We start from the raw sequence: 81,922 nt of genomic DNA on the forward strand, positions 1-81,922 counted from the left end.
TCCGCCGTCAGTCAGTGAAGATCGACTTCTTCTGGTTCTCGATGGACGAGGTGAGCCCGCCGATGTCCTTGGGGTTCTTGATGAACTGCTGGAGCGCCGGGATGATCACTGTCGAGGCGAAGTCCGGCCGGGTGTCCCGGTCGAGGAACTGGGCGATCTCGGTGGCCGACCCGACCAGTTCGGCTGCCTTCTTCTGCAGCGCGGTGTAGCCGCCGACGTCCGCGCCACTGTTGGCGACGAGGACGGCCGGGTCGTTCTTGAGGTTGATGTCCGCGGCGGCCTTGCCACCGAAGTACTCCAGCAGCTTCCGCGCGTTGTCCTCGTTCTTGGGCTTGCGGGCCATCATGTAGCCGTCGATCGGGGCGTCCAGTGCTTTCGCGCCGATGGCCGGGTCGATCTCGGGGAAGGTGAAGAAGTCGAGATCGTCCTGCTCGTCGTTGCTGAACTGCTGACCGACGAAGAGGCCGAGCAGGTACATGCCACTCTTCTTCTGCTGCAACGACTGCGCCGCCTCCTGCCAGGTGCGGCCGAGGCTGTCCGGCTGGTGCAGGGGGAGCAGGCCGGCCCAGGTGTCGAAGACCTTCTTGACCTTGTCGGAGGTCCAGGCCTCCTTGCCGGCCATCAGGTCGATGTGGAACTGGTAGCCGTTGATGCGCAGGTTGAGGATGTCGAAGGTGCCCATCGCCGGCCAGCCGTCCTTGTCCGCGAAGGCGATCGGGATGAGGCCGTCCCTCTTCATCTGCGCGCCGAGCGCGGTGAACTGGTCCAGGGTGGTGGGCACCTGGTAGCCGCGCTGCTGCCATACCGACTTGCGGTAGAAGAGCGCCCACGGGTAATACGTCCCCGGTACGAAGTACTGTTTGCCGTCGTCGCCGGTGGATGCCTTCTTGAAGGCGTCGGAGTAACCGGAGAGCTTGCTCCACACGTCGCTGATGTCGCTGGCCAGGCCCTTCTGCGCGAAGAAGCGCATCCGGTAGCCGGCGAACCAGGTGAACACGTCGTCCGGCTTGCCCTGTAGGTAATTGTTGATGTTCTCCTGGAACGTGTTGTGGTCGACCGTATTGACCGCGACCTGCACGCCGGACGAGGCCTTGAAGCCGTCGGTGACCTTGGCCAGGACGTCCTTCGGCTTCGGATCGGACTGGTTCGAGCCGAGCGAAACGTCAGTGCTGGACCCCCCGGAGCCGGAATCGTCGCCGCAGCCGGAGAGCAGGCCGGTGCCGAGCAGCGCGCCCGTGCCGGCCGCGCCGGCCAGCAACGATCGTCGGTTGATGCCGGCGACTGAGGGCGGTACGAGCCGAGCCAGGTACTCGGCTTGGGATTGGGGACGGGACATCTGTGCCTCCTGCGGATGAGAAGGAGCTACGCCCAAGGGCCTCAGGGTTGGTGAAGGCAGGTCCAGCGTCGTGATCACACATTGAGATCCACCGAGAATCCACATTGGCGAACACGATCGGCCATTGGGGCCTCAAGCTACCCTGCGGTCGGGCGCTGTCAAGAGGGCAGTTCATCTCTGATAACCCAGCCGTGACACGGCCGTTACCTGGTAAACGTTGGAAATAAGCTCAATGTTGGAACGTGTTGACTTCGGTGGTCCGACGGGTGCACCCTCAGCTGTCATGCGGCGATGGCAGGGTGACGGCATCTATTTCGGCGGCGACTACAACCCCGAGCAGTGGCCCGAGGAAACCTGGTCCGAGGACGTCGACCTGATGCGCCAGGCCGGGGTCAACCTGGTCTCCGTCGGCATCTTCTCCTGGGCGTTGCTGGAGCCCACCCCGGGGCGGTTCGAGTTCGGCTGGCTGGACCGGGTGCTGGATCTGCTGCACGACGGAGGCATCCAGGTCGACCTGGCCACCGCCACGGCCAGCCCACCGCCGTGGTTGGCCCGCGAGCACCCGGAGACGCTGCCCCGCCGGGCCGACGGCGCGATCCTCTGGCCCGGGGGACGACAGGCGTACTGCCCCAGCTCACCGGTGTTCCGCGAGCGGTCGCTGGAGCTGGTACGCGCTGTCGCCGGCCGGTACGCCGAGCATCCCGCAGTGGTCATGTGGCACGTCTCCAACGAGCTGGGCTGCCACAACGTGCACTGCTACTGCGACGTCAGCGCCGAGGCGTTCCGTGGCTGGCTGCGCGAGCGCTACGACGACCTGGACCGACTCAACGACGCCTGGGGCACCGCGTTCTGGAGTCAGCGCTACGGCGACTGGGCCGAGATCAACCCACCCCGCACGGTTACGGCCTTCGCCAACCCCACGCAGCAGCTCGACTTCCTGCGCTTCTCCTCCGACGAGCTGCGCGCCCAACTGCGCGCCGAACGCGAGGTGCTGAGAACACTCGTCCGGCAGCCGATCACCACCAACTTCATGATCGGCATGGGCGTCAAGCACATGGACTACCACTCCTGGGCCTCCGATGTGGACCTGGTGTCCAACGACCACTACCTGACCGCCGCCGACCCGCAGGCGCACCTCGGGCTGGCGCTCGCCGCCGACCACACCCGGGGCGTCGCCGGCGGCGACCCGTGGTTGCTGATGGAGCACTCCACCAGCGCTGTCAACTGGCAGCCGCGCAACGTGGCCAAGCTGCCGGGGCAGCTTCGCCGCAACAGCCTCGCGCACGTCGCCCGCGGCGCTGACGGGGTGCTCTTCTTCCAGTGGCGTGCCTCCCGGGCCGGCGCGGAGAAGTTCCACTCCGCGCTGGTGCCGCACGCCGGGCCGGACACCAAGGTGTTCCGCGAGGTCTGCCAGCTCGGCGCGGACCTCAAGGCGCTCGCCGAGGTACGCGGTAGTCGGGTGGACGCCGATGTGGCGATCCTGTTCGACTGGGAGGCGTGGTGGGGTGTCGAGTTGGACTCGCACCCCAGCGTCGACGTCACCTACACCGACCGGCTCAACGCCCTGTACGGCTCGCTCTGGCGGGCCGGCGTGACCGCCGACATCGTCCACCCGTCGACCGACCTCAGCGGCTACCGGCTGGTCCTGGTGCCGACCCTCTACCTGGTTCGGGACGCCGACGCCGCCGCGCTGCACCGCTACGTCGCGGCCGGTGGCACGGCGGCGGTCACCTACTTCAGCGGCATCGTCGACGCCAACGACCACATCCGGCTAGGCGGCTACCCGGGCGCGTTCCGGGAGTTGCTCGGCGTCCGGACCGAGGAGTTCTTCCCGCTGCGCGAGGGCGAGCGAGTTCACCTCGACGACGGCAGCACCGCCGACGTGTGGACCGAGTGGGTGCACCCCGACGGCTCCGAGGTGCTCGCCTCGTACACCGATGGGCCCCTGCCGGGCGTGCCGGCGCTGACCCGGCACCGGGTGGGCGACGGCGCCGCCTGGTATGTCGGGACCCGGTTGGACGAACCGGCCACCGATCGGCTGGTGGCCCGGCTGCTCGCCGAGGCCGGCGTTCGCCCGGCGGCGTCGGCGCCGTCCGGGGTGGAGGTGGTCCGCCGCCGCGACGGCGACCGGACCTGGCTGTTCGCGATCAACCACACCGACACCGAGGTACGCCTACCGGTGCACGGCGTTGAGCTGTTGACCGGAGGACACTGCGCCGGTGAGCTGGCACTGCCGGCCGGTGAGGTGGCGGTGGTCCGTGAGGACCGGACCTGATTCTGACGACAGTCACGGCGCGAAGGAGGTTCCCCACATGCTCGCCCAGCAGCGGCAGACCGCCATCCTCGATCTGATCCGCCAACGTGGCGGGGTGCGGGTGAGTCACCTGGTCAGTCGGTTCGGCGTGTCCGACATGACGATCCGGCGCGACCTGGAGGTGTTGGCCGAGCGCGGCCTGGTCGACAAGGTGCACGGCGGCGCGACCCTCGCCGGGCCCGGCTCGGCCGAGGAACCCGGCTTCGCCGCGAAGTCGATCCGCCAGCAGGTGGAGAAGCGGGCCATCGCCGAGCGGGCGGCGACGATGGTGGAGCCGGGGATGGCCATCGCGCTCTCCGCCGGCACCACCACCGCCGCGCTGGCCACGCTGCTCTCCGACGTACGCGGGCTGACCGTGGTGACCAACTCGATCCCGGTGGCCGACGCGCTCTACCAGAACCCGCGCGCCGACCAGACCGTCGTGTTGACAGGTGGCATCCGCACCCCGTCGGACGCGTTGACCGGGCCGGTGGCCGAGGCGGCGATCAGTGCGCTCAACGTCGACCTGCTCTTCCTCGGTGTGCACGGCCTCAGTCCACGGACCGGGTTTACCACACCCAACCTGCTGGAGGCCGGGGTCAACCGCTGCCTCATCGGCGCGGCCCGCCGGCTCGTGGTGCTCGCCGACCACACCAAGTGGGAGACGATCGGCATCGCCACCATCGCCCCGCTGGAGGCCGCCGACGTGCTGATCACCGACCGTGGGCTGCCGACAGAGGCCCGTACCACGATCGGCGAGCAGGTCGGCGAGCTCGTCATCGTCGAGCCTGACTGAGGCCGTTCCACGATCGATCTAGGGATCGTCGACGGAACAACAGGCATCGCCGTGGTCGGCCTTCCGCCTGCAGCGGCGGCGATCGGGCATGATCCGGTCGCAGAAAACCCAGTGTCGTACGTGCTGCGCGTCCTCGACCGAGACGGTGGTGCCTCCGACGTCGACCTGCGGCGTGGAGGCCAGCGACCGGGCGAGCGTCCGCGCCAGGTCCAATGCCCCGGCCAGGTCGGTGACCGCCACCGGCACATGGATCACATGTCGAGGCATCTCCGTGTACGCCTCGACGGCGAACCGCGGCAACGGCGTGAAAAGCCCGCTGTACTGGTGCTCCCATCCAGGGCTCACGACTGACGCCGCTCGGACCAGGCGCTCTGCCAGTCGCGCAGCGCGCGCTTGACCCGGGCGTTCTCCTCGGTGAGCCGAGCCACATCGTGGTGCAGCGTCGCCAGGTCGAGGGCGATGCGGTGCAGGAAACGTCGTACCTCAGTGGGGTCCAGGCCCCGTCGGCCGAAACCGACGACGGTGAACTGCCGGTCGCGGACCTGACTCGGGTGCAGCCGAGCCAGCCGAGCCCCGCCGTGGAACGTGCCGTCGTAAAGCGTCCCTCGGGTCATTCATCACCTCGCGCGTCGTCGACCGATGGGCGGGTCAGGGTCGCGAAGGCGCCCTTTGCCGTGGTAGGTATTCGTTCAAGTCGGTTCGGAGCCGGGATTCGCACATCCCGACGCTCCAGTTGAGACCCGACGAGAGCCGGTATGCGCCTGCCACTCGCGAGGCCGTCTCTCGTCACCTTCTCGGCTGTTGGCACAGCCGCGGTTGCCGTGTTTGCACCGGGCGTCCCCGGGGGCCGGCGATCACCTCACCCGAAGGCCACGTTTCCAGTCGCTCGGAACTGGAGCAATGGTTCCTACGCGGCCTCGCCAACGAATCGAGAGGTGGACCATGCCGCACAAGCCGTTCATCCGGACCCTCCGTGCGCAATGGCTGGGTCAGCAATTGCGGACCCTGCGGGAGGAGCGGGGGATGACGTTGAAGTTGGTCGCTGAGCATCTGCAACGCGACATGTCAGCGCTTGGTCGGTACGAACGCGCGGACTGGCCGATCCGCAAGGGTGACGTGATCGCGCTGTTGGATCTCTACGGATTTCACCACGCAGCCGAGCGGGCCCGTCTGCTGGCGCTTGCCGAGGAGGTTTGGCGCACCGACCGGTGGGACGAGGACTACGGCGACGTCGTGGACGCCTCCTTCATCGAATACCCCTGGCTGGAAGGTCGCGCGGAGCAGGTCTGCTGCTTCCATCTCACCCTGGTCCCCGGGCTGCTTCAGACCCGGGAGTACGCCGAGGCGGTGATTCGTAATGCGGCAGAACCGGGAGCTGCCGAGGCGACGATCAACCGCTGGGTCGACCTTCGAATGACCCGTCAAGAGGTTTTGAGGCGACGCCGACCACTGACGATTTCTACTGTGATAGACGAAGCTGTGCTGCGCCGGATGGTCGGCGGGCCGGAGGTGTTACGCCGACAACTGCACCACCTCACGCAGGCGCAGCGATTGGGCAACGTCGCAATCAGAGTGATGCCGTGCGGGGTAGCCCTGCACCAAGGGCTCGACGGTACGTTCTGGATATTCCGGCTGCCAGAGCCGTATCCTGCGGTTGCCTACGTCGAGTCTTTGGGAGGGCGGCTCTACCTGGAGTCGCCGAAGGCTGAGCGCTTCGTTCGCGCCTATGGGCGTCTGCTGGATTCTGCGCTCAGCGAGAGTGAGTCAACGAAGTTGATCACGAGCATCGCGGAGGAGTTGTCATGAGCGAGAGCGTGTCCGAGGTGGCTTGGCACATCAGCAGCAAGAGCGACAGCAACGGTGGTAGCTGTGTCGAGGCGGGGCCGGTCCTGGATGGTTCGCGTCGAGTGGCGGTGCGCGACAGCAAGGATCGCGCGGCGGCAACCCTCGTCTACCCCGCCGAAGGGTGGACCGCGTTCGTCCTCGGGATTAAGGACGGCGAGTTCGGCTAGGGCCGGAGAAGTGACTCGGTGGCCCGGTCGACCAGCCAGCGCTCGGCCTCGTCGTACGACCAGCCACCCTCGTCGACGAGCTGTGGCCAGGAGTGCAGCCCGAAGTAGAACCAGAGCACCTGGGTGGCCTGTTCGACGGTGAGGCCCGGACGTAGGGCGGACAGTTCGTCGAGGCGTACCGCGCCGACCCGTAGCGCCTGCCGGTATGCCGCCGCGCCGTCTCGCGCCGCGTTCGCCGCGCTCGCCGTCATGCCCGGCGCCGCCCTCATCAGTTGGATCGTGTGCGGGCGGCTCTGGTGGCCGTACCGTGTCCCGGCGCCGATCAGCCGCACGACCTCGCCGGGGTCGGCGGCGACCGCGATGGCCGCCACGTTCTGCGCGGTCTCCGGGTCGTTCACGCCCGCCTCGATGAGCGCCCGCAGCAGCGTCGGCTTGCCGCCGACGCTGGTGTAGACGGTCGCCACGGCAACCCGGGCGCGGGCGGCGATGTCGTTGACCGTCGTGGCGGCGTACCCCTGGGTGATGAACAGATCCTGCGCCGCATCCAAGATCAACTGCCGCGTTTGCTCGGCGCTCTCCTGGCGCCGACTGGCGCGGGTTCGAGCAGCCACCAGGGCACTCTACCGGCCCATCTCGTCAGAAGGGTATTCTGACGAGCATGCGAGTCCTCTTCTCGAACGTGCCATCTTTCGGGCACTTCCTCCCGCTTCTGCCCCTGATCCGCGCGTTCCGGCGTCAAGGCCACGACGTTGCCGTGGTGACCGCTGCGGGCATGACCCCGCTCCTCGCTCCCGAGGGCATCGAGCTGCTGCCGGCTGGCCCCATGCCGGATGTCCTCTTCGCCGAGGTGGGGCGAAAGCTGGGCATCAACCCCGCGACCGAGCCGATCCCGGAGGCGGTCGCCGAGTTCTTCGCCGGGGTCCGGGTCGACCTCACCGCCGACGAGGCGTTCGCGCAGGCGAAGAGCTGGCGGCCGGATCTGATCGTCAACGAGATGCTCGACTTCGTGGGGCCGCTGGTCGCCGCCGGTCTCGACGTACCGCTGGCCACCCTCGCCTTCGGGCCGGCGGTGCCGGCCGAGTTCACCGACCCGCTGATCGCGGTGGTCCGCTCCCGCTACGAGGAGCGCGGGTTGCCCGCGCCGCAGCGCGTCCAGGCCGGGCGGTGGCTGCTGGATACCTGCCCACCGGGGCTGCAGTTCGAGGGCTTCGCCGCACCGCAGGCGGTGGAGCGGATCGCGCTGCGCCCGGAACCGCACCAGGCCCCCGACGTTTCGACGGGCGGGCACACGCCGCCGGCCGGCGGGCGTCCCCGGGTGCTGGTCAGCTTCGGTACGGTCTTCGCCGACCCCGCCGTGGTCGGCCCGCTGCTGGGCGCCCTCACCGACGTCGACGTTGACGTGCTGGCCACGCTCGGCCTCGACGGCAAGCCGGAGGACTACCAGCTCGACTCGGAGCGGGTGGAGTTCAGCCCGTTCGTGCCGCTGGCCCAGTTGCTGGGGAACGTCAGCGCGGTCATCACCCACGGCGGCGCCGGCACCACCCTCGGCACGCTGGCCCGTGGCATCCCGATGGTGGTCGTACCCCAGGGCGCCGACCAGTTCATCCAGGCGGACCGGGTCGCCGCGTCCGGAGCGGGTCTTGCACTGATGCCCGGGCAGGCCGACCCGGCCGCCATCGCGGCGGCGCTGCGCCGGCTGCTCGACGAGCCGACGTTCACCGAGGCGGCTCGCCGGATCGGCGCCGAGGTCGCCACAATGCCGTCGCCCGACGAGATCGCCGAGCGGCTGCGCGCCGAGGTGATCGGCCAAGGCCAGGCTTGATCGACTCGGGTTCCCTGAAGTCGGGGTGTCCTGGTCGCCGGGACACCCCGACTTTCATGAACCGGAGTCGATCAACGGACGCCGGCCGTCCGGGCGCTTCACAGCCACCTCACAGGGGTGGTGGATAGGGTGCCGTCCGAGTCAACGTCCGACTCCAGCCTGGAGCGGACGGCGTCGCACAGGAGTTCCGATGGTCTTCAAGAAGATGTTGAGCGCGTTCGGTGTGGGCGGTCCCAGCGTGGACACCGTGCTGACCAACCCCAACACCCGGCCCGGCCTGACCCTCGACGGGCAGGTCAACCTCGTCGGTGGCGACGCTGAGGCAGCCATCGAGCAGGTGGTGATCGGCCTGGTCACGCGGGTCGAGGTCGAGGGGCACGACACCGAGTACGCGGGCACCATGGAGTTCCACCGCATGGCGGTCAGCGGGTCGCTCGTCCTCGCCCCGAAGCAGCAGCTCTCGATTCCGTTCCAGCTGCCGGTGCCCTGGGAGACCCCGATCACCGACGTGTACGGCCAGCGCCTGCACGGTATGACGATGGGTCTGCGCACCGAGTTGGCGATCGCCCGCGCGGTCGACAAGAGCGACCTGGACCAGGTGGCGGTGCACCCGCTGCCGGTGCACGAGCGGATCCTGGAGGCGTTCCAGCGGCTCGGCTTCCGGTTCAAGCACGCCGACCTGGAGCGTGGTCACATCCGGGGCGTGCAGCAGACGCTTCCGTTCTACCAGGAGATCGAGTTCTTCGCCTCCCCGCAGTACGCGAGCACCATCCGGGAGGTCGAGCTGACCTTCGTGACCAGCCAGCGTGGTGTGGAGGTCATCCTGGAGTGCGACAAGCGCGGCGGGTTCCTCAGCGCCGGGCACGACGCGTTCGGCCGCTACCAGGTGTCGCACACCGACGTTGACCGGGTGGACTGGGCGCAGGTCGTCGATGGTTGGCTGCGCGAGACCACGTCCCGCTACGGCAGCCTGCGCTCCCAGTACGGGCCGAGCCACGGCCACGGTCACAGCCGCGGGCACGGCATGGGCGGCATGGTGGCCGGCGCCGCGCTCGGCGTCGCCGGCGGCATGGTCGCCGGCGAGATGATCGAGGACGCGTTCGAGGGGGACTTCGGCGACTTCGGCGGCGACGAGTAGCGAGTCCACAAACGACGGCGGTGGCCTCCGGGAGATCCCGGAGGCCACCGTGCGCTGTGAACCGGTCAGTGCCGGGCCTTGCGCTCCTCGCTGCTGCGCCAGTTGCTGCCGGCCTTGGCGAGGCCACGGCTACCGAGGTAGCCAAGCGTCAGCAGGGTGATCAGGAACCAGGCGTTGTCGGCCCGGAAGATGTCCACCCCAGCGGAGTTCTGACCGACGACCTGCGACGCGCCCAGTACGGCGGCCACCGCGATCAGGTAGATCCAGAACTCGGTGGTCTTGAACGCCTGCTTGGTCTCCGTACCGGGTGCCTGCATGTCGTTGCGGCGCCCGTCATGCATCACCGGCATCTGCTGGGTCTGCATGTCCCGCATCTGAGCGGGATTCTGCGGGTCGTTCATGGGCCGGTTCGTCGGCCGGGTGGAAGCAGCCTGCGTGCTCATCTGGTCCTCCTCAGGATGCGATGAGTCGTACCTGCATTCCCTCGCCCCGCTACCGCGTTTCGGCCACGGCAGGGTTCGCTTTCGTGGCGGGGACAACCCCCGACTACCCGAGGCCCGGGAGCAGGTAACACCGATCGCCGGCCGGAAAAATCCGGGCCGGCGATCGGATGGTCGACGGGTCAGCGCAGGCCGTTGCGGATCGCCACGCGCACCAGAAGGCCCGGGTCGTCGGTGATGATGCCGTCGACGCCCAGGTCGATGACCCGCTGCATGACCCTCGCGTCATCCACGGTGTAGGGAATCACCTTCAGGTCGTACCGCGTCTGCAGGGTCCGAACGTCCGGTCCGTGGAAGTATGCCGGGTTCTCCCGCAGGTACCAGTCGGTCGAGGTGACGGTGCCCTGCTTCGGGTCGTGCACCTGCCAGTTGGCGGAGACCGTGCCGGCGCCCGCAGCCTGCGTCAGCTTGCCGAGGTCCTGGTACTTCCACCAGTCCAGTCCGCCCGTCCACGGGCTCTTCACCAACGGGTTGCCGTAGACCGCCTCGAGCGAGCACTCGTCGGCGAGGGTCGCGCACTCGGCCGGGCCGTACTGCCAGACCAGGCCGACCGTGCCGATCCGCCGGTCGAGCTGCCGGGCGTACGTGATGGTGCGCCAGTCGAACGACTGGATGGTGGCCCGGCTGGTGAAGCCGGCCCGCTGGATCGCGTCGACGAGTTTGCGGGTGAAGCTGCGGTACGGCTCGGTGTCGTTCACCACCGGACTGATCTTCGTTTCGATGTTCATTCCGATGTCGGTGCGGCCACTCGCCTTCACCAGGGCGAAGACCTCGTCCAGGGTCGGGATCCGGGCACCGGGCGCGGGCACCTGGGCGGGCAGCTCGGGCAGCGTCTTCGTGCCGCAGTCCACGGTCTTGAGCTGCGCCAGTGTCAACTCGTGCACCGGCTTGCCCACGTACGGGAACTTCCGGTCTCCCGGGCGCACCGGGGCGGTGTCGACGCAGTGCGACCCGTTGACGGTGCGATCGTGCAGCACCACGAGCTTGCCGTCGGCCGTCACGTTGGTGTCCAGCTCAAGGGTGGAGATGGCCCGGTTGGACAGCGCGTTCGCGAACGCCGGCAGGGTGTTCTCCGGCCGGGTGGCCCGACCGCCCCGGTGCGCCTGGATGTCGAACGGCGCGGCGTACGCCTTCGGCAGCCGGTAACCACGCTGCGCCAGCACACCGCGCAACCGGTCCGGGTAGTCGGTGATGAGGCCGTCAACCCCGTCGTCGATCAGTTTGGTCATGGTCGGCACGTCGTCGACCGTCCACGGGATCACCTTGATCCCGTAGCGGTGCGCCTGGGCGACCATCTCCTTCGTGACGTACGGCTTGTAGCCCGGGTCGGTGACCGTGCCGTTCTGCGGGGACCCGTGCACTGGGGAGAAGGCGCTGGCGCCGAAGCTGCGGATCGCCTTGATCGGGTCGCCGCCGAAGTCGTCGATGTCCAGCCCGCCCAGCCACGGTGACGCACCCGGCTGACCGGTCTGGAGGAAGTCGTAGTTGGTCAGGGCGACCAGCGGCAGCTTCGGTTCGACCTGACGCATGCGCATCAGCGCGCCCCAGTCGAAGCTCTGGATGGTGACCTGCTTGAGCAGCCCGGCGGCGCGGATCTCGGCCGCGGTGACCCGGACGAACTGCTCGCGGGGGGCGGTCTCGGTCGGCGCGCCAGCCTCGACCTTGGTCTCGACGTTGAGCTTCACGTCCTTCGCCCGGTAGCGGTTGACCAGCGCGAAGACCTCACGCAGCAGCGGCATCCGGGCACCCGGGACGGCGAGCTGGCCGGGCTTGTCCGACAGCGTCTTGGAACCGCAGTCGAGTGAGCGCACCTGGGCCAGGCTCAGCGTGTTGATGTACTTCCCGACGTACGGGAACTCCGGGTCGCCGGGCGTCACCGGGGTGGTGTCGACGCACTTGGTGCCGGTGACCTTGCGGTCGTGGGTGACGACGGCCTGACCGTCCTCGGTGATCTGCACGTCCAGTTCGAGGGTGCTCACCCCGAGCTGGAGGGCGTTGCCGAAGGAGGCGAGGGTGTTCTCCACCCGCAACCCGAGGCCACCTCGGTGGGCCTGCACGTCGAATGTCCGGTCCGGTCGTGGCTTCGCCTGGGCGGGCACCGCGAGCCCGGTCGTCACCGTCGCGGCCACCAGGGCCGCGACGGCGGTACGGCGTACTGTGCGCACGCTGTCATCCCCTCCTGCCGGCAGGCATCTCCCACCGGTCGCGGGACAGCATGGACATCTCGGGCTGCGGGCAGGCGGCCAGCGGGCGGCGTGACGGTGAACCGCCGTGGACGACCTCCCGGTCACGCCGGGTTTGGTCGGCCGGTGGCCGGGCACGCAGTCAGTTCCACAGCTTCTGCGAGGTGATGGACGTGCGTGAGGACGACATGCGGCAGGACGCCGCCCGCGAGGCCGAGGATCGGATCGCCGGTGGCGTGTACGGCAAGGGCGCCCTCGACGAGGTGACGGTGCCCCGCACCGATGTGGAGAGTCAGATCCAGCGCGATGACCCGTTGGATCCGGCGCACGAGCGGATCGACCCACAGGTGCTGCGGGACGGCGGCCCCGTCGGCGGGCAGGGCGCGGTGACCACCACCGGTGGCACCGCCGGGCCGGCGAGCGTACGCCGGGTGGCCCGACAGCCGGAGCGACACCCGGGCACTGTCGCGCCGACCACCACCGGTGATGCCACCACCGGCGGCCTGAACACCCCGATGGGCGGTGGCACCAGCGACCAGTCCACGTCGGCGACCGGCCCAGCGAAGTCCATCAGGGACAAATCCAACGACTAACCACCCAACCGCCCCCTTGGCGGCGTGATCATGAGGTTGACGTGGACTGTGATCTCCAACAGCCACGTCAACCTCATGATCGACTTAGCGGGTGGGTTAGCTTGCCGGCCTCAGGACGCCCAGGCGTTGGGTCGCGCGGGTCAGGGCTACGTACAGGTCGCTGCGCCCGCGGGGGGACTCGGCCACCATCCGGTCCGGGTCGACCACCAGCACCGAGTCGAACTCCAACCCCTTGGCCTGCGCGACGGTCAACACCACCACCCGGCTCTCCAGCTCCGGATGCTCGCCGACGGCGGCCTCCGGCAGGGCGGCGGTCACCGCCGCACCCAACTCGCCCACCCGGCTGGCGGGAACGAGCACCCCGAGCCGCCCCTCGGTCAGCCCAGCCGCCTCCCGGGTGGCCTCGGCGACCAACTCCGCCGCCAACCGACCGTCGGGCACCGTCCGGTCCCACGGCGGTACGCCGCTCTCCCGCACCGATCGCGGCGGCCGCAGTGCCGGGTCGATCTCGGCCAGTACGTCGGCGGCGACCGCCATGATCTCGGCGGGAGTGCGGTAGCTGACAGTCAGCTCGGTGAGCCGCCACCGCTGCTCGACGTACGGGGCGAGGGCGTCCGCCCAGGACGGCGTGCCGCTCAGGGCGCTGGTCTGCGCCACATCCCCGACGATCGTCATCGACCGGCTCGGGCAGCGACGCATCAGCAGTCGCCAGGCCATCGGCGAGAGTTCCTGCGCCTCGTCCACGATCACGTGGCCGAACGCCCAGGTGCGGTCGGCGGCGGCCCGCTGCGCGGTGGTCAGCCGGTCGGCCTCTTCCTGCCGCTCCAACAGCCGATCCGCGTCGATCAGGTCGGTCACGCCGAGGATCTCACCGCCCTCGGCCTCGTCCTCGACGTCGATCGAGCGGGAACCCCGGGCGATCTCCAGCACGCCCTCGGCGTACTCCCGTTCCATCATCCGGATGCGGTCCCGCCGGGCGGCGGCGGCGCGTTCGTCCTCACCGAGCAGTTCGGCGGCCTCGTCCAGCAGCGGGACGTCGGCCGGCGTCCAGCCACCGCTCTCGCGTCGCAGCAGCGCCCGCTCGTCCTCGCTGAGCATCGGCGCGGCGGCGGCGATCCGGTCCGGGTCGGCGTACAGGTCCGCGAGCAGCCGCTGTGGGGTGAGCACCGGCCACAGCCGGTCCAGGGCGGCCTGGATCTCCGTCTCCTCGCGCAGCTCGCGGCGGATCTCGGCCCGGTCCGCCTCGTCGAGGAGGTTGTCACCGCCGAGCGGGTCGGCGCCGATCCGCTCGGCCACCTGGTCCGCGAGCGCGTGCACGATCTCCACGTCGAACAGCGCGCGGGCCAGGTTGTGCGGTCGGTCGGCGCGGCGGACCCGGTCCCGGGCCGCGCGCACGATCTCCGGGTCGAGGGTCAGCGTCTCCCGCTCGACCTCGATCTCCAGCGGCTCGTCCGGCACCCACTGCCGGTCCCGCACGGCCAGCGCCAACACCTCGGCCAGCACCGCCCGGCCCTTGAGCGCCGCGGTCTCGGCCGGCTCGGTCCGTTGGGCGCTCACCCCGGGAAAGAGATCACCCTGGGTACGCAGCAGCACACCGGTCTCGGCCAGCGTCGGCAGCACCTGGGAGATGTAGCGCAGGAAGGTCGCGTTCGGGCCGACCAGCAGCACGCCACGGCTGGAGAGTTCGCGGCGGTGCGTGTAGAGCAGGTACGCCGCCCGGTGCAGCGCGACAGCGGTCTTGCCGGTGCCGGGGCCACCCTGGACCACCATCACGCCCGGGAGCTCCGCGCGGATGACCTCGTCCTGTTCGGCCTGGATGGTCTCGACGATGTCGCGCATCCGGCCGGTACGGCCCGCGTTGAGCGCGGCGAGCAGCGACGCCTCACCGGTCAGTTCCTCGTGGGCGCCGGGGGAGGCGGTGTCGATGTCGAGCACCTCGTCGTTGAGCCCGGTCACCTTGCGCTGCCGGGTGCGCAGGTGCCGGCGACGGCGCACGCCCTGCGGGTTCGCGGCGGTGGCGAGGTAGAACGGGCGGGCGGCAGGGGCCCGCCAGTCCATCAGCAGCGGGTCGTAGTCACCACTGGTGTCGAAGATGCCGATCCGGCCGATGTAGCGGCGGGAGTCGTCGTCGCCGTCGAGACGGCCGAAGCAGAGCCCGTTCTCCACGGCGGAGAACTGTTCGACCTGATCGGCGTACATCGCTACCGAGCTGTCGCGCTGCGAGCGGTCCTGGAGGGTGCCGCCGGTGTTGTGCAGCTCGGCGGTGAGCCGGTGGGCGGCCTGCTCACGCAGCTCGTCCAGCCGGTTGTAGAGCATCGAGACGTACTCCTGCTCGCGACCGATCTCGTCGTCGAGCGGCAATTCGCCGGAACCGCCGGAGTGCCTTGACAAGCCGTCTCCCTAAAGATTAGAATCCTTTGCAGGAACGGCTTTTAGCCGTTCTTTTTTGTGCCTTCGAACTGTTGAAGATAGCGCGTTCCGCCGGTTCTCACCAAGCCGGGCTGTCCGGCGCGCCGGTGATCGCGAGGTGGCGGCGGATGATCCTGCGGACCGGGCAACGGGTGGTCTTCATCGGGGACAGCATCACCGATTGTGGTCGACGCGACGTCGCCGCGCCCTATGGCAGCGGATATGTGAGTCTCGTGCGCGCCCTGGTCGACGCGCGGCACCCCGAGTTGGAGCTGGAGTGGATCAACCGGGGTGTGGGCGGCGACACGGTGCGGGACCTGGCCGCCCGCTGGGACGACGACGCCATCGCCGAGCGCCCCGACTGGCTCGCGGTGCTGATCGGCATCAACGACATCTGGCGGCACTACGGTGACCGGCCGGATGAGGCAGTCGGCATCGAGGAGTACGAGCGCACCCTGCGTGACCTGCTCCGTCGGGCGGTCGCCGCCACCGGCTGCCGACTGATCCTCGGTGACCCGTTCTTCATCGAAGCCGACCGGAGCGTCCCGCAACGCGCCGACACCGACCGGTACGCGGCGGTCGTGGCGGGGCTGGCCACCGAGTTCGACGCGGTGCACGTGCCCAACCAGGCGGCGTTCGACCGGGTGCTGGCGGTGAGTCCGGCGACGCGTTGGGCCGACGACCGGGTCCACCCGCACCTGCCCGGCCACGCGGTCCTCGCCGACGCGTACCTCACCGCCCTCGGCGTCTCCTGACCTCGGCCCGACCCACAGCGAAGCGCCGGGCCGACCGTGAGGTCGACCCGGCGCGAACACCGCGGAGATCAGCCGCGCGCGGCCTGGTAGAGCCGCTCCGGCGTCACCGCTCCGGCCAGCACCCGGCCGTCGTCGGTGAGCAGGACGCTGAACAGTTTGCTGGTGAGGAGCCGACCGCTGCCCCAGTCACCGCTGACCGCCGGCAGCCCGCCGAGCAGCTTCGACATGTCCAGGTCCGGCCCGGCGCCGGCCGGGGGAGCGGCCGGCTTCGCGGCGGGCTTCCGGCCGACATCGGCCCCGTCGAGGCGGCCAACCAGCACTGTCGTCCAGCCGTCGCCCACCGCGCGGACCTGCGGGTCACCCGTCGGCTTGACGTGACCGGGCTTGCCCGTCGGGCGCTCGGCCTTCTCCTCGTTGACCGTCACGCCGGGCGGCGGGTTGAAGCGGAACTGGTCAGCGTCGGGGCGGCGGTAGTCGACCTGCGTGAAGGCCACCTCGAACGCCGGCCGGTCGCTGCCCTTCGCGAGCACCTCGAAGCGCAGCGGCACGTGCTGCTTGGCGTCGATGGCGATCCGCAACTGGTGCACCAGGGAGTCCTGGTCGCGCGGCTGGAGCACCAACTCGTACGCGTCCCGGCCGGCGACGGTGGCCGACCGGCCCACGCTGACCTCGGTGCTCGGGTCGATCGCGTCCAACGCCAGGTCGGCGGCCTGCTGTGGGGTGGCCGGCAGGCTCGCCGCCGGCTCGGGGGCGGGTTTCCAGGCCCCGGCGTCGTCGCCCAGCGTGCGGTGGGTGGCGGTGTTGCTGCGGCTCTGCCACGTCCACAGGTCCCGGCCGTTGCGGATGATGTCCTGCTCGCCCAGGGTGTCCATCAGCGCGACCCGCTGCTTGTCCGGCCCGGAATACCAGACCCGCAGGGTGTGGGTGCCGGTCAGCAGGGTGGTCAGTTCGTTGCCGGGAACCAACCCGACGAGGGGCGGCAGGCCGAGGTCGGCGCGTTGCACGACGGTCCCGGACAACCCCTCCAGCCGGGATGTCTGCAGGTCGACCAGGAGCTGAGCGGCGGTTCGGGGCGGCAGGCTCGGCTCGGCCTCGGCGGCGAACGTGCCGATCGCCGCGCCTCCGCCGATGACGGCGACGGCCGCGGTGGCCGGGACCAGCCAACGAAGGACGGGACGGCTTCTCAGGACGGACATGGTGGCACCTCCTGCGGCCATCTTGCCCCCTCCGTGCTGTGAACGCGCTGAGGACAGCGAACCGCGCCGATTGACCCGGGTGGCACCCTTGAGCTGTGCGAGTGCTGGTGGTGGAGGACGAGGCCCGGTTGGCGGCTGCCCTGCAACGCGGTCTCCAGGCGGAGGGGTTCGCGGTGGACGTGGCGGCAACCGGCCCGGCGGGCCTGGACGCGGCCCGGCACGGCGGGTACGACGCCATGATCCTCGACGTGATGCTGCCCGGCCTCTCCGGGTACGAGTTGGTCCGGCGGCTGCGCGCGGAGCAGCACTGGTTGCCGGTGCTGATGCTCTCCGCCAAGGACGGCGAGTACGACCAGGCCGACGGCCTCGACTGCGGCGCCGACGACTACCTGACCAAGCCCTTCTCGTACGTGGTGCTGCTGGCCCGGCTGCGGGCCCTGCTGCGTCGGGGCGCGCCGGAGCGCCCGACCGTGCTGGCGGTTGGTGACCTGCGGCTGGACCCGGCCCGCCGGCGGGTGACCCGGGCGGACGCCGAGGTGGCGCTGACCGCGCGGGAGTTTGCGCTGCTGGACTACCTGATGCGCCGGCCAGGCCAGGTGATCTCCAAGGTCGAGTTGTTGGACCACGTCTGGGACGCCAGCCTGGAGACCGCGCCGAACGCCGTCGAGGTGTACGTCGGCTACCTGCGCCGCAAGCTGGGCCGGGACCGGCTGGAGACGGTCCGGGGCGCCGGCTACCGGCTCGCGACGTGACCGCCGACGGCCCGGCACCCATCCGTCGGGTCAGGCTCGGCTGGATGCCGGTCCTCGGGCTGCGTGGGCGCCTCATGGCGATCGGTGTGGTCGGCCTCACCATCGGGCTGGCCCTGGGCGGGGTGGTGTTGCTCGGCGCGCTCAGCTTCGTGCTCCAGCGCACGGTCGACACCGAGGCGTTCCGCACCGCCGACGCGGTCGCCCTGCTCGCCGCCGAGGACGCGCTGCCCGACCCGCTGCCGGTGGCCGGGGGGCAGGTTCGCGTGCAGGTCGTCGACGGGCAGGGACGGATCCGGGCGGCCTCGATCGACGCCGACCGTCTGGTGCCGATGGTCCGCCCGGAGCGACTGAACCGCGACGGCCGGCAGCGGCTGGAGGTGCCGGCCGAGCGGGTCGGGCTCGTCGGCCCGGTCCGGGTGGTCGCCGTACCCGCCGGCAGCGCGGCCGACCCGCTCACCGTGCTGGTCGCCCGCTCGATGGCCGACGTGCGGCACAGCACCCATGTGGTCCGGACCATCCTGCTGGTGGCGTTCCCACTGCTGGTGGCCGTGCTGGCCGGGGTGGCGTGGCGGGTGGTGGGGGCGACCCTGCGGCCGGTCGAGGCGTTACGTCGAGGTGCCGAGGAGATCACCGGGAGGGCCGGCGCCGGCCGGCTGCCGGTGCCGGCGTCGGCCGACGAGATCCACCGTCTGGCGGTCACCCTCAACGGCATGCTGGGCCGGCTGGAGTCCGCCCGTGTCCGGCAGCGGGCCTTCGTCTCCGACGCCGCCCACGAGCTGCGCAGCCCGTTGACCAACATCCGGACCGAACTGGAGGTGGCCCAGCGCCTCGCCGACCGGACGGACTGGACGGCGGTGACCGCCAACCTGCTCGCCGATACCGACCGGCTGAGCCGCCTGGTCGACGATCTCCTGCTGCTGGCCCGCCTGGACGAGACTCCGCCGGCCCGGGGGACCGGCCCGGTGGAGCTGGGCGCGTTGCTGACCGAGGTCGCCGCCCGCTATCCGTCACCGCCGGTGCGGGTGACGCCGCCGGCGGGCCCGCTCTGGACGATCGGCACCGTCGAGGAGTTGCGTCGCGTGCTGGCCAACCTGCTCGACAACGCGGTACGGCACACGCAGGGTGATGTCGTGCTCGCGGCCGAAGCGACGTCGACGACGACCGGGTCTGGCGTCGGGGCGTACCACCTGGTGACGGTGACCGACGACGGCCCGGGCGTCCCGGTGGCCGACCGGGAGCGGGTCTTCGACCGGTTCACCCGGCTGGATGACGGACGGGCCCGCGACGACGGGGGCGCCGGCCTGGGGCTGGCCATCGTCCGGGAGCTGGTCCGACGCGCGGGCGGCAGCATCACCCTGACCGACCCGCCGGAGCAGCGAGGACTACGGGTGTGCCTGTTCCTGCCAGCGTTGCCTGCCGAGGACGGCCAAAGGTAGACGGTCCGTGACGGCAACCTCCCCCCAACCAGCCACCGATGCCCCCTTTGCTCTGCACCCGCGGACGCGACAGCTACGTAACGTCATGCTCGCCGACGCGTTCTGTAGCGGCGGTCGAGACGTTTCAGCTGCTCATCCGAGGTGGCGCGCATAGGTAAGCAGAGCAAAGCCTGGGCCGCAGTGTGGGCGGGGGCGCCTGGTGTGACGGTGTGTCACGGCGGGTTCGTCGGTGGACGGCTTACGCTGAGTGAGGTCTGCCGAGCGTGGCGGGCGGGGCATAGCGGGCAGGGGCAGTGGCTGGCGGGTCAGCGGCGGCTGGTGCAGACCTGCTTGGAGCGGGCCACGGTGTCGGTGGACCAGGCGACGGCGACGGTGAAGCAGAAGTCGTTGGTGCGGTTGAGCGCGTAGATGACGAAGCTGGTGGTGCCGGCGGGCAGCGTCGCGAAGATGTTGTGGGTTTGGCCGGTGCGGCCGCCAGCGATGACCACCGGACCCTCGCCGCCGGCCGGATAGGTCCAGTTCAGCGCGATGCTGTCCCGGTTGTCGCGCAGGGTCACCGCGCTGGGTGGGGTGCCGGGTGGCGCTGCGGCGGCAGCCGACGTGGGTGCCGTGCCGCCCGGGACGGGCGCGGTGCTGGCCGGCGGGCCGGTGGTGGGGGAGGCGCTGGCCGGCGGCGGGTTCGGTTCGTCGTCGCCGTCGACCCGGGCCACTCCGGCGATCACCGCTGCCGCGCCGAGGAGCACCACGACCACGCCGGCCACCAGCACCGGTACCAACCGGTTGCGCTGCTCCGGCGGCGCGCGGTGCACGGGCACCGGCAGCAGCCGCGACGGCGTGTACGGCTCGACCTGCGCGTACGGATCGGGCTGCGCGTACGGATCGGCGGGTCGGTGCAGCCGGTACACCCCGGGCTGCTCCTCCGTGCCTCCGGCCAGCCCGACCACCGACGGGGGCACCGGAGGGTCGGTGGGGTGGGGCGACGGCTCGGCCGCCGCTTCGGTCGACCAGCTGCTGCCCGTCGACCCGACCGCCTCGTCGGAGGGCAGCCGGGGGTTCGGCACCGCCCCGGCGTGGTGGGTTGCGGCTGCCTGCGGGTGGTAGGCGGATTCGACCGGCCCGTCGCCGTGCGGTGGGACGCGGGCGGCCGGCACGACCGGCGTGTCCCGAGCCGTTGGCGGGTTGTCGGCGCAGGCGTGGTCGGGACTGGCCGCCGCCCGGGCCAGGGCCGCCACCTGGGTGGCCAGCGGGTCGTCGGCGGGCAGGTGCTGGCGGCACAGTTCGCGGGCGAGCGCCAGGTTGTCGTGTGCCTCGGCGAACTGCCCGCAGTCGCGCTGCATCGCCCCGAGCCGCGCCAGCATCTTGATGCCGCTGGGGTGCCCGTCGCCGTACACCTCGCGGTGCAGCTCCCAGGCGTCCTGGAGGCGGTCGCGGGCCACCGTGCACTGGCCGCGCGCGTATTCGACGGTGGCCAGGTCGGCGTGCGCGGCGAGCACCCGCAGCGACTCCGGGCCGTCCTGCGCGGTCAGCTCGATGATGACTTCCTGGTAGAGCCGTGCGGCCCGGGAGTGGCTGCCCACCCGGTGCAGCACCGCGGCCAGAGTCGCCGCCGCGGCCACCGTGCGGGGGTCGGCGCGGCCGTGCAGGCGGGTGGTGGCCGCGTACGCGAAGGCGGCCCATCCGCGGGCCGAGTGCGGCTCGCCGAGGGCGATCAGCACCCGCGCCTGGAGGCTGGCCGCCTCGGCCAGCTCGGGGGTGGCGTTGGCCGGGCGGGGGTCGGCGTCGGTGAGCGCGTCGGACAGCAGCTGCTGTGCGCCGGCCAGATCGCCGGAGGACACGAGGTGGTGCGCCTGATCAGTCAGTTCACCGAAGCCGGAAGACACGCCCCATCGTGCTCATCCGACGACGGTAAGTACAAGACCCGCGCCGGTGTCGATTGGTCAGGATCCGGTCAGGTGCTCGGCCAGGGTCTCGCTGATTCGGCGCAGCTGATCGACCTGGGCGGGGCTCAACGCGTCGAACAGGTGTCGGCGTACCCCCTCGACGTGGCCGGGCGCGGCGGCCGCGAGGGTGGCGAACCCCTCGTCGGTGAGGATCGCGATCTGTCCGCGTCGGTCGGTGGGGCAGTCCTCGCGGCGTACCCAGCCGGCGGCCTCCAGCCGGGCCACGGCGTGCGAGAGCCGGCTGCGGGACGACCCCGCCGCTTGGGCCAGCTGGCTCATGCGCAGTTGGCGATCGGGGGACTCGGAGAGTCGGACCAGGATCTCGTAGTACGCGTGGGGCATGCCCGCGTCGCGTTGCAGGTCGCGGTCGAGAGTGTCCATCAGCGCCCGGGAGGCGGTGAGGTACGCGCGCCACGTGCGCTGCTCGTCGGGGTCCAACCAGCGGGTCATGACCGCCATCATACTCCGATGGTTGAATGTTCAACTAAACCGGGATAGTCTCGGGTCATGGGTATCCACCGGCTCAACCACGCGGTCCTCTACGTCAGTGACCTCGCCCGCAGCGTCGCGTTCTACCGCGACGTGCTGGGCTTCCGCCCGGTGGCGATGACCCCGGACGGCTTCCGGGGCGCCACCTTCCTCCAGGCCCCCGACTCCACCAACGACCACGACCTCGGCCTCTTCGAGATCGGCGCGGGCGCCGGGCGGTCGACCGCCGGCCGGTCCACCGTCGGCCTCTACCACCTCGCCTGGGAGGTGGACACGCTCGACGAGCTGGCCGCCACCGCCGAGCGGCTCGCCGCGGCCGGCGCGCTGGCCGGCACCTCCGACCACGGCACGACCAAGAGCCTCTACGGCAAGGACCCGGACGGTCTGGAGTTCGAGGTGGTCTGGCTGATCCCGGCCGACCTGCTCGACGACACCGCGCTGGCCGCCCGCAAGCAGATCGGTCGGCTCGACCTGGACGCCGAGCGGCAGCGTTACGGCGGGCAGACCCGGGGCGGGGTGGGGATCTCCGTCCCGGCCTGACCGCCCGTACGGTAGAACGGACCGATGCCGACCGACCGGACCACTGATTTCCTCCGCGAGCTGCTGGTCCGCCAGTTGACGACCTGGCTGCCCGCTGCCCTGCACCGCTCCCGGCGGGCCACCATAGCCCTCGCGGGCGCCGACGCGGGCAGCGCGGAGGCCGCGCTACACCTGGTCGCCATGCATGGCGACCAGGTGCGCGGCCGGCAGGTGACCGTGCTGGTGCTGGCCGACGCCGCCGCCGACCTACCGGCCCGACTCGGCCCGATCGAGGCGGAACTGCCCGCCGAGGTCACAGTGCACCTGCTGTCCGGCGAGCCGTACCGGCTGCCGGTCGCGGTGAAGGCCGCTGGGGCGGCCGGCGCGCCGCTGTTCTCCTTCGTGGACCTGCCCGGCGCGGTGACGCCGAAGCTGCTCACCGCCGCGACCAACGGCCGGACCGGAGAGCTGTTGCTGCACACCGGCGACAGCGCCCGAGACGTGCTCGTCTCCGCCGGCTTCCCCCTGGTGGCCGAGGTGGCACCGGTGCTCTCCGGCGGCGAGGCTGCCGGGGTGGTCGCGTTCGGCAGCCGCTCCGACCGGAGTCTGGAGGCGGTCCGTGACGCGCTCTGGGCGATTGGCGCGGACCTCGGCGTGCGCTACCGCGACCCGCTCGACCCGACCGGCACGACGGTCGACGTGGTCGGCGATCCCGACCTGGAACCGCTGGCCCACGAGCTGCTGGCCGAGTTGCGGGCGGGCGGGCCGCGGCCGGTCACCGAGCTGCGCCGGCACACCCTCACCGCGACCGTCTATCGGGCCGCCGACGCCAATCAGGCGCTCGCTGAGCTTGTCGACGCCGGTGCTCTACGACGCGATCGCGAGTCCGGGCGGCTGGCCGGCGACGAGATCATCACCCTGGCGCGCTGATCGCCCCCCACCCCCACCCCCACCCCACGCGATCTTGCACTTTCTGCTCCGGCATAAGGGTTGTTCCACGCAAAACGGCGACAGAAACTGCAAGATCGCCGAGCCGAGCCGAGCCGAGCCGAGCCGAGCCGAGCCGAGCCGAGCCGAGGCGGGGTGGGGTGGGGTGGGGTGGGGTGGGCCAGGCTGGGGTGGGGTGGGGCTGGCTGGGCGCAGACGCCGAGCGGGGTGCCGGTGAATCACCGGCACCCCGCTCGACTCCCGGGAGGCTTACGACCGGGACTTGTCCTGCTTCCAGCTCAGCGGACCCGGCAGGTCGACCCGGTGCGCACGGGCCTTGGAGTTCCAGGACCAGCGACCGATCTTGATGCTCCACGAGGAGAAGCCGTTCTCGGTGAAGTTCAGGATGATCGGACCGTACTTCTTGCGCTTGCGAAACATGAGGCCCATCGGAGGTCTCCCCTCGTCACCGTTCCCTGCCGTGTCGAGATCGAACATGCCCGAACCGACAACTTTTGAAACCCTCTCGCTGTCCGACCTGGACGGTCGCCCACCGGGCACCCCAATCTCTATCCACCAGATAGGTGTTGCGGCACGGTAAACGCTGCTCGTGGCGCTTTCTAACATCGGCAGCGATAGAAGTCTCATCTTCTGGAAGGCCGTTGACCGCTCGTTCCGATCCCGGGCAGCATGGGGTCAGCGCGGCTCCCACGCGTCGGGCAGCGCGGTGAGCTTGCGGACGTGCGCGGGCAGTCGACCGCTGACGATCTCGGCAAGGCTCACCTCGTCGACGACCCGCCGCACGGCGGCGCGGACCGCCACCCACAGGCCGGGCAGGTTCTCCGCCGAGCCCTCGTACCGGGTCTCCTCGGGGCGCTGCCCGCGTACCCCGGCCAGCGGGCCCTCGACGGCGCGCAGCACCGCGCCGACGGTCACCTCGCGTGGTGGCCGGGCCAGCGTGTAGCCGCCCTCGGCGCCGCGCTGCGCACGGACGATGCCGGCCCGGCGCAGATCCGCCAGGACCGCCTCCAGGAACTTGCGGGGCATGTCCTGCTCCGCGGCGATGGCCTGGGTGGGCAGCAGCGAGGGGTACGCGGTGGCGAGGCTCAACGCCGCCCGTACCGCGTAGTCGCCGCGCGCGGAGATCTGCACTCTGCCATCATGCCCGCCCGGTGCCGCCCGGCCCTCCGGCGGGCGGCCCGGACCTCGTGGCGTGCCCGCCGTTGGCGGGTTCGCCCGGGGTGCCGGGGCGGAACCAGCCGCCGTTGACGCCTGTCGACTCGGCCGGCGGTCGAGGTCGGACCACCCGGCCGGCCACCGGTTGATCCCGGGCGGCCCGGAACACGCCGGGGCTGACCCCGACCTCGCGGGTGAAGAAGCGGCCGAAGTTGGTGGGTTCGGAGAAGCCGAGCCGCCGGCCGATCTGGGCGATCGGCTGGTCCGTCGCGGCCAGTAACCGGCTGGCCTGCAACGCGACCCGCTCGTCGATGACCTGTTTGGCGCTGCGACCGGTGACGGCCAGGCAGGCGCGGGTCAGGGTCCGCACCGAGCAGCCGAGCTCCGCCGCATAGTCCTCCACCCGCCGGGTGTGCGGGTAGCCGTGCTCCACCTCGCGGCGGAACCGGTGGAACGTCTCGTCCTCGGGTCGGGACGGCGACCGGTCGTCGTGGGCCACGGCCAGCCGCAGCAGCAGCACGGCCAGTTGGTGCCGGAGCAGCGCGCGGGCGGTGGGGCCGTCGGGGTGCCGTCGACAGTCCACCGCCAACTGGCTCACCTCGCTGATCACCGCGTCCTCGTCCTCACCGGCCAACTGCCGCCAGGTCGCGGTCGCGGTCAGGTCGACGTCGAAATCGCGCAGCGCCTCGGGATCCCAGGCGACCACTGTGGCGTCGAACTGGGGGCCGGCGCAGCGCAGCACCTGGCCGGGGCGGACCCGAAGCAGTGTGCCGGGCCGGCACGGCAGCAGATGAAAGTCGAGTTCCGCGTCACCGTGCCCGCGCGTGGTGAGAATCAACAGCTCCCGCTCGACGATCACCGGCCGACGCCAGCCCGGGGCGCCGGCAAGATCGGCCAGCGCGAACGTGGCTATCTCGTCGGTTACGGGAGACGCCGTTCCGATCGATGGCGCGGGGGAGGAATCGGTGGAGACCATCGCCTGCGACGGTAGCCCGAACCGCAGGTCACCGCATCCCGATCGACGTTCGTAGCGGAATCCGCGGCAAGCTGCGGGCTTGTCCCGCTCCCGGCGGCCGGGCTACGTTACCCGGCGGTAGCGCCGTCGGTCCGCGGTTCACCCGGCATCCGCCGGCCGCTCGACCGACCGACGGCCCCCGCCGACTCGCGATGGGATGGGCATGACGCAGCTGTTTTCGGTCGAAGGTAAGACGGTCCTGGTCACCGGCGGCTCGCGGGGGATCGGGCTGATGATCGCCCAGGGCTTCGTCCGAGCCGGCGCACACGTGATCATCTCGTCGCGCAAGGCGGACGTCTGCGAGGCGGTCGCCACCACCCTGTCCGCCGAGGGTCGCTGCGAGGCCATCCCCGCCGACCTCAGCGACGACGGCGGCGCCGAGACGCTTGCCGCCGCCGTGCGTGAGCGCTTCGGCCGCCTCGACGTGCTGGTCAACAACGCCGGCGCGACCTGGGGCGCACCGCTTCAGGACTATCCCGAGGCCGCGTTCGACAAGCTCTGGGCGGTCAACGTCAAGGCCGTCTTCCGGCTTACCACCGCGCTGTTGCCGGCGCTGCGCGCCGCCGCCAGCGCCGACGACCCGGCCCGCGTGATCAACATCGGGTCGATCGACGGCATCCGGGTGCCGATGATGGAGGTGTACGCGTACTCGGCCACCAAGGCGGCCGTGCACATGCTCACCCGCAGCCTCGCCCACCAACTCGCCGGTGAGCAGATCACCGTCAACGCGATCGCGCCTGGCCCGTTCGAAAGCAAGATGATGGCGTTCGCGCTCGACGACCCGGCGAGCCGGGCGGCCATCGAGCAGCAGGTGCCGCTGGGCCGCATCGGGCGCCCCGAGGACATGGCCGGCACGGCCATCTACCTCTCGTCGCGCGCCGGCGCGTACCTCACCGGGGCGGTCATTCCCGTCGACGGCGGCATCACCACGCACGGCTGAGCACCGGCCGACCCGGGGCGCACTGTCCGCGTACACCTCGGGTGTGTGCCGGGGCCGCGCGGACTCGGCAGATCCGCGCGGCCCCGGTGTGGCCGGTGTTGCCCGTTCGGGTGGTCAGCGACCGGCGAGCAGCCGGTTCACCGCTGTGTCGACGTCCAGGTGCTCGGCCTCACGACCGCGCGGGACGACGACGTAGGTCCGTCGAAGGAAACGCACCAGGACGCTGCGCGGCACCTCGAAGAGGGCGTTGCCGTCCGGTGACGAGAGGGCCAGCGCGACGAAGTCGCCGCGCGGTGTGGCCCAGGGCCAGACCCGCACATCCCCGATGCCGGCCGGCTCGTCCAGGCCGGTGACCAGAAGTTCGCGAGCGAACGACCAACTCACCGCCTCGCCCCCGGCCGATTCGGCATGGAACAGGACATGGACCGCATACGGGTCAGCAGGGTCGTAACGCAGACTGGCACGCACCGGCAAGGCGGTGGCGTCAGGTGCGACGAGCCTTAGCGACGTCTCGACCTCTACGGTCGTCGGTCGGATGACACTCATGGACGTTCTCCCCCCGGCACCGCTGCGGAACGCGCGTGTCCCGCTTTTCCCATACTCAGGTGCTACTCCTGGCTACGCTCCGCCATACGCTGACTTCACCCAGTGGTGGGAAGGGGGACGGAAAGCCCGCGTGAATGTGAGCATTCATGTAGGATTTCCGGTTCTGCCCAGTGCGTGATCCCGCCCGGTATCGGGTGGCTCAGTCGTCGACTTACTCCGGTAACGTCCAGTCGGCCGTTGCAGTGACGGGCCCGAGCGACACTGGGGGGTGAAATGGTGACGAAGCAATCCTCAGTGGATCCGGCGGCGGCGCCCGGCCCGCCGAAAGTCGCGGCCCGAGCAGCCGAAAAGCGGGGGTACGGAGTGCCGATGGAGCAGCCCGAACGGGCCGGTCGGCCGGCGTCCGACGCCGGTCGTCCAGGTGGTGATGGCGCCGGTCGTGGTGGCGACGCCGCCGTTGGTCGTGGCACCGGTGGCGGTGGCGGTGGCGACGCCGACGCTGGCCGTGGTGGCGGAATCGCCGTGCAGGAGCGGCCGCGCCGGCCCCGCTGGCGTGAGCGGATCTCGCTGACCCTCGACCTCATCCGCGCCAACCCCACCGGCCGGATCGCACTCAAGATCTTCATCGCGATCGCCGGGGCGCTGGTGGTGACCATCGGCATCGCCCTCATCCCTCTCCCCGGGCCGGGCTGGCTGCTGGTGATCGCCGGCCTGGGCATCTGGGCCGTCGAATACCACTGGGCGCGCCGGCTGCTCGGCTTCACCCGCCGCCACGTCCACGGATGGACACGCTGGGTAACCAAACAGTCGCTGTTGGTGCGAATCGTGCTCGGCTCCGTCGGCCTGGTCTTCGTGGGCACGGTGGTCTGGCTGTCCCTCAAGTACAGCCTCGGCATCGACGTGGTGGCCGAGGCGATGCACTACCTCGCGACCCACTGACCCCGGATTTCCGGTCCGGTTCCACGATCGGGTAGAGTCAGTGGCGCTGAGGGCGATTAGCTCAGTGGGAGAGCGCTTCGTTCACACCGAAGAGGTCGCTGGTTCGATACCAGCATCGCCCACTCTCAGTTTGTGCAGCTCAGAAGCCCGTTACCGGAGTCATCGGTAACGGGCTTTGCCGTATGTGCTGCTTACATTGGGAGCAGATTGGGAACAGCGCGGCCGGCTCTGGGTTCGGACCGCCATCAACCGACCGGCTGAGTGAGCTGATTGCGGTCCTGAGCGGGCCTGCTGGCTAGTTGAGTAGTTGGGCTGACCGCTGCCGGTGCCGCGTGGCGAGAGGGTGCCCTCGGGTTATGGCTCATGGGTTGACTGGCGGCCGTGGGCCCGATGGTTGGCCCACTCGCCGGTCCACACTGCGAGGTCTTGTACCCAGAGCTCGGTGCTCTGCCCGGACTTGGCCGCCCACTTCGTTGCGTTCCCTGACGCGAAGTGGTCCAGGACGTGATGGTCAGTCGCTGTCCATGCGGGAAGCTGCGCTAACCACTCTTCCGCCTGTTCGGCGCTGTGCCCGCTGCCGATCAGCCACTGGACGAGCAGCGCGAGTTCGACCCATGCGGCGGCTTTGGTTGCCCACGCCCAATCGACGATCCGTAGGCCGACCGGTGTCACGATCAGGCTCGCCGGATTGAGGTCCGAATGGATAAGTGTCTCGCCGTCCATCGCCGGCTGCGCGAACCCGAGCCGGGCTGCCGGGGCGAACCACGTCTCGCCGGGCGCCGACGTCTCCTGAAGTGCTGTCAGTGCGGCCAGGAGCAGATTGAGATCCGTGCTGCCAGGAGACAGGTCAGGGTGGGGATCGGCAAGATGCTCGGTCCCCACCACCCTCGATGTCCACCCGGCAGCCGGCCTCATGTCTCGACCGTGCGTCACGGGACGACTACGCCGTTGTGGCTCCGGCAACGGCGTTGCGCTGCTGGTTTGCTGCCAGCGGTTACTGGTCGTTGTAAGTCCAACTAGGCGGCGGCGAAGAGCATCCGTGCCAGGTGCCGGCTGCCGAGTCGTAGAAACAAGCCTGCCATTCGAGCAGGCTTCCGATGCCGTAGGCGTGCCGGGTGCCGTCCTCGTAGTAGTCCTTGTTGCATACACCCCAGTTGCCGGCGCCCAGCTTGTTCACGCAGGAACCTTCGCGGTAATCCACCGTGTACCAGCCGGGGTAGGTGTCCAGCCGGTTCGTCCACGACGCGGTCACCGATCGGCCATCAGAACTGTTGTCCAGCACCCACCACCGGTCGCCGGACCGCTCGAAACAGGCCTGGGCGCCGGGCGTCCACTCACAAATCGCTCCCGCCGGTGGCGCGCCTGAGGCGGTGGCGGTGTTCCACTCGTACGGGTTGATCGAGGTAACGGTCGAGTCGGCCGCCGAGAGTTGTGAGACGGGTGTTGCCGGGGCGGGAGCGGCAAGCACCGGTGCGGCCGACGTGATCGCCACGCCCGCCAGGAGGACCAGTCCCGCCAGAACCGCCGAGGCTCTCTGCTTGATGGAGACGTTCATTCCCTTTGCCTTCCTTGTTGAGCGGCCCGCAGGACGGAGATCGTCCTGCTCGACTGCATCGATCTGGCGGTAAGCCTGACCTGCGGTTGGCGAGGGGGAACAGGGTCTGAGCTGTGCGGAACAGTCCCGCTCACGCCGCCTCGGCGGCTGCCTGCGGGCGTCGGGTCGGGGTTCAATCGACCGCTGAGAAGTCCGGACTGGACGACCTAGATGCCATCGAGCAACACGACGCCGAGCTGCGGCGTGGCGGCTGTGTCGATCGTTTGGGCGAGGGCCGTCAGAGTGGGTCGAGGCGGCGCTTGAGCAGGCAGAACTCGTTGCCTTCCGGATCGGCGAGGACGTGCCAGGACGCATCCGCAGGCTGACCGATGTCGACGAGTTTGGCCCCGACGGCCAGGAGGCGCTCGAGCTCGGCGTCCTGATCGCGGTCGGTGGGATTGACGTCGATGTGCAGCCGAGCATGCCCGTTCTTCGGCTCGTCGTCGCGGATGAGAAAGATGGTCGGCTGCGGGCCGCCGAACCCTTCGCGGGGTCCTATCTCGATGTAGACACCCTCTTCGCGATCGAGCTCTATGAAGTCCAGGATCTCGCACCAGAACCGCGCCAGCACCTCGGGGTCGCGGCACTTGAGCACGAGCTCACCGATACGGCATGCCATTGACGAAACCTACTCTCAGCATGGGAACTGCCGGGGCGGCAGCACGCGGATCTCATGGGCTCCCTGCAGTGCGAACAAGCTCGCGATCGTACCGGGCGAGGCGAGCGGGGCCGGGCGAGGCTGCCCGTCGGGCTGAGCGCTGACGGGGCGCTCTGGGATGTTGTCGCCATCCCGACAACCTGCATCCGGGCTAAATCGAGCAGGCAGACCCTAACCACTCCACGCTGTGCGGGCGAAGGCCGCGGGATGGCGAGGCGACGGGCGGCCGACGGCCGGAGGGCGGAGCGTGGGTGACGTCCGATTGATTCGGCGGCGCTGGGCGAGGATGAGATCCGCCTCGGCGGCGTCGTCAAGTGCTGCGAGCAGGAGTGTGTTCGCGCCGAGCCGTCCGAGCCGGCGTCGAACGGCGATCGCCTGCCCGAGCGGTGCCGCGGTGAGTGGCCGACGCCCGGACTCCAGCGTCACCTGGGCCCACAAGGTGCGGCTTCGACTCCGCCGGGTGCTCCTTGTGGTTAGTGCAGCGGTGGAAGGCTATCCGGCCTGAGCGTGAACGATGCGGAGCACCTCGGTGACCAGTGGGCGCAGCTCCGGTGGGTTTTCGTCGGCGCGAAGGTTCAGCAGGGTGAGGATGCGGCGGCGGACTCTCGGGTTGTCGTTGGCCAGGAATATGTGCAGTCCGGTTTCTTGCAAGGCATGCCGCAGGTCGGTGCACCGATCGTCCTCGATGTCACTGCCCGCGACGCGCAGGTACGTGCAGTACCAGGCATCGGCCGCGCCGATGACCTCGTAGTCGGTCCCCGTTCGGAGGTGTTCGAGCAGCCTGGTCTGAACGCGTCGACGGCCGAAGGCGTTGAGTGCTGGTCTGATGTGCCGTTGAGTGTGACTTGGGTCAGGTTCGTAGACGGCCGCGAGCACCAGCGGTTCGAACACCTCCTCGGGCTGCGGCGGTAGCGCCGCCTGCATGATCAGCAGACTCACGCTGCATTGCCAGTGCCGCCGGGCCCGCGGGTCGTTGCGCGCGTCGCCGGAAGGTGCCGGCGGCGCCGGGAGGTTGAGAATACTGAGTACGTCAACAAGGGCTCGTTCGTAGCGGTCATAACGCTCGAAGCGGCCCTCGCTCACGGCTGAGACTCTACGTGGGCGCACTTGGCGACTACAGCCTTCGTGAGTGAGCAGCGGCGGGCGCCAGCCGCAGCCGCGCGACCGGGCGGTAGACATTTGTCGCCGCCGGGCCTGTTGGGCCGTGGTCGCGGTGCCGCGCATCGATGGGACTGTCAGAATGTGTCGATGCAGCCGGTGCGCGGACGCGGGGAGAAGTCATGAGCGACTGGAACGACAAGATCATCGCTGAATTTCGTGCCAACGGTGGGCAGGTCGGTGGTCAGTTCGCTGGCGCCCCGCTGCTGTTGTTGCACACGGTCGGTGCCAAGAGCGGCCAGCCCCGCGTGCACCCGATGATGTACCAGAAGGTGGACGGCGGCTATGCCGTGTTCGCCTCCAAGGGCGGTGCGCCCAGCAATCCTGACTGGTACTACAACCTGCTCGCTCACCCGAAGGTCCAAGCGGAGATCGGTACGGACAAGATCGAGTTGGTCGCGAGGGTCGCCGTCGGGGAGGAGCGGGAACGGATCTGGAGCCCGTTGAAGGCCGCGTATCCAGGCTTCGCCGACTACGAGCGGAAGACCACCCGCGAGATCCCAGTCGTCGTACTGGAACCCGCGCGGTAGGCACTTGACGTCACGTCGGTGCACCGGGCCGCGCTCGCCCGCATGGTGTAGTTGAAGAAGGGGACAAAGGCCCGAATTGTCGTCGGTGGTCAACCGTTTGCCAGCCATTCAAAGGTCGATAACGCGGAGTGAGGGCGAATGGATTCGCCCACCTCTAAAGCGAAGGTGGCCCGGTTACCGAAGCAACGTTTTATCAGCCCGCGAGACTGGCGGCGGCATGCCGCCGCCAGTCCATTGGCAACTCATTGAAAGGCGTTGACGTAGATCATCTTGCTGGCTAGGGTGAGCGCGCTGTGACGTTCTGAGGATACGGGGGCTGAAGTGTTCGTCGGATCAACGTTGGGTGCGCGCACCCGTCTCACTCGCCGCGGTGTTGCTGCGCTGGCCGCGTCGCTGACGCTGGCCGCCGGTTCGATGCTGGTGGCGCCGCCTGCATCGGCGGCCGTCGGAGGGGCGTCCGGATCGAAGGCGCCTCTTCAGCCGGCAATCAGCTTTCCGGGCGGGGACAGCGTCGCCGAAGGTGGCCAGATCGCCATCAGGTTCGACGCGAACGGCGACACCCGGGTGACCACGTTCCGGTACAGCGTCGGCGACACGAACCTGGGCAGCGAGGTCCACGCGGCTTCGGGCGGTACGGCCAGTGTGACGATCGATGTAGGCAGCCTGACGGGTGAGCGGCCCGTCTACGCGGTGGCGGTCGACCGCCGCGGCCGGCTGAGCCCCATGACGCAGGGAAGCTTCACGGTGTCCGCCAACTGGAGCCTCAAGGGCCAGGCGTTCGACACGACCACCTGGCTGCCGTTGGAGGGGGCGACAATTCGGCTGAAGCCGGCTGGGATCGAGGTCGTGACTGGCCCCGATGGCGCCTTCCAGTTCGCCGTCGATCCGGGCCTGTACAACCTCGTCGGCACCTACGCTGGCCCGCCCAGCCTCTACGGTAGCCAGCAGTTGGAGCTTGACAACCAGGGGTTGCAGTTCGATCTGTACCTGTTCCCGGACTCCGGGAGCTGATGACCAGCCTTCGCGACGATGGACTGGGACGGCCCTGGCGCTCAGCGCCAGGGCCGTCTTTCGCTGGGCGGAGGAGGGCGGCTGATCGGCCGACGAGGCGCGTCCGTCGGCGGGCGCGCCCCCGCCGACGGACGCGCCGGAAGACGGCGCCTACGGTTTGCGGGCGAGGAGCCCGACGAAGGTGTGATAGGTGTCGGTCTGCACCGCAGCCGGTGCGTCCGGCTCCGGACGCCACTCGGCCAGCGGTACCAACCCCGGCTCCAGCACCGTCAGCCCGTCGGCGAACGAGAGGATCTCCTCGTCGGTACGCCAACGGCCGGTGCCCAACGATTCGTTGAAGATCCGCTCGACCTCGCGGGCCTTGCGGGAGCCCTCGGGGTCTCGCTCGCCCGGGTCGCGGAAGTGCGAGATCGCCACGTAGCTGCCGGAGGGCAGTGCGTCAATCAACGCGGCGGCCACCGCTCGCGGGTCCTCGTCGTCGCCGAGGTGGTGCAGGATCGCGAAGAGCAGCAGACCGATCGGCCGGTCGAAGTCGAGGAACCGACGTACGTCCGGGTTGTTGAGGATTGCCTGTGGCTCCCGGATGTCCGCCTGGATCACCGTCGCGGTGCCCTCCGCGGCGAGCAGGGCCCGCCCGTGTGTCAGGACGATCGGGTCATTGTCCACATAGACCACCTGAGCCTTCGGGTTCTGCTCGGTGGCGACCTCGTGCACGTTGCCCTGGGTGGGCAGCCCCGATCCGATGTCGAGGAACTGGTCGATGCCCGCCTCGCTGACGAGGAAACGAATCACTCGACGCAGAAAGGCCCGGTTCGCCTGGCCGGCTGCCGGTCCGTCCGGTGTGATCCGCAGGGCGTGCTCGGCGACCTTACGGTCGACCTCGAAGTTGTCCTTGCCGCCCAGGAAGAAGTCGTAGACCCGGGCCACGCTGGGAATGTTGGGGTCGATGCCGGGGGGTGCCGCCTTGTCGCGGGTCACAGGCGTCTCCATTCGATGAGGGTCTGGCGCAGGCTGAGGTCTGCGGCGGTGCCGGCGTTGCGGCGAGTGTAACGATCGGGAGCGTTGAATTTTGCCCCACTGGTATCGCTCCCAGCGAATCGCTGTCTCACCAGCACACTCATCGAGCGACGCGGTGCGGGAGTGGGAGGAGAAGGGTGGCAACGATTCACCAGGAGCCGGGCCGGTCATCGGCCGAGGCGTGAGACACGTTGGTGATCATCGATCTCCTGCTGCATCGTCGACGTATGACAGGCGTTCCCTCGTCCACGCTGTTCCGCCGTCTGCGGCCGGGTCTACTGGCAGCCGTCGTGCTGTCGACGGCGGTGCTCGGCACCGCTCTGAGCGCCGCACCGGCGGCCGACGCCGGCACCGTGACGACCGCCGCGTACCCGAAGGTGGCCCCGGCGCCCGGCGCGGCCGTGGTGTCCGCCGCAGAGCCGGCCGGAACCGCGCCGCCAACGCCGACGACACCGTCCAGCACGCCGAGCACCTCGCCCGTCCCGCCCAGTGCTCCCACGAACCTGACCGCCAGCGAGGTCCGGAGCACGTCGATCACCTTCACCTGGACGGCCGCAACATCCGGCTGCTGCGCCATCACCGGCTATGACATCGTGTACTACCAGGAGTTTGGCGATATCGGCCTCAGCGCCACCGCCGGCGCGGTCACCACCACCACGATCACCGCCCACGTCGGGCCGGGCATGCAGTTCTCGTTCCGCATGATCGCCCGGGACAGCCTCGGGCAACGCTCGAACTGGTCGGACATGCTGACCGTGGTCACGCCGGTGACGGACACCGGCCCGGACACCACCCCGCCGAGCGCGCCGCGGAGCCTGACCGTCGGTGAGGTGACCCCCTCGACCGCCACGTTGTCCTGGTCACCTTCGACGGACGACGTCGGCGTGTTCGGGTACAACGTCTACCAATTCGACGGCTGGTTCACCTCCAGGCTGATCGCCACCGTGCCGGGTACGACGTACACGACGTCGCTACCGACGTCGACGCCGCTGCGCAACCTGTACTACGTGCGGGCCCGGGACGCGGTCGGCAACGTCTCGATCGCGTCCAACACTGTCGAGTTGCCCACGATGTCCACCCCGACGCCCCCGCCGCCCTCGACCTGCCGGGTGACCTACCGGAACCAGTCCGAGTGGCCGGGCGGTTTCGTGGCCACGGCGACGGTCCACAACGCCGGGGCGGCACCGGTCGACGGCTGGGTCGTCACCTTCAACTTCCCGGGCGATCAGCAGGTCACCTCGGGGTGGAACGCCACGATCGACCAGACCGGGGCCACTGTGACCGCTCGTAACGTCGACTGGAACCGCGTCCTGGCGCCGAACAGCTCTGTGACCTTCGGCGTCGAGGGGCGGTGGAGCGCCAGCGCCGCACCGCCGGCCGCCTTCTCGCTGAACGGCGTTCCCTGCACGGTGGGCTGAAGGAGTCTCGTGAGCAGTGGTGATCGTGGAGACGGCGTACCCCTTCACCCGGAACAACGCGGACAGTGAGCCGAACGCCATCGGCGACGCGACCTGTGACGGCATCAGCGCGACCTGGTCCGGGCAGGCCCAGGAGTTCGACTGGGTGCAGAACACCGCCCGCAACGCGGGCGCCATCGGTGTCTTCTACTGGGAACCCACCTGGTACGCCGTCCGCGGCAACGGCTGGGACCCGGCCAACATCAACGGCACCGGAAACCAGTGGGACAACATGGCCGTCTTCGACTGGTCCGGGCGCGTGAACCCGGGCGTGCGGTGGATGCCCTGACCCTGCGCCGGACGCGCGGCGACGGTTCCTGGCCTCTGCCAAGACCGCTCGGGCAGCGCGACGAGCCGTCGCCGAACCACTGTCGGGCGGCGGGGGATGATCAGCAGGTGCGCGTCTGCCAACTCACCTTCGTCACGAACATGGGCACATACAGGTCCCCGCCGCCGGGGCGAGCGCAGATCGCGCCGGAAAGCTGCGTCCCGAGGTAGTTGTAGGACCAGGTGATCTCGGCGTTGCGGGAGGTGCGGTTGTAGAAGTTGAAGGCCGGGACGTTGCCGGACCACTCGCTGGTGGTCACCAGGGACGGAGTCGCGGTAGGGCCCTCTGCCGGGTGATCCCAGTTGGGCCAGATGCAGAACGTGCCCTGCGGACAGTTCCCGGGTAGCCAGGCTTCGTTCGATGCTTGCGCGGGTGCCGCCGAAGCGGCGGGGGCGGTGGCCAGCACGCTGGCGACGGACGCGGCGAGGACGATGGATTTCAACAGCACGGTTCACCTACCTAAATAGATATTTATCTATGAATAGCAAAAGGCTACCGGTGGAAATTTGAAGGGTCAAGCAATAGGGGGGCGACCTCTGCGATCGTCCGGGCGGCACTACGAGGGCGGGGCCGGACGGACCAGACCCGGAACTCGAAATCATCGCGTCGGATCGTCGCCCTGTCGGGCCGGGGATAGGCAGAACGCCGATAACGGCGACGATCTGCCGCAGGCTGGTGATGAGCGGTCGGAAGGCGCTCGTGGCATCTAGAAAGAGACAACGACATGATCTTGCAGAAGCATGCGATCGGTGGTCAGGGGCTGGTGGCCTCGGTCGAGGGACTTGGCACCATGGGCATGACCGCGATGTACGGCACCCCGGACGACGCCGAGTCCGCCGCAACCGTTCACCGCGCACTCGAACTCGGCGTGACGTTGTTCGACACCGCCGACATGTACGGCCCGCTCACCGGGGAGGAACTGCTCGGCCGGGCACTGAGAGGGCGTCGCCACCAGGCCGTCATCGCCACCAAGTTCGGTGGCGTGACGTTCGACGATGCGGGCCGCATCATCGGCGGCGCCAACGGTCAACCTGACTACGTCCGCAAGTCGCTCGACGGATCGTTGCGCCGGCTCGGCACCGACTACATCGACCTGTACTTCCAGCACCGGGTCGACCCGAACGTACCGGTCGAGGAGACCTTCGGCGCGCTCGGCGAACTCGTCGCCGAAGGCAAGATCCGCTACCTCGGGATCAGCGAGGCATCGCCGGAGAGCATCCGCGCCGCGCACGCCACCGCGCCGCTGTCGGCGGTGCAGACCGAGTACTCGTTGTTCACCCGCAACGTGGAGACCAATGGCGTGCTCGACACGGTGCGTGACCTGGGCATCGGGTTCGTGGCGTACGCACCGTTGGGCCGTGGTTTCCTCACCGGCTCAGTTCGTAGTCTCGAAGACCTGCCCGAGAACGACTGGCGTCGTACCTGGCCCCGGTTCGCCGAGGAGAACCTGCGGCAGAACCTGCTCCTGGTGGACCGGATCCGCGCCATCGCGGAACAGGCGGGTGTCACGCCCAGCCAGCTCGCGTTGGCCTGGGTGCTGGCGCAAGGTGACCACGTCACCGCAATTCCCGGCACCAAGCGTCGTACGTACCTGGAGGAGAACGTCGCCGCCGCGCAGCTCAAGATCGACGCCGGCTTGCTCGATGAACTCAGCGTCGCCGCTCCGGTCGGTGCCGCCGTCGGGGAGCGCTACACCGGACCGGCGATGGCCGCGATCCAGGAGTAGCGTCCGATATCGACGGGATCTTCGCGGCGCCACCAGCACCGCTGGTGGCGCCGCGATCCGGAAAGGGCAGTTCGTGGCACGAACCGAACTCGGCGACTTCCTGCGGGCTCGCCGACAGGCACTCCGCCCGGCTGACGTCGGGCTCCCTTCACGCGGGCGGCGCCGCACCCCCGGCCTGCGCCGTGAGGAAGTCGCTCTCCTGGCAAACGTGTCCGTCGACTACTACGAACGACTCGAGCAGTCGCGCAACACCAACCCCTCGGAGGCTCTACTGGGCAGCCTGGCCCGGGCGCTGCGACTCTCCGTCGACGAACGGGACTACCTCTACCGCCTCGCCGGACATCCGGCACCGACGACCTCCACCCTCAGCGGGTACGTCGACCCCGCGATGATGTTCCTCCTCGACGCACTCACCACGGTGCCCGCACACGTCATCGACGACCGCACCGCCATCCTCGCCCAGAACGCCCTCAGCCGCGCGCTGCTGGGCCCCTGGACCGACGGCGACAACCGGCACTCGAACGTGACCTGGCGCTGGTTCACCCACCCCGAATCCCGCGCACTCAACGTGCCGGAGGAACACGAGGCGATCGGCCGCGGATACGTCGCCGACCTACGCGCAGCCGCCGCCCGCACCGGCCACGACCCCGTGTCCGAGCAACTGATCGCCGACCTCACCCTCGTCAGCCCGGAATTCGCCCAGTACTGGTCCGACATGCAGGTCGCCCCGCTACAGACCACCCGCAAAATCCTTATCCATCCCCAAGTCGGACGGCTGGACGTACAGTGTGACTTCGTCCTCAGCACCACCACGGGTCAGCGCTTGGTCATCTTCCGGCCTCAACCCGGCACGGCCACCGCCGACAGCTTCGACTTCCTGCGTGCCCTCGGCGAACAATCCTTCGACCGTTCCTGAACCGCTACGCCGAATCCGTCACCGCGATGTGGCAGCGGCACGCTCCTGCGCGGCGTATGGTCCCCAACTGGCCACAGGTGCTCAGACGGTTGGTATGCAGGGCGTGTCATCGGACCTGTGTCGTCGTGCGGGCGGAGGCAGTTGACGGTTGGACGGCCGCCAGCGGATGATCCAGCGATGTGTCGTTCGGGTTAGCGAGCCGGGACGCTGGTTCTCATAGGCAACATGATCGCCGTCATGCGGTGGCTTAGGAGAGCGGATTTGATGAAGTTTCTGCTCACGTCGTCGGGCATCTGCAACCCGAGCATCTCCGACGCGCTCGTCGACCTGCTGGGCAAGCCGATCGCCGAGTCCACGGCCCTGTTCGTCCCCACCGCTGTCTACCCCTTCCCCGGCGGAGCCGAGAGGGCGTGGAAGGCGATCCACGGCCATGCTTCGATCCCGCTGTCCCAGCTCGGTTGGAAATCCCTGGGGATTTTGGAGCTCACCGCGCTGCCGACCATTCGAGAAGAGAACTGGGTCCCCGCGGTCCGGGAGGCCGATGCCCTCCTCGTCTGGGGCGGCGACGTGCTGTACCTGACCTACTGGCTGCGCCAGTCGGGCCTGGCCGACCTCCTGCCGTCGCTGAGCGACACGGTTTATGTGGGGGTCAGCGCCGGGAGCATCGCGGTCACCCCGTACAACTGCGACGCCGAATTCGACAGTCAATTCGTCCCTGACGGCAGCGACATGGCGCAGGACGCCGACCGGGCGCTAGGGCTGGTGGACTTCACCCTTTACCCCCACCTCAATCATCCGGACATGGAGGACACCGACCTGTCCGACATCCAGAAGTGGGCGTCCGGAATCCCGGTCCCGACCTACGCCATCGACGACAACACCGCCATCAAGGTGGTCGATGGCACCGTTGAGGTCATCTCCGAAGGAGACTGGAGACTGATCAACCCCTGAGGAGCGGGCCCTTCAGCCGAGCCAGCCCTACACAGGGCGGGTCCACAACTGGCCAACAGAACCACTCTGGCAATCTCGATCGAGCTGACGCGATCCACGGATGCCCGGGGACGATGGCGCTGTCCAGCGTCCGTGGGTCGATACTCCACTGACCAGCGAGCGTGAGCACGGTTTCCTCGTCTGGCCACGGCGAAGTCTCGTCATCGTCGTCCCACGTTTCGTCCTCGTCGGAGACGGCCCCAACTCCGAGCGCCTGCTCCTCCGGCGTGCGTTCGCCGATGTCGAACAGCACCTCGCCGCGCTCGCCGAATGCTCGCTCCACCGCGCCGCCCCGGGCGCGCAGCGTCCACCGGTCAAGCGGCGGCGTGAGCAGCCACTGGCCTTGGTCGTCATACGCAGCGGTGACCGCATCACGCCAGTTGGCGGGAGTGGGACGGCTGAGGTTCAGCGCGGCCCCGACGGCATCGGCGTCCCGGTCACGTATGGCGAGCCACTCAAGCTTGTAGCCGAAGCCGAGCGCGGCACCGGAGTCATCAGCGGTTGAGGTAGGCGGTCAGGCCACCGAGTTCCTCGCTGGCGATGAACACCGACCGCACGTTGAGGATGGCCTCCTCGACGTGGTCAGGGCAGCCCCACGCCGCGTCGCCCCACGAATCGGCGATCTTGACCTCGGCTGGCGCGGTGCACCCGGCGGCGCCGCCGAGCTGGCAGTACTCGGGGTGCGGCGTGGCGGCCTGCGCGGCCGCGGCGGCACGCATCTGGGTGGCGAGTTCCGCGGCGGCGGCGGCACGCTGCTCAGCCTCGGCGCGCAGTTCCCGCTCCACGCGCAGCACCTTGGCCAACTCGTCATTCGCCGACTTGGCGCGTGCCTCGGCGGCGAGTTTCGCCTCTTCGATGTGGTGGCGTTCGATGGCCAGGGCTGCGGTGCCGGCGAAGAGGCGGGTGAGGGCGAGGTCGGTGTCCTGCGGGACGCGCGGGGTGCGGTGGTACATCGCGAAGGTGCCCAACAGGCCGCCGTCGCGAGCCAGGATGGGCGTGGACCAGCAGGCCGCCAATCCAGCCTGGCCGGCCAGGTCCCGGAAGTCGTCCCAGAACGGATCGGTGGCGATGTCGGTGACGATGACTGGTTCCCGCCGGTGGGCGGCGGTGCCGCACGAGCCGACACCTTCGCCGGTCGCGATGCCGTCGATGGCCTGGTTGTAGAAGTCGGGCAGGCTCGGCGCGGCGCCATGGCGCAGGTGCCGGGCGTCGGAATCGGCGAGCAGAACGGAGACGAGCACCTCCTGCGGTGCGAGGTTCTCGATACAGCGGGCCATCCCGTCGAGCACCTCGGCCAGGGGTGCCTGACGGGCGATCTGCTCCAGCAGGGCACGGTGTTCGGCCATCAGCCGTTGGGCATGCTTGACCTGCGTGGTTTCCACGCCGAGCACACGAATCCCGGTCACGTTGCCGTCGGCGTCCCGACGTGGCTCGTAGGTGAAGTCGAAGAACGCCTCCCGTGCCTGCGGGCCGCTGCCCAGCACGACCCGCACGTCACGGCCGGTGTGGGGCTCACCCGTGCGGAAGACCTGGTCCAGGAGCGCGATGAATCCCTGACCGGCCAGTTCGGGCATCAGCTCGGCGATCGCCACCCCGACCCGGGCCCGCTCTTCGCCGATGGTGGCGAAGAACGCCGGGTTCGCCGTCTCCACCAGGTGCGATGGCCCAGCCAGAGACGCGAAGACGGCGATGGACTGCCCGAACAACGCCCGCAGGTCCTCCTCCGCCGCTTGCTCGGCAGCCGCCGGACCCGCAGCAGCAGTAGACCGTTGGCCGGGTACTGCGGTCATGGTGTGGTCTCGCCTCTCGTCTGTGGATACGGGAACGCCGGTGGTGCCACCCCATTGGTGCGGGTGGCAGTGGTGCGGAAGGGCTTGGCTGAGGCCACCGCCGGTGCAGCGTACCCACGTACCCAATCATTCAGGTCCTACCCACCAACCACGGACCGCAACCTGTCGCGCGAACAGCCACGACAGCCGACGGTGTTGGTCAGCCCATCCGGTGGGTGTGCTCCTCCGGTGCGGGCCGGGGTTGCTGTTGCCAGGGATCACCGGAGGCACCAGCGGCGAGGTGTTTTTCGTAGCTGGCCACTTTGACGTTGATGAGTTCGAGGCAGTCGTGCAGCTGCGTGAGCTGATCGGTGATGTAGCGCTGGTGTTCGCGGAGCAACGTGAGCCGCTCGGCCTCGTTGCCGCTGCCCTCGCGAACGAGCCGGGCCAAGCGGCTGATCGTGGTGAGTGGCATCCCGGAGGCACGGAACTTCACGCAGTTCGCCAGCCACTCGACGTCCCAGGCGCTGTAGACACGCCTGCCGGAACCGTCGCGCCGCACCTCGCTGGCCAACAAGCCCTCACGCTCGTAGAGCCGTAGGGTGTGCACGCTCAACCCGGTGCGCTGCGCCACCTGCCCGATGCTCAGGCCGCTGTCCGCCACGGCGTCGACGGTAGTCGTTGACCTAGACCTCGGTCTAGCACCTAGCGTCCGCGGCATGACCAGCGACACGATCCACACCAGGTTCGGTGCCCACAGTACGGCCGGAGACGTCCTCGCCGGGATCGACCTCACCGGAAAGACCGCCCTCGTCACTGGCGGCTACTCCGGCCTCGGTCTCGCCACGACCCGCGCGCTCAGCCGAGCTGGGGCTCGGGTGGTCGTCCCAGCTCTCCGGCCGGACGCAGCGCAGCAGGCACTCGCCGAAGTACCCGGGGTCGAGGTCGATCAGCTCGATCTCGCCGACCTTGCCTCCGTCCGCGCCTTCGCCGTTCGGTTCCTCCGCAGCCACCCCGCCCTCGACATCCTGATCGCGAGCGCCGGCATCATGGCCTGCCCGGAAACCCGGGTTGGACCCGGCTGGGAAGGGCACTTCGCGACCAACCACCTCGGCCACTACGCGTTGACGAACCTGTTGTGGCCCGCGCTCACCGCCCCCGACACGGCTCGTGTCGTCTCGGTGGCCTCCGGGCGCAACCCGGCGTGGCGTATCCGGTGGGACGACGTGCAGTTCGAGCGCGGGTACGACAAGTGGGAGGCATACACCCAGTCGAAGCTCGCGAACATCCTGTTCGCCCGCCACCTCGACCTGCTCGGCAGGCCGCACCGCGTCCGCGCCTTCTCCGTCAACCCCGGCTGGATCCTCACTCCTCTGCAACGGCACCTCGCAGTCGAGGAGATGGTCGCCGCCGGCTGGATCGACGCCGACGGCACTCCCGCGCCGGGCCTGTTCAAGACCGTCGAGCAAGGGGCGGCGACCCAGGTCTGGGCCGCCACGTCACCCCACCTCGACACGAACGGCGGCGACTACTGCGTGGACTGCCACATCACCGACGGCAGCCCCATGGACAGCAGCGAGGCAGCCCGCCTCTGGTCGCTGTCGGCGGACCTGACCGGCCTCGATCTCATCGGGCGAGCCTGAACGGTGTCGCGGCCACCAACCTCAACCCTGAAGCGCCGCAGTCAGCAGTTCGCACGTGGCGATCTTCGCTGCCTGGTCGGCCGGGAACCCGCACACGCCAGCGACGATGGCGGGGAGGCGACGCTGCGAGCGCCGATCTCATCGGCAACCTCAAGGCTGCGCCGATACCCCACCCGCGTCCCGGCCCACCGCGTCGGCGCCGCCCCGCTTGCCAGGAGAGCGGTCAGGTGGTGCCGGTCCGCACGGGTGACGGTATCCGAGCCGCGACCGGGGCCGACGGTGCCGCGGGTTTCGGAAGTCAGATCAGGGCTGCGGCGAGGGCGCGGAACGCGTCGGCGGGGAACGTCGTGTCGTCGCCGCCGTTGAGCACCTGGATCGCCACCTCGTCCGCGCCGGCCTGGTAGTGCTTCTCCAACCCGGCCACCACCTTCTCGACGCTGCCCCAGGGGATCAGGGCGTCGACGAGGCGGTCACTGCCGCCGTCGGCGAAGTCCTCGTCGGTCCAGCCGAATCGCCGCAGGTTGTTGGTGTAGTTCGGCAGTGCGAGGTACCCGCTCGTGTACTGGCGGGCGGTGGCACGCGCGGTGGTGGCGTCTGCGTCGAGGACCACCGCGACCTCGGGGGCGAGCAGCCGGTCGGGCCCGATTGCCGCCCGGGCTTCGGCGGTGTGTTCGGCAGGGACGAAGTACGGGTGCGCCCCGGTCGAGCGGTCGCGGGAGAGTTCGAGCATCCGCGGGCCCAGTGCGGCCAGGATGCGCCGCTCGGGCGAAAGCCCGGCCGCGTCGAGGCCGTCGAGATACTGCACCATCCGCGAGTACGGCTTGCGATAGTCGGTGCCGCCACTTTCCACCACCACCGCGTGGCTGGCGCCGAGACCGAGCAGGAACCGGCCGGGATGCGCCTGCTCCGCGTCGTTGGCGAACGCCGCCGCCTCTGGTGGCGACGAGTGCCAGATGCTCACGATCCCGGTCGCGACGCCGATGCGCGTGGTTCCGTCGAGGATCTCGCGGAAGCGGGGGGCGACGTTCTCGCCGAAACCACCGGAGAACCAGATTCGTGAGTAGCCGAGGTCCTCCAACTCGGTCGCGGCGTCGATGGCCGCGCCCTGACTCTCGCTAGCAAGGAAGAACGGTTGCCATACGCTGACGAGTCGTTGTGCCATACCGCAACCCTACGACCGATCGGCCGCTGACCGCGTCAGCTTGCGCTCCCCAAGCCGGCACGACGCAGCGGTCGATCACGTCGATATCCCCTTGGTCCACGTCCGCAACCTAGTCGGCGAGCCTGCTCGGCGACAAAGACGCCCAGGTCGAGCCCGCCGGCTGGTTCCGGTCATGGTGCGAGGCCGGCCTGGATCGCCAGGATTGCGGCTCGTACGCGATCCCGGCTGCCGGTCTTGGCCAGCACGTTGGTCACGTGGGTCTTCACGGTGCTCATGGACAGGTAGAGGCGTTCGGCGATCTCGTTGTTGTTGAGTCCGGCACCGATCAGGGCGAGCACATCGGTCTCCCGAGCGGTCAGCTGGTAGGCCGCCAACTCCACGCGGGAGGCCGGACCGGTCGCGCGGACCCGGTCGAGTACGGCTCCGGTGACCTCGGCGGAGAGGACCGCCTCGCCGGCCGCGACGGTGCGCACCGCGGCGATCAGGTCACGGGCGCTGGAGCGCTTGAGCAGGAACCCGCGCGCGCCGGCGGCGATGGCGTCCAGGACGTAGGCGTCGTCGTCGAAGGTGGTGACGACGATGACGGCCGGGGCGTGCGGGATCGTGGCCAGCTCGCGGGTGGCTTGCAGGCCGTCGAGCACCGGCATGCGGATGTCGACGAGTGCGACGTCGATGCGGGAGTCGCGACGTACGGCGTCGAGGAACTGCCGGCCGTCCGCCGCCTCGGCCGCGACCTGGATGTCGGGTTGGGACCGCAGGATCAGGCTGAAGCCGTCCCGGACCAGCTCCTGGTCGTCGGCGATCGCGACGCGGATCATCTGTTCACCGCCGGCAGGTTGACCTGCACCACAGTGCCGCCGCCGGGGCGCTGGCTCAGCTCCCAGCTCCCGCCGCGCGCGGAGACGCGCTCCCCGATGCCGAGCAGGCCCGAGCCGCTCGTGGGTGCCAGGGGCGGCCCGATGCCATCGTCGCTGATCCGCAGGCGGGCGTGGTCGCCGACGCGGACCAGTTCGACCCAGGCCGCCGTGGCTTTCGCGTGGCGGGCGATGTTGGTGAGGGCCTCCTGGGCGATGCGGTAGGCGGTCAACACGCCGATCTCGTCCAGGCCCGGCTCGGGGTCCAGCTGGACTGCCACCGTCACGCCCTGCTGGCGCAGCGGCTGGGCGAGCAGCTCGTCGATGTCGGACAGGCGCGGCGGAGCGCTCACCGCGATCGACGCGTCCGGATCGCGCAGGTGCACGACGAGCGTGTCCAGCTCGCTCAGTGCGGTGCGGCCACTGCCCGCGATCGCCCGCAGCGCCGCCCCCGGGTCGTCACTGAGCTGGCCCGCCTCGGCCTGCACCACCATCGCGGTGACGTGGTGCCCGACGACGTCATGCAGCTCGCGGGCCAGGTTGGTGCGTTGTTCGAGCCAGGCGGCCTGGCCGCGCAGGTTGTCTGTCTCCCGGGTCAGGGCGTAGCCGCGTGACCACGATCGCAACAGGATCGCCAGCAGATAGCCGGCCGTCACGAAGAAGAACGGCTGTTCGTACAGCCCCCGTCCGTTGAGCAGCGCGACGCTGAGGGCGCCGGCCGCGCCGATCAAGCCGCCCACCCACCCCAGCCACGGGTGTCGGGCCGGGTCCTCGCAGACCGAGACGAACACCAGGCCGGCGGCCGCGAGGCCCAACTGCACCGACTCGCCGGTGCTCACGATCGCCACGAACCCCGCGCAGACCGCGAAGACCAGGGTTCGGTAGCGGGGGCGCAGTGCCGTGGCCCCGAGGCCGACCGGCAGCACCAGCCACGCCCAGCCCGATGGCACGGACACGCCGTCCTCGACGGTGGTGACCACCGCGGCGATGATCAAAACCACCGCAGCGTACGCGAGCCGGCGCATTCGCTCGGGGTCGCGCAACCGTTCGCGGATTCCAGTCATCACCCACACAGTCTCCGCGACCAGCCGGAAGACCGGCCAGTACCCAGGTACCGGATCAGCCGGAACCCCGGTACCACCCTCGGGACCAGGTCGGCACCGCGGCACGTTCCGCGAAAACGCCCGCCGGACGACTCTGCAGGGGTGACTCTCGTCGACTCCCGCGCCGCCATCACCGTCGGCCCGCTTCGTACGGTTCCCAACTACATCACCGCCGTTCGCACGGTCGCCGCTGTCACCGTCGGTATCCTGGCCCTCGTCTCCGGGTCGGTGACATTGGTGACGGTATCGTACGGTATCTATTGGATCGGTGACGCGCTCGACGGCTGGGCCGCCCGCCGACTCGGACAGGAGACCCGGGCCGGGGCCGTCTTCGACATCGTGAGCGACCGCGCGTGCACCGCCGTACTCTGCGTGGGCCTGGTCTCCCTCGTGCCGGACGTCGCGGTCGTGGCTTTGGTCTTCCTGCTCTCGTTCCTGGTGCTGGACACCATGCTGTCGCTGGCGTTCCTGTGCTGGCCGGTGCTCAGTCCCAACTACTTCCACCTGGTCGACCGGCGGGTGTGGGCGTTGAACTGGTCGCCAGTGGCCAAGGTCGCCAACACCGCCGGCGTCATCGGCGCCATCGCGTTCGGGCAGTACCTGGTCGCGCTGGCCGTCGCCGTCGCCGTCGTCGCGGTCAAGCTGTGGTCGGTCGCAGCGGTGGTCCGGCTGCTCGAACGGGATGGCCGGGCATGAGCAGCCTCGCCGAGGCCCTGGTGGCGCTCGGCTACGGTGTCGCTTCGGCGCTCGTCCCGATCGTCAACGCCGAGGCCTACGCCGTGGTCGCCGGGCAGCGCGGCGGCCACGCTCTCGTCGCCGTGGTCGCCCTGGCGCTCGGGCAGACCGCCGGCAAGCTGCTGCTGTTCGAGTCGGCGCGTCGCGGGTCAGGGCGACTGGCCCAGAAGGTCGCGAAGCGGGCAAAGTCAGGTCGCGCGACGACTCGGGCCGCGCGGTGGGTCGAGCCGATCCGACGCTGGCTCTCCCGCCGCCGCACCGCCCTACCGACGGTGCTGGCCTCCGCCGCGGTCGGGGTTCCACCATTGGCCGTCGTCAGCCTCGCCGCCGGCACCGCGGGCCTTCGACGCTGGGAGTTCGCCGTCGCCTGCCTCTCCGGGCGGGTGATCCGTTTCGCCCTGCTCGTCCTGCCAGCGGTGCTGGCCTGACCCCGGCGTCAGAGGAGCCGACCGTCGTGGGCGAGCAGGGCGATCTGGGTGCGGTTGTCGAGATCCAGCTTGGTCAGGATGTGCGAGACGTGGGCCTTCACCGTCGTCACGCTCATCAGCAGCTCGCTGGCGATCTCGGCGTTCGAGCGACCCTGCGCGATGGCCAGCACGACGTCGCGTTCCCGGGGTGTGAGCAGGGCCAGCCGCTCGTGCGCCTGCTCGTAGGACTCGGCCCCCGACGCGACCCGCTGCATGAGGCGGCGCGTCACGCCCGGCGACAGCATCGGGTTGCCGCCCGCCACCGAGCGGACCGCCTGACTGATCTGCTCGGGCGGGGTGTCCTTGAGCAGGAAGCCACTCGCGCCGGCTCGCAGGGCTCGCACCACGTGCTCGTCGGTGTCGAACGTCGTGAGCACGATGATCTCGGGCGGCCGGTGGCGGCGGCGCAGGCGCTCGGTGGCGGTGATGCCGTTGACGCCGGGCATCCTGATGTCCATCAGCACCACGTCGGGCAGGTGCCGGTCCACCGCCGTGATCGCCGTGGCGCCGTCGGCGGCCTCGCCCACCACGACGATCCCGTCGGCCCCGTCGAGCATCAGCGTGAGCATTCCCCGTACCAAGGGATCGTCGTCGACGATGACGACCCGGATCGGGCCCGTCACGTCGGCCACGGCAGCCACGCGGTGAGGTGGAACCGGCCTGCGGCGTCGACATGGTGGGCGACCCGACCACCGGTGAGCGCAGCCCGTTCGGCGAGGCCGATCAGGCCGGTGCCGGCGCTGCCGGTGGCGCTGCTGTCGGGCGTCGTCGGGTTGCTCACCGTGATGCTCAGGCCGGAGCCGGGTGCGCCGCCGAGCACCAGCCGGACCGGCTGACCGGCAGAGTGCTTGCGGGCGTTGGTCAGGCCCTCCTGCGCGATCCGGTACGCGGTGCGGCCAACCGTCGGGGGGATCTCCACCGGCGGGCCGAGCCTGTCGTCGACCTCGATCTGCTGCCCGGCGGCCCGCGCCTCGTCGACCAGGCGCGGCAGGTCGGCGAGGGTCTGCCCGGGTGGTGCGTCGGTCGGCGACTCGGTGTCGTCGCTGCGCAGCAGGGTGATGACCTCGCGCAGCTCGTCGAGGGCGTGGTGTGCGCTGGCCCGGATCACCCCGGCGGCGGCGCTGAGTCGCTCGGGTGGCGCGTCCGGCCGGTACTCCATCGCGCCGGCGGCCGCCGCCAGCAGGGACAGCCGGTGGGCCAGCACGTCGTGCATCTCCCGCGCGATCCGGTTGCGCTCCGCCGCCCGCGCCTCGCCGACCCGTCGTTCCTGCTCCTGCTCGGCCCGCCGGGCCCGGTCCCGCAGCGCCACCAGCAGGGCGTTGCGGGCCTGCGCCCAGGTGCCCCAACCGAGCAGGGCCGCGTACGCGATCGTCATCAGCACCAGCCGCCACCCGTACGGCAGGCTGGGCACCGGCCGCCAGAACGCCTGCGCCGCCTCGCCCGCCACCCCGACCGCCGCCACCGCCGCCGCCTGCCGAAACGGCCGGTTGCGGGCGGTGAACAGCACCGCGAAGCTGGCCACCGGCGTGGCCACCGGAGACAGCGCGACGAGCAGGCCGGCCAGCACGCCACCGATCAGCGGTCGGCGGAGGGCCACCGGAACGAGGGCCAGGGCGGCCACCGCCAGCGCGACGTCGACGCCGACCAGGCCGGCGGAGCTGGACCGGGTGGCGGACCACAGCATGGTCGCGACGAGGACGCCGACCGCCACTGTCGTAGCGGCCACCGGAACGGAACGCCACGTCCGCGGCGGCTCGACCTCGCACGTCGCCGCATCCACATCGCGCACGCTACTGGGCTGGCGGCCGGCCGGACCACCTCCTTTGGTAGTACGCCGAGCCGCCGGCGGACGTACCCGCCGCGGCGTCTGGACCGACGCGCTCGGCCCGGCCCGGTCCACAGACTCAGACCATGACGAACAACCTTCTCCTGGGACGGGCCGCGGTGGCGGCCGGCGCGATCGTGGTGGCGGTGGTCGAGTTCGCGCTCCTGCACTCGGCAGCCGGCGTCGACCTGGCAGTCAGGTCCGCAAGCTCGACCCGGCAGATCACGGTGGCCGCTGTCATCGTGGCCGCCGCCGTCGCGGCACTGGCCGGCTGGACGCTGCTCGCGGTGCTGGAACGCCGCACCAACCGCTCCCGCGTCTGGTGGACCTCGATCGCGGTCGCCGTCCTGCTGCTGTCGCTCGTGGTCGGCCCACCGAGTGGCGTCGGCGGGGGAGCGAAGGCGACCCTCGCGCTGCTGCACCTGAGCGTTGGCGTCATCCTCATCCTTGGCCTGCCCCGGCCCCGCCCGGACGGGGCGAATCGATGACCGCGCTGACCGTCCGCAAGCAGGACGGGGTCTTCGTCCTCGACTCCGGGGCGCGCGCCTCGCTGCGTACCGGCTGGACCCGGCGCTGCGGCGAGATCCGTACCGACACCGGCCGCTGGACTGTCGAACCGACCGGCCGCCGAAGATTCGGGTTCACCGCCCGGGGCGAGCACGGCGTGCCGGTACGGCTCGACCCGGGCCGGTCGCACGTGCCGGGGCCCGGCGGGGTGGCCCGCTGGGAGCCCGGTCGCTGCGGCGGTGAGCTGGTACGCGACGGGCACCGCCTCGCGGTTCGCCTCCCCGGCCGACGCGGCGGACCGATCCGTGTCGAGGTCACCGGCGAGTGGGCCGAGCTGGAGCTGGTGGTGCTCACCGCCTGTTTCGCGCTGATGAGTCAGCGGCGGCGGCGCACCTTGATCATGATGGCGGTCGTCAGCGGAGCGAGTGGGTGACCGCCTACCCGGCGACGGCGTGTGCTCCGACGATGCGACGCAGCGCCGACTCCACGGCGTCGATCAGCGGATCACCCTCGGTTCGGGGGTGCCGGGCGAGACCGAACTCGACGTCCGGCAGGACGGGCAGCGCATCCGGGTCGCGGCAGATCATGACCGGTTCGAGGTTCGCGGGCATCAGCGCCGCGACGCCGAGCCCGGCCCGTACCGCGGCGAGCACCCCGACCAGGCTGTTGCTCTCGAAGGCCACCCGCCAGCGTCGATCGGCCCGTTCCAGCGCGTCCAGCACGGAGGTACGCCAGGAGCACGGGTTGGAGAACAGCACCACCGGCAGTGGATCGGCGGCCACGTCCACACCCTGCCCGATCGCCCAGACCAGCGGGGCGCGCACCGTCCAGCGTGGCGGCCCGGGGATGTCCGGTACCGCGTCGAGCACGAGTTGGACGCGGCCGGCGTCGTAGGCCTCCCGCATGGCGGCGTTGGAACAGCTGAGCACCTCCAGAGTCGCGCCGGGATGCAGCCGGGCGAGGTCGGCGAGGGCCTGCGGGAGCCGGGACGCGGCGAGGTCTTCGAGCAACCCGACGCCGCAGTGGCCGGTGAGCGCGCGTCCGGTTTCGGCGAGTGCCTGTGCGGAGAGCGAGAGGATGCGCTCGGCGTACGGGAGAAGTTCTTCGCCCGCCCGGGTTGGCGAGACGCCAGCCGACGACCGGTGCAGCAGCGGACGGCCGACGACGCTCTCCAGCTTGCGCAACTGCTGGCTGAGACCGGGCTGGGTGTGCCCGAGCGCGGTCGCGGCACGGCTGATGCTGCCCTCCCGCACGGCGGCGACGAACGACCGTAGTAGGGCGGTCTCCAGTTCCCTGGCCATAAGCATTCATTATGCCGACCGCAACGAACTGACGTCTTCTTATGGGGCGCGGGGGGAATTAGCGTCATTCGGGTGACCGGATACCGGCAGGTGCTCGCCGTGCCAGGGATGGCGCCGCTGCTGGGCGTCTCGCTGCTCGCCCGCACCGCGATAACGGCCGATGTGATGGCGTTGACCCTGGTTGTCGTCCTGGGCTTGGAGCTGAGCTACGCGGCAGCCGGTGGTGTGGCGGCGGCGCTGACCGTCGGAGTGGCGCTGGGCGGGCCGCTGCTCGGCCGCATGATCGACTCGCGGGGGCTGCGCCTCGTCCTGCTGGCGACAGTCACCGCGCAGGTCGGGTTCTGGCTGGGCGTGCCGGTCCTGCCGTACGGGTTTCTGCTGGTCGCCAGCTTCCTGGCGGGCCTGCTGATGGTGCCGGCCCAAGCGGTGAGCAGACAGGCGATCGCCGCGATGACGACGGTGGAGCAGCGAAGGGCCGCGTTCGCGCTGGAATCGGTGCAGGGCGAATTGTCGTACATCGTGGGGCCGGCGGTGGTGATCCTGGGCGCGGCCACGGTGTCCCCCGACGTGGTGGCGTGGGGGGTCGGCGCGGCGATCCTCGCCGGGGGCCTCGGCATCGCAGTGCTCAACCCGCCGATGCGCGCCGAGGACGAGGCGGACGCCGCCACGGCGGAACGACCTCCACGCAGGCAGTGGCTGAGCCCCAGGATGATCGCCGCGCTGACGATGGCGTTCGGGACGACGACGGTGCTCAGCGGCGTCGACCTCGCCATCGTCGCCACGCTGCGGGAGGCGGGTCAGGTGTCCTGGGCGGCCGTGGTGGTCGTGGTGTTCGGCGCGTCGTCCGTCATCGGGGGGCTGGTCTACGGCGCGCTGACCCGGCCGCTGCCCACCTGGCTGCTGCTCGGCCTGCTCGGGCTGGTGACGATGCCGGCCGGGCTGGCCCGCGACTGGCCCTGGCTGTGTGTGGCCGTCGTCGGCAGCGGGCTCCTCACCGCGCCGACCCTCGGTACGGTGGCCGACGCGGTGAGCCGGCTGGCGCCACCCGGTGTGCGGGGCGAGGTCATCGGTCTGCAGTCCTCGGCGCAGAGCGCCGGCTTCGCGCTCGGCGCCCCGCTGGTCGGCGTGGCGATCGACCTCTCCGTGCCGGCGGGTGGCTTCGCGACGGCCGGGCTCGCCGGCCTCGGCGCCGCACTGACCGGATACCTGCTGTCCCGCCGCTCGCCCGCGCGGACGGCGGTGCCCTCTTCAGTTGATGCGACGCGGGCTCACCGGCCAACTCCCGTGGTCGAGCCAGGACGGTAGATCATCAGCACCACGACGATCGCCCACAGCAGGTTGAACACCACCGTCGCCGTCCCGAGTCGGCGGGCGCCGCCATCAGCGCCGGACTCCGGGGCGCCCGTGTCGAGCGCACCGACGACACGGCCCTGACCAGGCAGGATGAATGAGATGGTTCGTACGCTGACCCGTCGATTCAAGGACGAGACAGGGCAGAGCCCCATGCAGTGGGTTTCCGGGGTACGCATCCGTCACGCGCAGGACCTGCTCGAAACCACCGACCACACCATCGACCGGATCGCCGCACAGACCGGGTTCCCCACCACGAGCAACTTCCGATTTCCAGTTCGGGCAACTCCGCGGCGTCACGCCCGGCGCGTACCGGAAGGTCTTCCGGCCGCAGGCGAGTCAGACCGGCGCGTAGCCGAGGGACTGGTGGATGGAGGGGCGAGGGTCGGCGCCGGCCCGACGACGCGGCCCCGACGCGCGTCCACGGCGAGCAGCGTCAGGGCGGCCAGCGTCAGCAGCCCGCCGGCGAGCGCCAGCGGGCGTGCCCCCAGGGCGGGCAGGAGTGCGCCGCCGAGCAGCGACCCGCCGGCGATGCCGGCGTTGAAGGCGGTGCTGACCCCGGCCGACGCGATGTCGGTGCTGCCCGGGGCCAGTTGCAGCATCCGGTTCTGCACGGCGGAGCCGAACGCCGCGTACGCGAGGCCGATCCCGCCGAGAAGCGCGACCACGCCCGGCTTGAGCGCGCCGAGCGCGTAGAGCCCGAGCAGCGAGACAGTGCCGATGGCCAGCGGCGTCAGCAGCGAAGCGATCGGTCGGGTGTCCAAAGTCCGGGCCGCGACCAGGGTGCCGACGACCCCCGCCGCACCCGAGACGAACAGCAGCGGCGCCAGCACCGCGTCGGCGAAGCCGCTGACGTCGAGCAGGAACGGTGTCACGTAGGTCTGCAGGGTCATGAAGCCGCCGATGCCGAGGGCGGTGGCGATCAGCAGGACGGCGAAGCGCCGCCCGTCCGGTGCGCTGCCCCGGGCGGCGCCGCCGGCGGCCGGGGGATAGGAGGGGAGAAGGAGCAGCACCGCGGCGGCGATCGCCACACCGATCCCGGCCAGCACCGCGAACGCCGCGCGCCAGCCGGCTTGCTGCCCGAGCCAGGTGCCGAGGGGTACGCCGAGCACCGGGGCGAGCGTCGCCCCGGTCGCGAACAGCGCCACCGCCCGACCGCGCACCGCGACCGGGAACGGCCCGATCACGGTCGCCGTGGCGACGGACCAGAACAGCGCCTGGGCGAGGGCGGTCGCCAGGCGGGAGCCGGCCAGCACAGCGTACGTCGGCGCGAGCGCGGCGGCGGCGTTCGCGACGGCGAACAGCAGCATCGTGACGCCGAGCAGGTGCCGCCGGGGGACCCGCTGGGTCAGTCGGGTCAGCGGCACGGACGCCAGCACCACCACCACGGCGTACCCACTGACCAACAGACCCACCTGTGAGCGGGACCGGTCCAGATCGGGTGCCATGCGGGTCAGCAGACCGACGGGCAGGAGCTCGGTCGTGATGAACGCGAACGCGGCGAGGGAGAGCGTGACGAGCACAGCCTTGGCCCTCCGCGGCGACACCTCCGGTGCCATGACCCACCCCCATTCCAGTGGGTCACCGTAATCGAGGCCCGACCCCCGCTCCTCCCGCGGGTCTCGGCGGCCGTCGACCGGATCGGCTGGCCGGGCCGTCCGCCGCGCTCGGCGGCCGGCCCTCCGTGTCAGGGTCGCGTCCGGAACGGGGCCAGGACGGCGCGGATCTGATCGGCCGCACCCCAGTCGTCGTCGAACTGCGCCAACACCGCGAGGTGTTGTCGCAGCTGGATGACCGGCATCCGGGCCTCCCAGCCGGCGTCGAGCGAGGTCAGCTCCGCGTAGACCTCGAACATCCGTCGCGCCTCGGGCGGGGGCGAGGTCGACCACACGTGCGCGAGGTCGACCTCGGCCCACAGGTACGACACGGCAGGGTCGATCAGCGCCGGCTTCCCGTCCGCGGTGGCCAGGACGTTCTGTGCCCACAGGTCGCCGTGCGTCAGACACGCCGGACGCTCCGGCAGCAGGTCGGGCAGCCGGTCACAGAGCCGTTCCAGCGCCGAACGGTCTTCCGCGTCGAGCGCCGCCTCGACGCGGGGCTCATCGAGCCAACGCAGCAGCCGGTGCTCTGCGAAGAAGGCGAAGCCGTCGTCGTTCCACGTGTTGACCTGGCGGCGACGGCCCAGCCAGTTGTCGTGGTGCCAGCCGAAGCGGGGATGGGTCGTGCTCAGGTGCAGGTGGGCGAGCAGGTGTGCGAACCGCTCCCAAAAGGCCTCGCTCCGCGGCCTCGGGCGCAACACCGACAAGACCAGTACGTCCCGGTCCGCCAGGATCACCTCGGGTGTCGCCACACCGCCGAGCTCGCGCAGGGCGGCCAGCCCTTCGGCCTCAGCACCGAAGACGTCGTCGGCCGGCGGGTCGGCGAAGGCCTTGACGAACACCGGTGGCGCATCCCGGCGGGTGGCGATGCCGGCGAGCGCCGCGAGCCCGCCGGTCACCGGCTGCACCGCGACGACCTCACCCATACCGGCCAGGTGCAGACGCTCCAGCAGGGTCATCCGGGACGCTCCTCAGGTCCGGTGTACGAGGTCGCCCGATCCTAGGTGTCGGGCTCACCCTGCCGCTGGCGGCGGTGGTGGACACTGCTGGGCGTGGGTCACGTGTCGGTGGATCAGCAGCGGCTGGGGCGGACCGTCCAGGAGTTCGGCGCTCGGTGGACAAGAGACGCCGCGGACATCGAGACCTACCTGGCCGCACAGGTCTCCGACGCCAGCCATCGTGAGGTCGTCGGCCCGCTGCGTGCCGCCAGTGGAGCCAGTGGTGTTGTCCGGGTCGGCGGTCGGGAGGTCGCGGCCTGGGGCGACCCGGACGTACCGGAGATGGCGTTCAGCGTCACCAAGTCGGTCGTGTCGGTGGTGGCCGGCCTGGCCTTCGACGACGGGCTGTTGGTGCCGGACCAACCGGTGCACCAGGTCGTCGGCGTTCCCGAGTTCCGGGGGCCGCACAACGAGCAGATCACCTGGCGTCATCTGCTGCAGCAGTCGAGCCAGTGGGAGGGCGAGTTGTGGGGCAAGCCGACGAGCGTCGACGCGCAGAGCTTCCGCGAGCGGACCGAGGTGCACGGCACACCCCCGGGACAGGGGTGGGCGTACAACGACGTGCGGATGAACCTGCTCGCGTACGCGCTGACGCTGCTGTTTCGCAGAACGCTGCCGGAGGTGTTGCGGGAGCGGGTCATGGACCCGCTGGGTGCCTCGGACCGGTGGTCGTGGCACGGGTACCGGACGAGCGTCGTCGACCTCGACGGCCGCCGGGTCGAGGTGGTCTCCGGCGGCGCGCACTGGGGCGGGGGACTGATCGTCCCCGCCCGCGACCTGGCCCTGATCGGGCAGCTCTTCCTGGACCGCGGGACCCATGCCGGGACCCGGCTGCTCAGCGCCGAGTGGGTCGACCAGTCCTGGGCTCCGTGCCCGGTCAAACGGGAGTACGGCTATCTGTGGTGGCTCAACGATGAGCAGGTGCCGTGGCCCGGAGCCCCGGCGTCCGGCCGCAGCGCCCGGGGCAACGGCGGACGACACCTGCTGTGGGTCGACCCGCCGCGGGATCTCGTCCTCGCCTCCCACTGGACCGAGGAGCCGCTCGATCTGATCCGCGAGGTCTCTCGTACGGTCAGCCCCACCGGTTGACGAGAGTTGATCCCCCGAGTCCGTGCGGTCGAGAATCGGAGTCGTGGATCTACCTCAGGACTGGGTCTCGCTGCTGGGCCAGCTTGACCGGCAGGTGTCGTCCGGGCTGCTCTCACCGGACACGGCGGCGTTGCCCGAGCTGATGAGCAGATATGACGTGCCGGGGGTCAGCATCTCCGTCGGCCACGTGAGCGGGCAGGTGTGGGCGGCGGGGTTCGGCGTCCTGGCTGGCGGGACGTCGACTCCGGTGACCGTGCGCACCGCCTTCGCGGCCTGTTCGATCAGTAAGCATGTCGCGGCGTTCGGCGCACTGCGACTGGTCCAGGCCGGTGTCCTCGATCTCGACGCCGACATCGGCGAGTACCTCACCTCGTGGCACCTGCCCGGCCGCGGAGACCCGCAGGGAGTCACGGTACGACAATTGCTGGCGCACACCGCCGGGCTGTCCGACACCTGGTACCGCGGCTACGCCGCAGATCGTGCCCCGTCGCTGTTGCAGGTCCTGGAAGGCGGCGGCGCGACGACAACGCCACCGGTCCGGCCGACCCTGTTGCCGGGAAGCCGCTTTCGCTATTCGGGCAGCCACTACTCGGTGCTCCAGCAGTTGATGGTGGACGCGACCGGAACCCCGTTCGAGGACCTCCTGCGAACTCTGGTGCTGGAACCGCTGGCCATGGCCGACAGCAGCTTCGACCAGCAGTTTCCGCACCAGCGACCGGATCAGGTGGCGCATGGCCACCACGGCGGCGGCACCAGGATTCCCGGCGGCTGGCGAACGCAACCGGAGTTGGCCGCCGCCGGACTGTGGAGCACCCCGACCGACCTGCTCCGGCTCGATCTCGAAATCGCCCGAGCCGTCTCGGGAGGTTCGAAGCTGCTCGACCGCGACCTGGCCCACCCAGATGTGCACACCGCAGATTCCCGGCGGCAGCTACGGGCTCGGCACCGAACTGAACGACCAGGTCGGGCGTCGGCGTTTCGGGCACACCGGGTTGAACGTCGGCTACACCTGCTTCTCCTACGTGTGGCCCGACAGTGGCACAGCGGTCGCGGCGATGACCAACTCCGAGGATGGCTGGGAGCTGCTGGTCAGCATCCGCGCCGCCGCGGACCGTCGGTACGCCACCACAAGAATCGCCGCCGCGCCGCCTGCCGATGTCACGGGCCGCTACGTGCTGCGCGACGACTACCCAATCGACATCGCGCTCACCGACGGTCGGCTGACCTTCGCCGCCGCGACCCAGCAACCGGTTGTCCTCCTGGCGGACCCGGACGGTCGCTACCGACACCCGGACCTCGATCTGGAGGTCCGGTTCGTCCGGACCGACGACCAGCCGTACGTCCTCGAACTGCGCCAGGAAGGGGTTACGCAGACCGCGAGGCCAGCAACCGAGCAACCGGAGTAGCCAGGTGGGCCACGTCGAAATCGTCGGTGACCATGACGGGCCGGCGTTCGATGACCGGCACCAGCGCCTCGGCGGCCTGCCACACCTCGTGCAGACGGTCGGGGTCGACGTCCGCGACGAGGACGGCGCCCGACGGGCCGTGCCCGATCGGCAGGCCGGCCAGTGTCGTTCCCAGGAAAGCGGCTTCGATCTGGTTGAGGTCGTCTCGCACGTCCGCAGCTTTTGCCGGTCACCCGAAGTGGTCGGCCAGCTTCGTCAGCTTGCTGACGTACGCCGGCCAGTCGTAGTCGTCGGGGATGTTGCTGTTGTTCCGCCGGAGACCGACCGCCGTGTCGTGCTGTTCGCGCATGATGTCGGCGTGCCCGGCATGCCGGGCGAGATCGCAGGTCACGTGGATGATGATCCGTTGCAGCGTGACGTCCTGCCGACCTGGCCGCCACCACGGCACCTGGCCCGGCGCGTCGAGCGGTAGCTGGTCGATCGTCTGGTCGGCGAACGCGCCGACCCGGCGATACAGGTCGATCAGCCCGTCCTTCGTCTCGTCCTCACGGGCGTACCAGTCTGCCTGCGGGTCCTCGTCGAACGCCGTCAGGGGGACCAGTTCGTCGGGCGTCGGGAATTCGCGACCGAAGGTGGGCCCGAAGTAGCCGGCTTCGACATTGAGGCAATGCTTGACCAAGCCCAGCAGGTTGTTGCCGGTCGCCGTGCGGGGCAGCCGGACCTCCCGCTCGCCGAGCCCGTCGAGCTTCCAGATGAGGTCTTCGCGGTTCTCCCGGAGGTAGTAGTGCAGCGCGGCCTTCGCATCGCTCAGATCAGCCATGCGCGCCAGTCTTCCCTATCCGCTGTGTCTCGGCGGGCCGGTGCCGGGGCGCCGGCCCGCCGAACGACTCGATCTGCCCGGGGCGTCAGCTTCCGGTGCAACTCGCTGTGGTTCCGCTGCCGCTGCCGGTGCCCTGGAAGCCGAAACTGGTGGCCTGACCTGCGGCCAGTCGCCCGTTGTAGCTCTGGTTGGCGACCGTGATGGCCCCGCTGGTGCCGCTGCTGACCCCGTTCCAGAGCGAGCTGACCGACACGCCACTTGGCAGGGTGAGGGTGACCCGCCAGCCGGTCAGCGCGGTTGTTCCCGCGGTGACGCTGACGTTTGCGACGAATCCGCCGTTCCACTCGTCCTGGACGGAGTAGACCGCGGTGCAGCCGGTGGTACCGGTCGGCGGCGGGGTGGTGGGAGGCGGCGTGGTGGGCGGCGGCGTGCCGTCGTCGAGCGTCAGGCTCTTCTGCTGGACGCTCCACTGGCTGCGGCACAGCCCGCAGTCGGCGCCGACGAAGGTGCGGCCGGCGGTGGCGTCGCCCTTCAGTCGCCACTTGAAGTAGAGAGTCGCCACCCGGCCGAACTCACCGCCGTTAGCCTGGTCGTAGGTGCCGCCGTGCCCGACGTTCAGGTTGCCCATGAAGGCGGGCAGGCCCGCGGGCAGCTTGCCCCAGTCGTCCATGGCGTTCGGGTAGGCGATGTCGCTGGGCCCGCCGACGAAGTAGGCGATCGGCTTGGTCAGTCTCCTGAGCTGGTAGTCGTCGGCGTCGTTCAGCAGACCGCTGCTGAAGATGCCGGTTGTGGTGACCCGCGGGTCGTTCGAGACGGCGTACGCCTCCAGGCCCCCGCAGGAAAAGCCCGCGACGGCGATCTTGCTCGTGTCGATCTTGTTGTAGTACTTGCTGCCCTGCCGGGAGTTCTCCGCGACCGCCCAGTCGATGGACTGGGTGAGCATCTGGGAGGTGGTGGAGCCGGATCCGTTCGGGGCGCCGTTGGCGATGGCGAGGAAGCCGTGGGAGGCGATCTCGCGGAGGAAGTTGCCCTGGGAGAGGCCGTTGGCCGAGCAGCCGCCGTTGCCCCACACGACGATGGGCAGGCGTTCCGACGGGAGGGTCTGAGGGCGGAAGATCGTGTGATTGGCCAGGGTGGCCGAGGTTTCGTAGTCGGCGGGGTAGGGGCCGGAACCGCCGATGGCGGCGGACGCCGGTGTCCCGCCGAGCGCCATGATCACGGAGGTGATCGGGACGATGGCGGCCGCCAGCCCCGCGTAGATCTTTGCTCGCCTTCTCATTGCACCCTCCAGGAACAGTCACGGTGGCGCTCCCTGCGGTGGCGGTCGTGTCACTCGCGCCCCGACGAGAGTGGTCAGCGCTGGCCACGGGTCTGGTCGACATGGGCGCGTCGCGGCCTGGGCGGCGGCCGTGCCCTCGGCCGCCACTGCCCGCTCATTCAGCGCCGGCGACCGCCCGGCCGCGGTCCCTACAGGCGCTCCGATGGGAGCTGTATGCAGTTACTATCACTGTCGCAACGAAAAGTGTCAATGTCTTGTTGGCTCTGACCGGCCGCGACGTCGTCAGCCGGCGAGTGGGCTGCTGCCGTGCTTCCCGCCGGTCGGCTCCGGCCGCGAGGGATCCCTCGACGCCTGGAAGTGGGTGATCCACGAGGCGGCATCCGGCCAGTGCGGAGTTGCCACCTCGACCAGACGCGCCTGAGCAAGCGAGCCGAGCGCGGTGTGGATGTCCAGGAAGGTCTCCCTGGCCTCCTGGCGAGGCCAGGGCTCCGGCAGCAGGTGCGGGGGTAGGTTCGGGTCGACGTCGGCGAACTTCCGCCAGGAATCCATCGCGGAGGTCCGATCCACCAACGCCCGAGCCGGGTCCACCTCCCCGCTGCGCGCGGCCGCCCGCAGCTCCGCGTACTGCTCGATGAAGCTTGAGTACGCGGACGCGAGGCTGGTCAGGTCGTACGCGGAGGCTGGCCCGTGTGGCCCTGCCTCCTCGTCGAACCGGGCGTGCAGGACCGACCATCGGGCACCCTCGACGTGGTGCAGCAGCGCGCGCAGTGCCTCCCGCGCAGGCGCGGCGTCGGATCCCGGCCGGATCCACACGCTGTCGTACAGGCCCACGAACCCCAGTGCGGTCAACGACCTGCGGAGCGCGTGACGGGACGCCTGGCCGGCGTTCGGAACGGAGAAGGAGGCCAGCACCCATTCGCCGGTCCAGGGCGCCGGGTGGGAGCCGAAGTTCAGGAAGTGCCGCATCCGGGAGCGGTGCTTGGCGATCGCCTGCGGCGTGAGGTGGTAGACCGGCGACCGGCCCTTCCTTCGCGTCGCGATGAGACCACGCTTGACCAGCCGGGACAGCGCGGCACGGGCGCTGGACTCGCTGATCCCGAACTCCCACAGAATCGCGATGACCGCCGTCGACGGCAGGTCGGCGTCGGAGGAGTCGAGGTACTCGCCGAGCACTGTCGTCAGCAGATGCTGCGGGCTCGACCCCGCCTGGGCCCGGGGCACTCGGACGTCGTCGGCGCTCACCTCATCAGACTGCCGCACCCGGATGCCCGCGGCTTGTCAGGTGGGGTGGGGCAAGGCGCCTTTCCGGGCGGGTGGAAGCACTATCGTTCTGGCGTGCACATCCGTTTCGACGTCCCCGCCGATCCCGCCTACCCGAGCCGGGTGGCCGCTGCGCTCGGCAACGTCCGACTACGCAGATTCGGCTACATCGGAGCGGTCCTGACGGCGGTCGGGGTCATCGGTCTCGTTGTCTCGCGGGGGTTCGGGTGGGGCGAGCGGAGTTCGCCGCTGTGGACCGCGCTGGTCGTGGCCGGCGTGCTGTCGATGCTGTACCGGCCGTGGGTGCTGGCGCGCGCCCGACGTCGTTCCGGTAACTACGCCGTCGAGGGCGGCTACGACATCACCGAAGACAACATCATGATGCGCAGCGGCTCGGAGGCCGGCGGCATCGCCTGGGACGGGGTTGCCCAGGTGCGGGACGCCGGGGATTTCTGGGTCGTGTACGTCGGCCGAATGCCGGCGACCGTGATCCCCCGCTGGCTGATGTCCGCCGAGGATGCCGAGACGTTGCGCGCTACATGACCGAACGAGGTCTGCTGCCCCGTCGCTGAACTCGGCTGCCGCAGGCCGCCGGGGATCGGACTACCGAGTCCTGGCCGGTCACGAGGGGGCGCCGAGGAGTACCTCGTACTGGTGGAGATCATCGTTGGTGCCGGTGTGCCGGAAGCCGGCACGTTCGAGGGTCCGCCGGGAGGCGAGGTTGTCGCCGGTGGTCTCGGCGACGACGCGGGACAGCCCGTGTGCCCTCGCGGGGTCGAGCAGGGCGGCGAGCCGTACGCGGCGGTGGCGGCGAGAAAACCCCGCACGCCGCGGATGTCGCCGTCGACAGGGAAGTCCTCGGCCCATTCATCCCCGGCCCCGGCGCGCCGCCCGTGTCGGCGTCCCCGCCCCTTAATCGTCTGCGGCTACCTATCCTCGACGGGGATGCACCAATCCGAGTATTGGCCGTCGGCCCGACGGCTCACAGGAGGCCGTCATGAGCACCAAGGATCGACCTGAGGGGATCAGCCCCACAGCTGTGGAGTCAGCACCAGGGCTGTGGCGGATCGATCTGCAACGGCACGACCTCAGCATCCCCGGGCGAGAGGTCATTCAGACTCGGGTGGAGTTCACTCCGGATTCACCACCGTTCAAGCATTTCCACCCCGGCGAAGAAATCATCTGCGTTCTGCAGGGAACGCTCGAATATCGGCTGGAGGGGCAGCCACCCATGGTGTGCAATCCCGGCGACGCGCTCACCGTCCCATACGGTGTGCACCACCAGGCCCGCAACGTTGGCGAGGGCATCGCGGTCGAACTGGCCACGTACGTCGTCGAAAAGGGGAAACCACTTCTCACCAAGGTGGAGTGAGATCTCCACGGCCGGCAACTCGTCGGGGTGATCCTCGGCGTCGTCTTCATCGTCGGCGGGGCGTTCCTGCTCAAGCGCTCGGGCGCAGCGGCGACACCGGGGCCGCGGGGCACGCACTGACGTCCGCGGGTTTCATGGTCGCCGGGTCGTCGCGGCGCTCGACCACGGCGACCGAACCGCAGGGCAGCGCCGAGCCGGTCCGCATCCTGTCGGACGGTCGCTGAGTCGCCGGGCGCAGTTCGACGAGCATATCTGTCAGGCCCACGGTCTCGAAGGCACGCACGACGTCGTCGGCGCCCTGGGCGTAGTGCGCCCAGCCGTCCTGATGTGGTGTTCGTGCGACACCGGCTCCGACGGCGAGGTCTCCTGGTGGGTGGTGGACGACCTGGTGGGCAGCGAGGTGGGGGCCAGGCGAGGTCGCCCGGCCCCCACATTCGGGCTCGCTCAGCCCAGGTACTTCTCCCACGGGCCGGTGATGGCCAGGGTGAGGCCCGGGTCCTGCATGTTGACGAAGAGCACCTTGCCGTCCGCGCTGAAGGTCGGCCCGCAGAACTCCGAGTCGTTGAGCTGGTTGCGGGCGATCGCGTAGGTGGGCCCGCCCGGGATCGTGCTGAGCACGTGCGAGGCGCCCGTGCCGTCCTCGGCGAGCACGAGGCTTCCCCACGGGGTGACTGTCACGTTGTCCGGGCCGTCGAAGGTGAGGTCGGTGTACTTGACCGGCGCACCCTCCTCGGAGGCGGTCTGGTGCGGGAAGTACGTCACCAGCTGGATGGTCTGGTTCCTGTAGTTGTAGAACCAGACCATCCCGTCGTGCGGCGCCGCGTCCGCCGGCAGGTCACCCTCGTCCCAGGCGTAGGAGTTGACCACGTACACGCCCTCGTCGGTGGCCCACACGCCCTCGAACTTGCGTCCGCGGGTGACCTGACCGTCGGCGAACTGCTCGCGTACCGACTTGGTGCGCGCGTCGCGGTCCGGCACCTCGATCCAGCGGACCGGGAAGGGGCGGCCCAGCTGGGCGGAGGTCAGGTAGGCGACGTCCGGCAGCACCGAACCGTCATCCATGATGATCTGCATCGCGGCGAGGACGCCGGCGTTCGGTGCGAGGCGGGTGAGCACGCCCGGGCCCAGCTTGACGCCGTGTGGCGCCGTCCAGCGGTAGAAGAGGCCGTTGGGCTCGTCGGCGTCCTCGGAGAGGTAGATCCGGGTGCGGTCCTTGTCGACGGCCAGGGCCTCGTGGGAGTAGCGGCCCAGGCACTTGATCGGCTTCGGGTCGGCGCTGCCGTCTGCCCACACCTCGAAGACGTAGCCGTGGTCCTTCTGGTAGATGCCGGACCGACCGCCCTCTTCCCACTCGTCGCCGGCCCGGTCCTCGGTCTCCTCGCAGGTGAGCCAGGTGCCCCAGGGGGTCGGCCCGCCGGCGCAGTTGGAGACGGTGCCGGAGAGCGCCACGAACTCACCAAGGTTGCGGCCCGCGAGGTCGGTCTTGATCACGGTGCAACCGCCGGCGTCGACGGCGCCCGCGTCGTAGACCGTCCCCTTGACGTGCGGCACGCCGAACTCGGCGCCCGGATCGATCTCGTGGTTCTGGATCAAGGTGTACCGGCCGTGGCCGGCGTCGTAGACGGCCATGCCGTCGTGGTCCGACGGGGTGGTGCCCTGGCCGCGGTCGAGCCGGGTGACACCGGTCCGGGTGATCACGGTGTAGCTGAAGCCCTTGGGCAGGGCCAGGATTCCCTTGGGGTCGTCCACGAGCGGCGGGAAGGGCACGTTACCGGGCTTCACCGGCGGGTGCGGCCGGGCCGGGCTGGCCTGGGCCAGGGACGGCAGGCCGCCCGCGACGGCAAGGCCGACGCCGGCGGCGGCGCCACTGGCGAGGAAGGTACGACGAGAGGAAGGCACGTGGATCAACTCCTGGTCAAGACGTAGTGCGAAGACTGGCAGCCAACTCCTTCGGGCGGACAGCGACACGTCACCCGTGGGATCGGGCGGTGACATCGGAGTTAAGAGTCGGGGTCGCGCACGAGTCGCCGGGCGGCCGACGGCACGGGGATACCTCACTGAGCGGGCCACCACACCACCCGGGTCGGGCTTGACCTTGACGCTGCGTCAACCCTCCATGCTGCCGCCATGAGCAATTCGCACACAACAGCTCAGGCCGAGCAACCCGCGATCCACGTGCACGGCCTGGAGAAGTCGTTCAAGCAGCTGAAGGTGCTGCGCGGCGTCGACATCGACGTGGCGCGGGGCAGCATCTTCGCCCTGCTCGGCTCCAACGGTGCCGGCAAGACCACAGTGGTGAGGATCCTGGCCACACTTCTTCGGGCTGACGGCGGCACGGCCCGGGTCGCCGGCTTCGACGTGGCGACCCAGGCCGCCGACGTACGGGAGTCGATCAGCCTCACCGGGCAGTTCGCGGCGGTCGACGAGATCCTCACCGGGCGGGAGAACCTGGTCCTGGTCGCCCGGCTGCGGCACCTCAAGGAGCCCGGTGCGATCGCGGACGACCTGCTGAGGCGCTTCTCGCTGACCGAGGCGGGCGCCCGGAGGGTGCGGACGTACTCCGGCGGCATGCGCCGCCGCCTCGACATCGCGATGAGCCTGATCGGGGACCCGCCGGTCATCTTCCTCGACGAGCCGACGACCGGGCTGGACCCGGAGGCGCGCATCGAGGTGTGGCAGGCGATCAAGGAACTCGCCCGTGGCGGCACGACGGTGCTGCTCACCACCCAGCACCTCGACGAGGCCGAACAACTCGCCGACCGGATCGCGATCCTGCACGAGGGACGGATCATCGTGAACGGCACCCTCGACGAGCTCAAGCAGCTCCTGCCACCCGCCGAGATCGAGTACGTCGAGAAGCAGCCCACGCTCGAGGACGTCTTCCTCACCCTCGTCGGCGCCAAGACCGAGAAGGAACAACGATGAACAGGCACTTCCTCGGCGACACCACAGTCCTCCTGGGACGCTCGCTGCGCCACATCGCCCGCAGCCCGGACACCGTCATCACGACTGCGGTCATGCCGATCGCCTTCATGCTGCTGTTCGTCTACGTCTTCGGCGGCGCCATCGAGACCGGCTCCGACTCGTACGTGAACTATCTGCTCCCCGGCATCCTGCTCATCACGATCGCCTCGGGCATCTCGTACACCGCCTTCCGGCTCTTCCTGGACATGCAGGGCGGCATCTTCGAACGGTTCCAGTCCATGCCGATCGCACGATCCTCGGTGCTCTGGGCGCACGTGCTGACCTCGCTGGTCGCCAACCTGGTCTCGTTGGTCGTCGTCGTCCTCGTCGCCCTGCTCATGGGCTTCCGCACCGGCACGAGCGTGCTGGGGTGGCTCGCCGTCGCTGGCATCCTGGTGCTGTTCACCCTGGCGCTGACCTGGATCGCCATCATCCCCGGCCTCACCGCTCAGTCCGTGGACGGCGCGAGCGCCTTCTCGTACCCCCTGGTCTTCCTGCCGTTCGTCAGCTCGGCCTTCGTGCCCACCGCGTCGATGCCCGGCCCGGTGCGCGCATTCGCCGAGCACCAGCCGGTGACCGCCATCGTCAACACGATCAGAGACCTCTTCGCGCAGAAGCCGGTCGGATCGGACATCTGGACCGCCCTCGCCTGGTGCGTCGGCGTCCTCATGGTGGCCTACCTGTTCGCCAACCTGACCTACCGCCGCAAGATCTCCTGACCCGGTGTCGACCAGGCCCGGGCACGGTAAGGGCAGGATCAGGGCATGCTGACGATCAGTCAACTCGCGTCGTACGCCGGCGTCACGGTGCGGGCGGTACGGCACTACCACCAGATCGGCCTGCTGCCGGAGCCCGAGCGGGACGCCTCGGGCTACCGGCGGTACAGCGCGGGGGCGGTGGTGTCCCTCATCAGGATCCGGATTCTCGCCAACGCCGGCGTGCCGCTGTCCCAGATCGGTCAGATGCTGGAGGCCGACGCGTCCACCTTCGCGGCCGCGGTCGAGGAGATCGACAGGCAACTGGGCGACGAGATCGCACGACTGGAGGTTAGCCGGAGGCAGATCGCGCAACTCGCCGCCGGGGATCGTCTGGCGCTCCCACCAGAGGTGATCACCTACCTCGACCGGCTCCGGGACATCGGCGTCGCCGAGCGGGTGGTGGCGGGTGAGCGGGACAGCTGGATCCTGATGTCGGCTCGCTGGCCCGATCGCGTCCGTGAATGGATGCCCGGCAAGATCGCGCAGCTCGAGGACCCGCGACTCGTTCGGCTCTATCGGATCCTGTCGGAGATCTTCGAGAGCGACACCGGCGACGACGCGCGTCTGGTGGAGGCCGCCGACATCCTGGCCAGCCTCGCCGAGCAGGCGTACCGCTCTGGCGAGATCGACCTCGGCGAGGTGGCAAAGGACGATCTACCGTTCGACCTGCTGGACGCGCTGGCCGTCGAGGCGGACCCGCGGGTGCAGCGACTACTGAATCTGATGCGCGAGCGCGGCTGGGATGGTCTGGCCCGGCTGGAGCGGCTGGCAGAGCCGCCCACCTGATCGACTGTCAGCTCTGTTGGTAGTTGACCGCGGCGCTCAGCGTCCCGCTGCCGGGGCCGGCTGAGGTCGACGATCCGTGGACGTGTCGGGTGTGTCGCGCCACCGGCGGCGGGACGCCAGCGCCGCCAGCCCTGCGCCGGCGGCGTTGAGCAGGACGTCGTCCACCGACGACACCCGGTCCAGCCGCAGGACGTACTGCGCGGTCTCGACCAGGACCGAGCAGCCGGCCGCCAGGACCAGGATCCGCGGCACCGACGCCAGCGCCGGGAACCGCAGCGGCGCGAAGAACCCCAGGGCCGCGAAGACCAGCAGGTTGCCGACGACCTGGACCGTCGCCGTCAGCGGCCCCCCGTCGGAGAAGATCGTGAGCAGGTCGCGCAGCGGCACCAGGGTCACCCGACCGGAAACGGCCCCGGCCTGGTCACCCGGCAGCATGATCATCCATACCCACGGCACGGTGCCGTAGACGATGCCGACGTCGGCCAGCGACGTCCGCCACGCCAACGTGGCGCCAGCGGCACGTCGGTGGCGTGCCAGGGCCCATACCGCCAGCGCGGCCAACGGCAGGACGATCACCGTGATGAGGACGACGCCGTTGAACGTACCGAGCCAGCCGTGCCAACCCCTGACCATGCGACCCCCGCCATTCGCTCAGCCCGAACCTACCCGGCGTGGGTCGCGGGCAGTCGCCCATTTGCGGCACCCGCACGTCAGGCACACACGCCGGTGACCGTCGGTCATCTTCGTCAGGGCGGATGCGGTTTGAGCGGTATACCTCAGAGGCATATTGATACCCCTGAGGTATACCGCTCCTCGGCGGATCGACAGGGCGGGCCAGCCGAGCGCAGGGTGCAGGCCGCCAGGTAACTCAAGGTCGTGCCGCCCCCGCGGCACTGTTGGGCGGCACGACCATTCAATCGTGGGATGGGTCAGCTGCGGGTGGACCACCGCTGGTTGGTGCCGCCGTTGCAGGCCCAGAGGATGAGCTTGGTGCCGTTGGCGGTGGCGGCGCCGTTGGCGTCGAGGCAGAGCCCGGACTGGACGCCGGTGATGGTGCCGTTGGAGTTGAGGTTCCACTGTTGGTTGGTGCCGCCGTGGCAGTCCCAGATGATGGCCTGGGTGCCGTTGGTGGTGCCCTGGCCGAAGGCGTCGAGGCACTTGGTGCCGTACACCTGGAGTTGTTTGCCGGCGGTGTAGGTCCAGCGCTGTGCGGTGTTGCCGGTGCAGTCCCAGAGTTGGACCTGGGTGCCGTTGGTGGTGCTGCCGTTCGGTACGTCGATGCAGCGGCTGGACTGGGCGCCGACGACCTGGACGTTCTGTTGCGGGTTGCCGCCGCCGGCCGGCGCGTACGCGGCGGCGTTGATGTTGGCCTGGACGGCGTTCTCGGTGGCCGCCGTGGGGTAGCCGGAGGTCAACACACCCTCGAAGAACGTGCCGCGACCGGTGATGCTGTTGTCACCGCCGATGCCGAGCAGGATTGCGCCCTCCTTCTTCATCGGGTGGTAGCCGTTGGGGCGTGGCCCGTCGAAGTAGGTCGTCAGGCCGCCCGACTGTGCGTTGCCACCCCGGATCGCCCAGTGGTTCGGCTCGCCCTTGACCATGGCGGTGACGAAGCGGTGGTTGATCGACGCGATGTTGTTGTAGCCCGCGTTGACTCCGGAGAACAGCCCCCACTCCAGGTCGGCCATGATCCAGGGGCCGGCTCCCGCCCCGTAGCCCCACTGCTTGTTGGCGCCGAAGTAGACGGTCTCCATGATGGCGCGTTCGTCGGCGAGGTTGTTGGTCTGCGCGTTGCCGTAGTCGAAGCAGCACCACTGGTTGTAGTGCGTGCCGTCGACGACCGCGTAGATGCCCTCGGGTTGGTCGCCGGTCGCGACACCGTTGGTGTTGTTGTTGCGGTAGCCGGTGCCGGGGGCGATGTAGACGCCGTACGCCTTCTGGCCGCCGACGGTGACCGGCGCAGCCTTCGCGTCGGCGAGGTTGTCGAATCCGCCGGGAGCGGGGCCGACGAAGTAGCCGGGGGGCGCCTGGGTGAGACGGTTGTTGCGGCCGGACTGGTCGTAGATGATCGTGATGACACAGTTGGTGTTGGCGCAGAACGTGTCCTGGGTGGCGGCGTTGGCGTAGCCGCCCTCGCTGAGCACACCGACGTCACGGGTGGTGTTGTCCGAGGATCGTCGGACCTGGTAGAGCGGGCCGTTGTACGCGCCGTACAGCGCGCGGGTGGTGCTGTGCGCGGCCACGCACGGCGTGCCGCCGGAGGCGTAGATGTCACACGGACCGGTGCCGGCGGCGTGGGCGATGCCCGGCGCGTCCGAGACCACGTAGACGCCAGCGCCGGCGACGAGGACCAACAGGGTCCCGGCGGCGGCCGTCAGGCGACCCAGCTTTCTCTTCACATTCATCGGATCCTTTCCCGTGCTGTGTGGGGGTGGAGTGTGGCGCAGGAATTGACGTCACACGTCATACCTGTGACATTAATGGTCGTCCATCTATTGGCGCTAGTTGGCACGTGTTGGTCATCGATCGATGAGCCTGAGGACGGATATGCTGGTCGGCGGAGCAAGGTGCGTCCCCGTGTCGGGGCAAAAATCGATTCGAGGGCGATTGATGAACATCGGGGAGATCGCTCGCCGGGCGGGGGTGTCCCGCAGCACCGTCTCCTACGTGCTCAGCGGAAAACGCAGCGTGTCGGAGGCGACCCGGCAACGGATCCAGTCGGTCATCGACGAGTTGGACTACCGGCCGAACGCCAGCGCCCGTGCTCTCAAGGAGGGGCGCACCCGCACCCTCGGGCTGGTCATCCCACCGGCGAGCCAGCGGTTGACCGACATGCAGCTGGGCTTCGTCGCCAGCGTCGTCGAGGCCGCCGCCCGCCATGACCTCGACGTGCTGCTGTCCCCCTCCGGTGGCGACCATGACCGGTCGTTCGAGCGGATCGTCACCGGGCGCCGGGTGGACGGCGTGGTCCTCATGGAGATCCGGTTGGCGGACGACCGGGTGACCCGCCTGACCAAGGCCGGGTTGCCGTTCGTCACCATCGGCCGGACCGCCGAGCCGCACGGGATGAGCTGGATCGACATCGACTACGCCGGGCTGATCGGCCGGTGCGTGCAGCACCTGGCCGACCTGGGGCACCGGCACGTGGCACTCGTGAACCGGTCCGCCGAGCTGGTGGCCGCTGGGTACGGCCCCAGCCATCGCGCGCTGACCGGCTTTCGTGCGGCGGCGGCGGAGCGGGGGTTGACCGGCGTGGAGGTGTGCAGCGGCGACGACACCGCCTCCGGCGAGGCTTGTATGGAGCAACTGCTCGCGACGCACCCGGAGGTCACGGCGGTGGCCACCATCAACGAGGCCGCACTGCCCGGAATGCAGCGCGCGTTGACCGGCGCCGGGTTGTCAGTGCCACGCGACTTCTCCGTCACCGGAGTCGCCGCGCAGCACTGGGCGGAGGATTTCCGTCCGCCGCTGACCGCCGCCGACGTGCCGATGGTCGAGATGGGCGCCGAGGCGGTGTCGCTGCTTCTGGAGATCATCGCGGCTCCCGGCGCCGTGCCCCGACACCGCCTGTACAGCCCGCCCATCTCGTTGCGTTCCAGCACCGGCCCGGTCCGGGGCCGCTGATCCGACCCGGCTACCCGCCCCTGACCCGCCGTTCCTCCTGGGCGGCGGCGAGGATGAGATAGCTGCTGGCGGTCCAGGTGTAGGCGCGGTCCCGCAGCCCGGTGCCGGTCTCGGCGTCGAAGTTCTCCGCGAAGCCGGACTTCTCGCACAGTGCGAGGAACCGCCGACTGATGTCGTCGGCCATCCTGGTCTGCCCGGCCCGACGCAGGCCGTCCTCGACCAGGACGGTGGAGGGCGCCCAGATCGGGCCACGCCAGTAGCCGTCGGCGAGGTAGTGAGCCGAGTCCGTCGGCTCGGTGGCCAGCCCGTGCGTGGTCAGGTGGGTTTCGACGCCGCGCGCCAGCGCGGCGGCGACCGGGGCCGGCAGGTCGGCCCCGAGCGCGACGGGCATCAGGTCGAGCAGGCTGCGGCTGGGCCGCCGGTGCCCGGTGTGGGGGTCCCGGGCGCAGAAGCGTTCACCGTCCCACAGGTCGCGCAGCATGGCCCCGTGGATACGGTCGGCCTCCCGGGACCAGCGGGTGGTGGGCTCACCCAGCTCGGTGGCGAGCTCGGCGAGGCAGCGAAGCTGCGAGACCAGGAACGCGGCGAGGTCAGCCGTTTCGAGGACCCGGTTCTCGTCGAAGGTGGTGGCGTTGTCCCAGCCGCTGTCGTTGCCGTGCTGGTAGTGCGGCAGGTCGTGGCCGGGGGCGCGTCGCGCGTCGAGCCAGAACCCGGTCCAGCGGGCGAGCCGGTCGTACGTCTGCGCCAGCGCCGCCCGGTCCGGCGGCTGGGGAAGGCGTCGGCGCAGGTGCCGGAGGGCCCAGCCGTGGATGGGGGGCTTGACGTAGTTGTGCAGGACCTCGGAGTGGGTGACCGAGTCGGGGAGGGCGCCGGCCTCGTCCTGGTGGTCGAAGGGCAACTGGAACTGGTGCCAGGCCAGCTCCGGCTCGCCGGCCGCCAGGGCGATCGCGTTGAAGCAGTGGTCCCAGCTCCACACCTTGTCCATCCAGTGCTTGGACATCAGGACGGCTGGCCGGGTGACGAAGCCCGCCGGGGCGACAGTGGCCGACCACAGGACGTACGCGGCCAGCTCGGCGGCCGGGGTCTCCGGGCCGCGCCAGGGCGCGATCGCGTCGACGAACGCGCTGAACTCCGCGAACCGGTCGCGGCACAACTGCTCGAAGGTGACGGCGCCGACGTACGGGGGGCGGGCGGTGGCGTACTCCTCGATCGCGATCTCCCAGGGCTGGTCGCCGGAAAGGTCCAGGGACCGGTCGGCGGTGCCGAGCGCCTGCGCGCCGTCGGTCCGCAGCAGAGCGCCGGAGAGCACAGTGATCCGGTAGCGGCGACCGGTCTCGTACGAGGTGAACACGTGTGATCCGTCGACCGGATCGGCGTACAGGTAGGTCCCGCTGAACGGGGTGAGGGTGTGCGCGGCCGCGGCCACCCGCAGGCCGAGCCGGTGGCCCCGGATCCGCAGGGTGTCCGGCCCGTCGTAGACGGCCTCGATCCGGTCGGCCCCGGTGCGCCAGGTCAGCAGCGCGGGCGTGGCGACGACTGTGGTGCCGGCGACAGTGGGGGTGAGCCGCAGTACGGGGTGCAGCCCGGTCTGGTGGGAGACCAGATGCAGGTCGTCGGCGTACGTCTTCTCGGCTACCACCGGGGAGATGTTGAACCAGGATCCGCGGTAGCTGAAGGGGATGTCCTGGATTCCGAACTCCGGACCGGACGGGGCGGCGGTCATGGGTGGCGGGTGCCTTTCTGTGGTGCGGGTGGTCAGTCCTCGACCGCCGCGGATGGTCAGTCCTTGACGGCGCCGGCGGTAACGCCCATCGAGACGTACCGCTGGGCCAGGATCAGCAGCACGGCGGCGGGGATCGAGGCGACGACGGCGGTGGCCATGATGGCGTTCCACTGCTGGTTGTTGTTGCCGATGTAGTGGTAGATGCCGAGGGTGATCGGCTGGTGGTCGCCGCCGCCAACCAGGGTCGAGGCGAAGATGAAGTCCGACCAGGACCACAGGAACGCGAAGAGCGACACCGTGACGATCGAGTTGCGGCTGACCGGCAGCACGACCGACCAGAAGGTCCGGAGTCGACCTGCGCCGTCGACCACGGCGGCCTGGAGCAGTTCGTCGGGGATGCCGGACATGAAGGCCGTGAAGATCAGGACAGCGAACGGCACCGCGAGCGTGGTGTCGGCCAGGATCAGGCCGGGCAGTGTGTTGAGGACGCCGAGGGTGAGGTAGATGGCGTAGAAGCCCATCGCCATGATGATCCCCGGGATCATCTGCGCGATCAGCAGCAGGAAGCTCAGCGCCGGGCCGCCGGGCGGCCGGAGCTTCGCCAGCGCGTAGCCGGCGGGGGCGGCCAGCGCCACGGTCAGCGCCACAGTGCCGAGACCGACCAGAAAGCTGGTGCCGAGGTACGGCAGTTGCTGGTCGAGCACCGCCCGGTAGCCGTCCAGGGTGCCGTTGGTGGGGAACAGGTGCGGGGGACTGGCCCGCATGTCCTGGTCCCGGGTGAAGGACACATTGATCATCCAGTAGACGGGGAAGAGCATCAGCCCGGTCAGCACCAGGCCGACGCCGGTCTTCCACCAGGCCCGAGGCGTCGAGGTGGTCATCGCAGCTGCTGCCTCCGCTCGATCCGGATGTAGACGAGGCCGGCGATCAGAGCCAGCACGATGAGCAGGTTCCCGATGGCCGCGCCCGGGCCGAACTCGGGCAGCAGGTTGCCGAAGCCGAGCCGGTACGACCAGGTGGCGAGCGTTGCCGAGGAGCCGGTCGGGCCGCCCTTCGTCATGATCCAGATGATGTCGAAGACCTTCAGCGTGTAGATCAGCCCCAGCAGCAGCGTGATCAGGGAGACGGGACGCAGCAACGGGAAGGTGATCCCCCAGAAGCGTTGCCACCCCGTTGCACCGTCGAGCGCGGACGCCTCGTGCATCTCGGTCGGGATCGCCTGTAGGCCGCTGTAGAGCACCACCAGGTTGAACGGGATGCCGATCCAGACGTTCGCGATGATCACCGAGGTGAGCGACCAGCCCGGCGAGGTGAGCCAGTTGACCGGGTCGATCCCGACGACGCCGAGCGCCGCGTTGACCAGCCCCGAGTCGCTGTTGAGCAGCCACGACCAGGTCGACGCCGAGACGATCAGTGGCAGTAGCCACGGTACGAGGATCAGCGCCCGCAGTGTGCGCGACAGCGGGAAGTGCTTGTGGAAGAAGAGGGCCAGGGCCATGCCGATGGTGAACTGGAGGGCGAGCGAGGCCGCTGTGAAGACCAGTGTGTGCGTCAGCGTCGGCCCGAACGCCGGGTCGGTCAGGACCGTCCGGTAGTTGTCGAGGCCGGCGAAGGGCGCCCCGCCCTGCACGAACGAGCGGACGGTGTACTCCCGCAGGCTCAACTCGACGTTGCGGTAGAGCGGGTAGGCGTAGAAGGCCGCCAGGTAGAGGGTCACGGGTGCCAGGAAGCCCCACGCCCACCATCGGCTGGGCCGGCGGGCAGGGGACGGGGGAGGCCCGGGCGGGGCGGCGGTCGCCTCCCCACCCTGGTCCCGTACGGCGCTGGAGGTCTCTGTCGTGGAGGGCATGGTGTCGGTTCGGATCGCTTACCTGGTCGTGGCGGCGGTCTGTGCGGCGGCCAGTGCCTCCTGTGGCGACTTTCCGCCGCTGAGGGCCGACTGCACCGCCGTCCACAGTGACTCGGAGATCTTCGGGTACTTCGTGCCGAGGTTGTCACCGGTGCGACCCTTGGCTGCCCGGACCGCCTCCACCCAGACCTTGAGTTTGGGGTCCGCGTCGGCCTGTCGCTCCTGTACGGCGGCGACGGGCGCGACGTAGGAGAGCGTGGTGTCCGTGGTGAGGAGGTTGTCGGCGTTGGTCAGGCAGGTGACGAGCTTCTGCGAGGTCTCGTACCGGCCGGTCTTCTTCTGCACCGGGATGGAGACGAACTCACCGCCGGTGGGTGCCGGGGCCGGGCCGCCCGCGCTGGCCGGGATCGCGATCGTGCCGTACGAGAAGCCGAGCTTCTCCGCGTTGGCCAGTTGCCAGGTGCCGTTCTCGGCGAACGCGTAGTCGCCGGTGGCGAACTCCTGCCAACTCGTGGTCTGGGTGTTGTTGATGACGGAGTTCGGGGCGTGGCCCTGCTTGAGCCAGTCGGTCCAGAGCGTCAGCGCGGACACCGCCTGCGGCGAGTCCAGACCGGTCAGTTGGGCACCCGATCCCCAGAACCAGGGCAGGAACTGGAAGCTGCCCTCCTCGGTGCCGATCGCGGAGAAGGTGATGCCCTTCTTCCCCTTGGCCTTGACCTTGGTCAGTGCCGCGGTCAGTGACGTCCAGTCCTTGATGGCGGCGGGATCGACGCCGGCGGCGGTGAGCAGATCCTTGTTGTAGTAGAGGGCGAGGGTGTTCGCCCCAATCGGCACCCCGTAGGTTTTGCCGTCGCTCTGGCCGGCGCCGAGCAGGTTCTTCTCCATGGCCGAGACGTCCAGCTTGTTGTCGTCGGTGGTGGTGAGCGCACCGGCTTCGGCAAGAGTTGAGATGACCGGGTTGTCCACGATCAGCACGTCCGGTGAGTTTCCCTGCTGGGCGGCGAGCAGCGCCTTGTTGGTCAGGTCGGTGGTGTCGTAGCCGGTCCGCTCGACCGTCACCCCCGCGGAGCTGCCGCACTTCTTGAGCAGCGCGACCCACTCGGAGTCGTCGGCGAACTGCGGGTACGGGTCCCAGACGAGGTAGGCGCCACCGTCGGCGGACGACGAGCAGGCGCTGCCCGTCACTGCGGCGAGAGCTATCACGGCGACGGCGGCCAGGCGCCGCCGACGACTGAGTCCGGTCATGTGGTGCCTCACTTCAAATCGATCGTCAGGTGGGGTGTGTCGGTTGATCGTCGCGGGGTTGGACCAGTCCAACCATGAGGCGAATCGATTCGACGAATCGGTTCGCCCGAAGATAGGTCTGGCCATACCCGGGGGTCAAGGGTCAGTTGGTCGAGCAGGGAGGAGCGCTGGGCAACACGGGCGTCACCGCGCCGTCGCTACATTGACATGGTTCAGTTCCCGGTCCTACGATCCGAGCGAATCGATTCGTAAGTGCTGCCCTCCGGAGAGCGTCCCCCGCGCGCCACCAAGGAGCCGCCCGTGAAAACCCCGTCCCGCAGCAGGTCAGGACGAGCCCGCGTGTTCGTGGCCCGACTCGTCGTCGGCCTGCTCGCCGCCGCTGCCGCTGTCACCGTCGTCCCGTCCCCCGCCCAGGCCGCCGACGAGTCGATCAGCGTCAACTTCGCCACCACCAACGGTGCGCCGACCTACCGCGCCTCCGGCTGGATCTACGGCATGACCGAGAACGCCAGCGGTCCGGCCGACCACTTCTACCGGGACGTCAAGTTCCAGTACATGCGCGCCGGCGGCGCGCAGCTCCCGGGCAGTGGCTGGGTCGGCGGAACCTACGACCGGCGCTGGAACTCCACACTCGCCCAGGCACGTCGGACCACCGCCCTCGGCGGGAAGTTCATCATCCTGCCGCACGACCTCTGGGGTGCCGACGGCGCCGGAATCTCCCGCTTTCCCGGCGACAACGGCAACTGGACCGACTACGACAACTTCCTGACCCGCCTGATCAACGACGTCCGGGCGTCCGGGCTGTCGGTGCAGTGGGACATCTGGAACGAACCCAACATCACCATCTTCTGGAACCGGCCGATCTCCCAGTACCTCGAACTGTGGCGGCGGACCTACCAGCGCCTCCGGGCGGAGTTCCCCAGTCAGCTCATCGTCGGGCCGAGCTGCGCCTGCGTGCCGTCGACCAATCACGCCTTCTGGAACCAGTACCTGGACTTCGTCCGCTCGACCAACACGGTGCCGGACATCATCAGCTGGCACTCGCTGCCCGGTGACCCGGTCGCGAACGTCAACGCCGCCAACGCCACCCTCGATCCGCGCGGCATCGCCCACCCGCGTCCGTACCAGATCAACGAGTACGGCGCGCCCGACGAGCAGAACCCGGCCGACGGCGCCTGGTACATCGCGCGTCTGGAGCGGGCCCGGGCCGACGGCCTGCGGGCGAACTGGGCCAGCGGCGGCAGCCTGCACAACGACCTCGGCAACCTGTTGATCCGCAACTCGGCCGGCCAGCACCAGCCCAAGGGCGAGTGGTGGAACTACCGCTACTACGCCTCCCAGGTCGGGGAGATCGTCGCGGTGACCCCCAGCCAGTCGTACGACGCGTACGCCACGAAGGCGGCCGGGGCGGCGAAGGTGCTGGTCGGCGGTGGTCGTACCACCGGGAACCTGACCGTCAACCTGCAACGCCTGGACACCACCAGCGGCATCGTGCAGAACAACCAGGTCCGGGTCCTCACCCAACGCATCCCGCACAACGGTGGCGGTGCGGTGGCGGGGCCGGTCACGGTCTCGAACAGCGTGGTCGGGGTGTCCAACAACAACGTCACCGTGACCCTGCCGTACACCAACCAGACCGACACGTACACCGTCACGCTGCTGCCCCCCTCGGACGGCGGCTTTCAGTCGGTGGCAGTGGCCCAACACTCCCAGCAGTGCCTGAACAACGCCGGCCTGAGCACCGCCGACGGCAACGTCCAACAGCAGAACTACTGCGACGGCGGTGACCAGCAGCTCTGGAACTTCCGCCCGGTCGCCGGCGTGACCAACGCCTACACGGTGGTCAACCAGCAGAGCGGCAAGTGCCTCGACGTCAGCGGCGTGTCCACCGCCGACGGCGCGGCGGTGCACCAGTGGACCTGCCTGAACAGCCTCAACCAGCAGTTCACGCTGCGCAAGGTGACCTACTCGGGCAACGACTCGCACGACTACCAACTCGTCGCCCGGCACAGTGGCAAGTGTGTCGATGTCAACGCGGTCTCCACGGCGGCCGGCGCGCTTGTCCACCAGTGGACCTGTAAGGCGGTCAACCAGGGCAGCCCGTTGAACCAGACGTGGCGGCTTCTGGGGCGGTAGGCCTCCCGGGGGAGGTGGTGCGCTGGTGGTCCGCCCAACGGCCAGCGCACCACCCCGCCATTGCATTCATTGACATGAATTGAACAAAGGTCATACGATTCGCCGCGAATCGATTCGCCATCGCCACCACCCCCCGTGCCGCGTCAACACCCCACCGCGCTTCCACGACTCCGAGGAGCCACCTCGTGCGAACCCCGTCCCCCACCGGGCCACGAACAGCCCGTGAACTCGTCCCGAGACGTCATCGCGCCCGACGTCTGACCGCCCTGGCGGCCGCGCTGGTCGGAGTGCTCGTCGGCATCGGCGCCACCCCTGGTGCCCCGTCGCCGATCGCCGAGGCCGGGGCCGCCCCGATGGCGGCCGCCATCGCGCCGGGGCAGAGCACCCCGATCGTCGGTACGCCGTCCGGCCGCTGCCTCGAAGTGCCCAACTCCAGCACCACCAACGGCACCCAGACGCAACTCTGGGACTGCAACGGCAGCGCTGGCCAGACCTGGACGTGGACATCGACCAAGCAACTCCAGGCGTACGGCAACAAGTGCCTGGACGCCTCCGGCCGCGGCACCGCCAACGGCACCCAAGTGATCATCTGGGACTGCAACGGCCAGAACAACCAACAGTGGAACGTCAACAACAACGGCACCATCACCGGCGTGCAGTCCGGGCTGTGCCTCGACGCCAACGGCGCCGCCACCGCGAACGGCACCAAAATCATCCTCTGGGCCTGTAACGGCGGTGCCAACCAGCAGTGGGCCTCGCCGACCACCACCCCGCCGCCGACCAACCCTCCGACCGGCGCGCGTCCGTGCGACATCTACGCCTCCGGCGGCACCCCGTGCATCGCGGCGCACAGCACCACGCGGGCGCTCTACGAGGCGTACGCCGGCAACCTCTACCAGGTCCGACGCTCGTCGGACAACACGACCCGCAACATCGGGCTCACGGGTACCGGCGGCACCGCCAACGCGGCGACGCAGGACTCGTTCTGCTCCGGCACGACCTGCGTGATCACTGTCGTCTTCGACCAGTCCGGGCGCGGCAACGACCTCTGGTACCAGGGTTCGAGCGTCGTTCCGGGCTCCCCGCAGAGCAGGCCGGCGATCGCGACCTCGGAGTCGCTGACCGTGGGCGGCGCGAAGGCCTATTCGCTCTACATCAACCCCGGCAACAGCTACTGGCGCGACGGGCACCTCACCGGCGTGCCGACCGGCGCGGCACCCGAGGGCATGTACATGGTGACCAGCGGGACCCACGTCAACAGCGGCTGCTGCTTCGACTACGGCAACAGCGAGACGACCAGGAAGGCCGACGCCGCCGGGGCGATGGACGCCATCAACTTCAGCAAGCAGTGCTGGTTCGGCGGCTGCTCCGGCAGCGGACCCTGGGTGCAGGCCGACCTCGAGTGGGGTCTCTTCCCGGGCGGAAGCAGCTCCTGGAACCCGAACCAGCGCGCGTTCACCAGCAAGTTCGTCACCGCGACGCTCAAGAACAACGGCACGACCAGGTTCGCCATCAAGGGTAGCGACGCGCAGGCGGGCAGCCTCTACACGCTGTACGACGGCTCGCTCCCGCCGGGATACAGCCCGATGAAGAAGCAGGGCGCGATCATCCTGGGCAGTGGCGGTGACTGCTGCAAGCCCGACGGCGGCGCGAACCTGAGCGCCGGCACCTTCTACGAGGGGGCGATGGTCGCCGGCTATCCGTCTGACGCGACCGAGAACGCCGTGCAGGCCAGCGTGGTGACCGCCGGTTACCGCTGATCCTGGCGACGCCGTACGAGTCGTGCGCCGGTCACCAGCATATGGTGACCGGCGCACGCGCGGATGGACGTCGACCCGGTTTCAGGCGACAGTGCAGGCCGCGCCGTTGAGGGTGAACGAGGACGGTCTGGCGTTGTTACCGGTGTGGGTGGCCTGGAAGCCGAAGCTCACCGAGCCGTTGGCGGGGATGCCGCCGTTGTAGGCGACGTTGCGGGCCGTCACCTGGCCCGAGCTGGGCGAGTAGGTGGCGTTCCAGCCCGAGGTGATGGTCTGCCCACCGGGCAGGGTGAAGACCAGGGACCAGCCGTTGACGGCGCTGGCGCCGGTGTTCGTGACGGTGATGTTCTCGGTCAGCCCGGTGTTCCAGGCGTTGACGTCGACAGTCACCCGGCAGGCGCCGGACGCCGGCGGCGGGGTGGTCGGCGGCGGCGTGGTGGTCGGCGGCGGCGTGGTGGGGGGAGGTGTGGTAGGGGGCGGGGTGGTAGGCGGCGGCGTGGTCGGGGGCGGCGTCGTGGGGCCGGTCAGCCCGAAGAACGCGATGGCGGACGCGGCCATGCCGCCGGAGGGCAGGCTGTGTCCGGCCCCCTGGATGCTGTAGGCCTCGACCTGGACGGTGCCGCCGCTGTCGGCGTACCGGCGCCGGTTCCAGTTGGCTTGGGGTGTGTCGGTGGAGGTGGGCGTCTGGCTCAGCCCGAACACGTTGGTCCACTGCTCGATCGCCTCCTGCAACAGCGAGTACGGCACGAGCGTGTCGTTGGTGCCGTGCCACAGCTGCACGCGCGGGCGGGGCCCGGAGTAGCCGGGGTACGCCTGGCGGACCGCGTCGCCCCACTGCTGCGGGGTCCGGTTCATGTTTCCGCCGGTGCACTGGCTGCTGGTGGGCGGGAAGTCCGCCGCGTTGGCGAAGCAGTTGAACGGCACGCCCATGAACGCGGCGCCGGCCTTGAACAGGTCGGGATAGAGGGCGAGCATGTGGTTGGTCATCATGCCGCCGGACGAGCTGCCGGTGGCGTAGACCCGCTCCGGATCGGCCGCGTACTGCTGCTGCACGTACCGGACCATCGAGACGATCGACACCGGGTCGCTGCCGCCGCCACGTCGCTTCGCGGCGTCCGACCAGACGTCGAAGCAGTTGCCGAACCCGGCCTGCTGAGTGGCGGACGGGTAGATCACGATGTACCCGTAGCGGTCGGCGAGGCTGGCGAACTCGCTCCCGGAGTAGAAGCCGGGGCCGGACCCGCCGCAGCCGTGCATAGCCACCACGACCGCCGGCCGGGTCGGGCGGTTGTCCGGCACGTAGACGTGCATGCGCATCCGGCCCGGGTTGTCACCGAAGCTGGTCACCTCGGTCAGTGACGCCGCGTACGCGGGCCCGACCGTGGGGGCCACCAGGCCGGCCGCCACCAGTGACGCGGCCAGGGTGAGTAGCAGTTTCCTTCTGATTCTCAACGGACGACTCCTTCGATTGGCTGTGCAGGCGGGATTGGCCGTGCGATCCGGTCGCGGGTCTGCCCGACTCCCGCGTTGATCGCCGCTGCCCGCTACCTGTGGCTCGCCCAGCCCGGCTTCGGATGGCATCGCGTGGCAATTAGTGTTCCCCTCGGGCCAACAAGTGTCAATCGAGGCTTCTCTATTTATGACGAGTCGCGGAGGTCCGTCTAGAGTCGTCATACCGTCCCCCGAGGAGCACGGAGCGTCTGTGGCAAGCCTCTTCGACATCGACGAGATCTATCCGGACGACGGAGACCAGCCACTCCGGCTGCCCCGTCGGCAGGTCGGCAACTCGCCCCAGGGTGTCGCGGTGACCCTGTTGGCGGACTACACCCTGCGGACCCGGGTCGCCCTCCCGTCGGCGGCCATCGTCGCGCTGCTCGGGGAGACCGGCGTGACGACGGCCGGAGCGCGGACCGCGATCAGTCGGTTGGCCCGCCGTGGCGTGTTGGAGGGCAGTCGACTGGGGCGGCGCAGCTCCTACCGGCTCAGCCGCGCCGCCGCCGCCAACCTCTCCGCCGGCGGGCACTGGATCCTCGCCTCCACCACCTCGACGGCGCGGTGGGACGGGTGTTGGACGATCGTCGCCTTCTCGCTGCCGCAGGATCGCGGTACGCAGCGCCGGGCCCTGCGGGCGCAACTCCGGTGGCTCGGTTACGCGCCGCTGTACGACGGTTTGTGGATCTCGCCGCAGGAGCTGACTGCCGCGGCTCGGGCCGAGCTCGATCGGCTCACCCTCGGCGCCGTGACGGTGTTTCACGGGCGGCAGAGCGCGCTCGCCTCGGCCATTCACCGCGCGCCGATCGAGGCCTGGGACATCGAGGCGATCGGTCGCAGCTACGACGCGTTCCTCCGGCGGTGGACGCCGCTGTTACCCGGGGTGCGGTCCGGGCAGATCGACGGCGCCGCGGCGGTGCGGGCCCGTACCGAGGTGATGGACACCTTCCGGCGTTTTCCCGTCCTCGACCCGCAGTTGCCCGTGGAACTGCTCCCACGGGACTGGCTCAGGCGCCCGGCGCGGGAGTTGTTCGCGGCCGTCTACGACGGCCTCGCCGCACCCGCCGAGCGACACGTCCGGGCGGTCGTCGAGCGGTTCGCCGACGCCGCGCAGCCCGGCATCGCGGCCCACACCACCGCCGACCTGGTCGCCGGAGTACGCGTCGACGTGCACCCGGCGCAGCCGTCCGCGAGTGGCTCGGCTACCGGGTGCTCGTGAACGGCTGGGAGCCGCGGCCACGACTGTGAGCGATAACAGGGTTGCCGTCCGGCGTGGCCTGAACAGCGCGGTGGTACGACTCGTCCGCTGGTCGTGCGGCGGCTGAGCACGGTTGCTCTGGACGTTTGGTACCGGGCGAAACGCGGCGTTCTGGGAGATCGGCGTGAACGGCCCGTTACGTCTTGACGAACGGCATGTTATCGCTCACTCTCGATATAGAGGACGATCGTTCCCGTGGCTCACCGGGCGAGCCGCACGGGTCGTACCTCCGATCACGACGTCCGCAAGGGCATGCGGCCGTCACCTCGGGACCCGGCAGTTGCCGGCGACAGCCCTCTCGGACCGTGCGTGCTGATGCTGATGCCGGGCGGCCAGGAAGACCGTCCCGATCGGTCGCCCCGAGTGAAGTGGCACATCACCACCACCGATGCAACCACTGAAAAGGAACGCCATGAAACCCATGAGAACGATGCTGGCGGCGGCGACAATCGCCGTCGCCCTCACCACCGGTATGACGGTGGCGCTGACTCCCGCATCCGGTGCCGGCACGACCCTGAAGGCGGCCGCTGCCGAGAAGGGCCGCTACTTCGGCGCCGCCGTCGCGACCGGCAAGCTCTCCACCGGCGCCTACACGACCATCCTGAACCGTGAGTTCAACAGTGTCGTGGCCGAGAACGAGATGAAGTGGGACGCCACCGAGCCGCAGCAGGGTCGGTTCAGCTACACCGGTGGTGA

The 81,922-nt window shown here is 69.9% G+C and carries 80 protein-coding genes, 1 tRNA gene and 5 pseudogenes; 43 read left to right on the forward strand and 43 right to left on the reverse strand.

What is annotated here, in order from left to right; genetic code table 11:
* Window positions 1-7: 7 nt before the first annotated feature.
* Window positions 8-1,336, reverse strand: coding sequence for an ABC transporter substrate-binding protein (locus tag ACIA47_RS28535; protein ID WP_396711436.1), 1,329 nt, complete (start codon window positions 1,334-1,336; stop codon window positions 8-10).
* Window positions 1,337-1,619: 283 nt separating this feature from the next.
* Here ACIA47_RS28535 and ACIA47_RS28540 point away from each other — a divergent pair, with 283 nt between their 5' ends.
* Window positions 1,620-3,611 carry a beta-galactosidase gene (locus tag ACIA47_RS28540; protein WP_396711438.1) on the forward strand — a complete coding sequence of 664 codons (1,992 nt, stop codon included), beginning with the start codon at window positions 1,620-1,622 and terminating at the stop codon, window positions 3,609-3,611.
* 37 nt (window positions 3,612-3,648) lie between these two features.
* Window positions 3,649-4,425, forward strand: a complete 777-nt coding sequence (locus ACIA47_RS28545) for a DeoR/GlpR family DNA-binding transcription regulator (RefSeq protein ID WP_396711439.1) — start codon at window positions 3,649-3,651, stop codon at window positions 4,423-4,425.
* Between the two features lie 18 nt (window positions 4,426-4,443).
* Here the strand turns inward: ACIA47_RS28545 and ACIA47_RS28550 are convergent, their stop codons facing one another.
* Both ACIA47_RS28550 and ACIA47_RS28555 read right to left on the reverse strand, forming a co-directional pair.
* A complete protein-coding gene (locus tag ACIA47_RS28550) occupies window positions 4,444-4,770 on the reverse strand; it encodes a hypothetical protein (protein ID WP_396711440.1) in 327 nt (108 codons plus the stop codon).
* Entirely contained in the window at window positions 4,767-5,039 is a 273-nt protein-coding gene (locus ACIA47_RS28555) for a DivIVA domain-containing protein (protein ID WP_203121060.1), read from the reverse strand. The genes ACIA47_RS28550 and ACIA47_RS28555 overlap by 4 nt, the downstream gene beginning before the upstream one ends.
* A gap of 328 nt (window positions 5,040-5,367) precedes the next feature.
* On the opposite strand from ACIA47_RS28555, the gene ACIA47_RS28560 reads away from it, so the two are divergent.
* Complete coding sequence (locus ACIA47_RS28560) at window positions 5,368-6,231, forward strand: helix-turn-helix domain-containing protein (protein WP_396711441.1); 864 nt, start codon at window positions 5,368-5,370, stop codon at window positions 6,229-6,231.
* Window positions 6,228-6,437, forward strand: a complete 210-nt coding sequence (locus ACIA47_RS28565; protein ID WP_396711442.1) for a DUF397 domain-containing protein — start codon at window positions 6,228-6,230, stop codon at window positions 6,435-6,437. Before ACIA47_RS28560 ends, ACIA47_RS28565 begins: the two co-directional genes overlap by 4 nt.
* Here the strand turns inward: ACIA47_RS28565 and ACIA47_RS28570 are convergent.
* A complete protein-coding gene (locus tag ACIA47_RS28570; protein ID WP_396711443.1) occupies window positions 6,434-7,048 on the reverse strand; it encodes a TetR/AcrR family transcriptional regulator in 615 nt (204 codons plus the stop codon). The two genes, ACIA47_RS28565 and ACIA47_RS28570, sit on opposite strands and share 4 nt — an antisense overlap.
* A gap of 47 nt (window positions 7,049-7,095) precedes the next feature.
* Between ACIA47_RS28570 and ACIA47_RS28575 the strand changes: the two genes are divergently transcribed.
* Together ACIA47_RS28575 and ACIA47_RS28580 are read left to right on the forward strand one after the other, a co-directional pair.
* Window positions 7,096-8,259: a glycosyltransferase gene (locus ACIA47_RS28575; protein WP_396711444.1), complete on the forward strand. Its 1,164-nt coding sequence runs from the start codon at window positions 7,096-7,098 to the stop codon at window positions 8,257-8,259.
* Window positions 8,260-8,449: 190 nt separating this feature from the next.
* On the forward strand, window positions 8,450-9,397 hold the full coding sequence (locus ACIA47_RS28580; RefSeq protein ID WP_112699442.1) for a sporulation protein: 948 nt from the start codon (window positions 8,450-8,452) through the stop codon (window positions 9,395-9,397).
* Window positions 9,398-9,462: 65 nt separating this feature from the next.
* Here ACIA47_RS28580 and ACIA47_RS28585 read toward each other — a convergent pair whose 3' ends face one another.
* Window positions 9,463-9,840, reverse strand: coding sequence for a hypothetical protein (locus ACIA47_RS28585; RefSeq protein ID WP_238671514.1), 378 nt, complete (start codon window positions 9,838-9,840; stop codon window positions 9,463-9,465).
* A gap of 179 nt (window positions 9,841-10,019) precedes the next feature.
* Entirely contained in the window at window positions 10,020-12,062 is a 2,043-nt protein-coding gene (locus ACIA47_RS28590) for a glycerophosphodiester phosphodiesterase family protein (protein ID WP_396711445.1), read from the reverse strand.
* A 191-nt stretch (window positions 12,063-12,253) separates the two neighbouring features.
* Here ACIA47_RS28590 and ACIA47_RS28595 point away from each other — a divergent pair, with 191 nt between their 5' ends.
* Window positions 12,254-12,673 (forward strand): hypothetical protein, encoded by a 420-nt coding sequence (locus ACIA47_RS28595; protein ID WP_203121050.1) that lies wholly within the window; start codon window positions 12,254-12,256, stop codon window positions 12,671-12,673.
* A gap of 96 nt (window positions 12,674-12,769) precedes the next feature.
* Here the strand turns inward: ACIA47_RS28595 and ACIA47_RS28600 are convergent, their stop codons facing one another.
* A complete protein-coding gene (locus ACIA47_RS28600) occupies window positions 12,770-15,064 on the reverse strand; it encodes a HelD family protein (protein WP_396711446.1) in 2,295 nt (764 codons plus the stop codon).
* 146 nt (window positions 15,065-15,210) lie between these two features.
* Between ACIA47_RS28600 and ACIA47_RS28605 the strand changes: the two genes are divergently transcribed.
* Window positions 15,211-15,837 carry an SGNH/GDSL hydrolase family protein gene (locus tag ACIA47_RS28605; protein ID WP_203121047.1) on the forward strand — a complete coding sequence of 209 codons (627 nt, stop codon included), beginning with the start codon at window positions 15,211-15,213 and terminating at the stop codon, window positions 15,835-15,837.
* 68 nt (window positions 15,838-15,905) lie between these two features.
* Here the strand turns inward: ACIA47_RS28605 and ACIA47_RS28610 are convergent, their stop codons facing one another.
* Window positions 15,906-17,033, reverse strand: a complete 1,128-nt coding sequence (locus tag ACIA47_RS28610; protein ID WP_203121046.1) for a sigma-E factor regulatory protein RseB domain-containing protein — start codon at window positions 17,031-17,033, stop codon at window positions 15,906-15,908.
* A gap of 95 nt (window positions 17,034-17,128) precedes the next feature.
* On the opposite strand from ACIA47_RS28610, the gene ACIA47_RS28615 reads away from it, so the two are divergent.
* Together ACIA47_RS28615 and ACIA47_RS28620 are read left to right on the forward strand one after the other, a co-directional pair.
* The gene (locus ACIA47_RS28615) at window positions 17,129-17,785 is read left to right on the forward strand and encodes a response regulator transcription factor (RefSeq protein ID WP_112585109.1); all 657 of its coding nucleotides are present in this window, start codon (window positions 17,129-17,131) and stop codon (window positions 17,783-17,785) included.
* Window positions 17,786-17,859: 74 nt separating this feature from the next.
* Window positions 17,860-19,221: an ATP-binding protein gene (locus ACIA47_RS28620; protein WP_396711492.1), complete on the forward strand. Its 1,362-nt coding sequence runs from the start codon at window positions 17,860-17,862 to the stop codon at window positions 19,219-19,221.
* Window positions 19,222-19,526: 305 nt separating this feature from the next.
* Here the strand turns inward: ACIA47_RS28620 and ACIA47_RS28625 are convergent, their stop codons facing one another.
* Window positions 19,527-21,101 carry a tetratricopeptide repeat protein gene (locus ACIA47_RS28625; protein WP_396711447.1) on the reverse strand — a complete coding sequence of 525 codons (1,575 nt, stop codon included), beginning with the start codon at window positions 21,099-21,101 and terminating at the stop codon, window positions 19,527-19,529.
* A gap of 57 nt (window positions 21,102-21,158) precedes the next feature.
* Complete coding sequence (locus ACIA47_RS28630) at window positions 21,159-21,620, reverse strand: MarR family transcriptional regulator (RefSeq protein WP_203126885.1); 462 nt, start codon at window positions 21,618-21,620, stop codon at window positions 21,159-21,161.
* A gap of 48 nt (window positions 21,621-21,668) precedes the next feature.
* On the opposite strand from ACIA47_RS28630, the gene ACIA47_RS28635 reads away from it, so the two are divergent.
* Together ACIA47_RS28635 and ACIA47_RS28640 are read left to right on the forward strand one after the other, a co-directional pair.
* Window positions 21,669-22,190 carry a VOC family protein gene (locus ACIA47_RS28635; protein ID WP_091400855.1) on the forward strand — a complete coding sequence of 174 codons (522 nt, stop codon included), beginning with the start codon at window positions 21,669-21,671 and terminating at the stop codon, window positions 22,188-22,190.
* Between the two features lie 24 nt (window positions 22,191-22,214).
* A complete protein-coding gene (locus ACIA47_RS28640; protein WP_396711448.1) occupies window positions 22,215-23,099 on the forward strand; it encodes a hypothetical protein in 885 nt (294 codons plus the stop codon).
* A gap of 267 nt (window positions 23,100-23,366) precedes the next feature.
* Here the strand turns inward: ACIA47_RS28640 and ACIA47_RS28645 are convergent, their stop codons facing one another.
* The 3 genes from ACIA47_RS28645 to ACIA47_RS28655 form a co-directional block, all read right to left on the reverse strand.
* A complete protein-coding gene (locus ACIA47_RS28645) occupies window positions 23,367-23,546 on the reverse strand; it encodes a DUF4236 domain-containing protein (RefSeq protein ID WP_030333600.1) in 180 nt (59 codons plus the stop codon).
* Between the two features lie 246 nt (window positions 23,547-23,792).
* Window positions 23,793-24,248, reverse strand: a complete 456-nt coding sequence (locus ACIA47_RS28650; protein ID WP_396711449.1) for an RrF2 family transcriptional regulator — start codon at window positions 24,246-24,248, stop codon at window positions 23,793-23,795.
* 7 nt (window positions 24,249-24,255) lie between these two features.
* Entirely contained in the window at window positions 24,256-25,248 is a 993-nt protein-coding gene (locus ACIA47_RS28655; RefSeq protein ID WP_203119165.1) for an AraC family transcriptional regulator, read from the reverse strand.
* Between the two features lie 202 nt (window positions 25,249-25,450).
* Here ACIA47_RS28655 and ACIA47_RS28660 point away from each other — a divergent pair, with 202 nt between their 5' ends.
* Window positions 25,451-26,227, forward strand: coding sequence for a glucose 1-dehydrogenase (locus tag ACIA47_RS28660; protein ID WP_203119167.1), 777 nt, complete (start codon window positions 25,451-25,453; stop codon window positions 26,225-26,227).
* A gap of 114 nt (window positions 26,228-26,341) precedes the next feature.
* Here the strand turns inward: ACIA47_RS28660 and ACIA47_RS28665 are convergent, their stop codons facing one another.
* Window positions 26,342-26,773, reverse strand: a complete 432-nt coding sequence (locus ACIA47_RS28665; protein ID WP_007457244.1) for an SsgA family sporulation/cell division regulator — start codon at window positions 26,771-26,773, stop codon at window positions 26,342-26,344.
* 294 nt (window positions 26,774-27,067) lie between these two features.
* Between ACIA47_RS28665 and ACIA47_RS28670 the strand changes: the two genes are divergently transcribed.
* Both ACIA47_RS28670 and ACIA47_RS28675 read left to right on the forward strand, forming a co-directional pair.
* The gene (locus tag ACIA47_RS28670; RefSeq protein ID WP_396711493.1) at window positions 27,068-27,712 is read left to right on the forward strand and encodes a PGPGW domain-containing protein; all 645 of its coding nucleotides are present in this window, start codon (window positions 27,068-27,070) and stop codon (window positions 27,710-27,712) included.
* 50 nt (window positions 27,713-27,762) lie between these two features.
* Window positions 27,763-27,834 (forward strand) — tRNA-Val (locus tag ACIA47_RS28675).
* 232 nt (window positions 27,835-28,066) lie between these two features.
* Here the strand turns inward: ACIA47_RS28675 and ACIA47_RS28680 are convergent.
* The 4 genes from ACIA47_RS28680 to ACIA47_RS28695 all read right to left on the reverse strand — a co-directional run bounded on the left by ACIA47_RS28680 (window position 28,067) and on the right by ACIA47_RS28695 (window position 31,047).
* Window positions 28,067-28,597, reverse strand: coding sequence for an aminoglycoside phosphotransferase (locus ACIA47_RS28680; RefSeq protein WP_396711450.1), 531 nt, complete (start codon window positions 28,595-28,597; stop codon window positions 28,067-28,069).
* Window positions 28,598-28,706: 109 nt separating this feature from the next.
* Window positions 28,707-29,267 carry a hypothetical protein gene (locus ACIA47_RS28685; RefSeq protein ID WP_396711451.1) on the reverse strand — a complete coding sequence of 187 codons (561 nt, stop codon included), beginning with the start codon at window positions 29,265-29,267 and terminating at the stop codon, window positions 28,707-28,709.
* Window positions 29,268-29,544: 277 nt separating this feature from the next.
* Complete coding sequence (locus ACIA47_RS28690) at window positions 29,545-29,925, reverse strand: VOC family protein (protein ID WP_203119175.1); 381 nt, start codon at window positions 29,923-29,925, stop codon at window positions 29,545-29,547.
* Window positions 29,926-30,456: 531 nt separating this feature from the next.
* Window positions 30,457-31,047: a hypothetical protein gene (locus tag ACIA47_RS28695; protein WP_396711452.1), complete on the reverse strand. Its 591-nt coding sequence runs from the start codon at window positions 31,045-31,047 to the stop codon at window positions 30,457-30,459.
* Window positions 31,048-31,244: 197 nt separating this feature from the next.
* On the opposite strand from ACIA47_RS28695, the gene ACIA47_RS28700 reads away from it, so the two are divergent.
* The gene (locus ACIA47_RS28700; protein WP_396711453.1) at window positions 31,245-31,652 is read left to right on the forward strand and encodes a nitroreductase family deazaflavin-dependent oxidoreductase; all 408 of its coding nucleotides are present in this window, start codon (window positions 31,245-31,247) and stop codon (window positions 31,650-31,652) included.
* Window positions 31,653-31,973: 321 nt separating this feature from the next.
* Window positions 31,974-32,663, forward strand: coding sequence for a hypothetical protein (locus ACIA47_RS28705; protein ID WP_396711454.1), 690 nt, complete (start codon window positions 31,974-31,976; stop codon window positions 32,661-32,663).
* 150 nt (window positions 32,664-32,813) lie between these two features.
* Here the strand turns inward: ACIA47_RS28705 and ACIA47_RS28710 are convergent, their stop codons facing one another.
* On the reverse strand, window positions 32,814-33,653 hold the full coding sequence (locus ACIA47_RS28710) for an SAM-dependent methyltransferase (protein WP_396711456.1): 840 nt from the start codon (window positions 33,651-33,653) through the stop codon (window positions 32,814-32,816).
* 254 nt (window positions 33,654-33,907) lie between these two features.
* Between ACIA47_RS28710 and ACIA47_RS28715 the strand changes: the two genes are divergently transcribed.
* Complete coding sequence (locus tag ACIA47_RS28715) at window positions 33,908-35,098, forward strand: cellulose binding domain-containing protein (RefSeq protein WP_396711457.1); 1,191 nt, start codon at window positions 33,908-33,910, stop codon at window positions 35,096-35,098.
* Between the two features lie 16 nt (window positions 35,099-35,114).
* Window positions 35,115-35,426, forward strand: a pseudogene (locus ACIA47_RS28720) (glycosyl hydrolase 53 family protein); the annotation flags it as partial.
* Between the two features lie 100 nt (window positions 35,427-35,526).
* On the opposite strand, the gene ACIA47_RS28725 reads toward ACIA47_RS28720, so the two are convergent.
* Entirely contained in the window at window positions 35,527-35,913 is a 387-nt protein-coding gene (locus tag ACIA47_RS28725; RefSeq protein ID WP_396711458.1) for a hypothetical protein, read from the reverse strand.
* 276 nt (window positions 35,914-36,189) lie between these two features.
* On the opposite strand from ACIA47_RS28725, the gene ACIA47_RS28730 reads away from it, so the two are divergent.
* From ACIA47_RS28730 to ACIA47_RS28745, 4 genes are all read left to right on the forward strand, one after another.
* A complete protein-coding gene (locus ACIA47_RS28730; RefSeq protein ID WP_396711459.1) occupies window positions 36,190-37,191 on the forward strand; it encodes an aldo/keto reductase in 1,002 nt (333 codons plus the stop codon).
* Window positions 37,109-38,107 carry a helix-turn-helix transcriptional regulator gene (locus tag ACIA47_RS28735; RefSeq protein WP_396711460.1) on the forward strand — a complete coding sequence of 333 codons (999 nt, stop codon included), beginning with the start codon at window positions 37,109-37,111 and terminating at the stop codon, window positions 38,105-38,107. The genes ACIA47_RS28730 and ACIA47_RS28735 overlap by 83 nt, the downstream gene beginning before the upstream one ends.
* 264 nt (window positions 38,108-38,371) lie before the next feature.
* Window positions 38,372-39,058 (forward strand): Type 1 glutamine amidotransferase-like domain-containing protein, encoded by a 687-nt coding sequence (locus ACIA47_RS28740; RefSeq protein WP_396711461.1) that lies wholly within the window; start codon window positions 38,372-38,374, stop codon window positions 39,056-39,058.
* Window positions 39,059-39,158: 100 nt separating this feature from the next.
* Window positions 39,159-39,602 carry a hypothetical protein gene (locus ACIA47_RS28745; RefSeq protein ID WP_396711462.1) on the forward strand — a complete coding sequence of 148 codons (444 nt, stop codon included), beginning with the start codon at window positions 39,159-39,161 and terminating at the stop codon, window positions 39,600-39,602.
* On the opposite strand, the gene ACIA47_RS28750 is transcribed toward ACIA47_RS28745, so the two are convergent.
* The gene (locus tag ACIA47_RS28750; protein WP_203119189.1) at window positions 39,592-40,887 is read right to left on the reverse strand and encodes a GAF domain-containing protein; all 1,296 of its coding nucleotides are present in this window, start codon (window positions 40,885-40,887) and stop codon (window positions 39,592-39,594) included. The genes ACIA47_RS28745 and ACIA47_RS28750 overlap by 11 nt on opposite strands.
* A gap of 199 nt (window positions 40,888-41,086) precedes the next feature.
* Window positions 41,087-41,530 carry a MerR family transcriptional regulator gene (locus tag ACIA47_RS28755; RefSeq protein ID WP_203119191.1) on the reverse strand — a complete coding sequence of 148 codons (444 nt, stop codon included), beginning with the start codon at window positions 41,528-41,530 and terminating at the stop codon, window positions 41,087-41,089.
* A gap of 55 nt (window positions 41,531-41,585) precedes the next feature.
* On the opposite strand from ACIA47_RS28755, the gene ACIA47_RS28760 reads away from it, so the two are divergent.
* Complete coding sequence (locus tag ACIA47_RS28760) at window positions 41,586-42,509, forward strand: oxidoreductase (protein WP_396711463.1); 924 nt, start codon at window positions 41,586-41,588, stop codon at window positions 42,507-42,509.
* A gap of 298 nt (window positions 42,510-42,807) precedes the next feature.
* On the opposite strand, the gene ACIA47_RS28765 is transcribed toward ACIA47_RS28760, so the two are convergent.
* From ACIA47_RS28765 to ACIA47_RS28775, 3 genes are all read right to left on the reverse strand, one after another.
* Window positions 42,808-43,671, reverse strand: coding sequence for a TIGR03620 family F420-dependent LLM class oxidoreductase (locus ACIA47_RS28765; protein ID WP_396711464.1), 864 nt, complete (start codon window positions 43,669-43,671; stop codon window positions 42,808-42,810).
* A 170-nt stretch (window positions 43,672-43,841) separates the two neighbouring features.
* A complete protein-coding gene (locus ACIA47_RS28770) occupies window positions 43,842-44,489 on the reverse strand; it encodes a response regulator transcription factor (protein ID WP_091400951.1) in 648 nt (215 codons plus the stop codon).
* Window positions 44,486-45,589, reverse strand: a complete 1,104-nt coding sequence (locus tag ACIA47_RS28775; RefSeq protein ID WP_203119197.1) for a histidine kinase — start codon at window positions 45,587-45,589, stop codon at window positions 44,486-44,488. The genes ACIA47_RS28770 and ACIA47_RS28775 overlap by 4 nt, the downstream gene beginning before the upstream one ends.
* A gap of 141 nt (window positions 45,590-45,730) precedes the next feature.
* On the opposite strand from ACIA47_RS28775, the gene ACIA47_RS28780 reads away from it, so the two are divergent.
* Together ACIA47_RS28780 and ACIA47_RS28785 are read left to right on the forward strand one after the other, a co-directional pair.
* Window positions 45,731-46,324, forward strand: coding sequence for a CDP-alcohol phosphatidyltransferase family protein (locus tag ACIA47_RS28780; protein WP_396711465.1), 594 nt, complete (start codon window positions 45,731-45,733; stop codon window positions 46,322-46,324).
* A complete protein-coding gene (locus ACIA47_RS28785; RefSeq protein ID WP_203119206.1) occupies window positions 46,321-46,791 on the forward strand; it encodes a VTT domain-containing protein in 471 nt (156 codons plus the stop codon). Before ACIA47_RS28780 ends, ACIA47_RS28785 begins: the two co-directional genes overlap by 4 nt.
* An 8-nt stretch (window positions 46,792-46,799) precedes the next feature.
* On the opposite strand, the gene ACIA47_RS28790 is transcribed toward ACIA47_RS28785, so the two are convergent.
* Window positions 46,800-47,462, reverse strand: a complete 663-nt coding sequence (locus ACIA47_RS28790; protein WP_203119208.1) for a response regulator transcription factor — start codon at window positions 47,460-47,462, stop codon at window positions 46,800-46,802.
* The gene (locus tag ACIA47_RS28795; RefSeq protein ID WP_396711466.1) at window positions 47,450-48,610 is read right to left on the reverse strand and encodes a sensor histidine kinase; all 1,161 of its coding nucleotides are present in this window, start codon (window positions 48,608-48,610) and stop codon (window positions 47,450-47,452) included. Before ACIA47_RS28795 ends, ACIA47_RS28790 begins: the two co-directional genes overlap by 13 nt.
* A gap of 131 nt (window positions 48,611-48,741) precedes the next feature.
* Here ACIA47_RS28795 and ACIA47_RS28800 point away from each other — a divergent pair, with 131 nt between their 5' ends.
* Window positions 48,742-49,143, forward strand: a complete 402-nt coding sequence (locus ACIA47_RS28800) for a DUF6069 family protein (protein WP_396711467.1) — start codon at window positions 48,742-48,744, stop codon at window positions 49,141-49,143.
* Entirely contained in the window at window positions 49,140-49,595 is a 456-nt protein-coding gene (locus tag ACIA47_RS28805; RefSeq protein WP_396711468.1) for a hypothetical protein, read from the forward strand. The genes ACIA47_RS28800 and ACIA47_RS28805 overlap by 4 nt, the downstream gene beginning before the upstream one ends.
* Before the next feature lie 4 nt (window positions 49,596-49,599).
* Here the strand turns inward: ACIA47_RS28805 and ACIA47_RS28810 are convergent, their stop codons facing one another.
* Window positions 49,600-50,463, reverse strand: coding sequence for a LysR family transcriptional regulator (locus ACIA47_RS28810; protein ID WP_396711469.1), 864 nt, complete (start codon window positions 50,461-50,463; stop codon window positions 49,600-49,602).
* Between the two features lie 72 nt (window positions 50,464-50,535).
* On the opposite strand from ACIA47_RS28810, the gene ACIA47_RS28815 reads away from it, so the two are divergent.
* Entirely contained in the window at window positions 50,536-51,768 is a 1,233-nt protein-coding gene (locus ACIA47_RS28815) for an MFS transporter (protein ID WP_396711470.1), read from the forward strand.
* Here the strand turns inward: ACIA47_RS28815 and ACIA47_RS28820 are convergent.
* Window positions 51,732-51,917, reverse strand: a pseudogene (locus tag ACIA47_RS28820) (hypothetical protein); the annotation flags it as partial. The gene ACIA47_RS28815 and the pseudogene ACIA47_RS28820 overlap by 37 nt on opposite strands.
* Between ACIA47_RS28820 and ACIA47_RS28825 the strand changes: the two are divergent.
* Window positions 51,910-52,168: pseudogene (locus ACIA47_RS28825) on the forward strand (helix-turn-helix domain-containing protein); the annotation flags it as partial. The pseudogenes ACIA47_RS28820 and ACIA47_RS28825 sit on opposite strands and share 8 nt — an antisense overlap.
* Here the strand turns inward: ACIA47_RS28825 and ACIA47_RS28830 are convergent.
* Together ACIA47_RS28830 and ACIA47_RS28835 are read right to left on the reverse strand one after the other, a co-directional pair.
* Window positions 52,110-53,372: an MFS transporter gene (locus ACIA47_RS28830; RefSeq protein ID WP_396711471.1), complete on the reverse strand. Its 1,263-nt coding sequence runs from the start codon at window positions 53,370-53,372 to the stop codon at window positions 52,110-52,112. The pseudogene ACIA47_RS28825 and the gene ACIA47_RS28830 overlap by 59 nt on opposite strands.
* Before the next feature lie 128 nt (window positions 53,373-53,500).
* Window positions 53,501-54,370, reverse strand: coding sequence for a fructosamine kinase family protein (locus ACIA47_RS28835; RefSeq protein WP_203119217.1), 870 nt, complete (start codon window positions 54,368-54,370; stop codon window positions 53,501-53,503).
* A gap of 93 nt (window positions 54,371-54,463) precedes the next feature.
* Here ACIA47_RS28835 and ACIA47_RS28840 point away from each other — a divergent pair, with 93 nt between their 5' ends.
* From ACIA47_RS28840 to ACIA47_RS28850, 3 genes and pseudogenes are all read left to right on the forward strand, one after another.
* The gene (locus tag ACIA47_RS28840; protein WP_396711472.1) at window positions 54,464-55,498 is read left to right on the forward strand and encodes a serine hydrolase domain-containing protein; all 1,035 of its coding nucleotides are present in this window, start codon (window positions 54,464-54,466) and stop codon (window positions 55,496-55,498) included.
* A 142-nt stretch (window positions 55,499-55,640) separates the two neighbouring features.
* Window positions 55,641-56,411, forward strand: a pseudogene (locus tag ACIA47_RS28845) (serine hydrolase domain-containing protein); the annotation flags it as partial.
* On the forward strand, window positions 56,401-56,904 hold the full coding sequence (locus ACIA47_RS28850) for a hypothetical protein (protein WP_396711494.1): 504 nt from the start codon (window positions 56,401-56,403) through the stop codon (window positions 56,902-56,904). The pseudogene ACIA47_RS28845 and the gene ACIA47_RS28850, both read left to right, overlap by 11 nt.
* Here ACIA47_RS28850 and ACIA47_RS28855 read toward each other — a convergent pair.
* The 4 genes from ACIA47_RS28855 to ACIA47_RS28870 form a co-directional block, all read right to left on the reverse strand.
* A complete protein-coding gene (locus ACIA47_RS28855) occupies window positions 56,864-57,115 on the reverse strand; it encodes a hypothetical protein (RefSeq protein ID WP_203119223.1) in 252 nt (83 codons plus the stop codon). The genes ACIA47_RS28850 and ACIA47_RS28855 overlap by 41 nt on opposite strands.
* An 18-nt stretch (window positions 57,116-57,133) precedes the next feature.
* Window positions 57,134-57,724, reverse strand: coding sequence for a DinB family protein (locus ACIA47_RS28860; protein WP_396711473.1), 591 nt, complete (start codon window positions 57,722-57,724; stop codon window positions 57,134-57,136).
* Window positions 57,725-57,809: 85 nt separating this feature from the next.
* Window positions 57,810-59,003 carry a cellulose binding domain-containing protein gene (locus ACIA47_RS28865; RefSeq protein ID WP_396711474.1) on the reverse strand — a complete coding sequence of 398 codons (1,194 nt, stop codon included), beginning with the start codon at window positions 59,001-59,003 and terminating at the stop codon, window positions 57,810-57,812.
* 282 nt (window positions 59,004-59,285) lie between these two features.
* Window positions 59,286-60,245, reverse strand: a complete 960-nt coding sequence (locus tag ACIA47_RS28870) for a PaaX family transcriptional regulator C-terminal domain-containing protein (RefSeq protein ID WP_396711475.1) — start codon at window positions 60,243-60,245, stop codon at window positions 59,286-59,288.
* Between the two features lie 93 nt (window positions 60,246-60,338).
* Between ACIA47_RS28870 and ACIA47_RS28875 the strand changes: the two are divergent.
* Window positions 60,339-60,835, forward strand: a pseudogene (locus ACIA47_RS28875) (YcxB family protein).
* 425 nt (window positions 60,836-61,260) lie between these two features.
* Window positions 61,261-61,635: a cupin domain-containing protein gene (locus ACIA47_RS28880; protein WP_203119234.1), complete on the forward strand. Its 375-nt coding sequence runs from the start codon at window positions 61,261-61,263 to the stop codon at window positions 61,633-61,635.
* A gap of 444 nt (window positions 61,636-62,079) precedes the next feature.
* Here the strand turns inward: ACIA47_RS28880 and ACIA47_RS28885 are convergent, their stop codons facing one another.
* Window positions 62,080-63,534: an alkaline phosphatase PhoX gene (locus ACIA47_RS28885; RefSeq protein WP_396711476.1), complete on the reverse strand. Its 1,455-nt coding sequence runs from the start codon at window positions 63,532-63,534 to the stop codon at window positions 62,080-62,082.
* A gap of 228 nt (window positions 63,535-63,762) precedes the next feature.
* Between ACIA47_RS28885 and ACIA47_RS28890 the strand changes: the two genes are divergently transcribed.
* The 3 genes from ACIA47_RS28890 to ACIA47_RS28900 are packed head-to-tail and all read left to right on the forward strand — an operon-like array spanning window position 63,763 to window position 66,143.
* Complete coding sequence (locus ACIA47_RS28890) at window positions 63,763-64,560, forward strand: ABC transporter ATP-binding protein (protein ID WP_396711477.1); 798 nt, start codon at window positions 63,763-63,765, stop codon at window positions 64,558-64,560.
* Window positions 64,557-65,318: an ABC transporter permease gene (locus ACIA47_RS28895; protein ID WP_203119236.1), complete on the forward strand. Its 762-nt coding sequence runs from the start codon at window positions 64,557-64,559 to the stop codon at window positions 65,316-65,318. Before ACIA47_RS28890 ends, ACIA47_RS28895 begins: the two co-directional genes overlap by 4 nt.
* 45 nt (window positions 65,319-65,363) lie before the next feature.
* Window positions 65,364-66,143 (forward strand): MerR family transcriptional regulator, encoded by a 780-nt coding sequence (locus ACIA47_RS28900; RefSeq protein ID WP_203119238.1) that lies wholly within the window; start codon window positions 65,364-65,366, stop codon window positions 66,141-66,143.
* 36 nt (window positions 66,144-66,179) lie between these two features.
* On the opposite strand, the gene ACIA47_RS28905 is transcribed toward ACIA47_RS28900, so the two are convergent.
* A complete protein-coding gene (locus tag ACIA47_RS28905; RefSeq protein WP_203119239.1) occupies window positions 66,180-66,776 on the reverse strand; it encodes a VanZ family protein in 597 nt (198 codons plus the stop codon).
* Window positions 66,777-67,072: 296 nt separating this feature from the next.
* Window positions 67,073-68,548 carry an arabinofuranosidase catalytic domain-containing protein gene (locus ACIA47_RS28910; RefSeq protein ID WP_396711478.1) on the reverse strand — a complete coding sequence of 492 codons (1,476 nt, stop codon included), beginning with the start codon at window positions 68,546-68,548 and terminating at the stop codon, window positions 67,073-67,075.
* Window positions 68,549-68,753: 205 nt separating this feature from the next.
* On the opposite strand from ACIA47_RS28910, the gene ACIA47_RS28915 reads away from it, so the two are divergent.
* A complete protein-coding gene (locus ACIA47_RS28915; RefSeq protein WP_203119242.1) occupies window positions 68,754-69,767 on the forward strand; it encodes a LacI family DNA-binding transcriptional regulator in 1,014 nt (337 codons plus the stop codon).
* Window positions 69,768-69,777: 10 nt separating this feature from the next.
* On the opposite strand, the gene ACIA47_RS28920 is transcribed toward ACIA47_RS28915, so the two are convergent.
* From ACIA47_RS28920 to ACIA47_RS28935, 4 genes are all read right to left on the reverse strand, one after another.
* Window positions 69,778-71,490 carry an MGH1-like glycoside hydrolase domain-containing protein gene (locus ACIA47_RS28920; RefSeq protein ID WP_203119244.1) on the reverse strand — a complete coding sequence of 571 codons (1,713 nt, stop codon included), beginning with the start codon at window positions 71,488-71,490 and terminating at the stop codon, window positions 69,778-69,780.
* A 56-nt stretch (window positions 71,491-71,546) separates the two neighbouring features.
* Complete coding sequence (locus tag ACIA47_RS28925; RefSeq protein WP_396711479.1) at window positions 71,547-72,371, reverse strand: carbohydrate ABC transporter permease; 825 nt, start codon at window positions 72,369-72,371, stop codon at window positions 71,547-71,549.
* The gene (locus ACIA47_RS28930) at window positions 72,368-73,207 is read right to left on the reverse strand and encodes a carbohydrate ABC transporter permease (RefSeq protein ID WP_396711481.1); all 840 of its coding nucleotides are present in this window, start codon (window positions 73,205-73,207) and stop codon (window positions 72,368-72,370) included. The genes ACIA47_RS28925 and ACIA47_RS28930 overlap by 4 nt, the downstream gene beginning before the upstream one ends.
* Before the next feature lie 150 nt (window positions 73,208-73,357).
* Window positions 73,358-74,584: an extracellular solute-binding protein gene (locus ACIA47_RS28935; RefSeq protein ID WP_396711482.1), complete on the reverse strand. Its 1,227-nt coding sequence runs from the start codon at window positions 74,582-74,584 to the stop codon at window positions 73,358-73,360.
* A 300-nt stretch (window positions 74,585-74,884) separates the two neighbouring features.
* On the opposite strand from ACIA47_RS28935, the gene ACIA47_RS28940 reads away from it, so the two are divergent.
* Both ACIA47_RS28940 and ACIA47_RS28945 read left to right on the forward strand, forming a co-directional pair.
* The gene (locus ACIA47_RS28940) at window positions 74,885-76,720 is read left to right on the forward strand and encodes an RICIN domain-containing protein (RefSeq protein ID WP_396711483.1); all 1,836 of its coding nucleotides are present in this window, start codon (window positions 74,885-74,887) and stop codon (window positions 76,718-76,720) included.
* 185 nt (window positions 76,721-76,905) lie between these two features.
* Entirely contained in the window at window positions 76,906-78,480 is a 1,575-nt protein-coding gene (locus ACIA47_RS28945; protein WP_396711484.1) for an arabinofuranosidase catalytic domain-containing protein, read from the forward strand.
* Between the two features lie 81 nt (window positions 78,481-78,561).
* Here the strand turns inward: ACIA47_RS28945 and ACIA47_RS28950 are convergent, their stop codons facing one another.
* Window positions 78,562-79,929: a PHB depolymerase family esterase gene (locus tag ACIA47_RS28950; RefSeq protein ID WP_396711485.1), complete on the reverse strand. Its 1,368-nt coding sequence runs from the start codon at window positions 79,927-79,929 to the stop codon at window positions 78,562-78,564.
* 250 nt (window positions 79,930-80,179) lie between these two features.
* On the opposite strand from ACIA47_RS28950, the gene ACIA47_RS28955 reads away from it, so the two are divergent.
* Together ACIA47_RS28955 and ACIA47_RS28960 are read left to right on the forward strand one after the other, a co-directional pair.
* Entirely contained in the window at window positions 80,180-81,187 is a 1,008-nt protein-coding gene (locus ACIA47_RS28955; RefSeq protein ID WP_396711486.1) for a PaaX family transcriptional regulator C-terminal domain-containing protein, read from the forward strand.
* A gap of 451 nt (window positions 81,188-81,638) precedes the next feature.
* Window positions 81,639-81,922: endo-1,4-beta-xylanase (locus ACIA47_RS28960; protein ID WP_396711487.1), on the forward strand; the 284-nt coding region annotated here is incomplete at its 3' end.

The organism is Micromonospora sp. NPDC051227, from assembly GCF_044455385.1.
Classification (GTDB): domain Bacteria; phylum Actinomycetota; class Actinomycetes; order Mycobacteriales; family Micromonosporaceae; genus Micromonospora.

What these genes read in the sequence shown, in the direction of transcription:
- ACIA47_RS28700 (WP_396711453.1), top strand. Translation starts at nt 31,245, where the DNA reads ATGAGCGACTGGAACGACAAGATCATCGCTGAATTTCGTGCCAACGGT.
- ACIA47_RS28655 (WP_203119165.1), bottom strand. Translation starts at nt 25,248, where the DNA reads ATGGTCTCCACCGATTCCTCCCCCGCGCCATCGATCGGAACGGCGTCT.
- ACIA47_RS28555 (WP_203121060.1), bottom strand. Translation starts at nt 5,039, where the DNA reads ATGACCCGAGGGACGCTTTACGACGGCACGTTCCACGGCGGGGCTCGG.
- ACIA47_RS28750 (WP_203119189.1), bottom strand. Translation starts at nt 40,887, where the DNA reads ATGACCGCAGTACCCGGCCAACGGTCTACTGCTGCTGCGGGTCCGGCG.
- ACIA47_RS28535 (WP_396711436.1), bottom strand. Translation starts at nt 1,336, where the DNA reads ATGTCCCGTCCCCAATCCCAAGCCGAGTACCTGGCTCGGCTCGTACCG.
- ACIA47_RS28900 (WP_203119238.1), top strand. Translation starts at nt 65,364, where the DNA reads ATGCTGACGATCAGTCAACTCGCGTCGTACGCCGGCGTCACGGTGCGG.
- ACIA47_RS28805 (WP_396711468.1), top strand. Translation starts at nt 49,140, where the DNA reads ATGACCGCGCTGACCGTCCGCAAGCAGGACGGGGTCTTCGTCCTCGAC.
- ACIA47_RS28730 (WP_396711459.1), top strand. Translation starts at nt 36,190, where the DNA reads ATGATCTTGCAGAAGCATGCGATCGGTGGTCAGGGGCTGGTGGCCTCG.
- ACIA47_RS28540 (WP_396711438.1), top strand. Translation starts at nt 1,620, where the DNA reads ATGCGGCGATGGCAGGGTGACGGCATCTATTTCGGCGGCGACTACAAC.
- ACIA47_RS28745 (WP_396711462.1), top strand. Translation starts at nt 39,159, where the DNA reads ATGCCCGGGGACGATGGCGCTGTCCAGCGTCCGTGGGTCGATACTCCA.
- ACIA47_RS28890 (WP_396711477.1), top strand. Translation starts at nt 63,763, where the DNA reads ATGAGCAATTCGCACACAACAGCTCAGGCCGAGCAACCCGCGATCCAC.
- ACIA47_RS28580 (WP_112699442.1), top strand. Translation starts at nt 8,450, where the DNA reads ATGGTCTTCAAGAAGATGTTGAGCGCGTTCGGTGTGGGCGGTCCCAGC.
- ACIA47_RS28760 (WP_396711463.1), top strand. Translation starts at nt 41,586, where the DNA reads ATGACCAGCGACACGATCCACACCAGGTTCGGTGCCCACAGTACGGCC.
- ACIA47_RS28560 (WP_396711441.1), top strand. Translation starts at nt 5,368, where the DNA reads ATGCCGCACAAGCCGTTCATCCGGACCCTCCGTGCGCAATGGCTGGGT.
- ACIA47_RS28605 (WP_203121047.1), top strand. Translation starts at nt 15,211, where the DNA reads ATGATCCTGCGGACCGGGCAACGGGTGGTCTTCATCGGGGACAGCATC.
- ACIA47_RS28830 (WP_396711471.1), bottom strand. Translation starts at nt 53,372, where the DNA reads ATGGCACCGGAGGTGTCGCCGCGGAGGGCCAAGGCTGTGCTCGTCACG.
- ACIA47_RS28865 (WP_396711474.1), bottom strand. Translation starts at nt 59,003, where the DNA reads ATGAGAAGGCGAGCAAAGATCTACGCGGGGCTGGCGGCCGCCATCGTC.
- ACIA47_RS28685 (WP_396711451.1), bottom strand. Translation starts at nt 29,267, where the DNA reads ATGAACGTCTCCATCAAGCAGAGAGCCTCGGCGGTTCTGGCGGGACTG.
- ACIA47_RS28610 (WP_203121046.1), bottom strand. Translation starts at nt 17,033, where the DNA reads ATGTCCGTCCTGAGAAGCCGTCCCGTCCTTCGTTGGCTGGTCCCGGCC.
- ACIA47_RS28585 (WP_238671514.1), bottom strand. Translation starts at nt 9,840, where the DNA reads ATGAGCACGCAGGCTGCTTCCACCCGGCCGACGAACCGGCCCATGAAC.
- ACIA47_RS28785 (WP_203119206.1), top strand. Translation starts at nt 46,321, where the DNA reads ATGAGCAGCCTCGCCGAGGCCCTGGTGGCGCTCGGCTACGGTGTCGCT.
- ACIA47_RS28660 (WP_203119167.1), top strand. Translation starts at nt 25,451, where the DNA reads ATGACGCAGCTGTTTTCGGTCGAAGGTAAGACGGTCCTGGTCACCGGC.
- ACIA47_RS28850 (WP_396711494.1), top strand. Translation starts at nt 56,401, where the DNA reads ATGTGCACACCGCAGATTCCCGGCGGCAGCTACGGGCTCGGCACCGAA.
- ACIA47_RS28620 (WP_396711492.1), top strand. Translation starts at nt 17,860, where the DNA reads ATGGCGATCGGTGTGGTCGGCCTCACCATCGGGCTGGCCCTGGGCGGG.
- ACIA47_RS28860 (WP_396711473.1), bottom strand. Translation starts at nt 57,724, where the DNA reads ATGGCTGATCTGAGCGATGCGAAGGCCGCGCTGCACTACTACCTCCGG.
- ACIA47_RS28765 (WP_396711464.1), bottom strand. Translation starts at nt 43,671, where the DNA reads ATGGCACAACGACTCGTCAGCGTATGGCAACCGTTCTTCCTTGCTAGC.
- ACIA47_RS28810 (WP_396711469.1), bottom strand. Translation starts at nt 50,463, where the DNA reads ATGGCCAGGGAACTGGAGACCGCCCTACTACGGTCGTTCGTCGCCGCC.
- ACIA47_RS28920 (WP_203119244.1), bottom strand. Translation starts at nt 71,490, where the DNA reads ATGACCGCCGCCCCGTCCGGTCCGGAGTTCGGAATCCAGGACATCCCC.
- ACIA47_RS28935 (WP_396711482.1), bottom strand. Translation starts at nt 74,584, where the DNA reads ATGACCGGACTCAGTCGTCGGCGGCGCCTGGCCGCCGTCGCCGTGATA.
- ACIA47_RS28630 (WP_203126885.1), bottom strand. Translation starts at nt 21,620, where the DNA reads ATGGCGGTCATGACCCGCTGGTTGGACCCCGACGAGCAGCGCACGTGG.
- ACIA47_RS28910 (WP_396711478.1), bottom strand. Translation starts at nt 68,548, where the DNA reads ATGAATGTGAAGAGAAAGCTGGGTCGCCTGACGGCCGCCGCCGGGACC.
- ACIA47_RS28635 (WP_091400855.1), top strand. Translation starts at nt 21,669, where the DNA reads ATGGGTATCCACCGGCTCAACCACGCGGTCCTCTACGTCAGTGACCTC.
- ACIA47_RS28880 (WP_203119234.1), top strand. Translation starts at nt 61,261, where the DNA reads ATGAGCACCAAGGATCGACCTGAGGGGATCAGCCCCACAGCTGTGGAG.
- ACIA47_RS28645 (WP_030333600.1), bottom strand. Translation starts at nt 23,546, where the DNA reads ATGGGCCTCATGTTTCGCAAGCGCAAGAAGTACGGTCCGATCATCCTG.
- ACIA47_RS28715 (WP_396711457.1), top strand. Translation starts at nt 33,908, where the DNA reads ATGACAGGCGTTCCCTCGTCCACGCTGTTCCGCCGTCTGCGGCCGGGT.
- ACIA47_RS28800 (WP_396711467.1), top strand. Translation starts at nt 48,742, where the DNA reads ATGACGAACAACCTTCTCCTGGGACGGGCCGCGGTGGCGGCCGGCGCG.
- ACIA47_RS28665 (WP_007457244.1), bottom strand. Translation starts at nt 26,773, where the DNA reads ATGAGTGTCATCCGACCGACGACCGTAGAGGTCGAGACGTCGCTAAGG.
- ACIA47_RS28775 (WP_203119197.1), bottom strand. Translation starts at nt 45,589, where the DNA reads ATGACTGGAATCCGCGAACGGTTGCGCGACCCCGAGCGAATGCGCCGG.
- ACIA47_RS28545 (WP_396711439.1), top strand. Translation starts at nt 3,649, where the DNA reads ATGCTCGCCCAGCAGCGGCAGACCGCCATCCTCGATCTGATCCGCCAA.
- ACIA47_RS28770 (WP_091400951.1), bottom strand. Translation starts at nt 44,489, where the DNA reads ATGATCCGCGTCGCGATCGCCGACGACCAGGAGCTGGTCCGGGACGGC.
- ACIA47_RS28690 (WP_203119175.1), bottom strand. Translation starts at nt 29,925, where the DNA reads ATGGCATGCCGTATCGGTGAGCTCGTGCTCAAGTGCCGCGACCCCGAG.
- ACIA47_RS28905 (WP_203119239.1), bottom strand. Translation starts at nt 66,776, where the DNA reads ATGGTCAGGGGTTGGCACGGCTGGCTCGGTACGTTCAACGGCGTCGTC.
- ACIA47_RS28835 (WP_203119217.1), bottom strand. Translation starts at nt 54,370, where the DNA reads ATGACCCTGCTGGAGCGTCTGCACCTGGCCGGTATGGGTGAGGTCGTC.
- ACIA47_RS28640 (WP_396711448.1), top strand. Translation starts at nt 22,215, where the DNA reads ATGCCGACCGACCGGACCACTGATTTCCTCCGCGAGCTGCTGGTCCGC.
- ACIA47_RS28565 (WP_396711442.1), top strand. Translation starts at nt 6,228, where the DNA reads ATGAGCGAGAGCGTGTCCGAGGTGGCTTGGCACATCAGCAGCAAGAGC.
- ACIA47_RS28925 (WP_396711479.1), bottom strand. Translation starts at nt 72,371, where the DNA reads ATGACCACCTCGACGCCTCGGGCCTGGTGGAAGACCGGCGTCGGCCTG.
- ACIA47_RS28735 (WP_396711460.1), top strand. Translation starts at nt 37,109, where the DNA reads ATGAACTCAGCGTCGCCGCTCCGGTCGGTGCCGCCGTCGGGGAGCGCT.
- ACIA47_RS28915 (WP_203119242.1), top strand. Translation starts at nt 68,754, where the DNA reads ATGAACATCGGGGAGATCGCTCGCCGGGCGGGGGTGTCCCGCAGCACC.
- ACIA47_RS28740 (WP_396711461.1), top strand. Translation starts at nt 38,372, where the DNA reads ATGAAGTTTCTGCTCACGTCGTCGGGCATCTGCAACCCGAGCATCTCC.
- ACIA47_RS28895 (WP_203119236.1), top strand. Translation starts at nt 64,557, where the DNA reads ATGAACAGGCACTTCCTCGGCGACACCACAGTCCTCCTGGGACGCTCG.
- ACIA47_RS28710 (WP_396711456.1), bottom strand. Translation starts at nt 33,653, where the DNA reads ATGGAGACGCCTGTGACCCGCGACAAGGCGGCACCCCCCGGCATCGAC.
- ACIA47_RS28575 (WP_396711444.1), top strand. Translation starts at nt 7,096, where the DNA reads ATGCGAGTCCTCTTCTCGAACGTGCCATCTTTCGGGCACTTCCTCCCG.